Raw genomic sequence first — 91,174 nt, 5'->3', positions numbered from 1 at the left:
GCCGATACTGTGCCCTGAAAGTCGTTGTTGGCATTGGCCAGCGTAAGCACGCCGGTGCCCGCATCAAGCGTACTGGTCCCGGTGATCGTCAAGGCCCCGGTCTGGCTGATCGCCCCGTTGTTGCTGGTCGCGGACAACGCTCCGCCCACGTTGCCGCTACCGAGATTCAATGCGCCGGTGCTGATCGCGGTCAGCGCGCCGGTACTCAGCGTGCCCAAGGTCAGCGCATTCGTGTCGGTGATCTGGGTGGCACCACCGGTCAGGTTCACCGCACCGGTGAAGTCGTTGCCGGCACCGGTCAGCGTGATCGCACCGCTGCCCGCATTCACCGTGGTCAGGCCGGTCGCGGCGATGCTGCCCGCCGTCTGCGTGATCGCCGCATTCGTGCTGGCCAGCCCCAGCGTGCCCGAGGCCGATACATTGCCACCGAGCGTCACGCCATCGCGGCCGGTCAGGCTCACGTTGGTGCCACTCAAGGCTCCGCCAGTCGACAGCACGCCGCCGTTGGCGGCCAGGCTCAGGTTGCCGCTGCCGGCCGCGATGCCACTCGCCGGCAAGCTCAAGGCGCCGCCGGCAATCAGGCTCACGTTGCCGTTCGCGTTGTCGGTCAGCGAAGTCACGCTCAGGTCATTGACGTCCGCCAGCGACACGCCGTCGCCGGTCGCCGATACTGTGCCCTGAAAGTCGTTGTTGGCATTGGCCAGCGTAAGCACGCCGGTGCCCGCATCAAGCGTACTGGTCCCGGTGATCGTCAAGGCCCCGGTCTGGCTGATCGCCCCGTTGTTGCTGGTCGCGGACAACGCTCCGCCCACGTTGCCGCTACCGAGATTCAATGCGCCGGTGCTGATCGCGGTCAGCGCGCCGGTACTCAGCGTGCCCAGGGTCAGCGCATTCGTGTCGGTGATCTGGGTGGCACCACCGGTCAGGTTCACCGCACCGGTGAAGTCGTTGCCGGCGTCAGTCAGCGTGATCGCGTTGGCGCCGGCATCGAAGCTCGAGGTACCGGCGACCGTGAATGCGCCGCCCTGGGCAATGCCACCGCCGTTGGTAGTCACCGCCAGGCCGCCCGCGCCCACTGTCAGCGCATTGGCGCTGAACGTGCCGCTGGTGACGCTTAGCTGATTCAACGCCGCTCCGCTGCCTGCCGCGCCAGCGAAACTGGCTAGACCACCGGTGTTCACGGTCAGGTTGTGCGCACCGTCAAGCGTCGACACGAAACCGATGGTGCCGCTGCCGCTGCTGGCCAGCGTCGCGTCGGCCCCCAGGGTGACCGCATCGTTGTAGGTCTGCGCGCCGCTGGTGCTCACGTTGCCATACAGTGCGGTGCCACCACCCGCGTCGGTAACCAGGCTGGCCGCGGCCACCGTGCTGCCGAAAGTCGTTTGCCCGGTGCTGTTCACGATCAATGCGCCCAGTGCGCCATTGGCGACGCTGCTGCCCACCGCGCCGCTGAACGTCACCGCGCCGGTACCGGCATTGACCGTCAGGGCCCGGGCTGTCGCCGTAGCATTGTCCACCGTGCTGCCGAAGCTCACCGCACTGTTGGTGGTTGCCAGGGTGACATCACTGCCCAGCAGCACCGCATTGTGATACGCCTGCGATCCGCCCGTGGTCACATTGCTGTTGATCGTGATGCCGCCGCTGGCCGTCACATCCAGCGCGCCACCCACACCCAGCACCGGCAAGGTCACTGCGGCATTGGTGTAATTCAGCGTGAAGTTGCCGGCCACGCCGGCCGGCAAGGTCAGCGTACCGGGAGTCGCGTCGATGTTCTTCAGCGACAGATTGTTGATGGTGCCGGCAAAAGTCTCGCCCCCCTTGAAATCATTGAACTGTGTGCCGAGGTCGATGTCCTGCGAGGCACCGGCGCTGGCGCTGTTCTGCGTGAACGTGGCCAGGTTGGTCACGGTCAACGCGCCGGTCTGGGTCAGGGCACCGTTGCTGTCCACACTCAGCGTGCCCCCGACAGTGCTGGTGTCCAGAACGGTTGCCGCGTCGTTGACCAGGCTCACGTTGCCACCGGTGAGGCTCACCGCGCCGGTGAATGTATTGGCCGCGTCGGTCAGCGTGATCGCGTTGACGCCGGCATCGAAGCTCGAGGTGCCGGCGATTGTGAATGCGCCGCCCTGGGCAATGCCACCGCCGTTGGTAGTCACCGCCAGGCCACCCGCGCCCACCGTCAGCGCATTGGCGCTGAACGTGCCGCTGGTGACGCTCAGCTGATTCAACGCCGCTCCGCTGCCTGCCGCGCCAGCGAAACTGGCCAGACCACCGGTGTTCACGGTCAGGTTGTGCGCACCGTCAAGCGTCGACACGAAACCGATGGTGCCGCTGCCGCTGCTGGCCAGCGTCGCGTCGGCACCCAGGGTGACCGCGTCGTTGTAGGTCTGCGCGCCGCTGGTGCTCACGTTGCCATACAGTGCGGTGCCGCCACCCGCGTCGGTGACCAGGCTGGCCGCGGCCACCGTGCTGCCGAAAGTCGTCAGCCCGACGCTGCTGTTCACGATCAATGCGCCCAGCGCGCCATTGGCGACACTGCTGCCCACCGCGCCGCTGAACGTCACCGCGCCGGTACCGGCATTGACCGTCAGGGCCCGGGCCGTCGCCGTGGCATTGTCCACCGTGCTGCCGAAGCTCACCGCACTGTTGGTGGTTGCCAGGGTGATATTGCTGCCCAGCGTTAGCGCATCGTTGTAGGTCTGCGTGCCGCTGGTGGTGACGTTGCCATTCAGTGCGGTGCTGCCACCGGCATTGGTGAGCATGCTGGCCGCCGCCACCGTGCTGCCGAAAGTCGTCTGCCCGGTGCTGTTCACGATCAACGCGCCCAGCGCGCCATTGATGACGCTGCTGCCCACCGCGCCAGTGAGCGTCACCGCGCCGGCACCGGCGTTGACCGTCAAGGCCCGGGCTGTCGCCGTGGCATTGTCCACCGTGCCGGCAAAGCTCACCGCACTGTTGGTCGTCGCCAGAGTGATATCGCCACCCAGCGTTACCACGTCGTTGTACGTCTGCGCACCACTGGTGGTCACGTTGCCATTCAGTGCCGTGCTGCCACCGGCATTGGTGGTGAGGCTGGTCAATGCCGCCCCTCCCCCCACGGCTCCGCCAAACGTGGTGGTGCCAGTGGTGTTTACGGCTAGCGCGTGCGCGCCATCAACCGTCGAACCCAGGTTGATACTTGCGTTGCCGGTACTGGCAAGCGTGCTGTCTGCTCCCAACGTTACCGCGTCGTTGTAGGTCTGCGCACCGCTGGTGGTGAAGTTGCCATTCAGTACGGTGCTGCCACCGGCATCCGTCGTGAGGTTGGTCAGCGGAGTGGTGTTGCCCACTCCGCCGCCGAACGTGGTCACGCCCGTGGTGTCGACCGCAAGTGCGTGAGCGCCATTCACCGCCGAGACCAGATCAATCAGGCCACCGCCGCTGCTGCTCAACGTGGTGTCGCTGGCGAGCAGGATACCGCCGCCCGCCGTGAGGCCGAAGTTGCCGCCAAGGGTCAGTGTCGCCGGCAGCGTCATGGAAGCTACCGTGTAATCCAGCACCAGATTGGTGGGCAAGGCGCTCAGCGTCGGGAACAGGGCTGTGTTGGAGGTATCTTCCAGACTGAAGGTGCCGATGCTGCTGCCGACACCGGTGGCATTCACCGTGACCGCCTGGCCATTGAACTGGTTGGCCTGAGTATTCAGCGTGATGTCGTGCGCCGACCCACCGGACACCGTGAAGCTGGACGACCCGGCGGCATTGATCACGCCAACCTGCGTGATGTTACCGGCGGCGGACACGGTCAGATTGTTCGTGGTGATGGCGCCGAGCTGGGCTCCCGCGCCGGAGGTAATAGTGAGGTCACCGCCATGGGTGTCGAAGGCGGACGTGCCGTTGAAGATCACGCCTGTCGTCCCGCTAAGCACGCCGGAAAGCGTGTTGCTGGTGGATGCGATGATCGCGCCATTGGAAAACGTCAACGTACCGCTTGCCGCCAGGGTCAGCGTGCTGGCTGCGCCGGAGTAGCTGAAGCCATTCGCCACGGTGAGATTGTTGCCGGCGGTGACATTGACCGCACTGTTTCCATTCAACTGCGTGGCAAGCGTCGTGGTGTTGATCGTCGAAACAGCACCCGGTGCGGGGGCGGAAAAGACTCCGCCGGTAAAGAGGCTGTTGCTGTCGGCGCTGGTGCTGATGGTGACGTCATTGGGATCGAGCAGCAGGGTCCCCCACACGCCATGATCGGCACGCAGATTCGCGTTGCCATTGAATTCCAGGTAGCCATGGCTGGAGACTTCGGCGCTGCCGCCGTCACCGCCACTCACTCCGCCACGGGCGAAGATATTGCCCATGAAGCCGGTGGCCGTATCCGACCACACCACTATCGAGCCACCATTGCCGGACTGCCTGGCATCTGCATTCAGGATGGCGTCGGGCCCCACATAGGTGATGGCCGCCCGCTGCAACCCTTCACCGCCCTGATATCCGCCACCGATGCGGATACTGCCGCCGCCCACGTCGCCGGAGGCGTCGATGCCGCCGGTTACGCTCACGTTCTGATCGGACAGGAGTTGTGCACTGCCACCGTGCACGCCGGACACCTTGATGCTTCCGGCGCTGGCAACATCGCCACCATTCGCCACCAGCCGCACCACGCCACCGTCGGTACTGATACCGCTGGCATCGACCACGCCGGCGTTGTTGACTAGGTTGGTGAAGAGGTCCTTGGCCGCCGAGGCCTGCAGCACCACGGTGCCGTCTTCGGCACTCAAGGTGCCCTTGTTGGTGACTGCGGCCTCACGGGCATCCAGACGCTGCTTCAGCTCACCGGTGATCTGGATATTGATCAGGCCGTTGCCGTCGAAGTCGAGCACGGCATGATCGGCGCCATCGAGGTTGATGCTGCCGTAGTTGGCAAAAATCAGTCCGTCATTGAGTACGCTGCCACCGACCAGACTGACCGACCCGCCGCTGGCCGCCTGGATCAAACCGTGGTTGACGACACCGGCGCCGACGGCAGTGGCATTGAGGCTGTAGTTTCCGGCAAGAAAATCTTTCGGAGTGAGATCCAGCGTGCTGGCGAGCAGGCCGCCGACGTTCACCTGGGCGGTGGCACCAAAGATGATGCCGTGGGTATTGATCAGGAATATCTGACCGTTGGAATTGATGCGGCCGAAGATCTGACTGGGGTTCTGATCGAGGATGCGGTTCAGCGCCACCGCCGAGCGCGAAGGCTGGTTGAACAGCACCGATTCGTTGGCGCCCACGTTGAAGGTCTGCCAGTCCAGCGCCAGCTTCTTCGAAGCCTGGTTGATGATCGTCTGGTTGCCGCTTTGCGTGATGCTGCCCGAACCACCGACCACCACGCCGCCCGTGGGGCCACCGGCCAGCGCATCGCTGCTGAACACGATCGAGCCGATGGCCAGGCCGACGCACAGGCTGATGGGCCAGGTCTTGCGCAGTGGCAGGGTCGTGGACGGTATCGAGACCGCGGGTGCACGTGCAGATTTTCCCGATGAGTGCCGATGGGTGCTCTTGCTCATGGTCTTCATCCGTCAATACGTGAAGCTGAAGCGGGAATAGATATGGAAACCCTTGCCGTCGGAGGCTTTCTGCGAACCGAGCGGTACGGCACCGTCGAAATGAAACTCGAAATGCTTGAATCGAGGCACGCGGAAAATGAGGCCGGCACCCGCGGCGCTCAGCGTGGCGCTGTCTGGAGTGATCAGGCGGTTGGCACCCGCGGAGTAGCCCTTCGCATAGTCCGCGAATACCTCGAATTCGAGCAGTTCACGCCAGGGTCGCGAGTAGAACGGCGACACGACGTCGCCGAAGCCGGGCGCGTCGACGTGATATTCGAGGGAGGCGTAATAGCCACGATCGCGCAAGGCATCGGCAATCGGGTAAGCGCGGACGCTGTCGGGTCCGCCCATCGCGAATTGCTCGAGCGGGACCAGCGCATCGCGGGTGTACTGCCCGACGAACTTGAAATAGAGTCGCTGCGACTTGGTCAGGAACTGCAATCGCGTATACGACAGCTTGGTGACCAGAAAGCTGTGCGAATGCTGCGGGCTGACCAGATCCGGTTCGAGTGAGTTGTCGTTGATCGACTTGCGAACACCGAGCTGCAGGATATCGACGCCATGAAAGCGGCGGTCGGTATGCAGCATGCCGTAGGTCAGTTCGCCAAGGTTGAATTTCTCATCCGACAGAGTAATGCCGAGACTGCTGAGCCGGGACTCCTCCCGCATCAGATGCAGGGTGCCGACAGCCTGCAAGTCGTCCCGGTTGATGAATTTCCAGTCGGCCCCGGCGTAATAGAGCGAACTGGGTCCCTTGACGTCCAACGCGGCAAACGTGCCGGTGTTGATCTGCAACACGTTGCGCGAGGCGCCGACAACGGCAGTCAACCCGGGAGTGATGCCGAGCGGTGTGCGATAGGTCATCGCGCCATAGACGTTGTCGCTCGGATCCAGCGCGTAATCCACGTTGAGATTGAAGGTGTCGCCGAGGCGAAGCGGGTTGTCCCACTCCACGCCTGCCTGGGCGCGGTATTTTCCGGTCAGATCCGTGCCGTAGTTGTTGGCGCCGAGAGTGAACTTGTACGGCCGCCGCGCCTCGTTGGCGATCATCACCAGATCGGTGTCACCGGTATGCTCGCCGGGCTGGAACGTCGATGCGACCGTGACGCCTGGCAGATCGCGGGCATAAAGCAATGCAGTGTCGACATCGCTCTTCAACAACGGCTTGCCACGAAGCTTTTCCGCCGATGCCGAAATGATGGAGGGTCGATAGCGCCTGGTGCCCTTGACAATGATCTTGCCGATCTTGCCCTCCAGCACCTCGATCCTGACGATGTGGTCGGGACCGATGGTCTGAGCGGGCAGGAAGGCATTCGAGACAATGAAACCAGCCGTCCGGTAACGCTCGACGATCTTGTCGGCCACGCCCTCCATCTGGGCGAAGGTGAGCTCCACCGGGTTGCCTGTCTCCTTGGCCAATTTCCGATATTGCGCGTCAGCCAGTGCCTGGATGCTCGCCGGGGTGACACCGAGACGGGAATGATCGGCCACGCCAGTGACCCGAAAACCCAGCACCGCGATTTTCTGCGCAGCCTCGGTATCGCGATCCTTCACCGGGGGGACGATATTGCCGGGCACCTGTTGCGGTGCCGACGGCATGGGCGACGATGGAGTGCCGCCGGTCGGTTCCGATTTCACGGGTGCCCGACCCGGCGGGACGGCGTCCACGTCCTGCGCACGGACGATGCCGCCAGTCAAAGCCAAAGCCGATGCCAACGCTGCCGCGAGACGAACAATTCGCACGATATTTTCCCCTGGATCGCATCATCTTCCAATGACAGCGCGCCCGAACATCGAGGCCGCGCCAACTGCGAAATTTCAAGCCCCCCAAAACCCCGGCAATTGCTGCCGATCGGCTTGTATCAACCTCTATCAGAATACACCTTTACCTACTCATGGGAATAGCCGAAGAGCTTCTCAAATGCGTAAGAATCCGAGTATTCAACCTCAAGAACGCTCCACTGGAAGCAGCCTGTCCGGATTACCTTTCCATTCCGTCCCGGTCATCGGAGACAGCTGAAAACCGCTACGGCAGCCGACTTGCGGAGCCCAGGAACAATCCGGAAGATCAGGCATCAGCCCCTGTCCGAACATCGGTTCCATATAACCGGATCTTCATTGCCCTGCCCGAAGGCGTGAATGAAAAATCCCCCCGTCGCTTGCTGACAGCAAAGTTTCACCATGGTTGTCCGGACAATGGTTTCTCATTCGCGCAGCAACAACCAGCACACCAGAAAAATCAGCAGCACGAGGCCCGCCAGGAACGCCAGCAAAGGCTTCCAGGCAACCCTCGGACGCATCGACAGCAGCGCCGTCAATGCGTGCCCGGAAGCACCGGGTGTTTCCTCGACCGGCAGGGCATGTGCAGGCCGCCCGCGCGACGCGGTAGTGGCACCCGGCGGCACCAGCTTGTTGCGCGCGGTGACCACTCCGCTGCTGTCATACAATGATTCCAGGACATGACGGCGCCGGGCGCGATACTCGGCGCGCGTGATCCGGCCCAGCCGATGCGCCTCGTCCAGAACATGCAGATCCTGATTGATGGCCCGTTCCCGTTCGGTCATTTCAGCTCCCTGAGTATCCGGAAACCGACATCCCGCTGAGGTGAGCCGGCGTCGGCGCGGTGGGTGTCGACGCTGCAGTCCGACCAGTAGCTGTTGAAGCTGCCCCCGCGAACCATCACCTGACCGCCGCTGACCACCCACTCCGCAACGTTCCCGGTCATGTTGACCAGTCCCCATGGATTGCGCGAACGTCCCCGCGCCGACACGGCCGCGCCATTGCCGTCGCCTCCGCCCGCTGATGGCGGCACACAATTGCTGTCGTCTGCCTGTCGGAAACTGCCCCCGGCCTTGGCGGCGTGCACCCATTCCGCGTCGGTCGGCAGACGGTAGACATAGCCACCACTGAGGTCGCTGAGCCATCTCGCATAGGCCTTGGCCTGATCGAGGCTGATGTTGCTGGCCGGCGCGTTGCTCAGGTCCGGGTCATTGACGGATATGGCGGCGCATTTGCCGGTCGCCCTGCAGAAACGGTTGAATTCGTTGATGGATATTTCCGCACGCGACATGGCATACGCCTTGCCGCCGCCGATGCCGGGCACCACGACAAGCAGGGGGCCGCGCGCATCGCCCAGTTTGTCGGAGCAGAACTTGCCCATGCCGGCCAGCCCGGGTTTGGCGCAAGGATCCGCCCCAGCCGGCCCCGCCGCCGCGGCGGTGCCCGGCGTCGGCCGCGTTGCCCTTTCCGCACCCGGCTGCTTGCCGGGCAGCACGGGCAGCCGTCCCGGCGTGACCGGCGGAGCCTGTGCCACCGGTACCGCCGGCGTCGCCTGGGGGCCGGGTGGAGTGACCACAGCCGGCTTGAGCCGGTCCAACTGCTCGGCCAGCGATCGGGCCGACAGCTGCCCGCGCATCTTCATGTCCGACTCGAGCCCGGCCAGTGCCTTGGCATCGGTCCTGCGGATGCCGTCCAGCTGCCGTTTCAACTGCGCATAATCGTCGCTGGCGAGCGGACGATTGCCCGCCGCCATGATGGCGGCGACCACGTCGTAGCGCGCCTTGGCCGCGCGCAAAGCCGCGTTGCCCCCCAGCGTATTGAGGCCCTGCCCGAGTACCTCGGCCGCCTTCTGGTAGCGACTCTTCTGGAATGTCTCCTCGGCCAGACCCAGATAGGCATCGGCCAGCAGTTTCGGACCCTCGGTTTTCAGGAACGGGTTATCCGGCTGCAGCGCCTTGATCCGGGCCAGCGACTGGCTGGCCTTGTTGACGTCGTCGGCCGCCGACGCGCTTCTCAAGGATTCGATGCGCGACTTCACCTCGGCATCGGAACTCTCCTGCGCAGCCTTGGCCTGCAGCTGCTGCTGAAGCGCATCGAGCTCGGTGCTCCGCGCGACCAGCTGCGGTGATTTCGGCACGTATTTCAGACCGAAATCCACTTCCAGCCTGGCCTGCGGCAGATGCTGCGGGTCGGCCAGCCTGGCCGCCTCGTTCGCGATGGCAACGCCCAGCCCATTGACCACACGCGCGGTCTCCGGCGAGGTGTCGGCGTGCAGCGTATCCATCGCCGCCGCCACGGAATGCTGCCAATCCGGCGTGAACACGGGCTTCGCGCTGAGTCCGGCCAGGGTCGTGCGCGCTGCGGCGATCGCTTGCGCCTGCTGTTGCAGGTCGCGTTGCCGGGCGGCGTTGCGGGCAGCCGTCACCTGGGCCACGGCCCGGACGAAGCCCGCTTCGGCCGGGTCGAGTTGCTGGCCGGCCTGGCTGATGCGTTCGGCGGCGTCCAGGTCACCGGCGGCCATGCGCTCATGCGCCAGCTTCAGCAGACCGGTGTCGACGTTGCGCCGCACCGCGGCGTAGGTCGGCGAATCGGCACCGATCTGCGTGCGCGCCGTGCTCAACGCACTCTTGACGTCCTGCAACCACACCACGGTGCCGAGCGGATTGGCCAGCAGATCGTCGACGCGACTCTTGGCCAGGGCATTGCGCTGCGCTTCGGTCGCCGCTTTCTGCGCCAGCTCGTTCTGCTGCTGCAGCAAGGTCTGACGCGTCGATGCCAGTGCCGGGTCGCCGGGAAACAGGTTGACGCCGAAACCGGCAATCCCGACGGCCCCGTCCAGGTCTTGCGCGGCCTGCCTTTCCTTCGCCTGCGCCACCAGCGCCTGCTTCAGCCGGGAGGCCTGCCCGGCCAGCCGCGGATCATCGGCGAGCAGCCTGGCGGCCTCCTGATAGGCTGCCGCAGCCTGATTGCGCCACTCGTCCGCGTTGTTCACGTGGTCCAGCAGGCCAGCCAGTGTCTGCAGGCTCTGTTCGCGCTGTTGTTGCAGCTGCCTGGCCTGCTGCTCCTGCAATTGCTGGGCCGCCAGCGCCTTGCCCATCTCGTCCAGTTGCGCGGCACGCTGCTTGAGTCGGCTGGAATCCGGAAACAGTCGGCTGGCGAGCTTGAGTTCGCTGGTCGCCTCGTCGATGTGTCCGGCGTCGATCGACTTGCCGATCGCCGTGTCGTACTTGAGTTCAAGCTCGGCGTTCTTGAGCAGGGCGCTGCCCGGGTCGATCGCGCGGATATGGGTCAATGTCGAGACGACATTGTCCGGCTGATTCTCGAAGATCGCATCCGCGGCAATCTGCTGGCTCAGCCGGGTATCCAGTGAATTGAGCAGGTCGTTCCTCTGCTTTTCGATCTCGCTGCGCTTGATGTCCAGTGCCGGCGAATACAGTTTCAGGTCATCGCGCAGCTTGAACACCTGCTGCGTACCGGCGTAGTCGTAGCGGTCCCTGGCCGGATTCCAGTAGGCGTCGATGCGACCCAGCAGGAAATTCTGGATCAGGTCGCCCTGGTCGACGACGATTCGTTTGCGATCGTCGTCGCTCAACGTGTTCAGCGCCTTCAGCGCCTGCTGCTCGTTGACATAATGATCGGGCCGCGCCATCGCGAAACGCCCGATCACCTCGGACACCTGATGGCTGTGCCGGTAGCTGGTCCACGCCCACACACCACCGGCAATCACCAGGATCGCCGGCACGCCATAGATCAGATAGGGCATCGCCCGCTCGCGCAGGCTGACATCGCGCAACCCCTCGATCAGTTCACTGGCGCTTTTCAGACGCTGGTCGTTGGTGAAGGCGACACTGGCGCAGAGGGTCTTGTACTGCTGCTTGGTCAGCCCCTTCACCAACGGTGGTTTGCGACCCTCCTTCATTGCCACTTCGGCGCTGGCCTTGTCGTACGGGTGCTTGCCGGTCAGCAGTTCGAACACCACGCAACCCAGCGCGTAGACATCGTCGCCGGGAACCGGGTCCTTGCCCTGGATCATCTCCAGGCTGGCATAGGCCGGGGTCAACGCGCCCAGCGTGCCCGCATCGAACACGGTTTGCTCGCCTACCGCATCGCCCATGTGCTTGCCGGCGCGGGCGATACCGAAATCGAATACCTTGGGTACACCCTCGCGGGTGACCATGACGTTCGCCGGCTTGAAATCCGAATGCACCACACCGGCCGAATGCGCACGGATGAGCGCCCGCGCCATGCCCTCGATCAGCGGTCGCGCCTGCTCCAGCGGCAGGCCGTTGTAGGCGCGCTCGCGGATGAGTTGCTTGAGATCGGAGCCGTCGATGTATTCCATCGTCATGAAGACGATGGTCCGGTCCTTGTCGAAATCGAACACGCGAACGATGTTGTCGTGCGCGAGCTGTTGTGACCGCCTCGACTCGCGCTGCAGCGAGATCAGCGAGTCGGGATGGCGGCGGAATTCGTCATTCAGCACCTTGATCGCGACGTACGGATCGCGGTCGCGCGCTTCGACCTTGCGCTCGTCGCGCGCCTTGAACACCACACCCATGCCGCCGCGGCCAATCTCCTTCTCGAGATAGAAGCGCCCCTTGAGCAACGAACCCACGGCGACGAAGTCGCCCGTTTCGGCATCGGCTATATGCTGCCAGCTGGACTGGCTGCTGCTCATGCTGGAGCCGGTTCCGGTCATGCCTTGCTGCGTGCCCGTCGTACCGACGGTTTGTCCGTCCGCCGGCGGCCGCGAGGCACCCGAGGCCGGCTTGACGATCGTCACCTCGTCATCCACGGCGGAGGGTGCCGGCGGCCGCGAAGTCGGCTTGACCACCGTGGCATCGTCCACGTCTGCCGGCGGCGGCTGCGGCCGCGAGGTCGGCTGCACCCTGGTGACGTCGGGGTCATCGGCTGCCGCCGGCGGTGTCGACGGCCGCTGCGTGGCGGGCTTGACCATGGTGGCATCGTCATCGCCCGCGCCGTGGCCAGGTGCCTGCGCCGGAAGAGCCTGCACGACCGCCAGCTTGGCCAGCAAGGCCTTGACGATGAGCGGATCGAGTGCACCCTCGGTGCGCTGCTGCTCGAGCCAGTCGACCTCGGCCCGATACGCGGTCTCGGGCAGCGCGCCGCGCGCCGTCAGCGCTTCAAACAGGGCGGGCAGTTTGAGTTTGTCGGTCTGGTAGGCGGCGACCAGTTCGGCTATGGGATTCATGACGTTGGGGGTTTCATCATTCTTGGATGCTTACGGCGACGGCCGAAATGTTGTCCCGTCCGGCCCGGCTCAGCGCCAGATCGAACAGGCTGGCGATGAGATCCTGCGGTTCCGGGTTGCTGCGGCATTGTTCGTGCAGTTCGGCATCCGACATTTCCTTGTTGATGCCATCTGAACAAAGCACGTACTCCATGCCGGGCCGATTGCCGGCGACGACCCAGTCCACGAACAGCTGGTCCTCCGCACCGACCGCGCGCGTGAGTACGCCAGAGCCCGCCTGCGGTGGTGCGGCCGCCACGCCGCCGAACTGGGTGACTTCATCCTCGCCGCCATGCACGTGATCGCGGGTGATCTGGCGCAGGCGGCCACCCTCGAGGCAGTAGGCGCGACTGTCGCCGACCCAGCCGCACAACATGAAATCCGTATCGCGCACCAGCAGCACGACAGTCGAGCCGATCAGGTCGACACCCCGCGTGGCCGCGGTCTGCAGCAAGTCGGCATTGATCTGGACCAGGGTGTCCTCGATCGCCTCGATGAAATCGAAGACGCTGCCCGAGCGAGACAGGGCACCGAGGCGGTCGACGATCATGGTGCTCGCATAGTCGCCGGCCGAGTGCCCGCCCAGCCCGTCGGCGACCACCCACAGGCCGACCTCGTCGCGTACCAGGATGGCATCTTCATTGTGCTTGCGGACCTTTCCGGTCACCGTGCGGCCAGCGGAAACGTATCGAGTCATCATGCGTCAATCTCGATGATCGTCAGGGGCCACCGGGCCGGATCCTCGCCAAGACCCGCCGCGGTGGCGATGCGCAGACGTGCGTCGTCGCAGGAGGGCATGGCCAGGCTGCGGGCGAGAATTTCCGGTGGAAGCTGCACCAGTTGCTGGGTGGCCATGAGCAACAGGCGATCCCCCGCTTCGACCGCGCAGAACACCTCGCCACAGGTCGGCTGCGCGGTCGCGCCAAGGCCCGGCGCGGCCAGCGAGACGCTGCTGAACAGCAGGTCGGCGATATCGTCGTCGCTGCCGGCGTCGGCGGCTGGCGGAGCGTCGCTCCGGGCGAAGAATGGTTGCAGCCGTCCATGCCGCCAGTGCCACGCGGCCGCCGTTCCTATCCTCAGCAGATCCACCTGGCCGTTGGCGACATGCGCGGCGATCACGGCGCAGTCCTCCAGCACCGGGTCGATCAGATCCTCGCTCGCCTGTCGCAGCGCGGGATTCAGCGCCATGATCCGCATGCGCAGGATTTGCATGCCGCCAGCCAGTTCGCCAGCGTGGATGTCGCGGCCGATCGCATGGACAGCTGCCACTGCCTGCTGGCGGGAATCCGGCTTGCCGACCTCGGCTGCCACCAGAGTCAATGCGCAGTCCGGGCGATCCAGCACGACAACGTCGGCACTCGGATCCTCACCCGCCGGCGGGTCGACGGCGACGTCGGCGACCTGAGGCCGTGCCACCGGCACCTCGGGCGAGGTACCCAGATCGGAAAACAGCTCGGGGTCGTCCGGCAGCCAGGCCGTCGCCGCCATCGGCGGGTCACCCAGCGGGACAGCGGCAAGCGCGGGTGGCTCCTGCCGCCGCGAGGCAGCTTCCTCGAACACACCGAGGGCCTGCCAGGGCGCGACGCTGCAGCTGGCATCGAGAAAGCCGCTATACGCCTCGGGCTGCGGCAGTCCCCGGGTGATCAGCACACTCGCCGGCACCCGCTCGGCACCGCTCGTCCACCACAGGCACCATGGTCCGGGAGTGCTGGCAACGCGCGTCCACAACCCGCCCAGAAAGGAGGCCGCCACCGCGCGCGTGGGCAGCGGCATGCGCCAGTGGCTCGCCGCACTCCAGTTCACGCCGCGCAGGAATTCCAGTGCGTGCGGCTGCGCGGCATCGAGTGGACCGGCCAGTGCAGCCACCTGCTCATCGAAGGCATCCACGCTGGTCGCGGTGTTGCTCTGTGCGGCGTTGTGCACCTGCTCGGCCGCATCGAACCAGCTGCTGCCGTCCAGCAATGCCTGCGAGCAGATCGCGGGATCAGCGGCCACCGCGGCGGCGATGACCATGGGAAAGCAGCGACCGACCCGATCGGTGCCCGGCCCCATGATTCCTGCCCACGCCGATTCCCCGCAAACGCCGGGAGAAAGCAGAAAACGCCAGACCGGGCTGGCGCGATAGGCCTCATGCCAGGCACCCTCCAGCGCCTGGCGGCTTTGCGCCACGGCGCCCTCGAAATGCCGATCCCATACATCGACAAAACCCGGCGGCAATCGTCGCTGCACGAAATCCCCGGCGCTGGGCAGCTTTCCGAAAAACCCTGCGGCGGGATTCGGCATTCGTCAGCCCCCGCACCGGAAGCTCGACAGCGCATGGCTGAGGAAGGGGTTCTTCAGGTTGTTGGCCTGGATCGTCACCTTCGCCACGCGCCCGCCGAAATTGAAACTGGCGACAAAACGGAGGTCGGACTGCTTCTGCAGGCCGGCCGCCTGCAGCGCACGGAAGAACGCCCAGTCACCACGATAGTCGAACGTGGTCAGCAACGAGCCCGCCGTGTCATAGGCGGAAATCGACACGCGGCCCGGCGCCGGACCCGGCCACTTCATCGTCACGTTGGTCGGACCGCCGGGCTGGTATTCGTACTTCTGGCCATCGACGTCGATCACCAGCTTGCCGATGGCGGGATCGAGGACCGGCGTGAGCAGGGTAAAATCGACTTCGGGCATGTTGCCGCTGCGGAAGAACATCTGCTTGATCAGGTCGGCCCCCTGCAGTTGCGCCAGCATGCCGGCCGAACCGCTGACCGCACCGGGCCCGGCTTTCCATCGCCAGTTGCGCCCGCTGGCATCGATCAGCTTGCCGACCGTCTGCGTGTAGAAGCTGTCGAAGCGACCGCCGTAGCCGAACATCTCACCGAAGTTCTGCAACGGAATCTCGTTGTTGCTGGACGGCGAGAACGGGTAGCGGCCGCGGGTGAACTCGGCACAGTCCTTCGCCACTGCCTGCTGGTACTGATCGTCGAGCGCCCCCTTGGTACCGCTGGCCACCAGCGCCTGGCTCTTGCCGGTAAGCGCGGCGAACCAGCCGGAGGCCGGCGGCGGCAATTGCGCCGCCGCCTGTTGCGCCATCAGCAATTGCGGGTTGGGTTGCCCTGCGGTGGAGCTGAAATCCCCCATGGTCAGCAGGGTTCTGCTGAGACCGTCGAGTACCTTCAGCGTCTGGTCGATCGGTGCCGCGCCCGGCGCACCTTCGCTGAGCTGGTTGATCTGCTCGAAGTGATCGCTGATCACCTGCCCCGGCTTCTCGGTCGCCGGGTCGGCCGCGCCGGAGCCATCGCCGGCGCCGGCCTGGGCCAGCGCACGGGCCAGCGCAGTCTGCGTGGCCCGCTTCTGCGCCAGCTTCTTCGCCACGTCCTCGGCCTTGTCCGCGCCATCGGCCGGTGGCGCGCGCATCAGGTCGCTGGTGTTGTCGCGAACCACCTTCAACAGCAGCTTCATCGGCGAATTCGGGCCGGCGAGCTTGGCCGCGATGGCGCTGGCATCCTGGATGTTGTTGATCGGCTGCAACTCCAGATCGGCCAGAATCGCGTCCCATGCCTTGATGTAATCCTGCTCATACAGCGCCAGCACCTGCTGTGCCAGGCGAGCCTTCTGCAGCGAGTCGATCTTGGCCGCACCGAACACCCAGTCATCCGCGGCGAATTTCGTCACCGCCTGCTCGATGCCCTTGTCGACCTCGTTCTTGAACGCGGGCTGGGTGAACAGCGCCGGCAGCGGCTCGGACAATGGCGCACCGCTCCTGCGTCGGTACACGTTGCCGAGCAGGCCGAGTTCCTTGTCCAGTCGCAGCGGCGGATAGGCGCCGCTGTCGGCGGTCAGCTTGAGGTTGCCGTAGATCAGGGTCGGCAGATCCGCGGTACGCAGCGTATTGCGTGCCTGCTCCACCAGGTTGCTGTCCAGGGTCAGCGCGCGCAGACGCCCCTCGTGCGCCACCAGTGCATCGAAGTGCTTGGTGAGTGCTTTCTGCAGCACCACGTCGTTCGGAAACAGCCGACGCCATTCGATGCCGGCCAGGGCCACGATTTCGTCGTGGTCGAGATGCCTGGGTTCGCCCAGCATCAGATAACCCTTCAGGTAGTAGTACAGCATCTGCGGGTCGGCGGCATTCGCGGCCAGACCGGCACGGAACTGCGAGGCGACACCGGGCAACAGGATGCCGTTGAGCTCACGGAAGTACGCGTTGCTCACCTCGTCGCCGACCGCATTGCCCTGATACAGGCCAAAACGCATCGACAGCGGCACATCGCCCTTGTGCTGTTCGGCAACGTCCACCGCAGCGGAGAGCGCTTCCAGCCGCTGCAGCACCAGCGCGAAATACGCCTGCTGGTTCGGCGCCAGAGAAAGGTCGCTCTGCGCCGGGTATTTCTGCAGTGCGGCCTGTACTTGCGCCAGATAATTGCCGTTGCGCCGGTAACTGCTGGCCAGTCCGAAAATCAGCAGGCCGCACACCAGCAGCACGCCGATGTAGGACGCCGCCTGCAGCAGGATCTTCTGCCGCTCCAGTTTTGGATTGGTCCCGGCAAAACCGGACTCCTTGAACAGCACGTGCCTGAGCAGGCGCTCGACGAAGAACGTGCGGCTCTGCGCCCCCGGCACGTGCAGGCGCGAGGCATCCAGACCGAACGTGCGCGCGACCGCCCCCATCATGCGGTCGATCGGCGTGCCTTCCTGCGTACCGGAGGTGAAATACGCGCCACGCAGCAACAGCGGCGCATCGTACTGGTGCCCCGTGAACACGCCTTCGACGAACTGCCGGGTGATCTCGCGCAGCGCACCGAGCTGCTGCGGGAACGACAGGATCGCCGCACGCCGGCTGCGGTCGCGCTCGCCATGCAGCCGATCGAGGATGCGCGTATTCAGCCGCTCGAGCAGCAGGTTGAATTCGTCGATGAACTGCTTCGCCGCCGTGCCGTCCATGGTCTTGTCGACCGGGAACGACATGCCCCAGACCTGGCTGCGCAATTCCGGATTGAGGTCGTCGAAGAATTCCGTGAAGCCGGCGACGAGGTCGCACTTGGTGAACACCAGGTAGGCCGGCACACCGATGCGCAGATGCTTGGCCAGTTCGTCCAGGCGTTGGCGGATCGCGACGATGTGCTGCTGCCGGCCGTTGGCGTCCAGGGTCAGCAGGTCGGACAGGCTCATCGCGACGATCACGCCATTGATGGGCCGGCGCTTGCGGTACTTGCGCAGCAGGTTGAGGAATTCCTCCCACGCCGAGGCATCGGCACCGCGGTCGGAATCCTGGGTGGTGTAGCGACCAGCGGTGTCGAGGAACACGGCCTCGTCGGTAAACCACCAGTCGCAATTGCGGGTGCCGCCGACGCCGCGAATCGCTTCCTTGCCGAACTTGTTCGACAGCGGAAAATTCAGGCCCGAATTCTGCAGCAGCGTGCTCTTGCCGGAACCCGGCGGGCCGATCACCACATACCACGGCAGCGCGTACAGATTGGTGCCGCCGCTGCGGTTCTTGCGCAGCGTTTCGACCGCTTCCTGGAAGCGCCCCTGCAACTGGGCCCGCTCGTTGGAGGAACGCTCGTTGCGCTCGCCGCCACCGGCGGATTCGCCCTGGTCGCTCAGTTCGCTCGCCATCTGGCGGGTCTTGCCGCGCACCCGCATCTGCTGGACCTGCAGCCAGACTGCCCAGATCACCAGGATCACGATGATCAACAGCAACCGTGCGATCGGACTGGCCAGCGGCTGCGACTCACCGAAGCCGAGGTAGGGACCGCCAAACCAGATCAGCAACGACAGCAGCAACAGGCCGACGAGAGTGATGAACAGGCGGGATTTGAACAGCGCAAGAAGCTTGCCCACGATGTTCAGTCCTCCGGGCTGTAAAGGATTTCGACGCGGCGGTTGCGCGCGCGATTGGCCGGCAGGTCGGGCGGCAGCGCGATCGGTTGCGATGCTCCTGCCCCGCTGGATTCCAGCCTGCCGGGGTTGTCGATGCCCTGACTCAGGATTTGCAGCACCGCACGCGCCCGTTCGGCCGACAATGCGTAGTTGTCCTTGAATCGCAACGAATGCACCGGCTGGTCGTCGGTATGGCCGACCACGATCACCCGCCCCGGCACCTGGTTCAGCGCCGCGGTAATCGCGTGCAGCATCGGAATCTGGCGCGCGGAAACCTCGGTGCCGCCGGAGGCGAACATGGCGGTCGCATTGAGTCGCACCAGTGCCGATCCGTCCGGCTTTTCGTCCACGGTCAGCGCACCGGCCTGCTCCTGCGGAGCCAGCAGCTGCTTCAGGCTCTTGCGCTCGACCTTCGGCTGCGCCTGCCGGAGTCGCGACTCGTCCGGCGGCACGGCGCCCTTGAGCCCGATCTGCGCGACCTGCGCGCTGACCGGCGAGGAAAGCTCGTTCAGTCGCGTATAGAAATACAGGAAGGCCCCGAGCAACAGGCAGGCGCCGGCTGCCACGATCACCCACAGCGGCACGTAGCGGACCAGCGGGTTGCGCCGGTCCTCGATGCCCTTCCAGTGCGGCGCCAGCTCGTCCGCCGCCGGGGCACGCTGCGCCTTGATCCGGCGATACAGCTCCTCCTGGATATCAGCCAGTTTTGCGCGGCCGTCGGCCTCGATCTGATAACGCCCGCCGAAGCCCAGGGCGAGGCAGATGTACATCAGCTCGATCAGATCGATGTGGCGCGAAAAGTCCGCGCACAGGCGATCGAGGATGACGAAGAACTTCTCGCCGCCGTAGGACTCGCCGTGGAACACCACCAGCAGCGTCTTCGCCGCCCAGCCGCTCTGGCCGCCCCATGGCGTGTTCATCACCGCTTCGTCCAGGGTCGCGCACAGCACGTAGCGCGCCGCGGTGATCGTCTGCGCCGCGATGCCGGCTGCCTGGGCGTTGCTCTCGAACTGGCGCACCTGTGCGATCACCTGGTCGCGCAGGTGAGCGGCATCCGGCTGCGACACGCTGTTGCGCAACTGCACCGCCAGCAGCAGCAATGGACTGGCCGCCTGGACCAGCGCGTTCAATCCGCCGCCGAGAAAATCGCTGATCGCCGCCGTCGGCACGGCGTCGGCACGCGGCGCCGGGCCACGCGGCTGCGCGACGGCCGGTTTCGGAGCGGCTGCCGCAGACGGGGGCGGTGCGGCGGGTGTCGCCCCGGAGCGCGGCCGGACTACCGTCGCGTCGCGCAGGGGATCGTCGTCGTTGGGGCCCTTGGGACCGTTGCTGCTCATGCGCTCAACCTCTGATCGCCCACAGTTGCAGGTCGAGACCGGCGAACTCGCCACCGAAATGGAAGGCGATGCCGCCGGACGTCTTCAGCGCCCGCCACATCGGCGAATTCTTGTCGAACTCGAAATACAGGTAGCCGGAGTTGTACGGGATCTGGCGCGGCGCCACCGGCATCGGCGTGACCGGAATGCCCGGCAATTGCAGGTTCACCAGGTCGCGGATCTTCTCCACCGGACCGATCTTCGACTGCGCCGGCAACTGTCGCCGCAGGTCCTCGGACTTGAGATCGGCCTTGGCCGCCAGCACGAAGGCAGCGGTGTCGATCAGGCTCAGGTCCGGCACCACGGCAACCCACACGCCGAATTTGCGCTGCTGCAGCGGGATCGGGATCGCGGTCTGCTCCATCACCGCGCTCAGGCTGTTGCGCAGCGCCACGATCAGCGGCTCGAAGCTTTCGTACAGCGCCTCGTGCCGATACGGCGGAAACGCCGGCGGGCGCTTGCCGGCCACGGTGAAGGTGGACAACTCGCCGGCCATGCCGGCCAGCACCCGGTAGAAATCCTCTGGATGCAGGATCGGCGCCGCAGCCAGATGTGCGATCAGTGGCTGGTAGCGGTTCACCACCTGCAGCAGCAGGAAATCGGCGATTTCGGCCGCGCCACCGCGATCGGTCACTGCCACCCGGCTGGCCAGCGCCTCGCCGCGCTGATGCAGCAGGCCCAGCAATTCGGTGAGGAATGTCGTCAGGCGCGGTGCCGCATGGCAGCTCAGCGCCGTCGGCATGAAGGATTCCTCGAGGATGACGCGTCGGTCGGAGCGGCACTCGACGATCCGTGCCAGCGGAATCTGGGCCAGGCCTTCCAGCGGCTGCGACTGCGGCAACAGACGGCTGTTGAGTCCCCCCACTTCCAGCGGGGTCAGCCCGTCGACGCTGCCGGAGGCATCGCGCACCTCTGTTTCCCGTACCCGGAAGCGAAACAGTTTCTCGGCCGGCGCGTCGGGGCGACCGCTGTCGGGCTGGGCCGGCGAGCGCAACGGCAGGGTGAGAAAGACGGTCTGGTCGCGCCAGTTGCCGTCGACCTCCAGCGCCAGAGGCAAGGGATCGTCGCCCGGCATCGAGAAAGGCGTGCCATCCGGGAACACGCCCCGCGCGCGCTTGATGCCCAGTTTGCCGATGGCCAGCAGATCGGTCTCGAGTTCCAGCTCCGAGAAGCCCCAGGTGTAGGGACGCAGGCTGCCGGCGCGCAGTTCGACGAAACGTTCGAGGTAACGTTCCTGCTGTTGCAGATGCTGGGGACGAAGGAATAGTCCTTCGCTCCAGACGACCTTGTTGTTATCCGTCATGCGTCGCGCCCGCCCCTGTGAGAATTTCATCCGGCTGCGCTGCCGGGTATTCCGGCGTCGACGGCATGCGGCCTGCCAACGCGTCCCTTGGATGTTTCCTTCCTGCGACTACAGCGCCCCCCGGCGCCCTAGTGATGTTTCGACTGCTGCATTCTCCGCGCCGATTTCAGGCGTGACAACTGTTCTTCATAGGCTCGCGCGAACTCGTCACCGAACAGCCGGCGAAAGCATTCGTCGGGATCCCGTGACAGCCCGTCGAAATGTTCCCGGTACCTTTCCCAGTACTTGCCCTTGCCGGCGAAGGCCGAACGCTTCGAGCCGCCATCCGCCTCCTGCTCGAAACGGTCGGGATTGAAATGCACCAACAGCGATTCGAACGCCGCCCGCACTCCCGCAAGCATGGCCATCTGGTGGCAACGGATATCGTCGAAGGCATCCTGGAACGCCGCCGTGCCGGACATGAAAGCGCCATTCGACGGCGCCATGATTTTCTGCAGCGCCTCGTCCGGTGTCGGTGCGAATTTCAACGGGTTGTTTTCGGAACGCTGGATGATCGTGACCGGCAACCGGAACGTATTCTTGATCTCGGCGCGCGCACGCAGGACATCCATGACCCCGTCGACCACGACACGGAATATCTCGTCCACGTCCGGTGGCAGTGTGGTGCCTGCGATGGCCACCGCAGCCGACGCCGCGACGGGTCGTTGTGCCGGCACCGGAGCCTGTGCCGGCTGGCCGGACACCGAGCTCGACGAGGCGGGTGGCGACGAGAAGTCGCCCATCGTCAGGTCCCAGTTCTCCGGGAGGGCGTCCGGCTGCCGCTGATCGATGGTCATCGGCGGACGGAAATAATCTTCCGTGCTCGCCGAATGATTCCAATTGGAACTGGCATTGCCGGTGGTGGCACCGGACAGGAGTCCGGACGAGGTACCGGCCGGCCCCAGAAAACTCAGCGGATCGAGCTCGCTACCGGTGCTCTTGCCGATGCTGTCGGGAATCAGCTCCGCGTCCATCGGAATGGCAGCCGATGGCTGACCGGGCGCGGCACGCGGAGTCGAATCAAGCAGTCCGAAGTCCAGCGGGTCCAGCGACATGGCGGCCGAACCGGCTGCCGGCGCCCTTGCCGCCGCGGGCTCAAGCAGATCGGGCATCGCCGACGCGGCACCGGCATCCTGCAGACGAACCTCCACTTCGAAGGTATCGATCAGCAAGCGGTCGCCATCCTTCAGCGCGGAGGGATCGCCCTTGACCAGCGGCGCGTCATTCAGAAGCATGCCGTTGGTACTGCGGTCCTCGATGAAATACATGCCATTGAGGAAGCGGATCATCGCGTGCACGCGAGACACCCCCGAGGCGCTCAGCACCCAGTCGCAGTCCTCCGAACGACCGATGCTTCCGCCAGCGGCCTCGAACTTCCTGCTGCTACGGCTGCCGAATTGGGCAGCCTGATGGCCAGCGACTGCAAGGATCAGGGTCTGCGACATCGGCACGCTCTTGTTTCCCCTTGCAACAATCAGCCAACCAGGACGGTGACGGATGAATCACCGCTACACATGCAATCAGCCGGGCATCCCGAAAATTCCAGCCTGACCGATCGTTCACGAACGATGGAACCGCCCGCCGTTCGGCATGGCTGCCCATAACGACGAAATCCCACATCGAGGCCGACGGACCACTCGGCAATACACCCCGGAACTACCCCTCGCCATCGTATCGTCCATCCCGTTGCCGGGCAAGCCGCGGAAGCCCGCTGCGAGCGTCTCAGGTGCCGCCCGTGGCGGAACCTCCGGCGTTGAGCAGATTCAGTGCCGGCTCGATGAAACTGGCGCGCCGGGCCTCGAATTTGTCAATCACCAGGGCCGCCAGCATGTTGATCGCTGCCACCACCGCGCAGGCGGTCAGGTGATCCGCGGGTGGAACGGCGGTCTCCTGCGAAGCCGGCGCCAGACTGCCCCCGGACCACCCCGCCGCCGCCGCGACCCACGCACCTGCCGATTTGTAGCCGCCCGCGCTGGCGAACTCGAATGCTGCCCGCCGGTTGCTTTCGTTCGGCTCACGCACCCATTTTTCGGCGAGCGAGGCGCCCGCCTTGTCCTCGGGATCCAGCACCTGGTCACGCGCACACTGGCACAACCAGGCCACCGCATAGCGCTTGGGCAGCAGCCGGGCGAGCAGTTTCAGCGCGTCCTGCACCTGGCCGGCGCCGACCAGCGTCTGCACCGCCGTCTGAGCCGTCATGTCCGGCTTGAGCAGGGCACTGGCCGGTTCGGACAGTTCCATCTGGATTGACGCTTGCATGATTGCTGACATCGACGCGTTCTCCCGCCTACCCGATCATGATGATGCCGCCGGACAACTGCGCCATGCCGTCGCCCTTCAGCATCAGCACGCTCCCTTTGACCGTCGTCATGCCACTGGAAGACACCTCCATCATGGCGTCGGAATGCACCTTCATCGGCGCACCCGAGGTGACGTCCATCGTCGCGCCAGCCTTGAGCGCCATCGTTGCGTCGCCGTTGATCTTGATGGTGACGCCCTTGATCTCGATCGTGCCGTCGCTCTTCATCACGAGGCTGGACGCTCCCGTAACCAGCTGGATCTCGGTGCCGGCGCTGAGCTTGAATTTCTGTCCGATCGTGCTGGTCGCGTTCTGGGTGACGTCGAGCTTGTCGTCGTTGCCCACGGTCAGCTTGCGATCATGCTTGATGTTTTCGGTCTGATCGTTCTTGATGTTGACCGTTTCATCGTGATCGATGTCCACGAAGTGGTCGTTCTCCACCTCCTCGCGCATGTCCTTCTGCGCATGCAGGAACAGCTCCTCGCTGCCCTTCTTGTCCTCGAAGCGGATTTCGTTGAAATCCTCTGCGGCACCGCCCTCATGGCTGCGGCTCTTGATGCCGCTCTGCGTCTTGTTGTCAGGCAGGGTGTACGGCGGCATGTTGTCCGCGTTGTAGACGCTGCCGATCACCAGCGGCCGATCCGGATCGCCCTCGAGGAAACTGATCACCACTTCCTGGCCGACGCGGGGAATATGCACCGCGCCCCAGTTCTTGCCGGCCCAGGAGGAAGCCACCCTGACCGGACAGGAAATGTGCGCGTTCTTCTTGTCCGGCTTGTTCCAGTGAAACGTCACCTGGATGCGCCCGTACTTGTCCACGGAAATGTCTTCGGCGGTCTCGCTGCCGGCCACCACGGCTGTCTGCAGGCCCACGATCATCGGCTTCACCGCGGTCGGCATGGTGCGGAACGGCTGCCGGCTCCGGATCACCGAAAAATTGCAGAAGAACTGTTCGCCATCCTGCTGCCCGGAAGTGCCCTGGGCACTCTCGATGTGCACCGTCGACCCGGTGACCAGGTATTCCTGATTCAGTTCGTTGCGCGGAAATTTCGCCAGCTTGAACAGCGCACCGGTCAGCAGGCCGCTGGCATTGGTCGCACCCGAGCATTGCGACTGCGGCACGTTGATCGCCTCGAGGCGAACCTGCGCATAGTGCTTGCCGGCATCGCTCAACTCGTGATCCCCGGGGAAGTCGAACGATTCGAGACCGGGCACCGGATGGTTGTCATCCGCGTTGCTGATCGTCTCGACGCCAAGCAGGGAGGTCTTCGGCTTGAGCGGGTCGTAGTCGGTCAGGGAGTACTTGGTTGTCTGCACCGAACGCGCCGACGCGAAATCGGTGACCGCCACTTCCGTTGCCGCACGGCTTCCCGCCGTCTGGGGCCGATAGGGCAGTTCGGCGAATCCGCTGGTCGTGGCATGCGCGCCGAGCGAGTCCGCCAGCACCATGGTATGCACGCCATCCGTGTGCTGGAAGAAATAGTAGATGCCTTCCTGTTCCATCAGGCGACTGATGAAATTGAAATAATCCTCGCGATACTGCACGCAGTATTCCCGCGCGGCGTAGCTCCCGCTGAGACTCACCCTGACGTCGCCGTAGCCGATTTCCGCCAGTACGCTTTTCACGATGTCGGGAACCGACATGTTGGTGTAGATGCGGCAATCCACCTTGTGCAGCAACAGCCATGCCTTGGGCACCAGCGTCACCGAATACTCGGCGTGACGCTGGTCGCCGAAGCTGTCAAATCCGGTCTGCGATATTTCCGAGACGATGCCGTTGAAATGACGTTTGTAGTTGTCTGCCTCGAACGTCACCGTCATCGAGCTGCCGAGCAGACCGAGCAACTTGATCTCGCCGTCCTTGCTGAGCAGCTTCAGCTGGTACGAAAACAGCCTGCCAAGCTGCTCGCTGCCCGACAGGCTTGCGGGCAGCAGTTTGTCACCGAGGTCTGACTTCAGTGTCATTCGATGCGTCATACAAATCTCCCCAGCGAGCCCGCGATTGCGGCCTTGCGATCCTGTCTGTTTACCATATCCACATCACTTGCGGGAGGCCCACTCGCCGCCTGTGCGCTGTCGATCCGCCCATGGGAGAAGTATTTCCCGTGGCCAGATCCTTGCCCCGATGTCGTTGAACCCGGCACCGATCGACGGCGCCGGATCGGCACCGGTCCCGCTTGCCGGTCGCGGCCACCCTCACTCACTGCCCGGCGGCCTGCGCCGCGCCAGCACCACCCATCCAGCCACCGGCTTGCCCACCTCCTTGCGCAACGACGAGGTCGCGATATTCACCCGGCCGAAGCCGACCGCGGCCAGCACCCGTTCCACGTGGCGGCGGGTATGACGATAACGTCCGCTGGATGACAATTCGACGCGATCCCCGTCACCCTCCATCGCCTCCAGCGTGAACGCGACCCAGCCACCAGGCCGCAGCGTCGCATGTGCGGCCGACAATATTGGCAGCAGATCACCGAAATAGACCAGGGTGTCGGCGGACAGCACCACATCCCACGCCCCCGGATTGGCCTGCAGGTAGGCGGTGAGCTCGGCCACCACCAGCTCGTCGTAGCCGCCGCGCTGGCGCGCCTTCTCGACCATGCCGCCGGAAAGATCCACACCGCCCAGTCGCCGCGCATGCGGCCTGATCAACGGACCGCACAGCCCCGTCCCGCAGCCGGCATCGAGCACGTCCAGCACACCGGCGGGAGGATCGAGTACGGCGTTCAATGCGTCCACCAGGATCCGGGGAGCACGGTAGTCGAGATTCTTCAGCAGCTGCTCATCGAAACTTTCGGCGAATCCGTCGAACACATTGCGAACATAGTCATCGTCCGCCCGTGGCGGCGCCGTCTCACCGCCGCAGGCGGCGAGCATGTGCCGCGGCACCGGGTTGGATGGCTCGCGCACGAGCCAGTCACGATAGACCCCGATCGCCTCGTCGCGACGTCCGAGCATGTACAGCGCGACGCCCAGCGCATCGAGCGCGCGCACATTCGCGCCGTCGCAGCGAACGGCATTCCGGAAACACACCACCGCCTGCTCCACGTCCTCGATGGTGCGTACGTGGCTGCGCAGGTACATCCCCATCAGGTAGTGCGCACGCGCCAGTTGCGGTGCCTGCGCCAGCAGGGCGGCATAGGCCTCGAACGCCTCGTCCGGCCGCTGCCTTGCCTCCAGCACCAGCGCCAGGTTGCTCAAGGCATCGTGTTGCTGCGCATTGCACGCCAGCGCGCTGCGATAGCAGGTCTCGGCCTCGACGAGGTTTCCGGTTTCCTTGTGGATGTTGCCCAGGTTGTTGTGCGCATCGGCATGTTGCGGAGTCGCCCGCAAGGCCATCCGGATCAGCCTGATGCCCTCGTCGCTGCGACTGCGCTGATGACACAACACACCCAGAAAATGCAGGGCATCGGCCTGCCCGGCCTGCATCTGCAGCGTCCTGCGGTAGAGCATCTCCGCGGTATCCAGCTGACCGCCCCGATGCGCCTCGATCGCGCTGCCCAGCAGCGCGCGCACGGCGTGGGCCGCATCGCCGGCCGAATGGTGCTTGCGCCGGGCGCGACTGGACGAGGCCCGCTTCAAGCGCGCGTCCGGCGACAAGCCATGGTTCGTCCGCCCTGCACCATCATCTCCCCTCCCCTGCAACGCCGGGTTCCCCCACCCGACCGGCACCCCCGCGCCGACCGGTTTTCCGTGAGCGCTGCTAGCTGATGATCACCGTGGGGCAACCGAGCACGATGGTTCCGCCGTGCGCGGTCGAATCACCCATGCGGGCCGCCGGCAGTCCGCCGATGAGGACCTTGACGGACCCCATCGCAATCACATCCGGCGGCCCCACGCACACCGCCATGTCACTGACCCGCGCGGCTGGCAGCCCGCCGATCAGCACCTTGACCGCCCCGGGCGGCAGGATGGGCCCGCCCACGTGGGGAACGATACCGGTCACCATCGGACAGACGTGCATGTCGGTGATCCTGGCGGCTGGAGGCATGCTGGCGGTTCCGATGAAGTGTGGATACTGATCGTCGGCAGATACTACGCCGGTTGCCGACGCGGGGTCACCCCGTTCCCGGTCACCCCGATCGAACCCTGATCGGCGGCCCCCGGGTCGCCGGCGCCGGAATTCAGGCGGACTCCGGCTGGCCGGCCGGACGGCCTCGCGGAACACCACAGATGGGCGACGGCTCGGGGCGAAACCGCACTACCGCCACATCGCCTACCAGGAACAGTCGATACGCCGCCGTGATCGCCGCAGGCGGCATCCCGCAAGCACCGCGAACGATGGATGCACTGCGGTCCCATGCTTCGGTATGCCCTCCGTGCAAGGGGTCGACCAGGTCGGGCATGTAATACATCAGGAAACCCCGGGTGGCGAACGCATTGCCGTCGGTCAGGTAGACCGGCGTCAGCGCCCTCACGACGGGCAGCTGATCCCCGGCGTGCGCGGCCAGCGGCGCGTAGCCGGCGGAGCCGTCGACAATCAGGCTGTGCACCGGATGCCCGGCCTGCATCACGGCCAGATCATCGACCAGACGCGCGGCGATACGCTCCTCATAGGCCTTCTGCGCGCCCATGGCATTGCCATAGGCGCTGGCTACCACACCCATGCCGAGGGCGAGCATGATGCCTGCCGCATGGCTCCAGCCATCGGAGCGCCGCCAGCGACGCAGCGCCGTCAGCATCACCACGAGCCCGGCGCTGAGCAGCGCCCCCAGGCCCATCAGCACGCGCGGCTCGATCTCCGGCTTGCGCAGCAGCAGCATCGGGCCGAGCGCGCAGACCATGCCCGCCAACGGCATCAGCACGCTGGCAACGACCAGCAGCGGTGTGACCCAGCGCGGTTCCAGCGCCCGCCGCCCCAGCGCATGGCGCACGCCGACGATCACCGGAACCGCCGCCAGCACAACCAGCAGCGGACCGAAATACAGCCACCAGTGGCCATTGAAACCGGCGATCACGAAAGCGTAGAAATCGACGAAATTCTGCAGCAGCACCGGCAACTCGCGCCAGCCGTGAATCGTCTCGGCCTGATGCCGCACCCATCCGCTGATGTGGATGCCCACCACCAGTTCATAGATCAGCATGCCCACGACCACCTGCAGCAGCCGCATCCCCGCCGTACCCGCCAGTTCGCGGGCAGATGCGTTGCGCAACTGCAGCAGCACCAGGTCCAGCAGCACGAACACCAGATACAGATTGATGGCCGGCTGGTACAGGTTGAGGCAGCCAAACAAGGCCAGCACGCCCAGCCACCAGCCGCGCCGTCCGGTCGCCGGCCGCAGGATGGGCAGCAGGGCCAGCAGCATCGCCAGGCACATGCTCAGGGCGTCGAACTTGTAGGAAAGATTCTCCAGGAAGAACGGCTGCGCACCCAGCGGAAAGGCGACCAATGCCGCCAGCCACGCCGGACCGACCGCGTAGCGTCGCGCGAGCAGGACGCCGATCCATGCCAGCAAGCCGATGGCAGCGATCTGGGTGAGCGGCGAGATATCCACCATCGCGTGGTCGTAGCACTGCAGCACGCGCATCAGCAGGGTGGTGAGCGGTCGCCCGTTGGAGTCCCAGCCGGCGCGGCCGATCAACGCCCGTTTCAGGTCGTCGTTGTAGGGCCGGTCGGCGCGCAGGATCGGATACAGGATCAGTGCGTACAGTCCCAGCAGGATGCCGAACACGTCCCGCCCACGGGGCGTAGCCATGGCGATGGAATCCTGCGGCATGTCAGGCGGCTTTGGCGATACCAAGGGATGGCTCCTTGCGGCGATGGCAACGGCACGGTCGAGGAAGACGGCCGATACGCAGATGGTGGCGGGTGCCAGCCGCCTACGCGGTCATGGCTTGCATGCGCTACTCACGAAGCGTTTTCGACCGCGAACTGATGGGCGATCATAATCCATGAAGCAGGCGGACAGTCCGCGGATGCCCTCGACGCGGGTGGCCGCGGGAGACCTTTCATGCCCCGCCGGAACTACCGGAGCGCGCGGTAATCGCCTCCAGCAATTGGAGGTTCAGCGCATGCTGCTGCGCTTGCCAGTCGGCCAGCATCGCCGGATCGATCTCGGGCTGTTCGTCCATCGCCGACAGCCGGCGTTTCCACCAGCTCCGGTAGCGGTAGTGCGACACCTCGCCGTTGATGTCGCTGCCGACCAGGCCACGGCGCAGGCAGTCGATCAGTGCCAGCGCGTGCCCGGTCAGCAACCGGCCCTGGTCCCAGTTGGTATGCGCCACCTCGGCGGCAAACGCATCCTTGTCGATCGACAGGTAGCTGGGCAGGATCTGCGTGCGCTGCGACTCGACGAACGCGTCGACCAGCGCCGCGGGCGTATCGAAACTGCGGAACGCGTGCGCCAGCCCGAACGGTCGCGCCCAGCCGGTGTCCACGCCCATGCTCCAGTAGGTCAGTTTCCGCCGCAACAGCGGGGTGAGGTAGTTCTCCCACGCATGCCTGCCGCCGATGTCGCTCGACGTGATGCCCAGCACGTGCACGTGGCTGACCTGCGGCAGCATGGCGACCTTGCGCACCCACGAGCCGCAATGCACGCCGAAGGGAAAGCGCATGTTGTCGGGGTGGTTGTCCAGCACCACGACCTGGAACGGCGTCTTCGTCTGCAGCCGGGCGATCAGGGGCCAGCTCAGATGGTGGAAGTCGCCGCTGCCGGTGAACACCGTGCCGTACTCGGCCGGCAGCAATTCGTCGAGCATGTGGCGGAAGCGCCGCATCACGGCCAGCGAGCAGCCGAAGCGGATCGACTCCTGCCAGTGTTCCAGCGGCAGCACCAGCCGGCGCGGCAGCGCACCGACCGAACGGTCGATGTCGAGCACGACGGGCCGGTTGGCCAGCTCATTCATCGGAGGCCTCCGCCGCCTGCCACTGGCGATCGCTCTCGAAATGACGGCCCAGCCGGCGCAGCAACATGCGCAGCAGCGGATTGCGGGCGTATACCGCGTGGCGGGTGAAGGTCATGCTCGCTCCGAGAAAGGATTTGACCTGTGGATCGGTCCAGCCGGCCACGTAATGGGTGAGTCCGCGCTGGCGCGCATAGTCCAGATTGTGCATCCAGCTGACGAAATACAGATTGTGTTCGCGCGCCTGCGGGTAGGCGAAGCCGACGTACTTGTCGATCAGCTTGCCAGCGTGCTCGTAGCACAGGTTCCAGCCGATCATCTCACCTGCATGCCGATAGACGAACACGATGCCGCCGCTGTTTCCGTCCTGCAGCACGGCGCGGAAAAACGCCGCGCCCAGCCGGTCGAAATGGATTTCGCTCTGCTCGTAGACGTTGTCGAACAGGGCCTGGAACGTCGCCAGCGTCGATTCGTCGCTGAAGCGCGGATCGCCGGTGGGCACCGCCTCGATATCAAGCTGCGCACGCGAACGCAGCTTGCGCCGGATGTTCTTCCGGCGGCCTGAGGACAGCCGCGCCAGATACTCGTCGCCGGAGGCAAAGTCGATCGGCACCCAGGCCAGCGCCTGCCCCTCGAGCAGCACGTAGCCCTGAGCCTCGCAGGCGCTGGCGAACTCCCGCGCATAGGTGTTCGCCTGCTCGTCCAACAAGGGCGAATCCTGCGCGATGTCCTTGACGATCAGCAGCCGGCATTCCCGCCCGTAGGCGAGCTTCAGCCCCTGCGCCAGCGCCGCCGGCGCGACCGTCGGGGGCAGCGGCGCGTACTCGGAGACGGTGGTGCCGGCGAAACGCGTACGCCAGCGCAGCGCGCGCCCCCACCAGCGGTATCCCGGCAGGCGGGTGAGCCGGCGACGCAACGCCTCGTCCGCGGTGGTCAGCAGGTCGAACGGTGCGACAAAGCAGGGCATGCCCTGCGGCGACCGCTCCACCGCGAAACCCAGCGGGGGATGCTGCATGAACGCCCCGAGCAGGGCATCCGGTTCCAGTTGTTCGATGAAAGGCATGAGTAAGCAAATCTGCCTAGACTTGATGGGGCATAACACTGTCGTGTGCAGCCAGGAGTCCACTCGTCATGAACGATACAACCCAGCAGCAGGTATTCGAGATCATCGCCAAGCAGGCCAAGATCGACCTGGCCACCGTCAAACCCGAGTCCACGCTGAAGGATCTGGGTGTCGCATCGCTGGAGGCGATCGAGCTGATCTTCGACATCGAGGAACATTTCAACATCAATTTCCCGGACCAGCAGGGTGCCAACTTCGACAGCGACACGGTACAGAGTCTGGTCGACGCCGTGCAGAAGGCGCTCGACGACAAGGCTGCCGCGGGTGAAGGATCGAACTGATGCAGACCAATTCGAAGCGCCGTGTCGTGATCACCGGCATGGGCGCGATCAGCCCGCTCGGCGTAGGTGCCGAGGCACTGTGGCAGGGCCTGCGCGAAGGCCGCAGCGGCATCGGCCCGCTGCGCCACCCGGATGCGGATCGACTGCGCGTGAAGATCGCCGCCCAGGTGCCGGCCAGCTTCAACCCGGCGGCAAACATCGACGAGCGCACGTTGCCCATGCTCGACCGCACCTCGGAATTCGCGCTGCATGCGGCGCGCGAGGCGATCGCGCAATCCGGCATTGACTTCAGCCGGCCCGAACTCGGCCTGCGCACCGCGGTGGTCGTCGGTACCGGGGTCGGCGGTGAAACCACCCAGGACGAACAGAGCCGGCGGCTGTACGCGGAGAATGCGCAGCGTGTGCATCCCCTTTCCATCGTGCGCCTGATGACGAATGCCTCGGCCAGCCAGATCAGCATTGCCTATGGCCTGCGTGGCCCGACCTTTGCGGTCGCCAGCGCCTGTGCCTCGGCCAACCACGCGATCATCCAGGCCGCGCAGATGATCCGTTACGGCATGGCCGATGCGGCCGTCACCGGCGGCACCGAAGCCTGCATCACCTACGGGGCGATGCGTGCGTGGGAAGCGATGCGCGTGCTGGCCGACGACACCTGCCGGCCGTTCAGCGCGAACCGTCGCGGCCTGGTGCTCGGCGAGGGTGCCGGCATCTTCGTGCTGGAGTTGCTCGAACATGCGCAGGCGCGCGGCGCGATCATCCTGGCCGAACTGGCCGGCAGCGGCATGACCGCCGACGCCACCGATATCGTGATGCCGAGTGCGGACGGCGCATCCGCCGCGATGAGCCAGGCTCTGGCGGACGCCGGACTGGCGCCGGAGGACATCGACTACATCAACGCGCACGGCACCGGCACACTGGCCAACGACGTTACCGAGACCCGGTCGATTCGCCTCGCCTTCGGTGCGCACGCCGACCGTCTGGCGGTGTCCTCGACCAAGTCGATGCACGGCCACGCCCTGGGTGCCTCCGGTGCGCTGGAACTGGTCGCCGTCGTCGGCGCCCTGCGCGATGGCGTGGTGCCACCCACGGCGAACCTGGACCAGGTCGATCCGGCCTGCGACCTCGATTACGTACCGAACACGGCCCGCGAGATGCCGGTGCGCGCCGCGCTGAGCAACTCGTTCGCCTTCGGCGGGCTCAATGCGGTGCTGGCACTCAAGCGCGCACCCTGACGACATTTCACACGGCGACAAACAAGGAAACCCGGCGAGCGATCGCCGGGTTCCTCTTGCGCGTGGCCCACGCGCGACCGACATCAGCCCTTCTTGGCTTTGGTCAGCAACTGGTCGAGCAGGCTGATCGCCAGGTCGATCTCCTCGTGGGTGATCTCCAGTGACGGCGCGAACGTGATCACGTTCTTGTACCAGCCGCCCACGTCGAGCACGAGGCCGATCTTCTTGCCGTTGTGCTCCAGATCGCCGGCCAGGCCGATGTCGACCATCTTGTCCAGCAACGCCTTGTTCGGCGTGAAGCCGTCGTCGGTGCAGATCTCCGCGCGCAGGGCCAGGCCCAGGCCATCGACGTCGCCAATTTCCTTGTGCCGCTTCTGCAGGTCGCGCAGCCCCTCGAGGAAATGCGCGCCCTTCAACGGCACGGTGCGCTCGTAGTCCAGCTCGTAACCCATCTTGATCACTTCCAGGCCCAGCGCGGTGCCCAGCGGGTTCGAGTTGAACGTGCTGTGGGTCGAACCCGGCGGGAACACGGTCGGGTTGATCAGCTCCTCGCGCGCCCACAGGCCGGACAACGGATTCAGGCCGTTGGTCAGCGCCTTGCCGAACACCACGATGTCCGGCGTCACGCCGAAATGCTCGATCGACCACAGCTTGCCGGTGCGCCAGAAGCCCATCTGGATCTCGTCAGACACCATCAGGATGCCGTACTGGTCGAGTACCTTCTTCAGGCCCTTGAAGAAGCCCATCGGCGGGATCACGTAACCGCCGGTGCCCTGGATCGGCTCGACGTAGAACGCGGCGTATTCGCACTGGTTCGTCTTCGGGTCCCACACGCCGTTGTATTCGGTCTCGAACAGGCGCTCGAACTGGCGCACGCAGGCGTCGGAATACTCCTCCGCCGACATGCCCTTGGGGCGGCGAAACGGGTACGGGAACGGCAGGAACATCGCGCGCTCGCCGAAGTGGCCGAAGCGGCGACGGTAGCGGTAGCTGGAGGTGATCGACGAGGCGCCCAGCGTACGGCCGTGGTAACCGCCCTCGAACGCGAACATCAGGCTCTTGCCGTTGCTGGCGTTGCGCACGATCTTCAGCGAATCCTCGATCGCCTGGGCGCCGCCGACGTTGAAATGCACGCGACCGTCCAGACCGAACTTCTTCTTCGCATCCAGCGCCACCGCCTTGGCCAGCTCGATGCGGGTCTGGTGCAGGTACTGGCTCGCCACCTGCGGCAGCCGGTCGATCTGTTCTTTCAGCACGTTGTTGAGGCGCTTGTTTCCGTAGCCGAAGTTGACCGCCGAGTACCACATCTGCAGGTCGAGGAACGGCGTGCCGGCGGTGTCGAACATGTAGCTGCCTTCGCCGTGACGAAAGATCTTCGGCGGGTCCACGTAGTGCACGGTGTCGCCGAAGGAACTGTACTTGGCCTCGTCGGCGAGCAGTTGCGCGTCGTCGATGAAGCCGGCGGCGTTCTTGTCGATTTTCATGTTGTGATCCGGGAGGGGATTTGCGGAAGGGGTAGCGGTAGAGCCGGTCAGGCTCAGGCAGTGACCGGTTCGTGATGGGTATGGCTGACCAGGCTGCCGTCGAGCAGTTTCGGCAGGAACTCGAGGGCATCCTCGAAGCCGGTGATCGGCACGTAGTCGATGCCGGCAGCGCGGCAATGCTCGATCAGGCGGTGCTTGGCGAACACGAAATCGACGCGGTCGGCGGCGCAGAAATCCGAGGCGCCGTCGCCGATCAGCAAGGTCTTCGCGCCCGTGGTACGGGCCTGCGCCACACAGGCGCACTTGCAGGTACCGCTGCGGCAACCGTCGGCCTGGAACGGCGAGGTCAGCTGCCACTGCTTCGGCGGCTCGGCCGGCGCCAGGTGGTTGGCGGCCAGTGGCAGGTCGTCCAGGCCGTAGCGACCGAGGATCTGGTGGATCGCGACATCGAGCCCGTCGCTGACCACGCGGATCGGCACGTTCAGCTCCCGCGCCCTGGCGACGAAGCCCGGAAACGCATGATCGATCCAGAGCCCGGCCAGGTGGCTGTCGAGTTCCGCACGGGTCATCTTCAGCAGGTCGACCTGCCCGGCCATGCACTCGCGCGAGCCGATCAGGCCGGCGCGCCAATCCTGTTCCAGCACCTCCCAGCCCGGCCGCCCGAAGCGGTCGAGCAGCGAGTCGATCACGTCCTCGACGGAAATGGTGCCGTCAAAATCACACAGGATGGTCCAGCCAGACAACGACATCGACAGTTCACTCAAGTGACAATGGCTTGCAGGTTAGAAAGCCTGTCTTTCGGCGCCCTTTCCCTTCGCCGAACGGCGGCTGAGCGAAACATCTTTCGGCCCACCGCGTCACACCGACAACACCTATGCTGCTGCCCATGATCCAAGCGCGATACCTCACCCTGCCCCACCCACGCCTGCTGCTCATGGCATGCCTGCTGTGGCCGATCACCGGCATGGCCGGTACCGGCGGGTCTCCCATACTGGCGATCGGTGCCGGCATGCAGCGTCTGCCCAGCTGGTCCGGTGCGGGCGATCAGCGCAGCGAGCCCTTCCCGTACGTGGACATCGAACTGCCCGGACACGGCAGCCTCTCCACCCTGGACGGCCTGCAGGTCGACCTGATCCAGGGTGGCGTCCTGCACGGCGGCGTCTATGGCAACTACCAGTGGGGCCGCCAACGTGACGACCTCGGCACGCTGGCCGGCAAGATCGCCGCATTGCCGCCGCGGATCAATCTGGGCGGCTATCTGGAGTGGCAACTCACCCGCCGGCTCGATCTGGGCGGCAACCTCAGCCACGACATCAACGGGGCCGGCGCCTACCTCAAGCTCTACGCCGAATGGGACCTGCCCTCGATCCGGCCGTTGCAGCATTCGCTGCAGCTGAGCTGGCAGGCGATGAACGGCGCCGCGATGAACCGCTTCTTCGGCATCAGCCCCGCCCAGGCCGGCGCGCTGGACGTACCCGCATGGCAACCCGGCGCCGGCAGCCAGCTCGCCGCGCTCGAATACGACCTGTTCCTGCCAACCGGCAAACACACCGGCTTCGCCCTCTCCCTGGCCTACGGACGCCTGCTCGGCGCCGCCGGCAACAGCCCGCTGGTAAAACAGTTCGGCTCCCCCTCCCAATGGAGCGAGTCACTCGCCTTCATCTATCACCGCTGAGGAGGAGAGTCGGGAACGACGTCGTTGCCTGGCAATAACGGCTTCCGACCCATTTCTGCCGTCCGCGAACGGCCGCTTCGCGGCAGGCAACTTAGGTGGTTGCCCATCTCTTGTTGGCCGGTTGCCACCCTTCGGTCCCAATGCTCCACAGACAGGCTGGCGACAGTCTTTGCGGGTATTCGATAACCGCTGTTATGGTGATGCAGCGCAGCCCAGGCAAAAATGACTATGCGTAAAGAGCCTCGCAGTCTTCAGGAACAGTTCGACGCGATGGACACAAGGCTGCTGCTGGAACGTTACCGGCGAGGCGGTCTGGTTCCCGACGCACTTTCGGCCTTGTTGTCCGTGCTGGAGGGGCGGGGATTCACATCGGACCGGTTGAATCACACCGAAGATGCGCGGGAGGGGCGCCACCGTATAGATCAAGCCGTGAACGCCCAGCGCTTCAGGTTGAAGAAGGTCGGTCTTGCCTTCAACAGCCTTTTTTTCCCGGTCTGTTGGTTCTTCCTGCTCTCGGCGATTCCGGTGATCGGCAACTACCTAATGCTGGGATTCGTGTCCCTGATGGGATGCTCAGTCAACGAAGCGCAGGCACACCCGTGCAGTCTGCTTGGGTGGGATCTCGCGGACGTTGCCTATGGCTATGTCGTTGATGCTTTCCTGGAGGGTGCAGCGAACCCGCTCTTGGCAGGCTGGGCCTTGGAGAAATTCCTCATAAGTGGCTTGGGGATTGCCTGGTTGATGGTAGTAAGCATCCTGTACATCGCCAAGCGGCGGATGCGCCGCCAAATTGAACGTATGGTTGCGTCCACCGATGGCTAGCCTTGGCCGATCACAGCCCTTACAGGTGCGATGACGACTACGCAAGCTGCGGAGGGCAAAGACCGACCCAAAGGGGACGCTGGACCAATAGACTATGAGCTGGCATCTGCGTGGATGCAGATGGGATTTGTGCATGACATCACTTCAAGTAGTCATCTTCGGTCTTGGGTTCGCCTCGTGGCTCATCGGTGGAAATATTCTCGTTGCGACTCACTATCGACGGGTTGGCAAGCCATGGTGGTCAGGGTTCAAACCATTTGCATTCCCTTTCAATGATTTCAATGCTCGTGAGTGGCTGGTTTTGCTCGGTCTGCTTGCCGTGTCCTTGTTTTTGTTCGCCTTAGGCTCGGGTTTCGACTAGGCTCATCCGCGCCGATAAGTCGGCATCCGTCCTTGTTGAAGAGACGTGTGGCAGGCTCATCACATGGTGTTAGCTTCCGACCCATTTTAGAGATCCGGCGTAAAGCTCTTGATTCAAGCAACTTCGATCAACCGGAAAAATGACAAGAGCGCACCCTTGTGCGCGATCATTCTTGAAGCCGAACGCAACGAGCACCGCACACGAGGTGCGCTCCTACCGATGAGATCGAAACGGTTCCGGAGTTATCGCGAAAATGGCGCTGAAGAGGTCTCAAGATAGCCGTGTGTGCGCCGACGCAACAACACAACACCCCTCACCGATCATCCCGCGTCCAGATAACCCCCTCCTCCTCCCGCACCGGAAAACTGGCGATCGGCTCGTAAGCCGGCGGCTTCGTCACCGCGCCCGTGCGCAGGTCGAAGCGCGCGCCATGGCGCGGGCATTCCACCTCGAAACCGAAGACCTCGCCACCGGCCAGGTCGCCACCGTCGTGGGTGCAGGTGTCCTCGACCGCGTACAGCGCGCCGTCGATGTTGTACACCGCGATCGGCGTGTCGCCGTCCCACACCAGCTTGTATTCGCCGGGCAGGAACTCGCTGCGCGTGCCGACCCGGACCCAGCCGTTCATGCCACCGCTCCGCCGAACTCCTTCAGCAGCACTTCGAAGCGAAGATCGTCGCGACGGGGAATGCCGAAGCGCTCGTCGCCGTAGGGAAACGGCTGGTACTCGCCGGTGCGCCGGTAGCCGCGGCGCTCGTACCAGGCGATCAGCTCCGCGCGCTGCTCGATCACCGTCATGCGCATCGAACGGCAATGCCATTCCTCGCGGGCGACACGTTCCGCTTCGGCCAGGACCTGCTTGCCCAGGCCGCTGCCCTGCCCGCTCGGGTCGACCGCGAACATGCCGAAGTAGCCCGTCTCGCCCTGCCGCTCGATATGGCAGCTGGCCCTGAGCTGGCCGTCCTGCTCGGCCAGCAGCACCAGGCAGTCGGGACGGCCGATCAGGGCGCCGACATCGGCCGCATCGGTGCGCTGACCGTCGAGCAGGTGCGACTCGGTGGTCCAGCCACGCAGGCCGGACTCGCCGCGGTAGGCGGATTCGACCAGTGCCACGATCGCGGCGATATCGGCGGAGCTCGCCGGGCGGAATGCGGGAGGGGTCGGTGCAGTCATCGTCAAATGATAATGCCGCTCAGGCCTGCTCACCATGATCTGCCGCAGATCCGCGCCAATCATTCCGCATCACGGCTGCGGCGACCGCAGCCGGCCGGCCTCGTAGACTTTCAGGTGGGCGTAGACGACCGACAGCAGCGAGTCCGCCGCATGCTGCCGCTCCGCGCGCGCCAGCATGTCGCCGATCACATGATCGGCCTCGATCGGATACCCCTGCTGCAGATCGCGCAACATCGACGCGGTGAGGGTCGAGCCGCTCCCGGTCAGCATGCCGCGGGCGCGTTGCAGGGTGCTTTCGCCGGGGGCGTGACCGGCGTGCGCCGCCACCGCCCGACATTCCTCCAGCAGGCGGAGTACCGCCGCGCGTCCGCCGGGCGCGGCGACGATCTCGCCGATCGAGCCGCGCAGCAGGCAGGTGATGCCGGCCAGTGATGCCAGGAATACCCATTTGTCCCACATGTCCTGCAGGATCGCCTGGCTGGGCCGGGCATCGAAACCGGCACCCTGCAGGATCGCGCTGATCTGCCGCATGCGCTCGGAGGTGCTGCCATCGCGTTCGCCGAAGGTCATGCCGTGCGCGTCGTTCAGATGCCGTACCACGCCTTGCCCGTCGAGCGTGGCGGCGATGAAGCACAGGCCCCCAAGCACGTGCCCGGCGCCGAAGCGCTGATCCAGCAGATCAAGCTGCTGCATGCCGTTCAGCAGCGGCAGGATGACCGTTTGGGGGCCCACCGCCGGGGCGATGTCGGCCATCGCCTGCTGCAGTCCGTAGGCCTTGCAGCTGAGCACGATCAGGTCGTACGGTGCCTGCAGATCCGCCGCCAGCACGGTGGGCGGCGGCGGCAGGTCCGCGTCGCCGGCGGGGCTGCGGATCACCAGGCCGTTGCGCGCCAGTTCGGCCGCGCGCCGCGCCCGCACCAGGAACGTCACGTCGCGACCGTGCTGCAACAACCGGCCGCCGAAGTAACCGCCGGTGGCGCCGGCACCAAGCATCAGGATGCGCATCTCACTCTCCCGTCGGTGCGGCCTTCGCCGCCATCTGCATGCGTGCCGCCTGGGCGTCCTTCTCGCTCCACAAGGTATTCACCCAGGACTTGACCCGCCCGCGAAACGCCGCGTCCTCGTCGTAACTGCCGATCAGCGTGGCCTCGATCGGACGCTCGCGCACATGCACGCGGATGTCGTGCACGCGGCCGGCGATCAGGTCCATCAGCGTGCACGGACCTTCCGGGTAGACGATGGTGACGTCCACGATCGCGTGCAACGCCTCGCCCATGGCATCGAGCACGAACGCCAGGCCACCGGCCTTGGGCCGCAACAGGTAGCGGTATGGCGAGGACTGCGCCTTGTGCTTGGCCGGGGTGAAGCGGGTGCCCTCGACGAAATTCATCACCGACACCGGCATGTGCCGGAACTTCTCGCAGGCGCGCCGGGTCGCCTCGCGATCCTTGCCCTGCAGTTCCGGGTGGCGCACCAGGGTTTCCCTCGAGTAGCGCTTCATGAACGGGAAATCCAGTGCCCACCACGCAGGCCCCAGCAACGGCACCCAGATCAGCTGCTGCTTGAGGAAGAAGCGCAGGAACGGGATGCGCCGGTTGAACACTTTCTGCAGCACCGGGATGTCCACCCAGCTCTGGTGATTGCACAGCACCAGGTAATTGCCGTCGCGACGCAGGCCGGACAGCCCTTCCACCTGCCAGCGGATGCGGGTGAAGCCGTCGAACAGGTGGTTGTTGACCCCGATCCAGCTTTCCGCGATGACCACCAGCACGCGCGAACAGGCCTGTCGGATCGGGCGGAAAGGCACGATCACCTTGACCAGGGTAAAGACGAACAGCAGCAGCACGTGCAACACGATGTTGACGCCGAGCAGCAGCATCGCAAGCGGTATACGGATCAGGCCGGGGAGCTTGGCGAACATGAAGACCAGTCGTCGTTGGGAGGGATGGGCAGGATAATGCCCCGCCGGCGATGACGGGGCCATGCGTTCGTCGGACGCGCTCACATCAGCAGCTTGCGCACCTTGAGCAGGGCGGTGACGAAATGGTCGATCTCCTCGCGCGTGTTGTAGAACGCCAGCGAGGCACGCAGCGTGGCGGGCACGCCGTAGAACTGCATCAGCGGATGCGCGCAGTGATGACCCGAGCGGACGGCGATCCCCTGCAGATCGAGCAGGGTGGCCATGTCGGTGGCCTGGGCACCTTCGATCAGGAATGAGATCACCGGCTCCTTCTCCGCCGCCTCGCCGAAGATGCGCAGGCCGGGCACGTCGCGCAGGCGCTCGGTGGCATAGGCCAGCAACTGCTGCTCGTGCACGTGGATCGCCTCGAAGCCCACCGAATGGTAGTAGTCGATGGCGGCGGCCAGCCCCACGAACCCGGCGATGTTCGGCGTGCCGGCTTCGAACTTGTGCGGCGGCGCGGCAAACGTGGTGCCGTCGAAACGCACTTCGCGGATCATCTCGCCGCCGCCGAAGAACGGCGGCATCGCCTCCAGATGTTCGCGCTTCGCCCACAGCCCGCCGGTGCCGGTGGGCGCCAGCATCTTGTGTCCGGTGAAGGCATAGAAATCGCAGCCCAGCGCCTGCACGTCGACCGGGCGGTGCGGCACCGCCTGCGAGCCGTCGACCAGCAGCGGGATCCCGCGCCGGCGACATTCCCTGGCAATCTCGCGCACCGGGTTCACCGTGCCCAGCACGTTGGACACGTGGGTGACGCAGGCCAGCTTCACCTCCGGCGTCAGCATCGCCAGATACTGCTCGACGATCAGCTCGCCGCGCTGGTTGATCGGCGCCGCCTTCACCATGGCCCCGCTGCGCTGGGCGACCAGCTGCCACGGCACGATGTTGGCGTGGTGTTCCATCACCGTGGTGAGGATCGCGTCGCCCGGCGCGAGTCGCGGCAACGCATAGCTGTAGGCCACCAGGTTGATCGCCTGGGTGGTGCCGGAAGTGAGGATCAGTTCGTTTCGCGACGGGGCATTGATGAACTGCGCCAGCTTGTCGCGCGCACCCTCGTAGGCTGCCGTGGCCTCCTCGCCCAGCTGATGCACCGCGCGCGACACGTTGGCGTTGTGCTCGCGGTAGTGGGTATTCATCGCCTCGATCACCGTCACCGGCTTCTGGCTGGTGTTGGCGTTGTCGAAATACACCAGCGGCTTGCCGTGCACGCTGCGCGCGAGCAGCGGGAAGTCCGCGCGGATGCGCTGGACATCGAAAACGGTGGGCGTGGTGGCTGGTGTGGTCATCGTTTCATTTCGCTTCGATGGAGTACGACGGGAGCGTGGTCCCATCCCTGTGAACGCTGCGATCGAGATCGGCTCGGGCGTGGCCCCTCACCCCTGCCCTCTCTCCGGCGGGGAGAGGGCATCAAGGTACCCATCACGTGCTGGGCAGATGGACCAGCAGCAGGGACGCGAGATGCTCGCGCAGCGGTTCGTTCGGCAGGTCGTCCAGCACGGCACGACAGAACGCCGCGGTGAGCAGCGCGCGCGCCTCGCCCAGCGGAATGCCGCGCGAGCGCAGGTAGAACAGGGCGCGCTCGTCGAGCTGGCCGACGGTGGCGCCGTGCGCGGCCTTCACCTCGTCGGCATGGATCTCCAGCTCGGGCTTGGTATCGATCTCGGCACTGGGCGACAGCAACAAATTCTTGTTGCTGAGGTTGGCATCGCTGCCGTCGGCTCCGGTCGCCACCAGGATGGCCCCGCGGAACACGCCGCGCGCACGGTCGCTGGCCACGCCGCGCCAGGTCGAGGTCGACGTGGTGTTCAGTGCCTGATGGAGGATCGCCAGCTGGGTATCGATATGCTGGCGACCGTGCGGCATGAACACGCCGCGGCTGTGGAATTGCGCATGATCGCCGATCAGCTCCGACTGCAGGTCGTGACGCACCAGCGCGCCGCCCAGTTCCAGCAGGTGCGAGGTCGCCTGCGCATCGGCATGCAGGCGCAGGCTGCTGCGACGAATCAGGCTGGCGCCGGTTCCGGCGTTCTGCACGACGGTGTGATGCAGGCGCGCGCCCTGGCGCAATTCGATATCGCTGACCAGGGTCGCCAGCTGCACCGGTTCACCGCTGGCGAGGTGCTGCTCGACCAGGTTCAGCTCGGCACCTTCGCCCAGCTCGATCACATTGCGCGCATGCCAGGCCAGGTCGGCTCCGGCAGCCGCGCCGACGAAGACCAGGTGCACCGGCTCGCCGATTTTCGCGTCGGCGGCGACACGCAGTACCACGCCGTCACCCGCACGGGCCGCATTGATCCGCGCGAAGGCATCGCCCACTTCGCGGTAATGCCGCGACAGGGCGAAACGCAGCGGCTCCGCATCGCCCTGCAGCGCCAGCGACAAAGGCGCCAGGCTGAGCCCCGCCGGCAGCGCGTCGAGTGTCGAGAGATCGGCACGGAACACGCCGTTGACGAAGACCAGCCGCGCGCCGTCGACACCGGGCAGAGCCAGCGTCGCCGGGTCGACGGCGCGGGTCAGCGCGTCGGCGTCGGCAGCGGCGAAACGACGCTGGCCAAGCGCGCGCAGCGCGGTGTATTTCCAGGCCTCCACTCGCGTATCGGGCAGGCCGCTGGCGGCGAACGCATCACGATTCTCCTGCCGCGCCGCATCCAGCCAGGCGATGCCGCTGGGCGGCAGCGGCGTGTCAAGCAGGGACTCGATCAACGGCAGCGATGCCGGCTGGCTCATGCGCGTGCTCCGGCCGGCTGCGACTCGCCGATGCCGCGGTAGCCATGCTCCTCCAGCTTCAGCGCCAGCGACTTGTCGCCGCTTTCGACGATGCGACCGTCGGCCAGCACGTGCACGAAATCCGGTACCACGTAATCGAGCAGGCGCTGGTAATGGGTGATCATCAGGAACGCGCGATCGGGCGAGCGCAGCATGTTGACGCCCTGTGCCACCTGCTTCAGCGCGTCGATGTCCAGGCCCGAGTCGGTCTCGTCGAGAATCGCCAGCTGCGGTTCCAGCACGGCCATCTGGAAAATCTCGTTGCGCTTCTTCTCGCCGCCGGAAAACCCTTCGTTGACCGCCCGGTGCAGCAGCTCGTCGGAGATCTGCATCACCTTCAGCTTCTCGCGCACCAGCTTGAGGAACTGCATGGAATCGAGCTCCTTCTCGCCACGCGCCTTGCGCTGCGCATTCGCCGCCGCGCGCAGGAAGTAGGTGTTGTTGACGCCGGGAATCTCCACCGGGTACTGGAATGCCAGGAACACCCCGGCGGCGGCGCGCGCCTCCGGCTCCAGCGCCAGCAGGTCGATGCCGTTGTAGCTCACGCTGCCGGCGGTGACCTCGTAGCCCTCACGCCCGGACAGCACATTGCCCAGGGTGGACTTGCCGGCGCCGTTGGGGCCCATGATCGCGTGCACCTCGCCCGCGTTGACGGTGAGGCTGAGCCCCTTGAGAATTTCCTTGCCCTCGACGCGGGCGTGCAGGTTTTCGATCTTCAGCATGGTTTGAACTCGACACAATCTGTAGGAGCGCACCGTGTGCGCGATGGGTTTTGTCATGGTCCGATGCATCGCGCACTTCGGTGCGCCCGCGCATCAGCCCACCGCGCCTTCCAGCGATACCTCGAGCAGCTTCTTCGCCTCCACCGCGAACTCCATCGGCAGCTCGCGGAACACCTGCTTGCAGAAGCCGTCGACGATCATCGAGACGGCGTCCTCCTCGCTGATGCCGCGCGCGCGGCAATAGAACATCTGGTCGTCGGAGATCTTCGAGGTGGTCGCCTCGTGCTCGACGATCGCGCTCGAATTCTTCACTTCCATGTACGGGAAGGTGTGCGCGCCGCACTTCTTGCCGATCAGCAGGCTGTCGCACTGGGTGTAGTTGCGCGCGCCCTCGGCGCCCTTCTCGATCTTGACCAGGCCGCGGTAGCTGTTGGAACTGCGCCCGGCGCTGATGCCCTTGGAGACGATCTTCGACTTGGTGCCCTTGCCGATGTGGATCATCTTGGTGCCGGTGTCGGCCTGCTGGTGATGATGGGTCAACGCCACCGAGTAGAACTCGCCCACCGAGCGATCGCCGCGCAGCACCACGCTGGGGTATTTCCAGGTGATCGCCGAGCCGGTTTCGACCTGGGTCCAGCTGATCTTGGCGTCGTCGCCGCGGCAGTCGCCGCGCTTGGTCACGAAATTGTAGATGCCGCCGACGCCGTTCTCGTCGCCGGGGTACCAGTTCTGCACGGTCGAGTACTTGATCTGCGCCTTCTCCAGCGCCACCAGCTCGACCACCGCCGCGTGCAGCTGGTTCTCGTCGCGCTTGGGCGCGGTACAGCCTTCGAGGTAGGACACGTGGCTGCCTTCCTCGGCCACGATCAGGGTGCGTTCGAACTGGCCGGTGTTCTGCGCGTTGATGCGGAAATAGGTGCTCAGCTCCATCGGGCAGCGCACGCCCCTGGGGATGAACACGAAGCTGCCGTCGGAGAATACGGCCGAGTTCAGCGCAGCGAAGAAGTTGTCGCCGGTCGGCACCACGCTGCCCAGGTATTTCCGCACGATTTCCGGGTACTCGCGCACCGCCTCGCTCATCGAGCAGAACAGCACGCCGGCCTCGGCCAGCTGCTTGCGGAACGTGGTGCCGACCGAGACCGAGTCGAACACCGCATCGACCGCCACGCCGGCCAGTGCCGCGCGCTCGTGCAGCGGAATGCCCAGCTTCTCGTAGGTTTCCAGCAAGGCTGGATCGACCTCGTCCAGCGATTTCGGGCCGGCCTTGGGCGCGGCGTAGTAGCTGATCGCCTGGTAGTCGATCGGGTCGATATTGAGCTTGGCCCAGTCGGGCCGGGGCATGGTCAGCCAGTGGCGATAGGCCTCCAGCCGCCATTCGGTCATCCATGTCGGCTCGCCCTTGATGGCCGATATCTGGCGCACGGTCTCTTCGCTGAGGCCCGGCGGCAGGCCGGTCATCTCGATCTCGGTGACGAAACCGGCCGAATAGCCGCGGCCGAGGACTTCGGCCACGCCGGCGTTGTCGCGGAGTGTGCTGGCACTGCTTCTTTCGTTGATCATGCTGCCATTCATTCGGTGGTGGCCTCCCCGGTTTTCACGGTGACGGCAATCTTTCGGCCCGGCGCCAGCGGCTTGAGCATCTCGGCCAGGCTGACCGCGCGCAATGCGTTGTCCAGCACGCTGTTGATCCGTTGCCAGCTGCCGCGTACGCCGCATTGCGATTCGCGATCGCACTGGCCCTCGGCCACGCTGCATTCGGTCATGCCGATCGGACCTTCCAGCGCCTCGACGATCTCGGCCAGGGATATCTCGCTGGCCGGTCGGGCCAGCCGGTAACCGCCGTTGACGCCCCGGAACGACTCGACCAGTGCGGCGTGACCCAGCGCCTTCAGCAGCTTGCTCACGGTCGGCAACTCGAGCCGGGTCTCATCGGCAATCTGCACCGTACTGAGCACCTCGGCCGGATGCGCCGCGATGCAGGTCATCACCACCGTGGCGTAATCGGTTAATCGGCTGACGCGGAGCATGCGGAGCGCTCTGGACGGGAGTCGTTTGAATCGGGACTAAAATGGTACTGATTCAAGCCCGCGCGGTCAATGCCACCTCATGCACCATGTTCGGGCAACACCTCTCGTTCATTGCCCGCATATCGTGCACGTCAACTTCATCGGCGTGACGACAGCGGCGCCCGGCCTCGCACGGCCGTGCTGGCATGCATCGTGCTGCCTCGCCGGTGAGTCCGAATCGGGAGAAGCACGACATGAAATGGATCACGGCCATCATCAAGCCGTTCACGCTCGACGACGTGCGCGAGGCGTTGGCCGAGGCCGGCGTGGAAGGCATGACCGTGACCGAGGTGAAGGGCTTCGGCCGGCAGCATGGGCACACGGAGCTGTATCGCGGCGCCGAGTACGTGGTCGACTTCCTGCCCAAGCTGAAGATCGAACTGGCGGTCAGCGACGATCGCCTCGATCACGCGATCGAGGCGATCAGCAGCGCGGCCCGCACCGGCAAGATCGGCGATGGCAAGATCTTCGTCAGCGCACTGGAACAGGTCATCCGCATCCGCACACAGGAGGTCGACGCCGATGCGCTCTGAACCGAAGCGGCCACTGCCAGCCACGCGGATGGCACGGATCGTGGCCGCTTGCCTGCTGGCGCTGCCGGCGCTGGCACAGGCCGCACCGGCCCACCTGGACAGCGGCGATACCGCCTGGATGCTGACCTCCAGCATGCTGGTATTGCTGATGACCATCCCCGGCCTGGCGCTGTTCTACGGCGGCATGGTGCGCGCCAAGAACCTGCTGTCGGTGCTGATGCAGTGTTTTGCGATCACCGCGCTGGTCAGCGTGCTGTGGGTGATCTATGGCTACTCGCTGGCGTTCAGCACCGAGGGCATGCAGGCAGGCGTGTTCAACCTGCATTCGATCATCGGCGGCATGGATCGGGCGATGCTGGCCGGGATCAGGCCCGACACGCTCTACAACACGGTGCCGGAAAGCGTGTTCGTGATGTTCCAGATGACCTTCGCGATCATCACCCCGGCACTGATCGTGGGCGCGTTCGCCGAACGCATGAAGTTCAGCGCGATGCTCTGGTTCAGCGGCCTGTGGCTGACCCTGGTCTACCTGCCGATGGCCCACATGGTCTGGGGCGGTCCCGGCTCGCTGCTGGGCGACATGGGCGTGCTGGACTTCGCTGGCGGCACCGTGGTGCACATCAACGCCGGCATCGCCGGACTGGTGGCCTGCCTGGTGATCGGCAAGCGCAAGGGCTACCCGACCACCCACATGCCACCGCACAACCTGGGCTATACGGTGATCGGCGGGGCCCTGGTCTGGCTGGGCTGGTTCGGCTTCAACGCCGGTTCGGCGCTGGCCGCCAACGGCAGCGCCGGCATGGCGATGCTGACCACCCAGATCGCCACCGCCGCCGCCGCGATCGGCTGGATCAGCGTCGAGTGGCTGATCCATCGTCGTCCCAGCGTGCTGGGCATCGTGTCCGGCGCGGTGGCCGGCCTCGTTGCGGTGACTCCCGCGGCCGGCACGATCGGCCCCGGCGGTGCGCTGGTGCTGGGCCTGCTGGCCGGTGCCGCGTGTTTCTTCACCGCCACCAGACTCAAGCGCAAGCTCGGCTACGACGACTCGCTCGATGTGTTCGGCGTGCACGCCATCGCCGGCATCATCGGCGCCCTGCTGACCGGCCCGCTGGCCGCCGCCAGCCTGGGCGGCTTCGGCAACGTAAGCAGTCTCGGCGGACAGTTGTGGATCCAGGCCAGGGGCGTCGGCTTCACCGTGATCTGGAGCGCGCTGCTGAGCCTGCTGATCCTGAAGCTGATCGACTGGACCCTCGGCCTGCGGGTCACCGAGGAGCAGGAGCAGATGGGCCTGGATCTGGCCCTGCACGAAGAGAAGGCCTACAACCTGTCCTGAGCGATTCGTGCATCAGTCGTCCCGGGCAGCTGGATCGCCGCCTGCCCGCCGATCGCGTGCGACAACGCAACATCCGCTCGTCGACACCAACGTGGCTCAGGGTCGTACCGCGGTCACCTCGATCTCGACCAGGAAGCCCGGATTGGCCAGCGCGGCCACCTGCATCGCCGAACGCACCGGCAGGTTGGGCTGCGCCCTGGTCCCGAAAAACTGCGTATAGCCCTGCATGAAACCGGCGAAATCCATCTTGCCGCCCGCGGCCGGGTCGCCGACCAGGAAGACCTGCATCTTCACCACATCGCCCATGCCCAGGTGCAGGCCGGCCAGTTCCGCCTCGATCGCCTTCAGCACGCCGATGGTCTGCATGCGGGTATCGCCATAGGCGGCCACACTGTCCTTGGCCACGCTCGCATCGACCACGGGCGGCACCATGCCGCTGAGGTAGACCATGGTTCTGCCCGCAGGCACTTCCACCGCGGCGGAAATCGGGAAGCTGCTGCCGTGGGGCAGCTTGTGGCGGATCACGTCCCGGGCCGAGACCGCAAACGGAACGATCAGCAGCAGGGAAAGCCATCGCGACATGGACTTGTTCATGATTTTTCCTGGTGACGGAATGGGAACCGGCATGGCTGATCCGTTGGCGCAATCAATGCGGCAGCGCCCGGACCTCGGCCGCGGTGATGCGGTCGCTGTAGTGATTGCCGAAGTGGGTGCGCACATAGTTGGTGACTGCCGCGACCTGCGCGTCGCTCAGCACGGGCATGGCGAAGAAGAACTCCCCGGCATCGGCACGCGGGGCAAACCGCGGCATGTTGCGACGCCCGTTCAGTACGGTCAGCGCCACGAAAGACGCCGACGCCAGCGCGGGATCGCCGGCCAGGGCGGGATAGCGGCCGGCGCCGATGGCACCCTGCCCTTTCGGCATGTGGCAACCCCGACAGATATGCGCATAGATCTGCTCGCCGTCGGCGGCCTGCAGCGCCGGACCGTAGACGTTGCCTATTCTCTGGGCCATCACCGGTGCGCTGCCCGCGGCGATCAGCCAGACCAGCGCCGCCGTGCGACCGGCCGTCCGACGCCCTGCCGTCATCGTCTTCATGCCACCGACCCTCCTGCCACCGCGCGCTGGTGCAACCGGCCGATCGCATCCAGTGCCGAGGTCACCGCGCCTTCCTGCCAGGCCGGGATGTAGGACGCATGCTCGCCGGCCAGCACGATGCGGCCATCGAACCGGCACAGGTTGTCGTAATGTCTTGCCCGCGCGGCTTCCGTCCACATGCCGAAGCAGCCCATGGTGAACGGCGAGCGGTGCCAGGCCACGGCCACGCCGTTGTCGAATTCGGCGGGATACTGGGGATGGATCCGGCTGCCGTATTCCACCGCCTTGGCCACGCGCTGCTGCGGCGTCATGGCGGTGAACTCCATCGCATCCAGACCCCAGACATAGCCACCCAGCAGGACGCCCTTGCCGCTGCCGTGATAACCGGTGCTGGGATAGCCGATCACCCCGATCGGCAGGTCGGTGTAGCTGATGCCGCCGTAGATCTGTTCGTCCTCTTCCCAGAACCGGCGCTTGAACTGCAGGCCGATCTTCACCGCCGGGGCGTAGGGCACCGCCGCGATCGCCTCGGCCATCGGCGCGCCCACGTTCATCGGGATCTGACCGAGTATCGACAACGGAATGGTGCAGACGCACCAGTCGGCGACGGCCCCCTGGCGGCTGCCCGGCGCCGTGGCGTCCTCGAACGTGGCGCGCACGCCGTGCTCGTCCTGGTGGATGTCCACCACCCTGGCGTTGTAGCGGATCAGCGGGCCCAGCTCGCGCGCGAAAGCCTGGCCGATCATGCCCATGCCACCGACCGGCTGGAACAGGGTGGTCTGCATGTCGTAGTCGTCGCCCAACGGCAGGGCACCCCACAAACCCGAGTCGAGCAGGTCATGCAGGCGCAACGGTTCGGAAAAGACCGGACGCCCACCGAGGCCGCCGCCCGGATCGCGCTCGTACCCGCGCCGGCTGTTGCTGAGCCCGCCTTTGACATAGGCGTAGTTCTTGTCGAGCGCGCCCCAGTCACGCAGGGAAGCCAGCAGTTTTTCCTGGTCCTCGTGGCTCACCAGCGCATCCAGCCGGCTGCCCTGGGTCGCCTTCGCCAGCAGCTCGGCGACGTGTCCGTGATAGTCGGCCTTGACCGCACGAAAACGCTGCGGCTTGCCGTCGAACGCCTGGCTGTTGTGCAGCCAGGCGTTGTTGTTGACCTGGACGAACGCCTCCAGCGGCACGCCCAGCAACTTGCAATAACTGAGGATGCCCCGGTGGTGATACGGCAACCGCCATGGACCGGGATTGATATAGAGCCCCGGGTCGAACCGGCACTCCTGGCTGGCGCCACCGAGTTCAGTGTAGCGATCGCCGCCGCGCAGGCTCCAGTTGCGGCCACCGGCGCGCGCGTTGTATTCGAGCACCTGCACCTTGTAGCCGGCCTTGCGCAATTCGTAGGCTGCCACCATGCCGGCGATGCCGGCGCCCAGGATCAGCACCGAAGAGCCCTTCGGCGCACCGCTGAGGCTGACCGGCCCCCGATAGTTCGATTCGGCCGCGAAACCCAGGCTGCTCATCGCCTGGTACATCGCCGCGCTGCCCGCGCCCAGACCGATCATGCGCAGCAACTGGCGCCTCGTCATGGACAACCCGGTCGTGCCCTCTCCCATGCGATTCCCCTGGCTTTGTCTGCGCGGGTGATCTGGTCGAACAGCCTGCCCGGCCGGCAATCGGCATGCGGTCGCCGCCTCCCCTGGGCGCTGTAGGTCTAGCACGAATCGGCGCCGTGTCAACACGATGCTCCCCGTGGGATCCGGCGACAATCCGGTTTTCGCCGGACCGTCCGGGCGATAAGCTGAATCACCCTTGCCTGATCCCGCCGATGAAAAACCACGATCGCGCCACCGCCCGCTTGGAATGGATACGCCGCATCCTCGACGATGCCTCGCTGACGCTGGCGCCGGCCTCGGCGGATGCCAGCTTTCGCAGCTACTGGCGCACCCGGCATGCCGGGCAGAGCTGGATCCTGATGGATTCGCCGCCGGCGCAGGAGGATCCCGCACCGTGGCTGGAGATCGGCGCGCGCCTGTCGGCCGCCGGACTGCATGTGCCCGAAGTGCGGGCGCAGGACCTGCAGCAGGGTTTCCTGCTGATCGAGGACCTCGGCTCCCGGCTCTACCTGCCGGCACTGACCGATGCCACGGTGGATGCACTGTACGGCGATGCGATGGACGCCCTGCTGCGCATGCAGCGCGACGTCGACGTGAGCGGCATGCAGGCTTACGACCGCGCCTTCCTGCAGCGTGAGCTGGAGATCATGCCGGAATGGTTTCTCGGCCGGCACCTGGGCCATTCGCCCGCGTGCGAGGAGTGGGATGTACTGGAGGCCGGCTTCACCGTGCTGCTGCACAACGCGCTGGAACAGCCGCGCTGCTTCGTGCACCGCGACTACCACAGCCGCAACCTGCTGATCGTCGAAACCAACAATCCCGGCATCATAGATTTCCAGGGCGCCCTGGTCGGTCCGATCAGCTACGACCTCGCCTCGCTACTGCGCGACTGCTACATCGCGTGGGATCGCCCGCGCGTCGAGGCGTGGGCGGAGAGCTATCGCCAGCGCCTGCGCGACGCACGGCTGCTGGCCGCCGATGTCGACCGCGCACGCTTCCTGCGCTGGTTCGACCTGATCGGCCTGCAACGGCACATCAAGGTGCTGGGCATCTTCTGCCGGCTGCACTACCGCGATGACAAGCACGGCTACCTCGAGGATCTGCCGCGGGTCTACGCCTACGTGATCGACGTGGCCGGCCGCTATCCCGAGCTGGCCGATTTCGCGGCACTGCTTACACGATCCGTCGGCGAGCGCGACCTGCGCCTGGCGGTGGCCGCATGAGGCATGCCCTGATTTTCGCCGCCGGCCTCGGCGAGCGCATGCGCCCGCTGACCGATCACACGCCCAAGCCGCTGTTGCGGGTGGGCGGCAAGCCGCTGATCGAATGGCATCTGGAAAAGCTGGCCGATGCCGGCGTGCATTACGTGGTGATCAACACCTCGCATCTGGCCGAACAGTTTCCCGACGCGCTCGGCGACGGCTCGCGCTGGGGCCTGCGCATCCGCTATGCCTATGAAGGCGACACGCCACTGGAAACCGGCGGCGGCATGCTGAACGCGCTGCCGCTGCTCGGCGCCGAGCCGTTCATCACCGTCAGCGGCGACATCTGGTGCGATGCGGACTTCGGCCGGTTGCCGGCCGAGCCTGCCGGGCTGGCGCACTTGCTGATGGTCGACAATCCGGCCCATCACCCCCACGGTGATTTCGCGCTGGGTCCGGACGGGCTGCTGCACGGGCACGGTGGACCGAGACTGACGTTCAGCGGCGTCGGCGTGTTCCGGCCCGGCTTGCTGCAGCACTGGCAGCGTGCGATCGGCCATGCCGCGGGTGCACTGCGCACACCGCCGGCATTCAAACTGGTGCCGCTGCTGCGCGCGGCGATGGCCCACGAGGCCGTCACCGGTTCATACCACGGCGGCCTGTGGACCGATGTCGGCACGCCCGAGCGCCTGCAGCAGATCGATGCCTGGCTGCAGGTGCATCATCCGGTCGACAACGACTGAGGTCAGGGCGAGGCCAGCTTCTGCGCCCCGCGCGATCCCGACTCCTGGATCTCCGCAGCGGTGGCCGGGCGGATCACCGGCGGCAACGGCGGCAGTTGCGCCAGCGTCGCCCTGTCGCCGGATGGCGGTACGGATGGCGGCGCCGATGGGAGCATCGGCGTGGATGAGGGTACCGGGATGCCGCCGGCCATTTCCTGCGACAGCGCGGCCTTCTCCGCCTGGCTGGTCATCACGATGATGCTGATGCGACGGTTGACCGGATCGCCGGGGTGCAGCCTGTCGAACGGCACGGCCGCCGCCAGGCCCACCACACGGGCGACCTTGTCCGCCTGCAGACCACCGGCAATCAGCGCCCGCCGCGCCGCGTTGCCCCGGTCCGCCGACAGCTCCCAGTTGCTGTAGTCGTGCTCGCCGCTGTACGGCGCATCATCGGTATGCCCGGAAATGCTGATCATGTTCGGCACGCTGTTGATCGATGCCCCCAGCTCACCGAGGATCCGCACCGTATACGGCTTCAGCGTGGCGCTGCCCAGGTCGAACATCGGACGATTGAGCTTGTCGACGATCTGGATGCGCAAGCCCTCCGGCGTGATGTCGATCAGCAGCTGGTCCTTGAACGGTGCCAGCGCCTGGCTGCTCTGTATCGCGGCATTGAGCTGTTTCATCAGCTGGTCCAGTCGCGCCTTTTCCTGCTTGTGCGCCAGCGCGGCGGCCGCTTCGACATCCTTCTTGACGATCGGCGCACCATGCTTGTCCTTGCCCGGGCCATGCGACATGTCCATCGCACCTCCCAGCTGGATCGCGCTGTCGCTGGCACCTCCGGGACCGAACTTCCCCGGAGGCGCGACCGTCGCGGTCCCCGGGGTCATGCTGGGATTCTTGAAGTATTCGGAAATCGCTGCCTTCTGCGCGGTGGTCCCCACCCCGAGCAGCCACATCACCAGGAAAAACGCCATCATCGCCGTGACGAAGTCCGCGTAGGCAACCTTCCACGCCCCGCCGTGATGGCCATGCCTCTTGCGCCGGTTCCGGCGAATGATGATCGGTTGCAGCTCCTCGCTCACGCACCGGCTCCGCTGCGGTCGCCCTTCAGATGCCCCTCCAGGTCGAGGAAGCTTGGCCGCGCATGCCCGGCCAGCGACTTGCGCGCAAACTCCACCGCCACCATCGGGTTGTAGCCGCGCAGGTTGGCCATCAGCGCCACCTTGACGCATTCGTACGCCTTGCCGTCCTCGTGCACCTTGTTTTCCATCGCCGAAGCCAGCGGCCCGGCGAAGCCATAGCAAAGCAGGATGCCGAGGAACGTGCCCACCAGTGCGCCGGCGATGTGCTCGCCGATCTTCGAGGTGTCGCCACCGAGCTGCGACATGGTGGTCACGATGCCGAGCACGGCGGCCACGATGCCGAAGCCGGGCAGCGCGTCGGCCGACTTCATGACCGCCATCGCCGGCGCCTCGGCTTCATGCTGATGGGTTTCCAGCTCCACTTCGAGCAGTTGTTCCAGCTCGTGCGGGTTCATGCTGCCGCCCACGATCAGGCGCAGGCAATCGGTGATGAACTCGATCAGGTTCTGCTCGGCCAGCAGCCGCGGATAAGCAGAGAAGACCTCGCTGGTGGCCGGCTCCTCGATGTGCGACTCCAGCCCCAGCAGTCCCTCCTTGCGCATCACGCTGAAGATGTCATACAGCAGCGATAGCAGGTCGACATAGTCCTGGCGACGATACGCCGGCCCCTTCAGCAGGCCCAGCATGTCCTGGAAAGCCGCCTTGACGATCTTCGCCGGATTGGCGGTCAGGAACGCACCGGCCGCGCCGCCGCCGATGATCAGCAGCTCATACGGCTGCCACAACGCCAGCAGCTGACCATGCGAGAGCAGATAGCCGCCCAGAACGCTGATGAGGACAATCAGGGTACCCACTACGACAAGCATGCGAATTCCATCGCGGGATCGAATATCCCTCCTGACGGCTATCGACCGTGACCGGGAAATATTTAGCCGGTTCGGGGCATCCGGTCGCTATCGAAGGCAGTCGATCCAGTGGCTTCGCGGCACGGCGAAAAACAAAAGGCCCGGCAATGCCGGGCCTTTCGTGGGATCGCAAAAGCCGACCGCTTACGGACGACGCGCCAGCTCCGGATTGTCGCGGGTCACCGGCATCAGGTCCTTCTTCGACACGCCCAGCCACAGCAGGATCGGGCTGGCGACGAAGATGGACGACAGCGTGCCGACCAGGATGCCGATCAACATGGTGACCGCGAAACCGTGCACCGCGGTACCGCCGAAGAAGAACAGCGCGCCCATGGTGATGCTGGTGAACAGCGAGGTGATGATGGTTCGCGACAGCGTGTTGTTGATCGAGCGGTTGAGGATCTCCTCGGGCTCGGCCTTGCGCGCCAGGCGGAACAACTCGCGGATGCGGTCGAATACCACCACCTTGTCGTTGATCGAGTAACCGATCACCGCCAGCACCGACGCCAGCACGGTCATGTCGAACTCGCGCTGCACCAGTGCCAGGATGCCCAGCGTCACCAGCACATCGTGAACCTCGGTGGCCACCGCGGCGATCGCAAAGCGCCGCTCGAAGCGGATCCACAGGTAGGCCATGATGCCGAGGATCACGAACACGGCCGCCACGGTACCGTCGCTCTTCAGCTCGGCACCGACTTCGGCGGTGACGTAGTCGCGGCTCTTCAGCTTGGCGTCGGGGCGGGCCACCTGCAGCGCCTTGGTCACGTCGGCGGCGATGCGGTCGAGGTTGACCTTGCCGGCGGCCGACATCGCCGCGGGATCGTCCTTGGGCTGCAGCCGGATCGACACCTCGCGGGTGCCGCCGAGGCTCTGCACCAGGGCACGATCGAACCCACCCTTGGCCAGCGCATCACGCACATCGGAAATCGCCACCGATTTGCTGTAATCGACCTTCATCGAAACGCCACCGGTGAAGTCCAGCCCGTAGTTCAGACCCTTGACGGCGATCAGCGCGATCGAGGCAACCATCAGGAAGATGGCGATGGCGATGCTGTACTTGCGCATGCCCAGGAACGGGATATTGCTGTTGTGATTGAAGATTTCCATCGTGATTCCCGCCCTTACACCGAAAGGGTCTTGAGCTTGCGGTGGCCGTGGATCAACGCGGTGAACGCGTGGGTCAGGGTCACCGAGGTGAACAGCGAAGTCAGGATGCCGATCATCAACGTCACACCGAAGCCCTTGATCGCGCCGGTACCCATCGTGGTCAGTGCCAGCGCGGCGATCAGGTGGGTCACGTTGGCGTCCAGGATGGTCGACCAGGCCTTCTCGTAGCCGGCGCGGATCGAGGCGTGCGGGGTCGAGCCGTTGCGCAGTTCCTCACGCACGCGTTCGCAGATCAGTACGTTGGCGTCGATCGCCATGCCCAGGGTCAGCACGATACCGGCCACCCCGGGCATGGTCAGGGTGACGCCGATCAGCGACATCACCGCCACCAGGATCACCAGGTTGAAGAACAGCGCGATGTCGGCGACCAGGCCGAACAGCTTGTAGTAGATCGCTGCCGCCAGCAGCACCAGCGCCAGGCCCAGCAGCACCGCCTTGAAGCCCTTGCTGATGTTGTCCTGTCCCAGGCTGGCGCCGATCACGCCTTCCTCGACGATGTCCATCGGCGCGGCCAGCGCACCACTCTTGAGCAGCAGGGCCAGGTCGGAGGCTTCCTTCGGGCTGCCCAGGCCGGTGGTCTGGAACTGCCGACTGAACGGGCTGGCGATATGGGCGTCATTGATCACCGTTTCGGTGACCTTGGGAACGCGCACTTCCTTGCCGTCGACCACCTTGGTCTCGTAGACCTGCTCGACATACACCACCGCCATCGGCTTGCCGACATTCGCGTTGGTGAAGTCGCCCATCTTCCTGGCGCCGGCGGCGTTCAGGGTGACGTCCACCTTGGGCGTGCCGCTCTGCTGATCGATACCCGAGGAGGCGTCCACCAGCTGGTTGCCGGTCACGATGATCTGTTTGCTGACCAGTACCGGCCGATGGCTGTCACGCATGTAGTAGAGATTCGCGTCGGGCGGGATATTCCCGGTACGCGCGGCTTCGGTGGCCTGGGCGTCGCCGGGATCGCCGATGCCGGGGCGGTATTGCAGGGTGGCCACGGCACCGATCAGTTTCTTCGCCTCGGTCGGATCCTGCACACCGGCCAGCTCGACCACGATGCGGCTGTCGCCCTGCTGCTGGATCAGCGGCTCGGACACGCCCAATGCATTGATGCGGTTGCGCAGTGTGCCCAGGTTCTGGGTGATCGCGCTGCGCGTCAGTTCGCGCAGCTTTTCAGGCTTGATCACGACATTCAATGCAAACCGGTCACCCGTGCTGGGACCGTTGGACACGTTGAGGTCGGTATATTCGTTGGCGATCGCATCGGACGCAGTCGTGCGATCGGCTTCCGAGCGCAGGATCACCGTGATGCCCTGACCGCGGACGGTGTTGCGCGCCACGGATTCGTAACGGATGTTCTTGTCGCGCAGCAGGCTGCGGATGTCATCCGCATAACTGCTTTCCTGCTTGTCGATCGCGTCGTTCTCGTCGACCTGCATCAGGAAGTGCACGCCACCCTGCAGATCGAGACCCAGCGGCATCGATCGCGCGCCGATCGCACGCAGCCAGCCAGGCACCACCGACTGCAGCTTGAACGCGACCGTATAGCCGTCGCCCAGCAGCGACTTGATCGCGTCCAGGCCACTCTTCTGCACGTCGGAGTCCGCAAATGTGGTCAGCAGATGATCGCCCTCGACGATGACCTTGCCGAACGCAATATGCTGCTGGGTGAGCGCCTGGGACACCTTCTGCTGTATCGCCTGGTCGATCGGTGCGGCGCCTCGATTGGCCGTGACCTGCACGGCAGGCACCGGGGGGAAGGCATTCGGCAGCGCGTAAAGCAAGCCGAACAACATCACCAGTGCGACCAGCGCGTACTTCCAGCGGGGAAAATCACTCATGCCATGAACCCGTCAAAGCCGCGGCAACGGGCCGCGGCGTTAGCAATAATCGAGAAATAGTCGCGTGGAAAACCGCCGCCGCCAACTGCCGGGCGGGATATCCCCACCGCCATCAAACGGACTTCAGCGAGCCCTTGGGCAAGACCTGCTGCACCGCGCCCTTCTGCAGCTTCACCTTCACGTTGGCCGCGATCTCGATCGTGATGAAGGTTTCGCCCACTTCCTCCACCCGTCCGGCGATGCCGCCATTGGTGACCACTTCGTCGCCCTTGGCCAGACCGGCGACCAGGGCACGATGCTCTTTCTGACGCTTCATCTGCGGGCGGATCATCATGAAATACATCAGGACGAACAGTCCCACCATCATCATGATCGTGTACATGCCACCACCGGCGGGCTGCGGGGCAGCGGCCTGGGCGATCACGGCGGAGATCGGAAGACTCATCAGTTTGTCTCGCAAGTTGTGGTGTATCCAGCCATTTTTGCTGAACACCCGATAAAAGATTCTCGATTATGCCACGCCCCCCCGGCACGTGCACGGCGTAGCCGATCCCCGACCAGGGGATTACTGAGGGCAGCGGCAGCCGGTTGCAAGGCCGTCCGGCAGGCCATGCTGCAGGCCGGCCCACCGAGCCGCACCCGTCAGACCACCGACGCCCCTTGCCGTTGCGCACGGAACTCGCCGACGAACACATCCAGCGTGCCACCGGCGATCGCGTCGCGCAGGCCGGCCATCAGGCGCTGGTAATAACGCAGGTTGTGCATGGTGGCGAGCTGGCTGCCGAGAATCTCGTTGCAGCGATCGAGGTGGCGCAGGTAGGCACGACTGAAGCCGCCGCTGCAGGCATGGCAGTCGCAGCCGGGCTCGATCACGCGGGTATCCCCGGCGAACTTCGCGTTGCGGATGCGCAACGTGCCCTCGGCGGTGAACAGGAAACCGTTGCGCGCGTTGCGGGTCGGCATCACGCAGTCGAACATGTCGATGCCGCGAAGCACCGCTTCCACGATGTCCTCCGGCCGGCCCACGCCCATCAGGTAACGCGGCTTGTCCCGCGGCAGCAGCGGTACGGTGAAATCCAGCGCGTGGTTGCGCTCGGCCTCCGGCTCGCCGACCGCCAGACCGCCGACGGCATAGCCGTCGAAACCGATGTTCACCAGGCCTTCGGCCGAACGCCGCCGGAGGTTCTCGTACACGCTGCCCTGCACGATCCCGAACAACGCATTCGGATTGCCCAGCGCATCGAACGCCCGGCGCGAACGTTCCGCCCAGCGCAACGACAGCTCCATCGAGTCCGCGGCGACCTTCTCGGTCGCCGGATACGGGGTGCATTCGTCGAAGATCATCGCGATGTCCGAGTCCAGCGTCGTCTGGATCTGCATCGACACCTCGGGCGACAGGAACACCTTGGAGCCGTCCACCGGCGAGGCGAACGTCACCCCCTCTTCGGTGATCTTGCGCTTGTGCGCCAGCGAGAACACCTGGAAACCGCCGGAATCGGTGAGGATGGGTTTGTCCCAGCCGATGAACTTGTGCAGCCCGTCGAACTTCTCGACGATTTCCAGACCCGGGCGCAGGAACAGGTGGAAGGTGTTGCCCAGGATGATCTCGGCGCCGGTCTCGGTGACGTCGCGCGGGGTCATCGCCTTGACCGAACCGTAGGTGCCCACCGGCATGAATGCCGGCGTCTCCACCGTGCCGCGGGCGAAGGTGAGCCGGCCGCGGCGCGCGGGGCCGTCGGTGGCGCTCAGGTCGAATTTCATGGCAGTCATTCGCCCATTATCGAGCCCGCAAGGGGTCGGAGTCACTTTTCACACGCGAGAAGTCACTACGACCCCTGGCCCGGCAGGATCAGCATCGCATCGCCGTACGAGAAAAACCGGTAACCCTGTTCGACCGCATGGCGGTATGCATCCAGGATGGTCTCGCGCCCGGCCAGCGCCGATACCAGCATCAGCAGGGTCGACTGCGGCAGATGGAAATTGGTCAGCAGACCGTCGATGCTGCTGAAGCGGTAACCGGGAAAGATGAAGATCTGCGTTTCGCCGGCGAACGGGTGCAGCACGCCGTCCTTGCTGGCGCTCTCCAGCGCCCGCACCACGGTCGTGCCGACCGCGATCACACGGCCCCCGTTCGCGCGGGTGCGGCGGATCTGGCCGATCAGATGCGCACCGACGTTGAGCCACTCGCGATGCATCTGATGATCCTTGAGGTCATCCGCACGCACCGGCTGGAAGGTCCCGGCGCCGACATGCAGGGTGACGTAGCCGAACTCGATGCCGCGCCGGCGCAACTCGTCCAGCATCGCCTCGTCGAAGTGCAGCCCGGCCGTGGGCGCGGCGACCGCACCGGGCTCGCGCGCGAACACGGTCTGGTAGCGCTCCATGTCGCTGGCGTCGGCACGCCTCTCGATATAGGGCGGCAGCGGCATCTCGCCCAGCTTCAGCAGCAGTTTCTCCAGCGGCTCGGGCGCCTCGAAATGCAGCCGGAAAAAGCCCTCGTCACGCCCCAGCACCACCGCATGGCTGCCATCGGCCAGCTCGATCCGGCCGCCTTCCTTCGGCTTCTTGCTGACACCCAGCTGCACGGTGGCCTCATGCGCACCGGTGACCCGCTCGATCAGGATCTCGACCGCACCGCCGCTTTCCTTGCGTCCATGCAGACGCGCCGGCAGCACGCGGGTATCGTTGAACACCAGCAGGTCGCCGGGCCGCAGGAAGTCCGGCAACTCGCGGAACATGCGGTCCTGCAACGAGCGCCCCGCCACGTCCAGCAACAGCATGCGACTGGCCGAACGCTCCGGCAGCGGCGCCTGCGCGATCAGCTCGGGCGGCAATTCAAAATCGAAATCGGACTTCTTCAAGGGAAACTCGGCCAGCGGGCGGTAGCCGCGCATTATCCCGCAGCAGGCCGCGGGTTGCGCGGGTATCTACAGCCAGCCCTTCTGCCGCGCCAGCCGGTAGGCCTCGATGCGATTGCCGACGCCGAGCTTGCCGATGGCCTCGGAGAGGTAATTGCGCACCGTGCCATGCGACAGATTCAGGTGCACCGCGATGTCGCCGGCCGACTGGCCCTCACCAGCCAATCGCAAGACCTGGCGTTCGCGATCGTTCAGCGGATCGGCTTCGGACCAGGCTTCCAGCGCCAGTTCGGGGTCGATCGCGCGGCCGCCGCGATGCACAGTGCGCAGCGCCTCGGCGAGGTTCTCGGCGGGCGCGTCCTTCAGCAGATAACCCGACACACCGGCGTCCAGCGCACGACGCAGGAACCCGGGCCGCGCAAACGTGGTGACGATGACTACCTTGATCGACAACTGCTGGCGCTGGATGCGCTGTGCCAGCTCCAGTCCGGTCAGTCCGGGCATCTCGATGTCGGTGACCAGCACATCGGGCTTCAGTCGTTGCAGCTCGCGCCACGCCGCTTCGCCATCCGCAGCCGAGCCAAGCACCTCGATATCGGATTCCATGCCCAGCAGCGCCGACAGCGCACCGCGCACCATCGCCTGGTCCTCGGCCAGCAAGACGCGAATCATGCGGCGGAGTGCCCGGAGCCTGGCCTGGACTGCTGCGCGACATGCGCCGCCTCGCCAGGTGACGGGGTCGCCTGCACCAGCCGCAGGACCGGGATGGGCGCCACCACCCGCAATCGCGTACCACCGCCTCGCGGCGACTCCACCGTCAGGCTGCCGCCCAACGCCCGCACCCGCTCGCGCATCCCGCTCATGCCATTGCCCTCCGAGTGAATCCCGCCGCGACCGTTGTCGCTGATGTCCATGCGCACGCTGGCATGCTCACGCTGCAGTTCGATGGTGGCCATGCTCGCCTGGGCATGGCGGGCAATATTCGTGACGGCCTCGCGCAGCACCAGTGACAAGCCGCACTCCACCGGCTTCGGCAGATCGTCCGGCGGATGACCGGATTGAAGCGACACGCCCGAAGACTCCAGCATCAGCCTGGCAGCGGCCAGCTCGGCCGCCAGATCGCTGGCGCGAATGCCGCTCACGGCACTGCGCACTTCGGCCAATGCGTGACGCGCCACTTTCTCGGCCTCCCCGACCTCGCGCCGGGCCGCTTCGAGATCGCGGTCGAACAGCCTGCGGGAGAGCTCCAGCTTCAGCGTGATCAGCGACAGCGTATGACCGAGCAGGTCGTGCAGGTCGCGGCCGATCCGTTCACGCTCGGCGGTGGCCGCCAAGCGTCGCACCTCGTCGTGGGAAAGTTGCAGTTGCGCATCCTTCTCCTCGCTGGTGCGCTCGGCATTGATCACGATGCCGACGATGAACGAGGTCAGCGGGATCGAGAATACCGCCTGCCATGAATAGTGCAGCAGCCAGGTCTCCAGCAGCAGGGCGGCGTTGAGCGCGACCAGCCACGCCAGGTAGGCGCGAAAGGACATGCGGCACACGCGCAGCATCACGCAGCCATAGACGAAATAGGTCAGGCCGCTGGGATACCAGGAAACCAGCGCGATGCTCAGCAGGACCATCGCCAGCGCGTAGCTGCGCGCCGTGGCCCGTGGCGCCACCACGCTCTTGTAGTAGAGCAGCAGGAATACCGGGTAGCTGGCCAGCGTGAAGACCAGCCAGCGGGCGCTCCAGCCATCGCCACTCCAGATGGGAGTGACGAACAGCCAGGCCGACCAAAGCAGGTGCACCGCATCGGTCCAGGGCGACTTGCCCCGGCGGATACTCGACGCGACCAGCGAATCCGGCGCCGGCGCAAGAAATGCGGTTACTCGTCGAATCATGGCGCTCGCCCCCGCAGAGCCTTTCTGCGTCGTCATGCTACTTCAACCGTACCGACGCAGGCGTCGCGCCGCCAGCAGCAGGAAGCCCGCGGCAAAGCCGCTCAGCACCAGCACATGCGGCAGCAGCGGACCCCGGTTCAAGCCGACCGCCGCCTGCGTCAATTGATTCAGGTGATAGCTGGGCCAGAGCGGCGCGAGCTGCTGCAACGCACGGGGCAGCATCGACAGCGGCAGCCACAGGCCGGACAGGAACGCCATCGGCAGGTAGACCAGGTTCAGCAGCCCCGGCGCGCCCTGCCCCTTGATCAGGGTCCCCACGAACATGCCCAGTGCGCAGAACGGCAGCACGCCGAATGTACCGGTGGCCAGCAACGCCAGGATCTGGCCCCGGCTCAGCACCACATGGGCCAGGAACAGGCCGATCAGCAACAACAACACCGTCACCACGGTGGCAGCGATCATCGCCATCACCATCTTGCCCAGCAGGTACGCACCCGGTGGCATCGGCAGGGCCCGCTTGAGAGTCAACAAACCACCGTCGCGCTCGATCGCCAGCGAGACGCCGAAGCCGAACAGGCCCGGCCCGATAATGCCGAACGCGCTGTAGCTGGCCAGCAGGTAACGTGACGCCTCGCCGTGATTTATCAGCACCCCGAACATCAGGTAGAACACGGTCGAGAACAGCGTCATCGGCAGGATGAACGCCGGCGCGCGCAGGTAGCGCAGGCATTCGCTGCGCGCCTCCGCCAGATAGGCGCCGAGCACTCGTCGCCGCGACATCCGGGGGCCCGCGGGAAATCTCTGGATCGGCAGGATGTTTTCCATGTCAGGCCACCTCACGCCGTGACGCTGCCGATGCTGCTTCGGCTTCGCGGGTAAGTTCGGTGAACGCTTCGGCCAGTCCGGCGCGCTGCACTTCCAGTTCGCTCAGGTGCGGGTCGGCATCGAGCAACCGGCGCACGACGCTTTCGGCGTGGGCCGTGGTCAGGTGCAGGCGTTCATTGCTCCGATGCACATCGCCGACCGCCGGCCAGCCAGCCACGACGTCGGTGTCCAGGGTGCTGATGCAACGGATGCGCTTGCTCGCCACCCGCGCCCGCAGCGCATCGACCGTGCCTTCATGGATCACCCGGCCACGCGCCATCACGCAGACACGATCGGCCAGTGCCTCGGCCTCTTCCAGGTAATGCGTGGTCAGCAGCACCGAGCAACCGTCTGCCAGCAGCTGGCGGATCGCCGCCCACAGCTTCTGCCGGGTTTCGATGTCCATGCCCACGGTGGGTTCGTCCAGGAACAGCAGTTCGGGCCTGCCGCACAGCGCCAGCGCAAACTGCACGCGGCGCTGCTGGCCACCGGACAGCCTGGCGTAGGGACGCAAGAGCAGATCGGCTATCCCGGCCAGTTCGGCGCTTTCGGCCAGCGCGCGCGGGGCCGGGTAGTAGCTGGCGGTGAGCCGCAACAACTCACCGACCCGCAGCGTTGGCGGCAGCGCAGCCTGCTGCAGCATCACGCCGATGCGCCGACGCGCCGTGATCTGCTGCGGGTCCTGCCCGAACAGCTCGACCATGCCGGCATCGGCGCGGATCAGCCCCAGCAGCAGGCTGATCGCGGTGGTCTTGCCGGCGCCATTGGGACCGAGCAGGGCCAGCAGTTCGCCCCGACGCAACTGCAGGTCGACCCCCTCCAGCGCGGTGAGGCGACCATAGCGTTTGATCGCGCCGGCGAGGCGCGCGACAACATGGCTTGAATCGTTCATGGCAAGGCTCTCCTGTGCCTTGCAGCGTAGGCAGATCGGGGGCCCTGCTCCATTCGCCGTCGTCAGCCATCGCGGATGACAGCCGTCATGCAGGGGGTACCGGTGACCCCATCCGCCGCGTTATGCTCGGGGATGCTCTTGCGCGCTTTCCCCGGATCCGGTGCCCCGGACAGGGTGCATTGCCCCGGAAACAGTCCGCTACAGGCGGTTTCCGGCAGGCGATGCCCACGCGCAGGGAGTCGGCCTGCTTCGCGCTGGGTGCGAGGCGCCGACGTAATCGAGGAGGAAGTCATGGGTGTGATCAATCAGCTGCGCGAACTGCGCGAATTCGGTGGCAAACCGCGAACCACGGGCCTGGACGATGCCAGCATCGAGCGCCTGGCCGCGAACGACCCGCTGCTGGGCCAGGCGATTGCCGAAGCGGTGGCGCGACACCAGGAACTGCGCGCCGAGATGGCTGATTTCCTCCGGCTCGACGAAGCCGAGCAGATGGCCCAGGTCCAGGCCGGTTTCATCAATTTCTATCCCGACGACGCGGTCAACCCGTACCTGTCGGCCGCAGCGCGCGGCCCGTGGATCGTCACGCTCAAGGGCGCCGTGCTGCACGACAACGGCGGCTACGGCATGCTCGGTTTCGGCCACAACCCGCAAGCCATCCTGGATGCGATGAGCCGGCCGCAGGTGATGGCCAACGTGATGTCGCCGAGCATCGCCCAGATGCGCTTCACCCGCGCGCTGGATCGTGAGCTGGGCCGCAACCGCGACGGCAATCCGTACAAGCGCTACATGTGCCTCAATTCGGGTTCCGAAGCGGTGGGCCTGGCCTGCCGCATCGCGGACGTCAATGCCAAGCTGATGACCGATCCGGGCGCGCGCTACGCCGGGCGCACGATCAAGCGGCTGGTGGTCAAGGGCGCGTTCCACGGCCGCACCGACAAGCCGGCGCTGTATTCCGACTCCTCGCGCAAGGCCTACCAGCAGCACCTGGCCAGCTATCGTCACGAGGACAGCGTGCTGACCGTGGCGCCCTACGACGTGGCCCAGCTGGAAGCGGCTTTCGCCGACGCCGACAAGCACGGCTGGTTCATCGAGGCGATGTTCCTGGAGCCGGTGATGGGCGAAGGCGATCCCGGTCGCGCGGTCACCACGGAGTTCTACAAGGCCGCCCGCGCGCTGACCGAAGCCCATGGCAGCCTGCTGCTGGTCGACTCGATCCAGGCCGGCCTGCGCGCGCATGGCGTGCTGTCGCTGATCGACTACCCGGGCTTCGAGAAGCTGCCCGCACCGGACATGGAGACGTTTTCCAAGGCACTCAACGCCGGTCAGTATCCGCTGTCGGTACTGGCGGTCAGCGAGCGCACCGCGGCGCTGTATCGCAAGGGCATCTACGGCAACACGATGACCGCGAACCCGCGTGCACTGGACGTGGCGCTGGCCACGCTGGATGAACTGAGCGACGAAGTGCGCGACAACATCCGCGAGCGCGGCAAGGAATTCGTCGACAAGCTCAATGCGCTGAAGAGCGAGCTGGGTGGCCTGATCACCAAGGTGCAGGGGACCGGCCTGCTGTTCTCCTGCGAGCTGGCGCCGGAATACAAGTGCTATGGCGCCGACTCGACCGAGGAATACATGCGTGAGCGCGGCATCGGCGTGATCCACGGCGGCACCAACTCGCTGCGCTTCACCCCGCACTTCAACGTCACCAGTGCCGAAGTCGATCTGGTCGTGGCGAACGTGCGCCAGGCCCTGCTCGAGGGCCCGCGCAAGGCCAAGGCCGAAGCGGCCTGATCCAGCCCGAATGAACACTTCAGCCGCGGCGGCGATGGACAGGCCGCCGCGGCTGAATACTTCGTGCATGTCGGGTTTCACCCACTCCCGCGGCGGTCGCAGCCGGCATAGACTGGCCGCGCCGGCAACAGCCGGTCACCCAGGGAGGACTCAACGATGTCGATGTCATTACGTCTGCTCGCGGTCAGCGCCGCCTTTGCCTTTGCCGGCGCCGCCTTTGCAGCCACCCCGAAGACCAGCGCGGCGGCTCCCGCCGCCAAACCGCATAGCGCCCAGCAACAACGCATGATCGACTGCAACAAGCAGGCGACCGGCAAGAAGGGCGCCGAACGCAAGTCCTTCATGAGCTCCTGCCTGAAGGGTGGAAGTGCCGCTGCCGCGCCGTCGGCCAGGCAGGCCCAGCAGGAGAAAATGAAAAGCTGCAATGCCGAGGCGAAGACCAAGGCGCTCAAGGGTGCCGATCGCAAGGCCTTCATGAGCACTTGCCTGAAAGGCAGTACGGCAGCCGCCCCGCCGGCGCAGTAACAAGGGCCGCCTCCATCGGCCGCCGCCCACGCACACCTGCAGGTGTGCGTGGGCGGCCCCGGTTCGCTAAGCTCCGGAACTGTCACGCGCCTGGCGCTGCCACTGAAGACAGTCACCGATGAAGATCGTCGAAGTCCGCCACCCGCTGATCCGGCACAAGCTCGGTCTGATGCGTCGCGCGGGCATCAGTACCAAGGAATTTCGCGAGCTGGCCTCCGAGGTCGCCGCCCTGCTCACCTATGAGGCCACCAAGGATCTGGAAACCGTCGAGGAACCGATCCAGGGCTGGGCCGGGCCGCTGCAGGTACACCGGATCAAGGGCAAGAAGATCACCATCGTGCCGATCCTGCGCGCCGGACTGGGCATGCTGCCCGGCGTGCTCGACATGATTCCGTCGGCCAAGGTCAGCGTGGTCGGTGTGCAGCGCGACGAGCGGACCCTGCAACCGGTCGCCTACTACGAGAAACTCAGCGGCCGCATGGACGAGCGCATCGCGCTGATCGTCGACCCGATGCTGGCCACCGCCGGCACCCTGATCGCCGCAGTCGACATGCTGAAAGCCGCCGGCTGCCGGCGTATCAAGGGACTGTTCCTGGTCGCCGCGCCGGAAGGCCTCGAGCGCATCGAAGCGGTCCACCCGGACATCGAGATCTACACCGCCGCCATCGACGAACGCCTCAACGAGCACGGCTATATCCTGCCCGGCCTGGGCGATGCCGGCGACAAGATCTTCGGTACCAAGGTCTCTTGAAGCAAAAAAAATAGTGAACAGGAGTGAGAAACGAGTGACGCTGCCCTCACTCGTTTCTCATTTCTTCCCCCTCACTCCCCGCTTTCAGCGGCCGAAGCGGTCGGTCGCCTTGATCAACTCGTGCATGATGCCCGGCTCGAACGCCGAGTGGCCGGCATCCTGCACGATGTGCAGATCGGCTTCGGGCCACGCGCGATGCAGATCCCACGCGCTGCGCAGCGGGCAGACCACGTCGTACCGGCCCTGCACGATCACGGCAGGAATGTGACGGATGCGCTCGACGTTGCGCAGCAGCTGGTCGTCGTGTTCGAAGAAACCGCCGTTGACGAAGTAGTGGCATTCGATCCGCGCAAACGCCAGCGCAAACTCGTCTTCGGCACTGGAAGCCATGTGCGACGTGTCCTGCCACAGGAAGCTGGTCGCGCCTTCCCAGACCGACCACGCCCGCGCGGCGTCCGTGCGAGTTTTCGGATCATCGCTGGTCAGGCGTCGATGGTAGGCGTTCATCAGGTCGCCGCGCTCCGGCTCCGGAATCGCCTCGAGATAGGTCTCCCACGCATCCGGATACAGCGCGTCGCAACCCTTCTGGTAGAACCATTCCAGTTCCCACCGGCGCAGCATGAAGATGCCGCGCAATACCAGCTCGGTCACCTTGTCCGGGTGCGTCTGTGCGTAGGCCAGTGCCAGGGTGGAACCCCATGAGCCACCGAACACCTGCCAGCGGTCGATCGCCAGGTGCCCGCGCAGACGCTCGATGTCGGCCACCAGATCCCAGGTGGTGTTGTCGGCCAGTTCCGCATGCGGGGTGGACTTGCCGCAACCGCGCTGATCGAACAGCACGATGCGGTAGATCGCCGGATCGAAGAAGCGCCGGCATTTCCCGTTGGTGCCGCCACCCGGCCCTCCGTGCAGGAACACCACCGGCTTGCCGTCGGGGTTGCCGCTCTGCTCGTAGTACAGCGTGTGCAGATCCGAAACTTTCAGAAAGCCGCTGTCATACGGTTCGATGTCGGGATACAACGCGCGACGCGGCTCCAGCGCCTGATTCATCGACGACTCCTGGCTGTGCTTGGTGAATCCACCATCGTAGCGGCATCGCCGGACAGGCGAAAGCGCGGTGCCGGCGGTACGGGCTCAACGGGCCGCATCGCGCGGCCGCCAGTCGCTGGCCCAGTGGGACGGCCGCGGCCCCATCACGAACTCCAGCGTGCCGCCCGCCATGATCTGGTCGTAGCGGATCACCGGGGCCGTCAGCGGCCGGCCGTCGAGCGTGGCCGACTGGATGTAGATGTTGCCGGCAGCGCGGTGGGAGGCGATCACCGTGAACGTCTTGCCGTTGCCCAGCGCCAGCGTGACCCGGCCGAACAGCGGGCTGCCGATCATGTACTCGGCCGACGCCGGATTGACCGGATAGAAACCCAGCGCGGTGAACACATACCAGGCGGACATCTGGCCGCAGTCCTCGTTGCCGAGGATGCCGGCGGGCGTGTCCGAGTACGCGTCCCGGGCCAGCTCATGCACGCGCGCCTGGGTCTTCCACGGCGCGCCGACGAAGTCGTAGAGGTAACCGTAGTGATGGCTGGGCTCGTTGTCGTGGTGGTTGTGGCCACCGGCAAAGTGCTCGTCGAGCCGGGCCTCGGCGGCCTTCGGGCCACCCAGCAGCGCCACCGTACCGGGGATGTCGTGCAGGGCCGCAAACAGATAGACCCACTGGTCCCCCTCGGTCCATCCCTCCGCGGGCGAAGCCCAACTGCCGTCGGCCAGGCGCGCCTGCATGAAGCCGCGCGCCGGATTGAACAGCTTGCGGTAATCCAGCGAACGCTTCATGAAGCGCGCGGCGTCCTGCGCGTGGCCGGTGGCGCGGGCCACCAGCGCCACCGCGTAATCGTCGTAGGACTCCTCCAGCGTGCTCGAGGCCGATTCGGACACCTTGTCGGCGGGAATGTAGCCGAGCGTCTTGGCATAGCCGAGGCCGGCGCGCGCCTCGTAAGGCGTGCCCGGTTCGCGATCGAACCAGCGTCGTGAAGTGTCACCGTCGGGCGGCACGCTGGCGTCCTTGTGCACGGCCGCGTAAGCGAGCTCCCGGTCGAAGCCGGTGAAGCCCTTGCCGATGGCCTCCGCCACCAGCGAATCGGCATGCGTGCCGATCATGATGTTGGTGTAGGACGGGTTGGGCCATTTTGGCATCCAGCCGCCTTCGCGATAGTCCTGCAACAGCGCCTGCACCATGCCGCCGATGCGCTCGGGCGCGAACAGGGTGAGCAGGCTGTTCTCGGCACGGAAGGTGTCCCAGATCGAGTAGTCGGTGTAGGACACGCCGTCATGCACCTTGTCGTCGAAGGCGCTGTAGTAGCGACCGTGCTCGGACAGCAGGCGCGGATACAGCAGCGCGTGATAGAGCGCGGTGTAGAAAATGTGTCGCCGGGACGGATCGGCCCCCTCGACCTTGGCCATGCCGAGCTTGCGGTTCCACGTCCGCCTGAGTGCGTCGCGGGTGGCGTCGAAATTCCACCCGGGCAGCTCGGCGTCGAGATTGGCCTGGGCCTGCGCGAGACTGATGAACGAAGTGCCGACCTGCGCCTCGACAGGCTCGCCCGAGGCGGTATCGAACGAGACGAAGGCGCCTGCATTCTTCCCCTGGACCTTGGTCTTGCCCGGCCACTGCAGCACCCCCTCGTACACCGTGCCGGCCGAGAACGGCTGCTTGAAGCGCACCACGAAATAGCCCCTGAAATGGGGCAACTTCAGAGGCCCGAGATCGGCGTCCTGGCGATCCGGGTTGTAGCCGCGGATCTCGTGCCGGTCGGCGTCGATTTCCACATAGCCGTCGATCCCGGGGCGGGTCGCCTCGATCAGCACGCTGGCCCTCGAGCGGGCCGGAAAGCCGAAACGCAGGTAGCCGCAATGGTCGGTGGACGTGATCTCGGTACGGATGTGACGTCCGTTGCCGGCATCCATCGTGACCGCGTAGTAGTACGGCGTGGCCACCTCGTCGCTGCGTGCAAACGGCAGCTGACGTGCCTCCGGCGCGTACTTGGTCGCATCGAGCTCCGGCATCAGCGTGACGTAGCCGTAATCGCCCATCCAGATCGCCGCCTGGTGCGTCCCGATGAAGCCCTGGATGTGCTTGTCGGCGTAGTTGTAGGAGCTGACGCTGACACGGTTCTGGCGCGTTTGCGCCGTCCAGTTGGTCATGCCGAACGGGGTGGTCACCAGCGGCATGGTGCCGCCGTATTCGGAACCGCTGCCAGCCGTGCCGATGTAGGGATCGACCCAGTCCACCGGGGTCGGCGGAGCCACCGCCGCGGCAAGCGCCGAGCCGGCGCCGGCAAAAAGGAAGATACCTGCGGCCACGCCTGCACGCACTCGCTTGCATCGCATCGACACACCTCTTCGCATGGCGGATGGTCTCAGCCGAGCAGCTTACCCGGATTGAGGATGCCGCCGGGATCGAACACCTGCTTCACACCCCGCATCAGCGCGATCTCCGCTGCGCTGCGCGTGCTCTCCAGGTAATCGCGCTTGACCAGTCCGATGCCGTGCTCGGCCGAGATGCTGCCACCGTGGCGCTGCAGCGTGGCGGCCAGCAGCTTCGTCACATGCTCGCACTGGGCGATGAAGGCCGCGTCATCCACGCCGTCGGGCTTGAGCACGTTGATATGCAGGTTGCCGTCGCCGATATGGCCGAACCAGACCACCTCGACCTGTGGATACTCGCGTGTCAGCAGCGCCTGCATCTCGTGCAGAAATGCCGGCACGGCACTGATCCTCACCGACACGTCGTTCTTGTACGGCTGCCGCGGCGCCAGGCTTTCGGTGATGCCTTCGCGCAGCCGCCACAGCGCTGCCGCCTGTGCTTCGCTTTGCGCGATCACGCCATCGCTGACCCAGCCCTGCTCCAGCGCCTGCCCGAATGCATCCAGCGCCGCTTCCTGCGCCGGCTCGTCGGCCGCGTCGAACTCGGTCACCACGTAGTACGGATGGTCCCCGTCGAACGCCCGCTGGGCGCCATGCGCCAGCACGTGCTTCAACGCGCGGTCGGTGAAGAACTCGAACGCCTGCAGCCCGAGCCTCACGCGGAACAGTGCGAACACCTGCATCAGCGCATCCATGTCCGGCAGCGCCAGCAGCATCACCTGGGACGGCGGCGCCGGGTCGGTGAGCCTCAGGGTGGCCTCCACCACGATGCCCAGAGTGCCTTCCGAACCGATCATCAACTGGCGGAAATCGTAGCCGCTGGAGTTCTTGATCAGTCCGCGGTTGAGTTCCAGCAGCTCGCCGTTGCCGGCAACCACCTTCAGCGCCGCGATCCATTCGCGCGTGTTGCCGTAGCGGATCACCCGGATACCGCCGGCATTGGTGGCGATATTTCCGCCGATCGAGCACGAGCCGCGGGCGGCGAAATCGACCGGATAGACCAGCTCGTGGCTGCGGGCGGCATCATGCACCGACTGCAGCGCGATGCCGGGCTGGACGGTCAGGGTGCGGTCGACGGCGTTGAAATCCAGCACGCGGTTCATCCGCTCCAGACTCAGCACCAGCTCGCCGCTGGCGGCCACGGCGCCGCCGGACAGGCCGGTGCGACCACCGGAAGGCACGATCGCCACCTGCTGCTCGTTGGCCCAGCGCACGATCGCCTGCACTTCCTCCACGCTGGCCGGGAGCGCGATCGCCAGCGGCGCCGGCGTCCAGCGCCGGGTCCAGTCGCGGCCGTAATGTTCCAGATCGCCCGGCGATGTGAGCAGGCGCAGGTCGGGCAACCGGCGGGACAATTCGGCGAGGCGGGTATCGGACATGCTTGGCTCCGGGGGCATCCCCACAGCCTGCCAGCCGCATCATTCCGCGTCCAGTGCTGCAGCGCCGCAAAGCGCTTTCGTCTCTGGCATAGTAGCGATTCCTACTTCCTGCCCAGGCCGACGCGATGCAGACCTCCTACCCCCGCCAAGACATCAAGGTATTGCTGCTGGAGGGAGTGAGTGCCAGTGCGGTCGAGAATTTCCATCGTGCCGGCTACAGCCAGGTCGAACTGCATGCGAAGTCGCTGCCAGAAGACGAGCTCAAGCGACGCATCAGCGATGCGCATATCGTCGGCATCCGCTCGCGCACCCAGCTCAACGGCGAGGTACTGGCACAGGCCAAGCGGCTGATCGCGATCGGCTGTTTCTGCATCGGCACCAACCAGGTGGATCTGTCCACCGCGCGGAAGCTCGGCGTGCCGGTGTTCAACGCACCGTATTCCAACACGCGCAGCGTGGCCGAGCTGGTGATCGCCGAGGCGATCATGCTGTTGCGCGGGATCCCGCAGAAGAACGCCCTGTGCCATCGCGGCGGCTGGACCAAGTCGGCCAGCGGCAGCTTCGAAACGCGCGACAAGGTGCTCGGCATCGTCGGCTATGGCCACATCGGCACCCAGGTCGGCGTGCTGGCCGAGAGCCTCGGCATGCGGGTGATCTTCCACGACATCGAAACCAAGCTGTCGCTGGGCAATGCACGCGCGGTGTCGAGCCTGGACGAATTGCTGGAACGTGCCGACGTGGTCACCCTGCATGTGCCCGAAACCCCGGCCACGCAGATGATGATCAAACAGGCGCAGCTGGCCAGGATGCGTCCCGGCGCCATGCTGATCAATGCCTCGCGCGGCAGCGTGGTCGATATCGACGCATTGGCCACGGCCTTGCGCGAGGGCCATCTGGCGGGGGCTGCCGTGGACGTCTTCCCGGTCGAGCCGAAGGGCAACGACGATGCCTTCGTGTCCCCGCTGGTCGGGATGGACAACGTCATCCTGACCCCGCACATCGGCGGCAGCACGCTGGAGGCGCAGGACAACATCGGCATCGAGGTGGCCAGCAAGCTGATCCGCTACAGCGACAACGGCTCCACCCTGTCGGCGGTCAACTTCCCCGAGGTCACCCTGCCCGAGCACCCGAACAGCCGCCGCCTGCTGCACATCCATCGCAATGTGCCGGGTACGCTGTCGCGCATCAACGAGCTGTTTTCCGCCGGCAACATCAATATCGACGCGCAGTTCCTGCAGACCGACAGCGAAGTCGGCTACGTGGTGATCGACGTCAGCGCCGACACCCGCCAGGCGAATGCGCTCAAGGATCAGCTGGCGGCGATACCCGGCACCCTGCGCAGTCGCGTGCTGTACTGAGGGCGGGGAACGGCAAGCACATCGCGGTTTTGCCCTGGTTCCCCGTGCCCTAACAAAAAAGCGCCCAAGGGCGCTTTTTCTGGATGCTGAATTGGTCGGGGCGGCCGGATTCGAACCGACGACCCTCTGCCCCCCAGGCAGATGCGCTACCAGGCTGCGCTACGCCCCGACGATCAGCAAGTCGGGAAGTCTAGCAGCTGACCGGGTGGCGCCGGAAGCCATTTGTGATCCTTGCGTACTCAGCGACGCAGCAGGGTCAGTACTTCTTCCAGCTCCAGTCGCACCTGACGCACGATCTGGTGCGAAATGCTGGCTTCCATCCGCGCCTGCGGGCCTTCCAGTCGCGCCCGCGCACCGGTGATGGTGAATCCCTCGTCATACAACAGCGAACGGATCTGGCGGATCATCAGCACGTCGTGACGCTGGTAGTAACGGCGGTTGCCGCGACGCTTGACCGGATTGAGTGCGGGGAATTCCTGTTCCCAGTAGCGCAGCACGTGGGGCTTCACGCCGCACAGCTCGCCGACCTCACCGATGGTGAAGTAGCGCTTCGCCGGGATGGCGGGGAGTTCGGTGTTATTCCCTTGATCCAGCATAGCCCTCGACTCTTACCTTGAGTTTCTGTCCCGGCCGGAAGGTCACCACGCGCCGGGCGGAGATCGGAATCTCCTCCCCGGTCTTGGGGTTGCGCCCGGGTCGCTGATTCTTCAGCCGCAGATCGAAATTGCCGAAACCCGACAACTTTACCTGCTCACCGTTTTCGAGTGCTTCGCGAACCACCTCGAAATAGGCATCCACGAATTCCTTGGCCTCACGCTTGTTGAGGCCCACGTCGAGGAAAAGCCGCTCGGCCATTTCCGCCTTGGTCAGAGCCATCTCATCCTCGCAACTTCGCCTTGCATGTCTGCTCCAACACGGCCACCGCTTCGCGCACGCAGAGATCCGCGTCCTCATCTGTAAGGGTGCGTGAAGCATCCTGCAAAATCAAGCCCATAGCGAGACTTTTTCGACTTGCTTCGACGCCTTTGCCACTGTAACGGTCGAACAGCCGCAATTCCTTCAATCGCTCGCCCAGCGTGACGCGAACAAGTTGCTCGATCCGTGACCAACTGACCGTTTCGGGCAGATCCAGCGCAATGTCGCGCCGCACGGCGGGAAACCGCGGCACGGCGCGGACCCGGGGCAGGCGCCGCGCCAGCACGGGTTCCAGCGCCAGCTCCAGCACATGCACGTCGGCCCCCAGATCGAGCGTCCGGGCCAGTTGCGGGTGCAATGCACCGAGATAGCCCACCGTCTCGCCGTCGCGCGCCACGCGCGCGCCGCGGCCCGGGTGCAGCCAGCCCGGCAGGCCGTCGGCATGCACCGACCAGCGCTGCGGCTCGCCACCCCAGGCGATCAGGGCATCGAGGTCGCCCTTCAGATCATGGAAATCCAGCGTCCGCGCGGACTCACCCCATTGCTCGGCGCGCGCGTTGCCGCAGGCGACGATGGCAAGGCTGGGCGTCTCCACGGGCGGGTTGCCCGCTTGTTGCGACGTCCGGCCCGGGCTGGCCGGCTCTTCGCACGGGGATGCGCCTTGCTGGAATACCCGCGCCACCTCGAACAGGCGCACGCGCTCCTGCTGACGGGCGCGGTTATGCCGCAGCGCTTCGATCAACCCGGGCAACAAGGAAGGTCGCATCACCGCCAGATCGGCCGACAAGGGGTTGGCCAGCGGCACCAGCCGCTCGGTGAAGCCCCAGCTGGTCAGCAGAGGTGCTGCGACGAAGGACAGATTCACCGCCTCGTAGTAGCCGCGCGCCGCCAGTTGCTCGCGCAACGCCAGTTCGTTGATGCGCGCTTCCGGCTCGATCACCAGGGCCAACGCACCGGCCGGTGTCGCCGTGGGGATATTGTCGTAACCGAAGATGCGCGCCACTTCCTCGATCAGGTCTTCCTCGCGCTCGATGTCGAAGCGGCTGCTGGGCGCGGTGATCTGCCAGCCCTCGGCGCTGTCCTCGACCCGCATGCCCAGCGCGGTGAAGATGCGCTTCACTTCGGCATCGGCCACGCTCACACCCAGCACCCGCTGAAGCCGGGCCCGACGCAGACCGACCGCCGCGGGCAAGGTCAGGTCGGCGGGGTTTTCCGCCCGCAGGACCGGGCCGGCGCTGCCGCCGGCGATCGCCAGCAGCAGCTCGGTGGCGCGTTCCAGCGCCCGCTGCGGCAACTGCGGATCGACCCCGCGCTCGAAGCGATGCGAGGCATCGGTATGCAGGCCGAGCTTGCGCGAGCGGCCCATGATCGCGGCCGGTGCGAAGTGCGCGGCTTCGAGAAAGATGTTGCGCGTGTCATCGCCGACGCGCGAATCGAAACCGCCCATCACGCCGGCCACGGCCAGCGGCTTGTGCTCGTCGGCAACCAGCACGAAACCCTCGTCGAGCCGGGCCTCGCTGCCATCGAGCAGTTTCAGCGTCTCGCCGCTGCGGGCATGACGGACCACGATGTCGCCCTGCAGGGCGTCGTTGTCGAACGCATGCAGCGGCTGGCCCAGTTCCAGCATCACGTAGTTGGTGACATCGACCACCGCACTGATCGGACGCAGGCCCGAGCGGCGCAGGCGCTCGGCCAGCCATAGCGGAGTGCGTGCCGACGGGTCGATCCCCTCGACGATACGGCCCAGATAGCGCGGAGCGTCCTTGCCGGCCTCCAGCCGGATGCCACGACGCGTCGTACCGGTGACCCCCACCGCGGCCTGTTCCGGCAGGTTCACTGCGCTGCCGAACAGGGCCGCCACATCATGCGCCAGCCCGAACAGGCCCAGGCAGTCGGGACGGTTCGGAGTGAGCTTCAACTCGAAGCTGGCATCGGGCAGCCCGAGGCAGTCGGCCAGCGGCTGGCCGACCGGGGCATCGGCCGGCAGCTCAAGCAGGCCGGACGCATCGGCATCCACGCCCAGCTCCTTCGCCGAGCACAGCATGCCGAACGACTCCACCCCACGCAGCCTGGCTGCCTTGATCGCGATGCCGCCGGGCAGGCTCGCCCCCACCCTCGCCAGCGGCACCTTGATGCCGACCCGCGCGTTCGGCGCACCACAGACGATCTGCAGCAACTCGCCCTGCCCTGCATCGACCCTGCACACCTGCAGGCGATCGGCTTCCGGATGCTTCTCGGCGGCCACGATCTCGGCCACCACCACGCCGTCCAGGCCTTCGCCAAGCACGGTCAGCTCTTCCACTTCCAGCCCGGCCATGGTCAACGCATGCGCCAGGGCGGCACGGTCGGCCTTGATGTCGACCAGCTCGCGCAGCCAGTTCTCGGAAAATTTCATGCTTTTCGATTCCTGCGCCGCGTTTCAGGCGAACTGCTTGAGGAAGCGCAAATCGTTCTCGAAGAACGCGCGCAGATCGGAGACGCCGTAGCGCAACATCGCAAAGCGCTCCACGCCGAGACCAAAGGCAAAGCCGCTGTAACGCTCCGGATCGATGCCGCAATTCTTCAGCACGTTCGGATGCACCATGCCGCAACCGAGCACTTCCAGCCAGCGGGTGGAACCGTCCTCGGCATCCCAGCGGATGTCGACCTCGGCGGATGGCTCGGTGAAGGGGAAGTAGCTGGGGCGGAAGCGCATCTCGAAATCACGCTCGAAGAACGCCCGGATGAACTCGGCCAGGGTGCCCTTCAGGTCGGCGAAACTCGAGGTCTCGTCGATCAGCAGGCCTTCGATCTGGTGGAACATCGGCGAGTGGGTCTGGTCCGAATCGCTGCGGTAGACCTTGCCCGGCGCGATGATGCGGATGGGTGGCTGGCGCCCGGCCATGGCGCGGATCTGTACCGGCGAGGTATGCGTGCGCAGCAGGCGACCGTCACCGAAGTAGAAGGTGTCGTGCATCGCGCGCGCGGGATGATGCGGCGGAAAATTCAATGCCTCGAAGTTGTGCCAGTCGTCTTCGATCTCCGGGCCGTCGGCACGCTGGTAGCCCAGCCGCGCGAAGATCGAGGCGATGCGTTCCAGCGTTCGGGTGATCGGATGGATGCCGCCGCGCTCGCCGTCACGACCCGGCAGGCTGATATCCAGCCGCTCCGAGGCCAGCCGGCGATCCAGCTCGATCTGCTCCAGCACCTGCTTGCGTGCGGCAAGGGCTTCGGCGAGGCGATCCTTGACCCGGTTCACTTCGGCCCCGCGCGCCTTGCGCTCGTCCGCCGCCAGTGCGCCAAGCGTCTTCAGCGCGGCGGTGACGATGCCGTTCTTGCCCAGCAGGCCGACGCGCAGCGCATCGAGCGCCTCCAGCGTATCGGCCTTGTCGATATCGGCCAGCGCCGAAGCGGCGCGGCTGTCCAGATCGTCCATAAGGTGCGCTTCTCGTTACTTCCCCTCTCCTTTCGGGGAGAGGCCAGGGTGAGGGGCCACTCTTGCACCACCTTCGCATCGGGCGAGCTTGGATGAAGGTTGAGGCGAGCCCCGACCCTCACCTCAATCCTCTCCCAAGGGGAGAGGAGGCAATCGCAAAGAGCATTATCCATACGAAAACGGGGAGAAGGCTGTGGCCTCCTCCCCGCTTGCTTTACATCATATCGCGCCGGCGCCGGAGCGCCGGACGATCAAGCGGCCAGACTGGCCTTCGCTTTCTCGGCGATCACTTCAAACGCCTTGATGTCGTGCACGGCGATATCGGCCAGCACCTTGCGGTCGACGGCGATACCGGCCTTGCTCAGGCCATTGATCAGGCGGCTGTAGGACAGGCCGAACATGCGGGCCGCCGCATTGATGCGGACGATCCACAGCGCGCGGAACTGGCGCTTGCGCTGCTTGCGGCCGATATAGGCGTACTGGCCGGCCTTGATGACGGCCTGGTTGGCAACGCGGAAGACCTTGCGGCGGGCGTTGTAATAACCCTTCGCGCGACCGATAACCTTTTTGTGACGACGACGGGCGGTGACGCCACGCTTTACACGAGCCATGGTTTATCTCCTCGTCTTACAAGTACGGCAACATGCGCGCCACGCCCGGGGCGTCACACGCCTTGAGGTGGTTCTTGGCACGCAGGCCACGCTTCAATTTGGTCGACTTCTTGGTCAGGATGTGTGACCGGTAAGCGTGACCGCACTTGATTTTGCCCGACGCGGTCTTGCGAAAACGCTTCGCTGCCGCCCGGTTGGTCTTGATCTTGGGCATGGAACTGCTCCGTGTGTGGCGTCGTCTTGTTTGATGGGACGACCCCGTTTCTGACTGATCTGGCGGTGATCCAGTGGATCACTCTTTCCGTCCTGCCACGATCGGTGCACGACCCTTCCGGCGGGTCGAACCGGCGATTATACGGAATTCGCCACTCCGATACCAGTAGGAGCGCGCCCTGTGCGCGATGCTCTTCGTCGACCTGACAGAAAGAGCATCGCGCACAGGGTGCGCTCCTACATGCGGTGCCACACGGCGCCCGGGGCGCCGTGTCGCTTATTTCTTCTTGGGCCCGATCATCATGACCATCTGGCGGCCTTCCAGCCGCGGATAGGACTCGATCTGCCCATTCTCGCCGACGTCTTCCTGGATCTTCTTGGCCAGATTCTGGCCCAGGTCCTGGTGCGACATCTCGCGACCGCGGAAGCGGATGGTCACCTTGACCTTGTCGCCCTCTTCCAGGAAGCGAAGCATGTTGCGCAGCTTGATCTGGTAGTCGCCCACGTCCGTCACCGGCCGGAACTTCACTTCCTTGATCTCGACCTGCTTCTGCTTCTTCTTGGCCGCCTGGGCCTTCTTCTGGGCTTCGAACTTGAACTTGCCGTAATCCATGATGCGGCAGACCGGCGGATCGCCGTTCGGCTGGATCTCGACCAGATCCATGCCAGCCTCCTGCGCCAGCGCCAGCGCCTCGTCGCGTGTCAGGATGCCCAGCTGCTCGGCTTCGGCACCAATCACACGCACCCGCGGCACACGGATTTCCAGGTTACGACGATTGCCCTTGTTGTCGGTGGTTGCGATACCACGATCCTCCAGAAGAAGTAATGAAACAGACCGCTCGGCGCTCAACGCCGGGTTTCGGTCTCCAGTCGCTCGATGAAGTCGGCCAAAGGCATGCTGCCCAGGTCTTCGCCGGAACGGGTACGTACAGAAACCATCCCCGTCTCTTTCTCGCGATCACCGACCACGAGTAGATAAGGCACTTTCTGCATCGTATGTTCGCGGATTTTATAGCCGACTTTCTCGTTGCGCAAATCCGATTGTACCCGGAAACCTTTGTCGACAAGGGTTTGCGTCACTTGCTGGACGTAATCCGCCTGCGCATCGGTGATATTGAAGACCACCGCCTGTACCGGGGCCAGCCACGCGGGCAGCAGACCGGCGTGGTGTTCGATCAGGATGCCGATGAAACGCTCCATCGAGCCCACGATGGCCCGGTGCAACATCACCGGATGCTGCTTGTGCGAGTGTTCGTCGACATATTCGGCACCCAGCCGCTCGGGCATCATGAAGTCGACCTGCATTGTGCCGACCTGCCAGGCCCGGCCGATCGAGTCCTTCATGTGGTACTCGATCTTGGGACCGTAGAAGGCGCCCTCGCCCGGCAGCTCCTCCCACTGCACACCGGCGACGGACAATGCGGCGCGCAGGGCCGCCTCGGACCGGTCCCACACCTCGTCCGAGCCGATCCGCTTGTCCGGACGCAAGGCGATCTTCAGCGCGATGTCCTCGAACCCGAAGTCCGCGTAGACCTGCATCGCCTGCCGGTGGAAGGCGGTCACCTCGGGCTCGATCTGCGCCGCGGTGCAGAAAATATGGCCATCGTCCTGGGTGAACGCGCGCACCCGCATGATCCCGTGCAGCGCACCGGACGGCTCGTTGCGATGGCAACCGCCGAATTCACCGTACCGGATCGGCAGTTCGCGGTAGCTGTGCAGGCCGGTGTTGAACACTTGCACATGGCCCGGGCAATTCATCGGCTTCAGCGCGTAGGTGTGCTTCTCCGATTCGGTGAAGAACATGTTCTCGGCGTAGTTGTCCCAATGACCGGACTTCTTCCACAGCGACACGTCCAGCACCATCGGACACCGGACTTCCTGGTAACCGCTTTTCCGGTAGACGCCGCGCATGTACTGCTCGACCTGCTGCCAGATCGCCCAGCCATTCGGGTGCCAGAACACCATGCCGGGGCTTTCTTCCTGCTGATGGAACAGGTCGAGCTGCTTGCCGATCTTGCGGTGATCGCGCTTCTCGGCCTCCTCGAGCTGGTACAGATAAGCCTTCAGATCCTTGTCGTTGAGCCAGGCGGTGCCATAGATGCGGGTCAGCATGGCGTTGTTCGAATCGCCGCGCCAGTAAGCACCGGCCACCTTCATCAGCTTGAACGCGCGCAGCTTGCCGGTGTTCGGCACATGCGGACCACGGCACAGGTCGGTGAACTCGCCCTGCGAATACAGCGACAGCGGCTCGTCGGACGGAATCGACTCGATGATCTCGGCCTTGTAGTTCTCGCCCATGCCACGGAAGAACTTCACCGCTTCATCGCGCGACTTCACGCTGCGCGTCACCGGCAACTGCTCGGCGACGATCTTGTGCATTTCTGCCTCGATCTTCGGCAGGTCATCGGGGGTGAGCGGCCGCTCGAGCGCAAAGTCGTAATAGAAGCCGTTGTCGATCACCGGACCGATCGTGACCTGCGCGCCCGGATACAGCCGCTGCACCGCCTGACCCATCAGGTGCGCGGTGGAATGGCGAAGGATCTCCAGCGCCTCCGGGCTCTTGTCGGTGACGATCTGCAGGCTGGCGTCCTGGTCAATCAGGAAGCTGGCATCCACCAGCTGGCCGTCGACCTTGCCGGCCAGCGTCGCCTTGGCCAGACCGGCGCCAATCGCGGCAGCCACGTCCTGCACGGTAACCGGATGCTCGAACGGCCGCTTGCTGCCGTCGGGTAGCGTGATCTCAATCATGGGGACCTTTCTCTGAAAAGCAAAAAAGGGCATCCGCCCTTCTTCGAAAATAAAAAACACTGAGGCGTCGGGACAATCAGGAGTGGAAGCGTGTAGTTGCCATGTCGCACACTCGGCCCGGCGCGGAACGCAGGCCACCTTTGCAGTATTGGAGTTGCCGAAAAACTAGTTTAGCTCAGATCGGCTGTCAATCTTCACCCTCGCGGCCGTGCTGGCCAGCCTTCGACGATAGAATGGATCCGCCATCCCGAGGACAGCTCATGCGAATTCTGGTTACCGGCACCGCCGGCTTCATCGGCGCCGCCCTGGCGCAGCGTCTGCTTGCGCGTGGCGATGTGGTCCATGGCTTCGACAATCACAACGATTACTACGATCCCGCACTGAAGGAAGCCCGGCTGGCCTGTTTTGCCGACCATCCGAACTACACCCATCAGCGTGCCGATCTGGCCGATGCCGCCGCGGTCGATCAGGCCTTCGCCACCTTCAAGCCGCAGCGGGTGGTGAACCTGGCGGCGCAGGCCGGCGTGCGGTATTCGCTGCAGAATCCGCATGCCTACGTGCAGAGCAACCTGGTCGGCTTCGTCAACATCCTCGAAGCCTGCCGGCATGGCGAAGTCGGGCATCTCGTCTACGCTTCGTCCAGCTCGGTCTACGGCGCCAACCGCAAGCTGCCGTTCGCGGTGGAGGATGCCGTCGACCACCCGCTGAGTCTGTACGCGGCCAGCAAGAAGGCGAACGAGTTGATGGCGCATACCTACAGCCACCTGTACGGCCTGCCGACCACCGGGCTGCGCTTCTTCACCGTCTACGGGCCGTGGGGCCGGCCGGACATGTCGCCCATGCTGTTCGCCGACCGGATCAGCCGCGGCGAGCCGATCGATGTGTTCAACCATGGCCACCACAGCCGCGACTTCACCTACATCGACGACATCGTGGAAGGGGTGGTCCGCACACTCGACCACCCTGCCGAACCGGACCCCGGCTACAACCCGGACCGGCCGACCCCGGGCTCGTCGAATGCACCCTATCGCCTCTACAACATCGGCAACGATCGGCCGGTGCAACTGATGCGCTTCATCGAGCTGCTGGAACAGCAGCTCGGCCGCAGCGTGGAAAAACGCCTGCTGCCGATGCAGCCGGGTGACGTGGCCGACACCTGGGCCGACGTCTCGGCCTTGCGCCGTGACGTCGGCTATGCGCCGGACACCTCGATCGAGGATGGCGTGGCGCGCTTCGTGGCGTGGTATCGCGAGTACTTCGGGAAATGAGTGAAGAGGAGTGAGAAACAGAGACGCGGTTTTTCGCGCCCACCCTTTCTCCACTCACTTCTCGTTCCTCACTCCTGCTTTCAGAATGGTTTGGCAATCACCAGGTAGAGCACCCCGAACAGCACCAGCACGGGCAATTCGTTGAGCCAGCGCAAGGCCCGCCCCGACGGCAGGGCGCCACCGTTCGCGTGACGCTTCAGCAGGCGCCCGGTCCAGATGAAATAGGCCAGCAAGACCGCCACCAGGGTCAGTTTCGCGTCGATCCAGTGCATTCCCGTGGTGACGTTGGGCAACCGCGCAGGGAAGACCCGCCAGCCCTGCCACAACGCCACGCCGAACAGGAACGCCAGGCCGAACATGTTGTGGCCGAACTTGTAAAGCCGTCGCCCCATCAATAGCAGGCGCGCATGCACCGCCGGCTCGCCGGGACTCTCGGCCAGGTTCACCAGAATCCGCGGCAGGTAGAACACCGCGGCCATCCAGCCGACGACGAACAGCAGGTGCAGCGACTTGATCAGCAGATAGGTCACGACGGATTCACCGGCGGGCGCTGCCATACGCAGCGAGCGGAATGGTAACGCGAGCACGCCGGAGCACGTCGATGCTGCGGCACTCAGTCCATCGCCGGGCCGATCCGCGCCAGCAGGGCCTGCAGCAGGCGCTCCTGCTGGACTGCATCGAGTGGCGCGTTGTGGCGATCGGTGAGCTGGAAGAAATCCTCCACCCGCTCGCCGAACGTGGCGATGCGTGCATCGTGCACTCGCACATCGGTGCTCAGCATGACCTGCGCCACCGCCGCCAGCAGGCCGGGACGGTCAGCCCCGACCAGGGCCAGCTGGGTGCGGTCACCCGCGGCATGGAAGCTGATCTTCGGCGTCATCTGGAAATGTTTCTGGTGCCGCGACATGCCGCGCTTGCTCGGTTGCACCCCGGCCGATTGCGTGAGCGCGCGCTGCAGTCGCTGCTGCAGCTCTTCCGCCCGCGCCGCGCTGGCCGGCTGCTGGCTGTCGGCTTCGAGCAGCAGGAAGGTATCCAGCGCCATGCCGGTCGGCGAACTGAGAATGCGCGCCTCCATCACCGAAAAACGCAGCCGGTCCAGCACCGCGGTCACCGTGGCGAACAATCCGTCGCGATCGGGCGTGTAGACAAACAGCTCGGTGCTGCCGCGCACCGACAGCGGGTGCACCGCGACCAGCGGCACCTCGCCGTGGGCGCGCAGGATCGCCCCGGTCTGCCAGGCGATCTGCTCGGGACGGTGACGCAGGAAACTGAGCTGCGGGAAATCACCCCAGGCGCGGACCACGTCGGCCTCGGCGAAGCCCTCGTTCATCAGCAGCGCCAGCGCATATTCGGAGCATTCGTGCACCCGCACGCCGGCGTCGCGCGGCAGCTCGACGTCGCTGCGCAGCGCATAGCGGGTGGCGGTGTAGAGATCCGACAGCAGCCGGTCCTTCCAGCCGTTCCACAGCCGCGGACTGGTGCCGATGATGTCCGCGACGGTCAGCAGATACAGCTGGCCGAGCTGCTCGCGATCGCCCACGAGGTCGGCAAACCGGTGCACCACGTCCGGATCGGTGATGTCCTGGCGCTGCGCGGTGGTGCTCATCAGCAAGTGCCAGCGCACCAGCCAGGCGATCCGCTCGATATCGGCCGCGGGCAGGCCCAGCCGCAGGCAGAACGCGCGCGCGTCCTGCTCGCCGAGCACCGAATGGTCGCCGCCGCGGCCCTTGGCGATGTCGTGGAACAGGGCCGCCAGCAACATCACCTCCGGCTTGCGCAGACTGCCCCAGATCTCGCAGCCCAGCGGAAATTCCGGCCGTGCCGCCGGATCGGCGAACCGGGCCATGTTGCGCAACACGCGAAGGGTATGTTCGTCGACCGTGTAGACGTGGAACAGGTCGTACTGCATGCGCCCGAACACCTTGCCGAACGCCGGCAGGATCGCCGCCAGCAAGCCATGCCGGTTCATCCGCCACAGGGCCTCCACCGCCGGTGCGCCGCGCCGCAGCAGACACAGGAATGCCGCCAGCACCTCGTCATCCTGCGCCAGCGCATCGGCGTGGGCATCGGTGGCCTGGTGAATGCGCCGCATGGTGTCGGCGCTGAAGCCCAGCACGCCGGATTGATCCAGCCGCGCGATGAAGATCTCCACCAGCGCAACCGGCCGGCGCATGAACAACTGCGGATCACGTGCCGCCAGGCGCGCGCCGAAACGCACGAAATCGGCGCCTACCGGCTGTTCCTGGCCCGCCGGCTCCAGCATTTCCTCGAACCGTTCGGCGACCTGCACACCCAGCCGCTCGACCTGGCTGGCGGCGCGATAATAGCCCTGCATGAATTGCTCGACGCCGAGATTCTTCTCGTGCTCGTCCTCGAATCCCAGTCGCGTGGCCAGCGCACGCTGGTAGTCGAAAAGCAGCCGCTCCTCGGCCCGACCGGCCTCCAGGTGCAGCGCATAGCGATAACGGCGCAGGGTGGCCTCGGACTGTTCCAGCGCGGCCCGCTCGGCAGGATCGAGCAATCCCTCCACCACCATCTCGCCGAGGTCGGCGGCGTGCGCCAGCCGCCGCCCCATCCAGCGCAACGAATCCAGCGTGCGCAGGCCACCGGGGCCGTCCTTGAGGTTCGGCTCGAGGTTGTAGGCGGTGTCATCGTAACGGGCATGCCGGGCATCGCGCTCGGCCAGCCGCGCCGCCAGATACTCGCTCGGCGGCCACAGCGCCGGATCATCCACGATGGCGCGCAGGCGCGCGTCGAACGCCGGGTCGCCGGCCAGCCGGCGCGCGTCCAGCAAGCTGGTGAACACGCTGACATCCTGCGCCGCCAGCGTGCGGCATTGCGCCGGATCCCGCACGGCATGCCCCACCTTCAGGCCGATGTCCCACAAGGTGGCGAAGAACTGCTCCAGCGCACGCAGCCGGGTCGGCTCGGGGGCCGCCACCAGCGCCAGCAGATCCACATCCGAATAGGGAAACAGCAGGCCGCGACCGAACCCGCCGACCGCGAACAGCGTCGTGTCGCTGACCTCGCCGAGACAGGCCATCCACACGTGCGCCACCACCCGTTCGACCGATTCGCCACGCCGCCGGGCCAGTTCACTGGCATCGGCGCCATCGCGGAACGTGGTGGCCAGCGCCCGATCGACGTCGCCCAGCAGTTGCCGCAAGGCGCGGCGGGCTTCGGTGGAAACACCCGAGCGCGGCACCGCCACCGGCAGGCGCGGCAGCGGCGGCAGAACGGAACCTGGTGTCGGCGACATGCTGGGCGAAACTCCGTAGGCGCCTTGCGGCTCGGGCCGGAAGCGGCACCCCGGCCGCCCCTCTACCTCAGGCCGTCAAGCATCCGGCCACGGCGTGAGGATCTCGAAGCCGTCGTCGGTCACTGCCAGCGTGTGTTCCCACTGCGCCGACAGCGAATGATCCTTGGTCACCACGGTCCAGCCGTCCGGCAACTGCCGGGTCTGCGGCTTGCCGGCGTTGATCATCGGCTCGATCGTGAAGGTCATGCCCTTCTTCAGCTCGACACCGGTACCGGGCTTGCCGTAATGCAGCACCTGCGGTTCGTCGTGATAGACCTTGCCGATGCCGTGGCCGCAATATTCCTTGACCACGCTGAAACCGGCCGCCTCGGCATGCTGCTGGATCGCATGCCCGATGTCGCCCAGGGTGGCACCCGGGCGGACCGCCTGGATGCCGCGCATCATCGCCTCGAACGTGGTGTCGACCAGCCGCTTGGCCAGAACCCCGGGGGTGCCGACGAAATACATGCGGCTGGTGTCACCGTGCCAGCCGTCCTTGATCACGGTGACGTCGATGTTGACGATGTCGCCGTCCTTGAGCACCTTGCCCTCGTTCGGAATACCGTGGCAGATCACGTGGTTGACCGAGGTGCACAGGGTCTTGGGAAAGCCGTGGTAGCCGACATTGGCGGGAATCGCCTTCTGCACGTTGACGATGTGCTCGTAGGCGAGCCGGTCCAGCTCCTCGGTGGTGACCCCCGGTTTGACGTGCTCCTTGAGCATCGCCAGCACTTCGGCGGCCAGCTTGCCGGCGACGCGCATGCCTTCGAGGTCTTCCGGGTTTTTCAGGGTTATGGCCATGAATTCCACTCATAATGGCGGCAGAAGCTTTCAGCTCAAGTCATCGAGCATCCGGCGCAACTTGCCGCACTGCCGGCGTACCGGCTACAATTTCGGAGTTTTGCTGATCCGGCACAACCGTCTTGACGGCCAGCCAGCGCAAAGCGAACCGGGATTGTAACCCTCTGCGGTACAACACCCAAACCAACGCCACACACGTATCGGCACCGCCTTCGGGGTGCTGCGCCTGCCCACCATTGAAACGGGCAGCTCGCGGTCGAAGCCGGGGATGCGTGGAGGTCCCAACCCCCCGGTCTCCCTATCGAGACCATTGCAAGGAGTTACACCCATGGCCCAAGTCACCATGCGCCAGATGCTCGAAGCCGGCGTCCATTTCGGTCACCAGACCCGTTACTGGAACCCGAAGATGGCCCCGTACATCTTCGGCGCCCGCGGCAAGATCCACATCATCAACCTCGAGAAGACCCTGCCGCTGTTCACCGACGCGATGAATTTCCTGTCGGCGATGGCGCAGAAGCGCGGCACCATCCTGTTCGTCGGCACCAAGCGTTCGGCCCGTGAGCCGTTGGCCGAAGAGGCGGCACGCGCCGGCATGCCGTTCGTCACCTCGCGCTGGCTCGGCGGCATGCTGACCAACTTCCGCACGGTGAAGCAGTCGGTATCGCGCCTGAAGGAGCTGGAAGCGGCCGAGACCGACGGCAGCTTCGAGAAGCTGGTCAAGCACGAAGTGCTGGCCCGCCGCCGCGAGCGCGACAAGCTGCAGGCCTCGCTGGGTGGCATCAAGGACATGAACCGCCTGCCCGACGCCCTGTTCGTGATCGACATCGGCCACGAAGACATCGCCGTGCAGGAAGCCAAGAAGCTGGGTATCCCGGTGATCGCCGTGGTCGACACCAACTACAACCCGGAACTGGTCGATTACGCGATCCCGGGCAACGACGACGCGATCCGCGCGATCCAGCTGTATGCCCGTGCCGCCGCCGACTCGATCCTCGAAGGCAAGGCCGCCGCGCCGGCCGCCGCCCAGGGTGACGGCAACGACTTCGTCGAGCTGGACGAAGAAGGCAATCCGGTCGCCAAGGTCGACCGCCCGCGTCGCGATGCCGCCCCGAAGAAGGCCGCACCACGCCGCGACGGTGGCCGTGGCCCGCGCAACGATGGCGCGCCCGCCGCTGCCAAGTAAGCGCGACGACGGCGCTCAACCCGCCGTCGCATCCGCACGCGAGAACCGCGCGGTGGCGACTCGTCGCCACCGCGCAAACCAAGCATTAGAGGATTGACGATGAGCAATATTTCCGCCCAACTGGTCAAGGAGCTGCGCGAGCGGTCCGGCGCCGGCATGATGGAATGCAAGAAGGCACTGGTCGAGAACAGCGGCGACATCGACACCGCGATGGAATGGCTGCGCAAGTCCGGCCTGGCCAAGGCCGACAAGAAGGCCAGCCGCATCGCTGCCGAAGGTCGCATCGTGGCCGCCCAGGCCGCCGGCAAGGCCGTGCTGGTCGAAATCAACTGCGAGACCGATTTCGTCGGCAAGGATGACAGCTTCCTGAAGTTCAGCGACACCGTCGCCGACGTGGCGCTGAACTCCGGTGCCACCGATGTCGACGCGCTGAAGGCTGCCGCCTATCCGGGCGCCGGCAGTGTCGAGGAAGCAGCCAAGACCCTGATCGCCACCATCGGCGAGAAGATCGACGTGCGCCGCATGGCCCGCGTCGAGAGCGACGGCGTGATCGGCAGCTACGTGCACGGCGGCCGTATCGGCGTACTGGTGGCCCTCAACGGCGGCTCCGATGAGCTGGCCAAGGGCATCGCGATGCACGTGGCGGCGATGAACCCGGCGCATATCCGCGCCGAGGACGTGCCGGCCGAGTTCGTGGCCAAGGAAAAGGAGATCGCGCTGAGCCAGATGTCCGACAAGGACAAGGCCAAGCCGGCCGAAATCCTCGAGAAGATCATCTCCGGCAAGATCAACAAGATCGTGTCCGAAGTCACCCTGCTCGGCCAGCCCTATGTACTGGACACCAACATGACGGTGGCCGAGGCGCTGAAGAAGGAAGGCGCCGACGTGACCTCGGTGGCCCGCCTGGCCGTCGGCGAAGGCATCGAAAAGGTGGAAGAGGATTTCGCCGCCGAAGTGATGAAGCAGGCCGGCCTGGCTTGATCCGTCATCCCTGACGGGGTAGTCCGGCCATCCTTGGCTGGACTGTTCAGAAAGAGCTATCCCTGGCTGAAAGATCGGCCATCCTTGGTCGGACTATTGAAAGAGCGATGCTTCGAATGAAGGGCCACGGGAAACCGTGGCCCTTTTCGTTTGCGAGACCCCGGCCTGGCGGTGCAACTGCTCATTTCTCACTTCTCTCCACTCATTTCTCGTCCCTGCCGCCCCGCTCTCCACTACAATGCTGCTGTTTTGCCCCACACATACGGAAAATCCATGAGCGACCAGCCCAAGTACAAGCGCATCCTGCTCAAGCTTTCCGGTGAGGCATTGATGGGCGAGGCCGATTACGGCATCGATCCCAAGGTGATCGGCCGCCTGGCCGACGAGATCATCGAGGTGCAGAAGACCGGCGTGCAGATCGGTATCGTGATCGGCGGCGGCAACATTTTCCGCGGTGCCGGCCTGGCCGCCGCGGGCATGGACCGGGTCACCGGCGACCACATGGGCATGCTGGCCACCGTGATGAACGCGCTGGCGATGCAGGATGCGATCGAGAAGCGCGGCGGCTTCGCCCGCGTCACCAGCGCGATCCAGATTCACGATGTCGCCGAGGACTACATCCGCCGCCGCGCGATCCGCCACATCGAGAAGGGCCGCATCGTGCTGTTTGCCGCCGGCACCGGCAATCCCTTCTTCACCACCGACTCGGCCGCTGCACTGCGCGCGGTGGAGATCGGCGCCGACCTGCTGCTGAAAGCGACCAAGGTCGATGGCGTATATACCTCCGACCCGGCCAGGGACAGCCACGCCACCCGCTACGACCGGCTCGGCTATGACGATGTGATCGAGCGCAAGCTGGCAGTGATGGACACCGCCGCGATCGCCTTGTGCCGCGACCAGCAGATGCCATTGCGCATCTACGACATGACCGTGCCGGGCAACCTGATGCGGATCATGCGTGGCGAACCGATCGGCACCCTGGTCGACGGCTCCTGAATGCTTCCGCGGCAAGCGATGCCGCCACCGCTGCTATAATCGAACGTTGCCAGATTCGCCGGGAAACGACACATGCTCAATGACATCAAGAACGATGCCCAGACCCGCATGGGCAAGAGCATCGACTCGCTCAAGCACGACCTCACCCGCATCCGCACCGGCCGCGCGAGTACCGCGCTGGTCGACGGCATCAAGGTGCCCTATTACGGCGCCGACATGCCGTTGAGCCAGGTGGCATCGGTCTCGCTGGCCGACTCGCGCACGATCCTGGTCACGCCATGGGAGAAGACGATGGTGGCCCCGATCGAGAAGGCGTTGATGGCCTCCGATCTCGGCATCACGCCGACCACCGCCGGCACCGTGATTCGCCTGAACATGCCGCCGCTCACCGAGGAGCGCCGCCGCGAACTGGCCAAGCATGTCGGCCATGAGGGCGAGAATGCCAAGATCGCGATTCGCAACGTGCGCCGGGATGCGCTGCAGCAGGTCAAGGATCTGCTCAAGGAAAAGCTGATCACCGAGGACGAGGATCGCCGCGTGGACGACGAGATCCAGAAGCTCACCGATCGTGCGGTCAAGGACGTCGACGCCGTGGTCAAGGCGAAGGAAGAGGAGCTGATGGCGCTCTGAGCGCCATCGCGATCGCCATGCCAGGCGCCGAGGCCAAGGGATGTCCTGATCTATTCAGCGCAGGCGGCATGATATCCCGAAGGTTCGCAGGTGGGAGTGCGTGGCGCAGGCAAGGCTGTTTGCCTTGGCAAGCCGCGCGCTGCCGCATGCGGGCCTTCTGGATATCGCCCCATCATCATTTTCAAATCGTTGGGGCCGGCTCTGTCTGTCCACATCTCCGCGGCGCGCCTCCTCGTCAGGCGGACGCCTGCCTTCGTCCGCGCACCACGAATCTGCGAACAGACAGAATCGGTGACGCCTGTGCCGAATAGATCAGGACATCCCACAGTTCCGCGCCATATCGCCATCGTGATGGACGGCAACGGACGCTGGGCCAAGGCACGGCATCGTCCGCGCAGCTTCGGTCACAACGCCGGCCGCAAGGCGGTGCGAGAGGTGGTGGAGGCCTGCTTGCGCGAAGGCGTGCAGGCGTTGACCCTGTTCGCGTTCTCCAGCGAAAACTGGCAGCGGCCGCAAGACGAGGTGGGCGCGCTGATGGGCCTGTTCGTGCGGGCGCTGGACAAGGAAGTGGACGAGCTGCACGGCCATGGCGTGCGCCTGCGCTTCATCGGCGACCTGGGCGCGTTCGACGAGCCGTTGCGCCAGAGCATGCAGGCCGCAATGGCACATACCGCCGGCAACGACAGGCTGCAGGTGAACATTGCGGTCAGCTACGGCGGTCGCTGGGACATCGTGCAGGCCAGCCGCCGTGCCGCGGCTGCCGTGGCACGCGGTGAACTCCGCGTCGACGAGATCGACGAAACCCGCCTGGGCCAGTGGATGAGCCTGGCCGACCTGCCGCCGCTGGACCTGTTCATCCGCACCGGCGGCGAATGCCGCATCAGCAACTTCCTGCTGTGGCAGGTGGCCTACGCCGAACTGTACTTTACCGATA

Annotated in this window: 75 protein-coding genes and 1 tRNA gene (1 of these 76 cut by a window edge); 19 read left to right on the top strand and 57 right to left on the bottom strand. The window is 65.4% G+C overall.

Annotated elements, in window-relative coordinates:
- The 17 genes from ACFPPA_RS04665 to ACFPPA_RS04585 all read right to left on the bottom strand — a co-directional run.
- On the bottom strand, positions 1-5,522 hold a 5,522-nt coding region (locus ACFPPA_RS04665; protein WP_377317722.1), incomplete at its 3' end, for a two-partner secretion domain-containing protein.
- A 12-nt stretch (positions 5,523-5,534) separates the two neighbouring features.
- Positions 5,535-7,199, bottom strand: coding sequence for a ShlB/FhaC/HecB family hemolysin secretion/activation protein (locus tag ACFPPA_RS04660; protein WP_377317720.1), 1,665 nt, complete (start codon positions 7,197-7,199; stop codon positions 5,535-5,537).
- A 566-nt stretch (positions 7,200-7,765) separates the two neighbouring features.
- Complete coding sequence (locus ACFPPA_RS04655) at positions 7,766-8,125, bottom strand: hypothetical protein (RefSeq protein ID WP_377317718.1); 360 nt, start codon at positions 8,123-8,125, stop codon at positions 7,766-7,768.
- Positions 8,122-12,552 carry a bifunctional serine/threonine-protein kinase/formylglycine-generating enzyme family protein gene (locus tag ACFPPA_RS04650; protein WP_377317716.1) on the bottom strand — a complete coding sequence of 1,477 codons (4,431 nt, stop codon included), beginning with the start codon at positions 12,550-12,552 and terminating at the stop codon, positions 8,122-8,124. The genes ACFPPA_RS04655 and ACFPPA_RS04650 overlap by 4 nt, the downstream gene beginning before the upstream one ends.
- A 16-nt stretch (positions 12,553-12,568) precedes the next feature.
- On the bottom strand, positions 12,569-13,291 hold the full coding sequence (locus ACFPPA_RS04645) for a PP2C family protein-serine/threonine phosphatase (protein ID WP_377317714.1): 723 nt from the start codon (positions 13,289-13,291) through the stop codon (positions 12,569-12,571).
- Complete coding sequence (tagF, locus tag ACFPPA_RS04640) at positions 13,288-14,874, bottom strand: type VI secretion system-associated protein TagF (protein ID WP_377317712.1); 1,587 nt, start codon at positions 14,872-14,874, stop codon at positions 13,288-13,290. The genes ACFPPA_RS04645 and tagF overlap by 4 nt, the downstream gene beginning before the upstream one ends.
- Before the next feature lie 3 nt (positions 14,875-14,877).
- Positions 14,878-18,411, bottom strand: coding sequence for a type VI secretion system membrane subunit TssM (gene tssM / locus ACFPPA_RS04635; RefSeq protein WP_377317710.1), 3,534 nt, complete (start codon positions 18,409-18,411; stop codon positions 14,878-14,880).
- A gap of 5 nt (positions 18,412-18,416) precedes the next feature.
- Positions 18,417-19,787, bottom strand: a complete 1,371-nt coding sequence (icmH, locus tag ACFPPA_RS04630) for a type IVB secretion system protein IcmH/DotU (RefSeq protein WP_377317708.1) — start codon at positions 19,785-19,787, stop codon at positions 18,417-18,419.
- A 4-nt stretch (positions 19,788-19,791) separates the two neighbouring features.
- Complete coding sequence (gene tssK / locus ACFPPA_RS04625; RefSeq protein WP_377317706.1) at positions 19,792-21,129, bottom strand: type VI secretion system baseplate subunit TssK; 1,338 nt, start codon at positions 21,127-21,129, stop codon at positions 19,792-19,794.
- A 128-nt stretch (positions 21,130-21,257) separates the two neighbouring features.
- Entirely contained in the window at positions 21,258-22,613 is a 1,356-nt protein-coding gene (gene tagH, locus ACFPPA_RS04620; RefSeq protein ID WP_377317704.1) for a type VI secretion system-associated FHA domain protein TagH, read from the bottom strand.
- A gap of 277 nt (positions 22,614-22,890) precedes the next feature.
- Positions 22,891-23,439: a DUF6931 family protein gene (locus ACFPPA_RS04615; protein WP_377317702.1), complete on the bottom strand. Its 549-nt coding sequence runs from the start codon at positions 23,437-23,439 to the stop codon at positions 22,891-22,893.
- 16 nt (positions 23,440-23,455) lie between these two features.
- The gene (locus ACFPPA_RS04610) at positions 23,456-25,444 is read right to left on the bottom strand and encodes a type VI secretion system Vgr family protein (protein WP_377317700.1); all 1,989 of its coding nucleotides are present in this window, start codon (positions 25,442-25,444) and stop codon (positions 23,456-23,458) included.
- A gap of 219 nt (positions 25,445-25,663) precedes the next feature.
- The gene (locus tag ACFPPA_RS04605; RefSeq protein ID WP_377319452.1) at positions 25,664-26,980 is read right to left on the bottom strand and encodes a tetratricopeptide repeat protein; all 1,317 of its coding nucleotides are present in this window, start codon (positions 26,978-26,980) and stop codon (positions 25,664-25,666) included.
- A gap of 187 nt (positions 26,981-27,167) precedes the next feature.
- Positions 27,168-27,455 (bottom strand): PAAR domain-containing protein, encoded by a 288-nt coding sequence (locus tag ACFPPA_RS04600; RefSeq protein ID WP_377317698.1) that lies wholly within the window; start codon positions 27,453-27,455, stop codon positions 27,168-27,170.
- A gap of 133 nt (positions 27,456-27,588) precedes the next feature.
- Positions 27,589-29,160, bottom strand: a complete 1,572-nt coding sequence (locus tag ACFPPA_RS04595) for a glucosyltransferase domain-containing protein (protein WP_377317696.1) — start codon at positions 29,158-29,160, stop codon at positions 27,589-27,591.
- Between the two features lie 253 nt (positions 29,161-29,413).
- Positions 29,414-30,310: a hypothetical protein gene (locus ACFPPA_RS04590; RefSeq protein WP_377317694.1), complete on the bottom strand. Its 897-nt coding sequence runs from the start codon at positions 30,308-30,310 to the stop codon at positions 29,414-29,416.
- The gene (locus tag ACFPPA_RS04585) at positions 30,303-31,370 is read right to left on the bottom strand and encodes a peptidogalycan biosysnthesis protein (protein WP_377317692.1); all 1,068 of its coding nucleotides are present in this window, start codon (positions 31,368-31,370) and stop codon (positions 30,303-30,305) included. Before ACFPPA_RS04585 ends, ACFPPA_RS04590 begins: the two co-directional genes overlap by 8 nt.
- A 68-nt stretch (positions 31,371-31,438) precedes the next feature.
- Between ACFPPA_RS04585 and ACFPPA_RS04580 the strand changes: the two genes are divergently transcribed.
- Both ACFPPA_RS04580 and ACFPPA_RS04575 read left to right on the top strand, forming a co-directional pair.
- On the top strand, positions 31,439-31,711 hold the full coding sequence (locus ACFPPA_RS04580; RefSeq protein ID WP_377317690.1) for an acyl carrier protein: 273 nt from the start codon (positions 31,439-31,441) through the stop codon (positions 31,709-31,711).
- Complete coding sequence (locus ACFPPA_RS04575; RefSeq protein ID WP_377317688.1) at positions 31,711-32,943, top strand: beta-ketoacyl-[acyl-carrier-protein] synthase family protein; 1,233 nt, start codon at positions 31,711-31,713, stop codon at positions 32,941-32,943. Before ACFPPA_RS04580 ends, ACFPPA_RS04575 begins: the two co-directional genes overlap by 1 nt.
- 83 nt (positions 32,944-33,026) lie before the next feature.
- Here ACFPPA_RS04575 and ACFPPA_RS04570 read toward each other — a convergent pair whose 3' ends face one another.
- Together ACFPPA_RS04570 and ACFPPA_RS04565 are read right to left on the bottom strand one after the other, a co-directional pair.
- The gene (locus ACFPPA_RS04570; protein WP_377317686.1) at positions 33,027-34,427 is read right to left on the bottom strand and encodes an aspartate aminotransferase family protein; all 1,401 of its coding nucleotides are present in this window, start codon (positions 34,425-34,427) and stop codon (positions 33,027-33,029) included.
- 53 nt (positions 34,428-34,480) lie between these two features.
- Complete coding sequence (locus ACFPPA_RS04565; protein WP_377319451.1) at positions 34,481-35,176, bottom strand: MtnX-like HAD-IB family phosphatase; 696 nt, start codon at positions 35,174-35,176, stop codon at positions 34,481-34,483.
- A gap of 137 nt (positions 35,177-35,313) precedes the next feature.
- On the opposite strand from ACFPPA_RS04565, the gene ACFPPA_RS04560 reads away from it, so the two are divergent.
- From ACFPPA_RS04560 to ACFPPA_RS04550, 3 genes are all read left to right on the top strand, one after another.
- Positions 35,314-36,102 carry a MipA/OmpV family protein gene (locus ACFPPA_RS04560; protein WP_377317684.1) on the top strand — a complete coding sequence of 263 codons (789 nt, stop codon included), beginning with the start codon at positions 35,314-35,316 and terminating at the stop codon, positions 36,100-36,102.
- A 222-nt stretch (positions 36,103-36,324) separates the two neighbouring features.
- Positions 36,325-36,924, top strand: coding sequence for a hypothetical protein (locus tag ACFPPA_RS04555; protein WP_377317682.1), 600 nt, complete (start codon positions 36,325-36,327; stop codon positions 36,922-36,924).
- Between the two features lie 133 nt (positions 36,925-37,057).
- Entirely contained in the window at positions 37,058-37,285 is a 228-nt protein-coding gene (locus ACFPPA_RS04550; protein WP_377317680.1) for a hypothetical protein, read from the top strand.
- 313 nt (positions 37,286-37,598) lie between these two features.
- Here ACFPPA_RS04550 and ACFPPA_RS04545 read toward each other — a convergent pair whose 3' ends face one another.
- The 9 genes from ACFPPA_RS04545 to ACFPPA_RS04505 form a co-directional block, all read right to left on the bottom strand.
- The gene (locus ACFPPA_RS04545) at positions 37,599-37,913 is read right to left on the bottom strand and encodes a non-heme iron oxygenase ferredoxin subunit (protein WP_377317678.1); all 315 of its coding nucleotides are present in this window, start codon (positions 37,911-37,913) and stop codon (positions 37,599-37,601) included.
- The gene (locus tag ACFPPA_RS04540; protein ID WP_377317676.1) at positions 37,910-38,458 is read right to left on the bottom strand and encodes a GNAT family N-acetyltransferase; all 549 of its coding nucleotides are present in this window, start codon (positions 38,456-38,458) and stop codon (positions 37,910-37,912) included. The genes ACFPPA_RS04545 and ACFPPA_RS04540 overlap by 4 nt, the downstream gene beginning before the upstream one ends.
- Before the next feature lie 69 nt (positions 38,459-38,527).
- On the bottom strand, positions 38,528-39,463 hold the full coding sequence (gene panE / locus ACFPPA_RS04535; RefSeq protein ID WP_377317674.1) for a 2-dehydropantoate 2-reductase: 936 nt from the start codon (positions 39,461-39,463) through the stop codon (positions 38,528-38,530).
- 1 nt (position 39,464) lies between these two features.
- Positions 39,465-40,379 carry an acyltransferase gene (locus tag ACFPPA_RS04530; protein ID WP_377317672.1) on the bottom strand — a complete coding sequence of 305 codons (915 nt, stop codon included), beginning with the start codon at positions 40,377-40,379 and terminating at the stop codon, positions 39,465-39,467.
- Positions 40,380-40,459: 80 nt separating this feature from the next.
- Complete coding sequence (locus ACFPPA_RS04525) at positions 40,460-41,704, bottom strand: cysteine desulfurase (protein ID WP_377317670.1); 1,245 nt, start codon at positions 41,702-41,704, stop codon at positions 40,460-40,462.
- A gap of 133 nt (positions 41,705-41,837) precedes the next feature.
- The gene (gene sufD / locus ACFPPA_RS04520) at positions 41,838-43,145 is read right to left on the bottom strand and encodes a Fe-S cluster assembly protein SufD (protein WP_377317668.1); all 1,308 of its coding nucleotides are present in this window, start codon (positions 43,143-43,145) and stop codon (positions 41,838-41,840) included.
- Positions 43,142-43,906, bottom strand: a complete 765-nt coding sequence (gene sufC / locus ACFPPA_RS04515; protein ID WP_377317666.1) for a Fe-S cluster assembly ATPase SufC — start codon at positions 43,904-43,906, stop codon at positions 43,142-43,144. The genes sufD and sufC overlap by 4 nt, the downstream gene beginning before the upstream one ends.
- Before the next feature lie 93 nt (positions 43,907-43,999).
- Positions 44,000-45,466 (bottom strand): Fe-S cluster assembly protein SufB, encoded by a 1,467-nt coding sequence (gene sufB / locus ACFPPA_RS04510; protein WP_377317664.1) that lies wholly within the window; start codon positions 45,464-45,466, stop codon positions 44,000-44,002.
- A gap of 8 nt (positions 45,467-45,474) precedes the next feature.
- Positions 45,475-45,933: an SUF system Fe-S cluster assembly regulator gene (locus ACFPPA_RS04505; RefSeq protein WP_377317662.1), complete on the bottom strand. Its 459-nt coding sequence runs from the start codon at positions 45,931-45,933 to the stop codon at positions 45,475-45,477.
- Positions 45,934-46,166: 233 nt separating this feature from the next.
- Between ACFPPA_RS04505 and ACFPPA_RS04500 the strand changes: the two genes are divergently transcribed.
- A complete protein-coding gene (locus ACFPPA_RS04500; RefSeq protein WP_377317660.1) occupies positions 46,167-46,505 on the top strand; it encodes a P-II family nitrogen regulator in 339 nt (112 codons plus the stop codon).
- A complete protein-coding gene (locus ACFPPA_RS04495) occupies positions 46,495-47,838 on the top strand; it encodes an ammonium transporter (RefSeq protein WP_377317658.1) in 1,344 nt (447 codons plus the stop codon). The genes ACFPPA_RS04500 and ACFPPA_RS04495 overlap by 11 nt, the downstream gene beginning before the upstream one ends.
- Before the next feature lie 96 nt (positions 47,839-47,934).
- Here the strand turns inward: ACFPPA_RS04495 and ACFPPA_RS04490 are convergent, their stop codons facing one another.
- The 3 genes from ACFPPA_RS04490 to ACFPPA_RS04480 are packed head-to-tail and all read right to left on the bottom strand — an operon-like array spanning position 47,935 to position 50,517.
- Positions 47,935-48,432, bottom strand: a complete 498-nt coding sequence (locus ACFPPA_RS04490) for a RidA family protein (RefSeq protein WP_377317656.1) — start codon at positions 48,430-48,432, stop codon at positions 47,935-47,937.
- 52 nt (positions 48,433-48,484) lie between these two features.
- On the bottom strand, positions 48,485-48,937 hold the full coding sequence (locus tag ACFPPA_RS04485) for a c-type cytochrome (RefSeq protein ID WP_377317654.1): 453 nt from the start codon (positions 48,935-48,937) through the stop codon (positions 48,485-48,487).
- The gene (locus tag ACFPPA_RS04480; RefSeq protein WP_377319450.1) at positions 48,934-50,517 is read right to left on the bottom strand and encodes a flavin monoamine oxidase family protein; all 1,584 of its coding nucleotides are present in this window, start codon (positions 50,515-50,517) and stop codon (positions 48,934-48,936) included. The genes ACFPPA_RS04485 and ACFPPA_RS04480 overlap by 4 nt, the downstream gene beginning before the upstream one ends.
- Positions 50,518-50,756: 239 nt before the next feature.
- On the opposite strand from ACFPPA_RS04480, the gene ACFPPA_RS04475 reads away from it, so the two are divergent.
- Both ACFPPA_RS04475 and murU read left to right on the top strand, forming a co-directional pair.
- Complete coding sequence (locus tag ACFPPA_RS04475; RefSeq protein ID WP_377317652.1) at positions 50,757-51,767, top strand: aminoglycoside phosphotransferase family protein; 1,011 nt, start codon at positions 50,757-50,759, stop codon at positions 51,765-51,767.
- Positions 51,764-52,489 (top strand): N-acetylmuramate alpha-1-phosphate uridylyltransferase MurU, encoded by a 726-nt coding sequence (murU, locus tag ACFPPA_RS04470; protein ID WP_377317650.1) that lies wholly within the window; start codon positions 51,764-51,766, stop codon positions 52,487-52,489. The genes ACFPPA_RS04475 and murU overlap by 4 nt, the downstream gene beginning before the upstream one ends.
- A gap of 2 nt (positions 52,490-52,491) precedes the next feature.
- Here the strand turns inward: murU and motB are convergent, their stop codons facing one another.
- The 11 genes from motB to ACFPPA_RS04415 all read right to left on the bottom strand — a co-directional run bounded on the left by motB (position 52,492) and on the right by ACFPPA_RS04415 (position 63,963).
- Positions 52,492-53,553: a flagellar motor protein MotB gene (gene motB, locus ACFPPA_RS04465; protein WP_377317648.1), complete on the bottom strand. Its 1,062-nt coding sequence runs from the start codon at positions 53,551-53,553 to the stop codon at positions 52,492-52,494.
- Entirely contained in the window at positions 53,550-54,419 is an 870-nt protein-coding gene (gene motA, locus ACFPPA_RS04460; RefSeq protein WP_377317646.1) for a flagellar motor stator protein MotA, read from the bottom strand. Before motA ends, motB begins: the two co-directional genes overlap by 4 nt.
- A 183-nt stretch (positions 54,420-54,602) precedes the next feature.
- Complete coding sequence (gene secF, locus ACFPPA_RS04455; RefSeq protein ID WP_377317644.1) at positions 54,603-55,565, bottom strand: protein translocase subunit SecF; 963 nt, start codon at positions 55,563-55,565, stop codon at positions 54,603-54,605.
- Between the two features lie 14 nt (positions 55,566-55,579).
- The gene (gene secD / locus ACFPPA_RS04450) at positions 55,580-57,463 is read right to left on the bottom strand and encodes a protein translocase subunit SecD (protein ID WP_377317642.1); all 1,884 of its coding nucleotides are present in this window, start codon (positions 57,461-57,463) and stop codon (positions 55,580-55,582) included.
- Positions 57,464-57,575: 112 nt separating this feature from the next.
- Positions 57,576-57,908, bottom strand: coding sequence for a preprotein translocase subunit YajC (gene yajC, locus ACFPPA_RS04445; protein ID WP_377317640.1), 333 nt, complete (start codon positions 57,906-57,908; stop codon positions 57,576-57,578).
- 197 nt (positions 57,909-58,105) lie between these two features.
- The gene (gene tgt, locus ACFPPA_RS04440; protein WP_377317638.1) at positions 58,106-59,233 is read right to left on the bottom strand and encodes a tRNA guanosine(34) transglycosylase Tgt; all 1,128 of its coding nucleotides are present in this window, start codon (positions 59,231-59,233) and stop codon (positions 58,106-58,108) included.
- A gap of 56 nt (positions 59,234-59,289) precedes the next feature.
- Positions 59,290-60,324 (bottom strand): tRNA preQ1(34) S-adenosylmethionine ribosyltransferase-isomerase QueA, encoded by a 1,035-nt coding sequence (gene queA / locus ACFPPA_RS04435; protein ID WP_377319449.1) that lies wholly within the window; start codon positions 60,322-60,324, stop codon positions 59,290-59,292.
- A 66-nt stretch (positions 60,325-60,390) separates the two neighbouring features.
- On the bottom strand, positions 60,391-60,993 hold the full coding sequence (locus ACFPPA_RS04430) for a response regulator transcription factor (RefSeq protein WP_377317636.1): 603 nt from the start codon (positions 60,991-60,993) through the stop codon (positions 60,391-60,393).
- A complete protein-coding gene (locus ACFPPA_RS04425) occupies positions 60,990-62,207 on the bottom strand; it encodes a sensor histidine kinase (RefSeq protein ID WP_377317633.1) in 1,218 nt (405 codons plus the stop codon). The genes ACFPPA_RS04430 and ACFPPA_RS04425 overlap by 4 nt, the downstream gene beginning before the upstream one ends.
- A 42-nt stretch (positions 62,208-62,249) precedes the next feature.
- Positions 62,250-63,032, bottom strand: a complete 783-nt coding sequence (locus ACFPPA_RS04420; RefSeq protein ID WP_377317631.1) for an ABC transporter permease — start codon at positions 63,030-63,032, stop codon at positions 62,250-62,252.
- 1 nt (position 63,033) lies between these two features.
- Positions 63,034-63,963 (bottom strand): ABC transporter ATP-binding protein, encoded by a 930-nt coding sequence (locus ACFPPA_RS04415; protein WP_377317629.1) that lies wholly within the window; start codon positions 63,961-63,963, stop codon positions 63,034-63,036.
- Positions 63,964-64,254: 291 nt separating this feature from the next.
- On the opposite strand from ACFPPA_RS04415, the gene ACFPPA_RS04410 reads away from it, so the two are divergent.
- From ACFPPA_RS04410 to upp, 3 genes are all read left to right on the top strand, one after another.
- Positions 64,255-65,751 carry an aminotransferase class III-fold pyridoxal phosphate-dependent enzyme gene (locus ACFPPA_RS04410; RefSeq protein ID WP_377317627.1) on the top strand — a complete coding sequence of 499 codons (1,497 nt, stop codon included), beginning with the start codon at positions 64,255-64,257 and terminating at the stop codon, positions 65,749-65,751.
- A 156-nt stretch (positions 65,752-65,907) separates the two neighbouring features.
- Positions 65,908-66,276: a PsiF family protein gene (locus ACFPPA_RS04405; protein ID WP_377317625.1), complete on the top strand. Its 369-nt coding sequence runs from the start codon at positions 65,908-65,910 to the stop codon at positions 66,274-66,276.
- Between the two features lie 118 nt (positions 66,277-66,394).
- On the top strand, positions 66,395-67,027 hold the full coding sequence (upp, locus tag ACFPPA_RS04400) for a uracil phosphoribosyltransferase (protein WP_377317623.1): 633 nt from the start codon (positions 66,395-66,397) through the stop codon (positions 67,025-67,027).
- A gap of 84 nt (positions 67,028-67,111) precedes the next feature.
- On the opposite strand, the gene pip is transcribed toward upp, so the two are convergent.
- The 3 genes from pip to ACFPPA_RS04385 all read right to left on the bottom strand — a co-directional run bounded on the left by pip (position 67,112) and on the right by ACFPPA_RS04385 (position 71,823).
- A complete protein-coding gene (gene pip, locus ACFPPA_RS04395) occupies positions 67,112-68,077 on the bottom strand; it encodes a prolyl aminopeptidase (protein ID WP_377317621.1) in 966 nt (321 codons plus the stop codon).
- A gap of 84 nt (positions 68,078-68,161) precedes the next feature.
- On the bottom strand, positions 68,162-70,408 hold the full coding sequence (locus tag ACFPPA_RS04390) for a GH92 family glycosyl hydrolase (RefSeq protein ID WP_377317619.1): 2,247 nt from the start codon (positions 70,406-70,408) through the stop codon (positions 68,162-68,164).
- A 29-nt stretch (positions 70,409-70,437) separates the two neighbouring features.
- Positions 70,438-71,823, bottom strand: coding sequence for an FAD-binding oxidoreductase (locus ACFPPA_RS04385; RefSeq protein WP_377317617.1), 1,386 nt, complete (start codon positions 71,821-71,823; stop codon positions 70,438-70,440).
- 125 nt (positions 71,824-71,948) lie between these two features.
- Here ACFPPA_RS04385 and serA point away from each other — a divergent pair, with 125 nt between their 5' ends.
- Positions 71,949-73,181, top strand: coding sequence for a phosphoglycerate dehydrogenase (serA, locus tag ACFPPA_RS04380; protein ID WP_377317615.1), 1,233 nt, complete (start codon positions 71,949-71,951; stop codon positions 73,179-73,181).
- A 92-nt stretch (positions 73,182-73,273) separates the two neighbouring features.
- Here the strand turns inward: serA and ACFPPA_RS04375 are convergent.
- From ACFPPA_RS04375 to thrS, 9 genes are all read right to left on the bottom strand, one after another.
- A tRNA-Pro gene (locus tag ACFPPA_RS04375) sits at positions 73,274-73,350 on the bottom strand.
- Positions 73,351-73,420: 70 nt separating this feature from the next.
- Positions 73,421-73,777 carry a MerR family transcriptional regulator gene (locus ACFPPA_RS04370; RefSeq protein WP_377317613.1) on the bottom strand — a complete coding sequence of 119 codons (357 nt, stop codon included), beginning with the start codon at positions 73,775-73,777 and terminating at the stop codon, positions 73,421-73,423.
- Positions 73,758-74,057, bottom strand: a complete 300-nt coding sequence (gene ihfA / locus ACFPPA_RS04365; protein WP_077442396.1) for an integration host factor subunit alpha — start codon at positions 74,055-74,057, stop codon at positions 73,758-73,760. Before ihfA ends, ACFPPA_RS04370 begins: the two co-directional genes overlap by 20 nt.
- Before the next feature lies 1 nt (position 74,058).
- Complete coding sequence (gene pheT / locus ACFPPA_RS04360) at positions 74,059-76,491, bottom strand: phenylalanine--tRNA ligase subunit beta (RefSeq protein WP_377317611.1); 2,433 nt, start codon at positions 76,489-76,491, stop codon at positions 74,059-74,061.
- Between the two features lie 24 nt (positions 76,492-76,515).
- Positions 76,516-77,511, bottom strand: a complete 996-nt coding sequence (gene pheS, locus ACFPPA_RS04355; protein WP_377317609.1) for a phenylalanine--tRNA ligase subunit alpha — start codon at positions 77,509-77,511, stop codon at positions 76,516-76,518.
- Positions 77,512-77,762: 251 nt separating this feature from the next.
- A complete protein-coding gene (gene rplT / locus ACFPPA_RS04350; protein ID WP_377317607.1) occupies positions 77,763-78,122 on the bottom strand; it encodes a 50S ribosomal protein L20 in 360 nt (119 codons plus the stop codon).
- Positions 78,123-78,138: 16 nt separating this feature from the next.
- Positions 78,139-78,336: a 50S ribosomal protein L35 gene (gene rpmI / locus ACFPPA_RS04345; protein ID WP_377317605.1), complete on the bottom strand. Its 198-nt coding sequence runs from the start codon at positions 78,334-78,336 to the stop codon at positions 78,139-78,141.
- A gap of 276 nt (positions 78,337-78,612) precedes the next feature.
- On the bottom strand, positions 78,613-79,137 hold the full coding sequence (gene infC / locus ACFPPA_RS04340; RefSeq protein ID WP_377319448.1) for a translation initiation factor IF-3: 525 nt from the start codon (positions 79,135-79,137) through the stop codon (positions 78,613-78,615).
- Between the two features lie 44 nt (positions 79,138-79,181).
- Complete coding sequence (gene thrS / locus ACFPPA_RS04335) at positions 79,182-81,083, bottom strand: threonine--tRNA ligase (RefSeq protein WP_377317603.1); 1,902 nt, start codon at positions 81,081-81,083, stop codon at positions 79,182-79,184.
- Between the two features lie 260 nt (positions 81,084-81,343).
- Here thrS and ACFPPA_RS04330 point away from each other — a divergent pair, with 260 nt between their 5' ends.
- Positions 81,344-82,351, top strand: coding sequence for an NAD-dependent epimerase (locus tag ACFPPA_RS04330; protein ID WP_377317601.1), 1,008 nt, complete (start codon positions 81,344-81,346; stop codon positions 82,349-82,351).
- A gap of 80 nt (positions 82,352-82,431) precedes the next feature.
- On the opposite strand, the gene ACFPPA_RS04325 is transcribed toward ACFPPA_RS04330, so the two are convergent.
- The 3 genes from ACFPPA_RS04325 to map form a co-directional block, all read right to left on the bottom strand.
- Positions 82,432-82,908 (bottom strand): CopD family protein, encoded by a 477-nt coding sequence (locus ACFPPA_RS04325; RefSeq protein ID WP_377319447.1) that lies wholly within the window; start codon positions 82,906-82,908, stop codon positions 82,432-82,434.
- Between the two features lie 56 nt (positions 82,909-82,964).
- A complete protein-coding gene (glnD, locus tag ACFPPA_RS04320; protein ID WP_377317599.1) occupies positions 82,965-85,610 on the bottom strand; it encodes a [protein-PII] uridylyltransferase in 2,646 nt (881 codons plus the stop codon).
- A 75-nt stretch (positions 85,611-85,685) separates the two neighbouring features.
- On the bottom strand, positions 85,686-86,450 hold the full coding sequence (gene map, locus ACFPPA_RS04315; RefSeq protein WP_377317597.1) for a type I methionyl aminopeptidase: 765 nt from the start codon (positions 86,448-86,450) through the stop codon (positions 85,686-85,688).
- Positions 86,451-86,778: 328 nt separating this feature from the next.
- Between map and rpsB the strand changes: the two genes are divergently transcribed.
- From rpsB to uppS, 5 genes are all read left to right on the top strand, one after another.
- Positions 86,779-87,633, top strand: coding sequence for a 30S ribosomal protein S2 (gene rpsB / locus ACFPPA_RS04310; protein WP_377317595.1), 855 nt, complete (start codon positions 86,779-86,781; stop codon positions 87,631-87,633).
- Between the two features lie 99 nt (positions 87,634-87,732).
- The gene (gene tsf / locus ACFPPA_RS04305) at positions 87,733-88,614 is read left to right on the top strand and encodes a translation elongation factor Ts (protein ID WP_377317593.1); all 882 of its coding nucleotides are present in this window, start codon (positions 87,733-87,735) and stop codon (positions 88,612-88,614) included.
- Between the two features lie 273 nt (positions 88,615-88,887).
- Positions 88,888-89,610, top strand: coding sequence for a UMP kinase (gene pyrH, locus ACFPPA_RS04300; RefSeq protein ID WP_377317591.1), 723 nt, complete (start codon positions 88,888-88,890; stop codon positions 89,608-89,610).
- Positions 89,611-89,682: 72 nt separating this feature from the next.
- On the top strand, positions 89,683-90,240 hold the full coding sequence (gene frr, locus ACFPPA_RS04295; RefSeq protein WP_377317589.1) for a ribosome recycling factor: 558 nt from the start codon (positions 89,683-89,685) through the stop codon (positions 90,238-90,240).
- A 300-nt stretch (positions 90,241-90,540) separates the two neighbouring features.
- Positions 90,541-91,174: the 5' portion of a polyprenyl diphosphate synthase gene (uppS, locus tag ACFPPA_RS04290; protein WP_377317587.1), read on the top strand. 110 nt of this gene lie beyond the right edge of the window; 634 of the gene's 744 nt are visible here — the first part of the coding sequence; it begins with the start codon at positions 90,541-90,543; its stop codon lies off the right edge, out of view.

The sequence above is a fragment of the Rhodanobacter ginsengisoli genome, assembly GCF_042657065.1.
GTDB lineage: Bacteria > Pseudomonadota > Gammaproteobacteria > Xanthomonadales > Rhodanobacteraceae > Rhodanobacter > Rhodanobacter ginsengisoli.
Note: the sequence above shows the minus strand (reverse complement) of the source record. Positions and strands in the feature narration are given on the sequence as shown.

What these genes read in the sequence shown, in the direction of transcription:
- ACFPPA_RS04325 (WP_377319447.1), bottom strand. Translation starts at nt 82,908, where the DNA reads ATGGCAGCGCCCGCCGGTGAATCCGTCGTGACCTATCTGCTGATCAAG.
- tgt (WP_377317638.1), bottom strand. Translation starts at nt 59,233, where the DNA reads ATGACTGCCATGAAATTCGACCTGAGCGCCACCGACGGCCCCGCGCGC.
- glnD (WP_377317599.1), bottom strand. Translation starts at nt 85,610, where the DNA reads ATGTCGCCGACACCAGGTTCCGTTCTGCCGCCGCTGCCGCGCCTGCCG.
- rpmI (WP_377317605.1), bottom strand. Translation starts at nt 78,336, where the DNA reads ATGCCCAAGATCAAGACCAACCGGGCGGCAGCGAAGCGTTTTCGCAAG.
- ACFPPA_RS04500 (WP_377317660.1), top strand. Translation starts at nt 46,167, where the DNA reads ATGAAATGGATCACGGCCATCATCAAGCCGTTCACGCTCGACGACGTG.
- ACFPPA_RS04475 (WP_377317652.1), top strand. Translation starts at nt 50,757, where the DNA reads ATGAAAAACCACGATCGCGCCACCGCCCGCTTGGAATGGATACGCCGC.
- pip (WP_377317621.1), bottom strand. Translation starts at nt 68,077, where the DNA reads ATGAATCAGGCGCTGGAGCCGCGTCGCGCGTTGTATCCCGACATCGAA.
- ACFPPA_RS04385 (WP_377317617.1), bottom strand. Translation starts at nt 71,823, where the DNA reads ATGTCCGATACCCGCCTCGCCGAATTGTCCCGCCGGTTGCCCGACCTG.
- ACFPPA_RS04420 (WP_377317631.1), bottom strand. Translation starts at nt 63,032, where the DNA reads ATGGAAAACATCCTGCCGATCCAGAGATTTCCCGCGGGCCCCCGGATG.
- ACFPPA_RS04550 (WP_377317680.1), top strand. Translation starts at nt 37,058, where the DNA reads ATGACATCACTTCAAGTAGTCATCTTCGGTCTTGGGTTCGCCTCGTGG.
- pyrH (WP_377317591.1), top strand. Translation starts at nt 88,888, where the DNA reads ATGAGCGACCAGCCCAAGTACAAGCGCATCCTGCTCAAGCTTTCCGGT.
- ACFPPA_RS04525 (WP_377317670.1), bottom strand. Translation starts at nt 41,704, where the DNA reads ATGACCACACCAGCCACCACGCCCACCGTTTTCGATGTCCAGCGCATC.
- ACFPPA_RS04540 (WP_377317676.1), bottom strand. Translation starts at nt 38,458, where the DNA reads ATGACTGCACCGACCCCTCCCGCATTCCGCCCGGCGAGCTCCGCCGAT.
- frr (WP_377317589.1), top strand. Translation starts at nt 89,683, where the DNA reads ATGCTCAATGACATCAAGAACGATGCCCAGACCCGCATGGGCAAGAGC.
- tagH (WP_377317704.1), bottom strand. Translation starts at nt 22,613, where the DNA reads ATGTCGCAGACCCTGATCCTTGCAGTCGCTGGCCATCAGGCTGCCCAA.
- ACFPPA_RS04410 (WP_377317627.1), top strand. Translation starts at nt 64,255, where the DNA reads ATGGGTGTGATCAATCAGCTGCGCGAACTGCGCGAATTCGGTGGCAAA.
- ACFPPA_RS04480 (WP_377319450.1), bottom strand. Translation starts at nt 50,517, where the DNA reads ATGACGAGGCGCCAGTTGCTGCGCATGATCGGTCTGGGCGCGGGCAGC.
- ACFPPA_RS04580 (WP_377317690.1), top strand. Translation starts at nt 31,439, where the DNA reads ATGAACGATACAACCCAGCAGCAGGTATTCGAGATCATCGCCAAGCAG.
- secD (WP_377317642.1), bottom strand. Translation starts at nt 57,463, where the DNA reads ATGAGTGATTTTCCCCGCTGGAAGTACGCGCTGGTCGCACTGGTGATG.
- ACFPPA_RS04565 (WP_377319451.1), bottom strand. Translation starts at nt 35,176, where the DNA reads ATGTCGTTGTCTGGCTGGACCATCCTGTGTGATTTTGACGGCACCATT.
- ACFPPA_RS04370 (WP_377317613.1), bottom strand. Translation starts at nt 73,777, where the DNA reads ATGCTGGATCAAGGGAATAACACCGAACTCCCCGCCATCCCGGCGAAG.
- ACFPPA_RS04570 (WP_377317686.1), bottom strand. Translation starts at nt 34,427, where the DNA reads ATGAAAATCGACAAGAACGCCGCCGGCTTCATCGACGACGCGCAACTG.
- ACFPPA_RS04530 (WP_377317672.1), bottom strand. Translation starts at nt 40,379, where the DNA reads ATGTTCGCCAAGCTCCCCGGCCTGATCCGTATACCGCTTGCGATGCTG.
- map (WP_377317597.1), bottom strand. Translation starts at nt 86,450, where the DNA reads ATGGCCATAACCCTGAAAAACCCGGAAGACCTCGAAGGCATGCGCGTC.
- ACFPPA_RS04490 (WP_377317656.1), bottom strand. Translation starts at nt 48,432, where the DNA reads ATGAACAAGTCCATGTCGCGATGGCTTTCCCTGCTGCTGATCGTTCCG.
- ACFPPA_RS04405 (WP_377317625.1), top strand. Translation starts at nt 65,908, where the DNA reads ATGTCGATGTCATTACGTCTGCTCGCGGTCAGCGCCGCCTTTGCCTTT.
- ACFPPA_RS04585 (WP_377317692.1), bottom strand. Translation starts at nt 31,370, where the DNA reads ATGCCTTTCATCGAACAACTGGAACCGGATGCCCTGCTCGGGGCGTTC.
- ACFPPA_RS04560 (WP_377317684.1), top strand. Translation starts at nt 35,314, where the DNA reads ATGATCCAAGCGCGATACCTCACCCTGCCCCACCCACGCCTGCTGCTC.
- upp (WP_377317623.1), top strand. Translation starts at nt 66,395, where the DNA reads ATGAAGATCGTCGAAGTCCGCCACCCGCTGATCCGGCACAAGCTCGGT.
- rplT (WP_377317607.1), bottom strand. Translation starts at nt 78,122, where the DNA reads ATGGCTCGTGTAAAGCGTGGCGTCACCGCCCGTCGTCGTCACAAAAAG.
- thrS (WP_377317603.1), bottom strand. Translation starts at nt 81,083, where the DNA reads ATGATTGAGATCACGCTACCCGACGGCAGCAAGCGGCCGTTCGAGCAT.
- rpsB (WP_377317595.1), top strand. Translation starts at nt 86,779, where the DNA reads ATGGCCCAAGTCACCATGCGCCAGATGCTCGAAGCCGGCGTCCATTTC.
- sufB (WP_377317664.1), bottom strand. Translation starts at nt 45,466, where the DNA reads ATGATCAACGAAAGAAGCAGTGCCAGCACACTCCGCGACAACGCCGGC.
- ACFPPA_RS04555 (WP_377317682.1), top strand. Translation starts at nt 36,325, where the DNA reads ATGACTATGCGTAAAGAGCCTCGCAGTCTTCAGGAACAGTTCGACGCG.
- icmH (WP_377317708.1), bottom strand. Translation starts at nt 19,787, where the DNA reads ATGAGCAGCAACGGTCCCAAGGGCCCCAACGACGACGATCCCCTGCGC.
- serA (WP_377317615.1), top strand. Translation starts at nt 71,949, where the DNA reads ATGCAGACCTCCTACCCCCGCCAAGACATCAAGGTATTGCTGCTGGAG.
- sufC (WP_377317666.1), bottom strand. Translation starts at nt 43,906, where the DNA reads ATGCTGAAGATCGAAAACCTGCACGCCCGCGTCGAGGGCAAGGAAATT.
- tssK (WP_377317706.1), bottom strand. Translation starts at nt 21,129, where the DNA reads ATGACGGATAACAACAAGGTCGTCTGGAGCGAAGGACTATTCCTTCGT.
- tsf (WP_377317593.1), top strand. Translation starts at nt 87,733, where the DNA reads ATGAGCAATATTTCCGCCCAACTGGTCAAGGAGCTGCGCGAGCGGTCC.
- ACFPPA_RS04590 (WP_377317694.1), bottom strand. Translation starts at nt 30,310, where the DNA reads ATGAATGAGCTGGCCAACCGGCCCGTCGTGCTCGACATCGACCGTTCG.
- panE (WP_377317674.1), bottom strand. Translation starts at nt 39,463, where the DNA reads ATGCGCATCCTGATGCTTGGTGCCGGCGCCACCGGCGGTTACTTCGGC.
- ACFPPA_RS04495 (WP_377317658.1), top strand. Translation starts at nt 46,495, where the DNA reads ATGCGCTCTGAACCGAAGCGGCCACTGCCAGCCACGCGGATGGCACGG.
- motA (WP_377317646.1), bottom strand. Translation starts at nt 54,419, where the DNA reads ATGCTTGTCGTAGTGGGTACCCTGATTGTCCTCATCAGCGTTCTGGGC.
- tagF (WP_377317712.1), bottom strand. Translation starts at nt 14,874, where the DNA reads ATGCCGAATCCCGCCGCAGGGTTTTTCGGAAAGCTGCCCAGCGCCGGG.
- ACFPPA_RS04615 (WP_377317702.1), bottom strand. Translation starts at nt 23,439, where the DNA reads ATGTCAGCAATCATGCAAGCGTCAATCCAGATGGAACTGTCCGAACCG.
- ACFPPA_RS04595 (WP_377317696.1), bottom strand. Translation starts at nt 29,160, where the DNA reads ATGGCTACGCCCCGTGGGCGGGACGTGTTCGGCATCCTGCTGGGACTG.
- ACFPPA_RS04330 (WP_377317601.1), top strand. Translation starts at nt 81,344, where the DNA reads ATGCGAATTCTGGTTACCGGCACCGCCGGCTTCATCGGCGCCGCCCTG.
- ACFPPA_RS04545 (WP_377317678.1), bottom strand. Translation starts at nt 37,913, where the DNA reads ATGAACGGCTGGGTCCGGGTCGGCACGCGCAGCGAGTTCCTGCCCGGC.
- ACFPPA_RS04390 (WP_377317619.1), bottom strand. Translation starts at nt 70,408, where the DNA reads ATGCGATGCAAGCGAGTGCGTGCAGGCGTGGCCGCAGGTATCTTCCTT.
- ACFPPA_RS04505 (WP_377317662.1), bottom strand. Translation starts at nt 45,933, where the DNA reads ATGCTCCGCGTCAGCCGATTAACCGATTACGCCACGGTGGTGATGACC.
- ACFPPA_RS04425 (WP_377317633.1), bottom strand. Translation starts at nt 62,207, where the DNA reads ATGATTCGACGAGTAACCGCATTTCTTGCGCCGGCGCCGGATTCGCTG.
- ACFPPA_RS04485 (WP_377317654.1), bottom strand. Translation starts at nt 48,937, where the DNA reads ATGAAGACGATGACGGCAGGGCGTCGGACGGCCGGTCGCACGGCGGCG.
- yajC (WP_377317640.1), bottom strand. Translation starts at nt 57,908, where the DNA reads ATGAGTCTTCCGATCTCCGCCGTGATCGCCCAGGCCGCTGCCCCGCAG.
- ACFPPA_RS04645 (WP_377317714.1), bottom strand. Translation starts at nt 13,291, where the DNA reads ATGATGACTCGATACGTTTCCGCTGGCCGCACGGTGACCGGAAAGGTC.
- ACFPPA_RS04655 (WP_377317718.1), bottom strand. Translation starts at nt 8,125, where the DNA reads ATGACCGAACGGGAACGGGCCATCAATCAGGATCTGCATGTTCTGGAC.
- ACFPPA_RS04430 (WP_377317636.1), bottom strand. Translation starts at nt 60,993, where the DNA reads ATGATTCGCGTCTTGCTGGCCGAGGACCAGGCGATGGTGCGCGGTGCG.
- sufD (WP_377317668.1), bottom strand. Translation starts at nt 43,145, where the DNA reads ATGAGCCAGCCGGCATCGCTGCCGTTGATCGAGTCCCTGCTTGACACG.
- pheS (WP_377317609.1), bottom strand. Translation starts at nt 77,511, where the DNA reads ATGGACGATCTGGACAGCCGCGCCGCTTCGGCGCTGGCCGATATCGAC.
- pheT (WP_377317611.1), bottom strand. Translation starts at nt 76,491, where the DNA reads ATGAAATTTTCCGAGAACTGGCTGCGCGAGCTGGTCGACATCAAGGCC.
- ihfA (WP_077442396.1), bottom strand. Translation starts at nt 74,057, where the DNA reads ATGGCTCTGACCAAGGCGGAAATGGCCGAGCGGCTTTTCCTCGACGTG.
- murU (WP_377317650.1), top strand. Translation starts at nt 51,764, where the DNA reads ATGAGGCATGCCCTGATTTTCGCCGCCGGCCTCGGCGAGCGCATGCGC.
- secF (WP_377317644.1), bottom strand. Translation starts at nt 55,565, where the DNA reads ATGGAAATCTTCAATCACAACAGCAATATCCCGTTCCTGGGCATGCGC.
- ACFPPA_RS04575 (WP_377317688.1), top strand. Translation starts at nt 31,711, where the DNA reads ATGCAGACCAATTCGAAGCGCCGTGTCGTGATCACCGGCATGGGCGCG.
- ACFPPA_RS04600 (WP_377317698.1), bottom strand. Translation starts at nt 27,455, where the DNA reads ATGCCTCCAGCCGCCAGGATCACCGACATGCACGTCTGTCCGATGGTG.
- ACFPPA_RS04610 (WP_377317700.1), bottom strand. Translation starts at nt 25,444, where the DNA reads ATGACGCATCGAATGACACTGAAGTCAGACCTCGGTGACAAACTGCTG.
- ACFPPA_RS04650 (WP_377317716.1), bottom strand. Translation starts at nt 12,552, where the DNA reads ATGAATCCCATAGCCGAACTGGTCGCCGCCTACCAGACCGACAAACTC.
- ACFPPA_RS04415 (WP_377317629.1), bottom strand. Translation starts at nt 63,963, where the DNA reads ATGAACGATTCAAGCCATGTTGTCGCGCGCCTCGCCGGCGCGATCAAA.